The sequence below is a fragment of the Nonomuraea sp. NPDC049725 genome, from assembly GCF_040674795.1.
GTDB lineage: Bacteria > Actinomycetota > Actinomycetes > Streptosporangiales > Streptosporangiaceae > Nonomuraea > Nonomuraea ceibae.
On the sequence record NZ_JBFANJ010000001.1, the window covers coordinates 53465 to 162614 of the forward strand.

General features: G+C 70.3%; 117 protein-coding genes, 3 tRNA genes and 3 pseudogenes (2 of these 123 cut by a window edge). 68 read left to right on the plus strand and 55 right to left on the minus strand.

The genetic code is table 11. The features are described 5' to 3' along the window. Both AB0J53_RS00315 and AB0J53_RS00320 read left to right on the plus strand, forming a co-directional pair. Positions 1 to 513: the 3' portion of a hypothetical protein gene (locus tag AB0J53_RS00315; protein ID WP_364167406.1), read on the plus strand. 9 nt of this gene lie to the left of the window's left edge; only the last 513 of its 522 coding nucleotides appear in the window; the start codon falls outside the window, past its left edge; it ends in the stop codon at positions 511 to 513. Positions 514 to 540: 27 nt separating this feature from the next. Further along, positions 541 to 933, plus strand: a complete 393-nt coding sequence (locus AB0J53_RS00320; protein WP_364167409.1) for a DUF6578 domain-containing protein — start codon at positions 541 to 543, stop codon at positions 931 to 933. A gap of 9 nt (positions 934 to 942) precedes the next feature. Here the strand turns inward: AB0J53_RS00320 and AB0J53_RS00325 are convergent, their stop codons facing one another. After that, complete coding sequence (locus tag AB0J53_RS00325) at positions 943 to 2073, minus strand: helix-turn-helix domain-containing protein (RefSeq protein WP_364167412.1); 1131 nt, start codon at positions 2071 to 2073, stop codon at positions 943 to 945. Positions 2074 to 2258: 185 nt separating this feature from the next. Here AB0J53_RS00325 and AB0J53_RS00330 point away from each other — a divergent pair. From AB0J53_RS00330 to AB0J53_RS00345, 4 genes and pseudogenes are all read left to right on the plus strand, one after another. Beyond that, positions 2259 to 3488: pseudogene (locus AB0J53_RS00330) on the plus strand (SufS family cysteine desulfurase); the annotation flags it as partial. A 12-nt stretch (positions 3489 to 3500) separates the two neighbouring features. After that, a complete protein-coding gene (locus AB0J53_RS00335) occupies positions 3501 to 4295 on the plus strand; it encodes a methyltransferase domain-containing protein (RefSeq protein ID WP_364168517.1) in 795 nt (264 codons plus the stop codon). A gap of 159 nt (positions 4296 to 4454) precedes the next feature. Further along, the gene (locus AB0J53_RS00340; protein WP_364167415.1) at positions 4455 to 4874 is read left to right on the plus strand and encodes a hypothetical protein; all 420 of its coding nucleotides are present in this window, start codon (positions 4455 to 4457) and stop codon (positions 4872 to 4874) included. Positions 4875 to 4960: 86 nt separating this feature from the next. Continuing rightward, entirely contained in the window at positions 4961 to 6607 is a 1647-nt protein-coding gene (locus AB0J53_RS00345) for a hypothetical protein (protein WP_364167418.1), read from the plus strand. Positions 6608 to 6782: 175 nt separating this feature from the next. Here AB0J53_RS00345 and AB0J53_RS00350 read toward each other — a convergent pair whose 3' ends face one another. The 6 genes from AB0J53_RS00350 to AB0J53_RS00375 all read right to left on the minus strand — a co-directional run bounded on the left by AB0J53_RS00350 (position 6783) and on the right by AB0J53_RS00375 (position 12223). Beyond that, positions 6783 to 7322: an inositol monophosphatase family protein gene (locus AB0J53_RS00350; RefSeq protein ID WP_364167420.1), complete on the minus strand. Its 540-nt coding sequence runs from the start codon at positions 7320 to 7322 to the stop codon at positions 6783 to 6785. Between the two features lie 316 nt (positions 7323 to 7638). Further along, positions 7639 to 7938, minus strand: coding sequence for a hypothetical protein (locus tag AB0J53_RS00355; RefSeq protein WP_364167423.1), 300 nt, complete (start codon positions 7936 to 7938; stop codon positions 7639 to 7641). A gap of 748 nt (positions 7939 to 8686) precedes the next feature. Beyond that, on the minus strand, positions 8687 to 9277 hold the full coding sequence (locus AB0J53_RS00360) for a hypothetical protein (protein WP_364167425.1): 591 nt from the start codon (positions 9275 to 9277) through the stop codon (positions 8687 to 8689). A gap of 481 nt (positions 9278 to 9758) precedes the next feature. Beyond that, the gene (locus AB0J53_RS00365) at positions 9759 to 10235 is read right to left on the minus strand and encodes a hypothetical protein (protein ID WP_364167428.1); all 477 of its coding nucleotides are present in this window, start codon (positions 10233 to 10235) and stop codon (positions 9759 to 9761) included. Between the two features lie 605 nt (positions 10236 to 10840). Further along, positions 10841 to 11182 carry a DUF5713 family protein gene (locus tag AB0J53_RS00370; RefSeq protein ID WP_364167431.1) on the minus strand — a complete coding sequence of 114 codons (342 nt, stop codon included), beginning with the start codon at positions 11180 to 11182 and terminating at the stop codon, positions 10841 to 10843. A 708-nt stretch (positions 11183 to 11890) separates the two neighbouring features. After that, positions 11891 to 12223, minus strand: coding sequence for a DUF6247 family protein (locus AB0J53_RS00375; RefSeq protein WP_364167433.1), 333 nt, complete (start codon positions 12221 to 12223; stop codon positions 11891 to 11893). 544 nt (positions 12224 to 12767) lie between these two features. On the opposite strand from AB0J53_RS00375, the gene AB0J53_RS00380 reads away from it, so the two are divergent. The 3 genes from AB0J53_RS00380 (at position 12768) to AB0J53_RS00390 (ending at position 15356) form a co-directional block, all read left to right on the plus strand. Continuing rightward, positions 12768 to 13043, plus strand: a complete 276-nt coding sequence (locus AB0J53_RS00380; RefSeq protein WP_219512632.1) for a hypothetical protein — start codon at positions 12768 to 12770, stop codon at positions 13041 to 13043. A gap of 44 nt (positions 13044 to 13087) precedes the next feature. Further along, complete coding sequence (locus tag AB0J53_RS00385) at positions 13088 to 13564, plus strand: tyrosine-type recombinase/integrase (protein WP_364167437.1); 477 nt, start codon at positions 13088 to 13090, stop codon at positions 13562 to 13564. Between the two features lie 769 nt (positions 13565 to 14333). Beyond that, positions 14334 to 15356, plus strand: coding sequence for a hypothetical protein (locus AB0J53_RS00390; RefSeq protein WP_364167440.1), 1023 nt, complete (start codon positions 14334 to 14336; stop codon positions 15354 to 15356). 128 nt (positions 15357 to 15484) lie between these two features. Here the strand turns inward: AB0J53_RS00390 and AB0J53_RS00395 are convergent, their stop codons facing one another. Continuing rightward, positions 15485 to 16309 carry an inositol monophosphatase family protein gene (locus AB0J53_RS00395; RefSeq protein WP_364167443.1) on the minus strand — a complete coding sequence of 275 codons (825 nt, stop codon included), beginning with the start codon at positions 16307 to 16309 and terminating at the stop codon, positions 15485 to 15487. Then, the gene (locus tag AB0J53_RS00400) at positions 16306 to 17178 is read right to left on the minus strand and encodes a DUF5919 domain-containing protein (RefSeq protein ID WP_364167446.1); all 873 of its coding nucleotides are present in this window, start codon (positions 17176 to 17178) and stop codon (positions 16306 to 16308) included. The genes AB0J53_RS00395 and AB0J53_RS00400 overlap by 4 nt, the downstream gene beginning before the upstream one ends. A gap of 775 nt (positions 17179 to 17953) precedes the next feature. Between AB0J53_RS00400 and AB0J53_RS00405 the strand changes: the two genes are divergently transcribed. After that, positions 17954 to 18685 (plus strand): GntR family transcriptional regulator, encoded by a 732-nt coding sequence (locus AB0J53_RS00405; protein ID WP_364168519.1) that lies wholly within the window; start codon positions 17954 to 17956, stop codon positions 18683 to 18685. On the opposite strand, the gene AB0J53_RS00410 is transcribed toward AB0J53_RS00405, so the two are convergent. Further along, positions 18673 to 19221, minus strand: coding sequence for an Imm21 family immunity protein (locus tag AB0J53_RS00410; protein WP_364167449.1), 549 nt, complete (start codon positions 19219 to 19221; stop codon positions 18673 to 18675). The two genes, AB0J53_RS00405 and AB0J53_RS00410, sit on opposite strands and share 13 nt — an antisense overlap. 131 nt (positions 19222 to 19352) lie before the next feature. Between AB0J53_RS00410 and AB0J53_RS00415 the strand changes: the two genes are divergently transcribed. The 9 genes and pseudogenes from AB0J53_RS00415 (at position 19353) to AB0J53_RS00455 (ending at position 24843) form a co-directional block, all read left to right on the plus strand. Further along, complete coding sequence (locus AB0J53_RS00415; protein ID WP_364167451.1) at positions 19353 to 19766, plus strand: plasmid replication, integration and excision activator; 414 nt, start codon at positions 19353 to 19355, stop codon at positions 19764 to 19766. Continuing rightward, positions 19766 to 20041: a hypothetical protein gene (locus tag AB0J53_RS00420; RefSeq protein WP_364167454.1), complete on the plus strand. Its 276-nt coding sequence runs from the start codon at positions 19766 to 19768 to the stop codon at positions 20039 to 20041. Before AB0J53_RS00415 ends, AB0J53_RS00420 begins: the two co-directional genes overlap by 1 nt. An 85-nt stretch (positions 20042 to 20126) precedes the next feature. After that, on the plus strand, positions 20127 to 21545 hold the full coding sequence (locus AB0J53_RS00425; protein WP_364167457.1) for an FtsK/SpoIIIE domain-containing protein: 1419 nt from the start codon (positions 20127 to 20129) through the stop codon (positions 21543 to 21545). Beyond that, on the plus strand, positions 21542 to 21694 hold the full coding sequence (locus tag AB0J53_RS00430; protein WP_364167460.1) for a hypothetical protein: 153 nt from the start codon (positions 21542 to 21544) through the stop codon (positions 21692 to 21694). Before AB0J53_RS00425 ends, AB0J53_RS00430 begins: the two co-directional genes overlap by 4 nt. A 29-nt stretch (positions 21695 to 21723) precedes the next feature. Beyond that, positions 21724 to 22026 (plus strand): annotated as a pseudogene (locus AB0J53_RS00435) (replication initiator); the annotation flags it as partial. Between the two features lie 83 nt (positions 22027 to 22109). Continuing rightward, positions 22110 to 23285 carry a replication initiator gene (locus tag AB0J53_RS00440; RefSeq protein ID WP_364167463.1) on the plus strand — a complete coding sequence of 392 codons (1176 nt, stop codon included), beginning with the start codon at positions 22110 to 22112 and terminating at the stop codon, positions 23283 to 23285. Between the two features lie 12 nt (positions 23286 to 23297). Then, positions 23298 to 23504, plus strand: coding sequence for a helix-turn-helix domain-containing protein (locus AB0J53_RS00445; RefSeq protein WP_364167466.1), 207 nt, complete (start codon positions 23298 to 23300; stop codon positions 23502 to 23504). Next, on the plus strand, positions 23504 to 24595 hold the full coding sequence (locus tag AB0J53_RS00450; protein ID WP_364167468.1) for a site-specific integrase: 1092 nt from the start codon (positions 23504 to 23506) through the stop codon (positions 24593 to 24595). The genes AB0J53_RS00445 and AB0J53_RS00450 overlap by 1 nt, the downstream gene beginning before the upstream one ends. After that, entirely contained in the window at positions 24592 to 24843 is a 252-nt protein-coding gene (locus AB0J53_RS00455; protein ID WP_364168521.1) for a tyrosine-type recombinase/integrase, read from the plus strand. Before AB0J53_RS00450 ends, AB0J53_RS00455 begins: the two co-directional genes overlap by 4 nt. A 101-nt stretch (positions 24844 to 24944) precedes the next feature. Here AB0J53_RS00455 and AB0J53_RS00460 read toward each other — a convergent pair. Further along, positions 24945 to 25018: transfer RNA gene (locus AB0J53_RS00460), tRNA-Gly, on the minus strand. 112 nt (positions 25019 to 25130) lie between these two features. On the opposite strand from AB0J53_RS00460, the gene dcd reads away from it, so the two are divergent. The 3 genes from dcd to AB0J53_RS00475 all read left to right on the plus strand — a co-directional run bounded on the left by dcd (position 25131) and on the right by AB0J53_RS00475 (position 27492). After that, positions 25131 to 25706, plus strand: a complete 576-nt coding sequence (dcd, locus tag AB0J53_RS00465; RefSeq protein WP_364167471.1) for a dCTP deaminase — start codon at positions 25131 to 25133, stop codon at positions 25704 to 25706. A gap of 159 nt (positions 25707 to 25865) precedes the next feature. After that, positions 25866 to 26483 (plus strand): DUF47 family protein, encoded by a 618-nt coding sequence (locus AB0J53_RS00470; protein ID WP_219516885.1) that lies wholly within the window; start codon positions 25866 to 25868, stop codon positions 26481 to 26483. Between the two features lie 4 nt (positions 26484 to 26487). Further along, positions 26488 to 27492 carry an inorganic phosphate transporter gene (locus AB0J53_RS00475; protein ID WP_219516887.1) on the plus strand — a complete coding sequence of 335 codons (1005 nt, stop codon included), beginning with the start codon at positions 26488 to 26490 and terminating at the stop codon, positions 27490 to 27492. Here AB0J53_RS00475 and mshD read toward each other — a convergent pair. Continuing rightward, entirely contained in the window at positions 27425 to 28399 is a 975-nt protein-coding gene (gene mshD, locus AB0J53_RS00480) for a mycothiol synthase (RefSeq protein ID WP_364167475.1), read from the minus strand. The two genes, AB0J53_RS00475 and mshD, sit on opposite strands and share 68 nt — an antisense overlap. Before the next feature lie 108 nt (positions 28400 to 28507). Between mshD and AB0J53_RS00485 the strand changes: the two genes are divergently transcribed. Further along, complete coding sequence (locus AB0J53_RS00485; protein WP_364167478.1) at positions 28508 to 30289, plus strand: bifunctional metallophosphatase/5'-nucleotidase; 1782 nt, start codon at positions 28508 to 28510, stop codon at positions 30287 to 30289. Here the strand turns inward: AB0J53_RS00485 and AB0J53_RS00490 are convergent. Next, a complete protein-coding gene (locus AB0J53_RS00490; RefSeq protein WP_364167481.1) occupies positions 30273 to 31640 on the minus strand; it encodes an ATP-binding protein in 1368 nt (455 codons plus the stop codon). The genes AB0J53_RS00485 and AB0J53_RS00490 overlap by 17 nt on opposite strands. Before the next feature lie 178 nt (positions 31641 to 31818). Here AB0J53_RS00490 and AB0J53_RS00495 point away from each other — a divergent pair, with 178 nt between their 5' ends. Continuing rightward, positions 31819 to 32787, plus strand: coding sequence for an NAD-dependent epimerase/dehydratase family protein (locus tag AB0J53_RS00495; protein ID WP_364167484.1), 969 nt, complete (start codon positions 31819 to 31821; stop codon positions 32785 to 32787). A gap of 13 nt (positions 32788 to 32800) precedes the next feature. Here AB0J53_RS00495 and AB0J53_RS00500 read toward each other — a convergent pair whose 3' ends face one another. Further along, positions 32801 to 34186, minus strand: a complete 1386-nt coding sequence (locus AB0J53_RS00500) for an MFS transporter (RefSeq protein WP_364167487.1) — start codon at positions 34184 to 34186, stop codon at positions 32801 to 32803. A gap of 51 nt (positions 34187 to 34237) precedes the next feature. Between AB0J53_RS00500 and AB0J53_RS00505 the strand changes: the two genes are divergently transcribed. After that, on the plus strand, positions 34238 to 35644 hold the full coding sequence (locus AB0J53_RS00505; RefSeq protein ID WP_364167490.1) for a cytosine permease: 1407 nt from the start codon (positions 34238 to 34240) through the stop codon (positions 35642 to 35644). 24 nt (positions 35645 to 35668) lie between these two features. Further along, complete coding sequence (locus AB0J53_RS00510; RefSeq protein WP_364167493.1) at positions 35669 to 36151, plus strand: hypothetical protein; 483 nt, start codon at positions 35669 to 35671, stop codon at positions 36149 to 36151. Here AB0J53_RS00510 and AB0J53_RS00515 read toward each other — a convergent pair. Next, on the minus strand, positions 36090 to 37889 hold the full coding sequence (locus AB0J53_RS00515) for an alkyl sulfatase dimerization domain-containing protein (protein ID WP_364167495.1): 1800 nt from the start codon (positions 37887 to 37889) through the stop codon (positions 36090 to 36092). The two genes, AB0J53_RS00510 and AB0J53_RS00515, sit on opposite strands and share 62 nt — an antisense overlap. A gap of 96 nt (positions 37890 to 37985) precedes the next feature. On the opposite strand from AB0J53_RS00515, the gene AB0J53_RS00520 reads away from it, so the two are divergent. Together AB0J53_RS00520 and AB0J53_RS00525 are read left to right on the plus strand one after the other, a co-directional pair. Next, positions 37986 to 38612 carry an HAD family phosphatase gene (locus AB0J53_RS00520; protein ID WP_364167498.1) on the plus strand — a complete coding sequence of 209 codons (627 nt, stop codon included), beginning with the start codon at positions 37986 to 37988 and terminating at the stop codon, positions 38610 to 38612. Between the two features lie 18 nt (positions 38613 to 38630). Next, positions 38631 to 39569, plus strand: coding sequence for a ribose-phosphate pyrophosphokinase (locus AB0J53_RS00525; RefSeq protein WP_219511812.1), 939 nt, complete (start codon positions 38631 to 38633; stop codon positions 39567 to 39569). 10 nt (positions 39570 to 39579) lie between these two features. Here the strand turns inward: AB0J53_RS00525 and AB0J53_RS00530 are convergent, their stop codons facing one another. After that, positions 39580 to 40074, minus strand: coding sequence for a helix-turn-helix domain-containing protein (locus tag AB0J53_RS00530; protein ID WP_364167501.1), 495 nt, complete (start codon positions 40072 to 40074; stop codon positions 39580 to 39582). A gap of 100 nt (positions 40075 to 40174) precedes the next feature. Here AB0J53_RS00530 and AB0J53_RS00535 point away from each other — a divergent pair, with 100 nt between their 5' ends. Beyond that, positions 40175 to 41596, plus strand: a complete 1422-nt coding sequence (locus AB0J53_RS00535; RefSeq protein WP_364167504.1) for an MFS transporter — start codon at positions 40175 to 40177, stop codon at positions 41594 to 41596. A gap of 14 nt (positions 41597 to 41610) precedes the next feature. On the opposite strand, the gene AB0J53_RS00540 is transcribed toward AB0J53_RS00535, so the two are convergent. Next, positions 41611 to 42366 (minus strand): SDR family oxidoreductase, encoded by a 756-nt coding sequence (locus AB0J53_RS00540; RefSeq protein ID WP_364167506.1) that lies wholly within the window; start codon positions 42364 to 42366, stop codon positions 41611 to 41613. A 93-nt stretch (positions 42367 to 42459) separates the two neighbouring features. On the opposite strand from AB0J53_RS00540, the gene AB0J53_RS00545 reads away from it, so the two are divergent. The 3 genes from AB0J53_RS00545 (at position 42460) to AB0J53_RS00555 (ending at position 44779) form a co-directional block, all read left to right on the plus strand. Next, positions 42460 to 43224, plus strand: a complete 765-nt coding sequence (locus AB0J53_RS00545) for a nucleotidyltransferase domain-containing protein (RefSeq protein WP_364167509.1) — start codon at positions 42460 to 42462, stop codon at positions 43222 to 43224. 16 nt (positions 43225 to 43240) lie between these two features. Next, a complete protein-coding gene (locus AB0J53_RS00550) occupies positions 43241 to 43870 on the plus strand; it encodes a maleylpyruvate isomerase N-terminal domain-containing protein (RefSeq protein ID WP_364167512.1) in 630 nt (209 codons plus the stop codon). Between the two features lie 72 nt (positions 43871 to 43942). Then, on the plus strand, positions 43943 to 44779 hold the full coding sequence (locus AB0J53_RS00555; protein ID WP_364167515.1) for an NAD(P)H-binding protein: 837 nt from the start codon (positions 43943 to 43945) through the stop codon (positions 44777 to 44779). Here AB0J53_RS00555 and AB0J53_RS00560 read toward each other — a convergent pair. From AB0J53_RS00560 to AB0J53_RS00585, 6 genes are all read right to left on the minus strand, one after another. Next, entirely contained in the window at positions 44758 to 45762 is a 1005-nt protein-coding gene (locus tag AB0J53_RS00560; protein WP_364167518.1) for an ABC transporter ATP-binding protein, read from the minus strand. The genes AB0J53_RS00555 and AB0J53_RS00560 overlap by 22 nt on opposite strands. Continuing rightward, on the minus strand, positions 45759 to 46733 hold the full coding sequence (locus tag AB0J53_RS00565; protein ID WP_364167521.1) for an ABC transporter ATP-binding protein: 975 nt from the start codon (positions 46731 to 46733) through the stop codon (positions 45759 to 45761). Before AB0J53_RS00565 ends, AB0J53_RS00560 begins: the two co-directional genes overlap by 4 nt. Next, complete coding sequence (locus tag AB0J53_RS00570) at positions 46730 to 47611, minus strand: ABC transporter permease (RefSeq protein WP_364167523.1); 882 nt, start codon at positions 47609 to 47611, stop codon at positions 46730 to 46732. Before AB0J53_RS00570 ends, AB0J53_RS00565 begins: the two co-directional genes overlap by 4 nt. Beyond that, positions 47608 to 48654 (minus strand): ABC transporter permease, encoded by a 1047-nt coding sequence (locus AB0J53_RS00575; protein WP_364167525.1) that lies wholly within the window; start codon positions 48652 to 48654, stop codon positions 47608 to 47610. Before AB0J53_RS00575 ends, AB0J53_RS00570 begins: the two co-directional genes overlap by 4 nt. Then, positions 48651 to 50456: an ABC transporter substrate-binding protein gene (locus AB0J53_RS00580; protein ID WP_364167528.1), complete on the minus strand. Its 1806-nt coding sequence runs from the start codon at positions 50454 to 50456 to the stop codon at positions 48651 to 48653. The genes AB0J53_RS00575 and AB0J53_RS00580 overlap by 4 nt, the downstream gene beginning before the upstream one ends. A gap of 120 nt (positions 50457 to 50576) precedes the next feature. Then, positions 50577 to 52205 (minus strand): ABC-F family ATP-binding cassette domain-containing protein, encoded by a 1629-nt coding sequence (locus tag AB0J53_RS00585; protein ID WP_364167531.1) that lies wholly within the window; start codon positions 52203 to 52205, stop codon positions 50577 to 50579. A gap of 28 nt (positions 52206 to 52233) precedes the next feature. Here AB0J53_RS00585 and AB0J53_RS00590 point away from each other — a divergent pair, with 28 nt between their 5' ends. From AB0J53_RS00590 to AB0J53_RS00600, 3 genes are all read left to right on the plus strand, one after another. Further along, the gene (locus AB0J53_RS00590) at positions 52234 to 52587 is read left to right on the plus strand and encodes a DUF2809 domain-containing protein (protein ID WP_364167534.1); all 354 of its coding nucleotides are present in this window, start codon (positions 52234 to 52236) and stop codon (positions 52585 to 52587) included. Between the two features lie 9 nt (positions 52588 to 52596). Then, positions 52597 to 53133, plus strand: coding sequence for a type 1 glutamine amidotransferase domain-containing protein (locus AB0J53_RS00595; RefSeq protein WP_364167537.1), 537 nt, complete (start codon positions 52597 to 52599; stop codon positions 53131 to 53133). Between the two features lie 97 nt (positions 53134 to 53230). Next, positions 53231 to 54760: an amino acid permease gene (locus AB0J53_RS00600; RefSeq protein ID WP_364167540.1), complete on the plus strand. Its 1530-nt coding sequence runs from the start codon at positions 53231 to 53233 to the stop codon at positions 54758 to 54760. A 28-nt stretch (positions 54761 to 54788) separates the two neighbouring features. Here AB0J53_RS00600 and lipB read toward each other — a convergent pair whose 3' ends face one another. From lipB to AB0J53_RS00620, 4 genes are all read right to left on the minus strand, one after another. Further along, positions 54789 to 55421 (minus strand): lipoyl(octanoyl) transferase LipB, encoded by a 633-nt coding sequence (lipB, locus tag AB0J53_RS00605; RefSeq protein WP_219511782.1) that lies wholly within the window; start codon positions 55419 to 55421, stop codon positions 54789 to 54791. 19 nt (positions 55422 to 55440) lie between these two features. After that, positions 55441 to 55623 carry a PspC domain-containing protein gene (locus AB0J53_RS00610; protein WP_049565582.1) on the minus strand — a complete coding sequence of 61 codons (183 nt, stop codon included), beginning with the start codon at positions 55621 to 55623 and terminating at the stop codon, positions 55441 to 55443. A gap of 62 nt (positions 55624 to 55685) precedes the next feature. Further along, positions 55686 to 56192, minus strand: a complete 507-nt coding sequence (locus tag AB0J53_RS00615) for an HAD domain-containing protein (RefSeq protein WP_364167544.1) — start codon at positions 56190 to 56192, stop codon at positions 55686 to 55688. Then, positions 56189 to 57109: an AraC family transcriptional regulator gene (locus AB0J53_RS00620; RefSeq protein WP_364167547.1), complete on the minus strand. Its 921-nt coding sequence runs from the start codon at positions 57107 to 57109 to the stop codon at positions 56189 to 56191. The genes AB0J53_RS00615 and AB0J53_RS00620 overlap by 4 nt, the downstream gene beginning before the upstream one ends. Before the next feature lie 74 nt (positions 57110 to 57183). On the opposite strand from AB0J53_RS00620, the gene AB0J53_RS00625 reads away from it, so the two are divergent. Next, on the plus strand, positions 57184 to 57990 hold the full coding sequence (locus tag AB0J53_RS00625; protein WP_364167549.1) for an NAD(P)H-binding protein: 807 nt from the start codon (positions 57184 to 57186) through the stop codon (positions 57988 to 57990). Here AB0J53_RS00625 and AB0J53_RS00630 read toward each other — a convergent pair. Next, complete coding sequence (locus AB0J53_RS00630; protein WP_364167552.1) at positions 57975 to 58718, minus strand: hypothetical protein; 744 nt, start codon at positions 58716 to 58718, stop codon at positions 57975 to 57977. The genes AB0J53_RS00625 and AB0J53_RS00630 overlap by 16 nt on opposite strands. Next, positions 58715 to 59203 carry a SigE family RNA polymerase sigma factor gene (locus tag AB0J53_RS00635; protein ID WP_364167555.1) on the minus strand — a complete coding sequence of 163 codons (489 nt, stop codon included), beginning with the start codon at positions 59201 to 59203 and terminating at the stop codon, positions 58715 to 58717. Before AB0J53_RS00635 ends, AB0J53_RS00630 begins: the two co-directional genes overlap by 4 nt. Positions 59204 to 59384: 181 nt before the next feature. On the opposite strand from AB0J53_RS00635, the gene AB0J53_RS00640 reads away from it, so the two are divergent. Further along, positions 59385 to 60215 carry an undecaprenyl-diphosphate phosphatase gene (locus AB0J53_RS00640; RefSeq protein ID WP_364167557.1) on the plus strand — a complete coding sequence of 277 codons (831 nt, stop codon included), beginning with the start codon at positions 59385 to 59387 and terminating at the stop codon, positions 60213 to 60215. On the opposite strand, the gene AB0J53_RS00645 is transcribed toward AB0J53_RS00640, so the two are convergent. From AB0J53_RS00645 to AB0J53_RS00660, 4 genes are all read right to left on the minus strand, one after another. Then, complete coding sequence (locus tag AB0J53_RS00645; RefSeq protein ID WP_364167560.1) at positions 60184 to 60942, minus strand: hypothetical protein; 759 nt, start codon at positions 60940 to 60942, stop codon at positions 60184 to 60186. The genes AB0J53_RS00640 and AB0J53_RS00645 overlap by 32 nt on opposite strands. Beyond that, positions 60926 to 61546: a sigma-70 family RNA polymerase sigma factor gene (locus AB0J53_RS00650; protein ID WP_364167563.1), complete on the minus strand. Its 621-nt coding sequence runs from the start codon at positions 61544 to 61546 to the stop codon at positions 60926 to 60928. Before AB0J53_RS00650 ends, AB0J53_RS00645 begins: the two co-directional genes overlap by 17 nt. A gap of 223 nt (positions 61547 to 61769) precedes the next feature. Then, a complete protein-coding gene (locus AB0J53_RS00655) occupies positions 61770 to 62177 on the minus strand; it encodes a hypothetical protein (protein ID WP_219511766.1) in 408 nt (135 codons plus the stop codon). A 17-nt stretch (positions 62178 to 62194) separates the two neighbouring features. Then, positions 62195 to 63343 carry an MFS transporter gene (locus AB0J53_RS00660; RefSeq protein WP_364167566.1) on the minus strand — a complete coding sequence of 383 codons (1149 nt, stop codon included), beginning with the start codon at positions 63341 to 63343 and terminating at the stop codon, positions 62195 to 62197. Positions 63344 to 63406: 63 nt separating this feature from the next. Here AB0J53_RS00660 and AB0J53_RS00665 point away from each other — a divergent pair, with 63 nt between their 5' ends. From AB0J53_RS00665 to AB0J53_RS00675, 3 genes are read left to right on the plus strand one after another with little or no spacing between them, the layout of a single operon-like run. After that, positions 63407 to 63730 (plus strand): helix-turn-helix transcriptional regulator, encoded by a 324-nt coding sequence (locus AB0J53_RS00665; protein ID WP_364167569.1) that lies wholly within the window; start codon positions 63407 to 63409, stop codon positions 63728 to 63730. Next, on the plus strand, positions 63723 to 66566 hold the full coding sequence (locus AB0J53_RS00670) for an ATP-dependent helicase C-terminal domain-containing protein (RefSeq protein ID WP_364167573.1): 2844 nt from the start codon (positions 63723 to 63725) through the stop codon (positions 66564 to 66566). Before AB0J53_RS00665 ends, AB0J53_RS00670 begins: the two co-directional genes overlap by 8 nt. After that, positions 66563 to 67210, plus strand: a complete 648-nt coding sequence (locus AB0J53_RS00675) for a hypothetical protein (RefSeq protein ID WP_364167576.1) — start codon at positions 66563 to 66565, stop codon at positions 67208 to 67210. Before AB0J53_RS00670 ends, AB0J53_RS00675 begins: the two co-directional genes overlap by 4 nt. On the opposite strand, the gene AB0J53_RS00680 is transcribed toward AB0J53_RS00675, so the two are convergent. Next, complete coding sequence (locus AB0J53_RS00680) at positions 67187 to 68335, minus strand: pyridoxal-phosphate dependent enzyme (protein WP_364167578.1); 1149 nt, start codon at positions 68333 to 68335, stop codon at positions 67187 to 67189. The genes AB0J53_RS00675 and AB0J53_RS00680 overlap by 24 nt on opposite strands. Before the next feature lie 56 nt (positions 68336 to 68391). On the opposite strand from AB0J53_RS00680, the gene AB0J53_RS00685 reads away from it, so the two are divergent. From AB0J53_RS00685 to AB0J53_RS00695, 3 genes are read left to right on the plus strand one after another with little or no spacing between them, the layout of a single operon-like run. Next, complete coding sequence (locus AB0J53_RS00685) at positions 68392 to 69243, plus strand: SPFH domain-containing protein (RefSeq protein WP_219511755.1); 852 nt, start codon at positions 68392 to 68394, stop codon at positions 69241 to 69243. Then, positions 69236 to 69403 (plus strand): hypothetical protein, encoded by a 168-nt coding sequence (locus tag AB0J53_RS00690; protein WP_197093811.1) that lies wholly within the window; start codon positions 69236 to 69238, stop codon positions 69401 to 69403. The genes AB0J53_RS00685 and AB0J53_RS00690 overlap by 8 nt, the downstream gene beginning before the upstream one ends. 20 nt (positions 69404 to 69423) lie before the next feature. Then, a complete protein-coding gene (locus tag AB0J53_RS00695) occupies positions 69424 to 70878 on the plus strand; it encodes an amidase family protein (RefSeq protein ID WP_364167582.1) in 1455 nt (484 codons plus the stop codon). Positions 70879 to 70914: 36 nt separating this feature from the next. Here AB0J53_RS00695 and AB0J53_RS00700 read toward each other — a convergent pair whose 3' ends face one another. From AB0J53_RS00700 to AB0J53_RS00715, 4 genes are all read right to left on the minus strand, one after another. Continuing rightward, the gene (locus tag AB0J53_RS00700; protein WP_364167585.1) at positions 70915 to 71760 is read right to left on the minus strand and encodes an aldehyde dehydrogenase family protein; all 846 of its coding nucleotides are present in this window, start codon (positions 71758 to 71760) and stop codon (positions 70915 to 70917) included. Beyond that, a complete protein-coding gene (locus tag AB0J53_RS00705) occupies positions 71753 to 71950 on the minus strand; it encodes a hypothetical protein (RefSeq protein ID WP_219514479.1) in 198 nt (65 codons plus the stop codon). Before AB0J53_RS00705 ends, AB0J53_RS00700 begins: the two co-directional genes overlap by 8 nt. Further along, positions 71940 to 73400 carry an aldehyde dehydrogenase family protein gene (locus tag AB0J53_RS00710; RefSeq protein ID WP_364168523.1) on the minus strand — a complete coding sequence of 487 codons (1461 nt, stop codon included), beginning with the start codon at positions 73398 to 73400 and terminating at the stop codon, positions 71940 to 71942. Before AB0J53_RS00710 ends, AB0J53_RS00705 begins: the two co-directional genes overlap by 11 nt. A 98-nt stretch (positions 73401 to 73498) precedes the next feature. Further along, positions 73499 to 75889, minus strand: a complete 2391-nt coding sequence (locus tag AB0J53_RS00715; protein ID WP_364167588.1) for a family 20 glycosylhydrolase — start codon at positions 75887 to 75889, stop codon at positions 73499 to 73501. A gap of 168 nt (positions 75890 to 76057) precedes the next feature. Between AB0J53_RS00715 and AB0J53_RS00720 the strand changes: the two genes are divergently transcribed. From AB0J53_RS00720 to AB0J53_RS00745, 6 genes are all read left to right on the plus strand, one after another. Continuing rightward, complete coding sequence (locus tag AB0J53_RS00720; protein ID WP_219514469.1) at positions 76058 to 77227, plus strand: ROK family transcriptional regulator; 1170 nt, start codon at positions 76058 to 76060, stop codon at positions 77225 to 77227. After that, positions 77224 to 78708, plus strand: a complete 1485-nt coding sequence (locus AB0J53_RS00725; protein ID WP_357584502.1) for a sulfatase-like hydrolase/transferase — start codon at positions 77224 to 77226, stop codon at positions 78706 to 78708. Before AB0J53_RS00720 ends, AB0J53_RS00725 begins: the two co-directional genes overlap by 4 nt. 47 nt (positions 78709 to 78755) lie before the next feature. After that, positions 78756 to 79748, plus strand: a complete 993-nt coding sequence (locus AB0J53_RS00730; protein WP_364167592.1) for an aliphatic sulfonate ABC transporter substrate-binding protein — start codon at positions 78756 to 78758, stop codon at positions 79746 to 79748. A gap of 43 nt (positions 79749 to 79791) precedes the next feature. Next, the gene (locus AB0J53_RS00735) at positions 79792 to 80958 is read left to right on the plus strand and encodes an ROK family transcriptional regulator (RefSeq protein WP_364167595.1); all 1167 of its coding nucleotides are present in this window, start codon (positions 79792 to 79794) and stop codon (positions 80956 to 80958) included. Positions 80959 to 81121: 163 nt separating this feature from the next. Continuing rightward, complete coding sequence (locus AB0J53_RS00740) at positions 81122 to 81937, plus strand: ABC transporter permease (RefSeq protein ID WP_364167598.1); 816 nt, start codon at positions 81122 to 81124, stop codon at positions 81935 to 81937. Next, positions 81934 to 82704 (plus strand): ABC transporter ATP-binding protein, encoded by a 771-nt coding sequence (locus tag AB0J53_RS00745; RefSeq protein WP_364167601.1) that lies wholly within the window; start codon positions 81934 to 81936, stop codon positions 82702 to 82704. The genes AB0J53_RS00740 and AB0J53_RS00745 overlap by 4 nt, the downstream gene beginning before the upstream one ends. Positions 82705 to 82729: 25 nt before the next feature. Here the strand turns inward: AB0J53_RS00745 and deoC are convergent, their stop codons facing one another. Then, the gene (gene deoC / locus AB0J53_RS00750) at positions 82730 to 83659 is read right to left on the minus strand and encodes a deoxyribose-phosphate aldolase (RefSeq protein WP_219514453.1); all 930 of its coding nucleotides are present in this window, start codon (positions 83657 to 83659) and stop codon (positions 82730 to 82732) included. Between the two features lie 180 nt (positions 83660 to 83839). Here deoC and AB0J53_RS00755 point away from each other — a divergent pair, with 180 nt between their 5' ends. Further along, positions 83840 to 83986, plus strand: coding sequence for a hypothetical protein (locus tag AB0J53_RS00755; RefSeq protein WP_219514451.1), 147 nt, complete (start codon positions 83840 to 83842; stop codon positions 83984 to 83986). A gap of 122 nt (positions 83987 to 84108) precedes the next feature. After that, on the plus strand, positions 84109 to 86964 hold the full coding sequence (locus AB0J53_RS00760; protein WP_357584505.1) for an AAA family ATPase: 2856 nt from the start codon (positions 84109 to 84111) through the stop codon (positions 86962 to 86964). Here AB0J53_RS00760 and AB0J53_RS00765 read toward each other — a convergent pair. The 11 genes from AB0J53_RS00765 to AB0J53_RS00815 all read right to left on the minus strand — a co-directional run bounded on the left by AB0J53_RS00765 (position 86961) and on the right by AB0J53_RS00815 (position 93462). Next, entirely contained in the window at positions 86961 to 87527 is a 567-nt protein-coding gene (locus AB0J53_RS00765; protein WP_219514441.1) for a TMEM165/GDT1 family protein, read from the minus strand. The two genes, AB0J53_RS00760 and AB0J53_RS00765, sit on opposite strands and share 4 nt — an antisense overlap. Before the next feature lie 240 nt (positions 87528 to 87767). Then, positions 87768 to 88793, minus strand: coding sequence for a UDP-N-acetylmuramate dehydrogenase (locus AB0J53_RS00770; RefSeq protein ID WP_364168525.1), 1026 nt, complete (start codon positions 88791 to 88793; stop codon positions 87768 to 87770). A gap of 80 nt (positions 88794 to 88873) precedes the next feature. Then, positions 88874 to 89938: a hypothetical protein gene (locus AB0J53_RS00775; RefSeq protein WP_364167604.1), complete on the minus strand. Its 1065-nt coding sequence runs from the start codon at positions 89936 to 89938 to the stop codon at positions 88874 to 88876. A gap of 47 nt (positions 89939 to 89985) precedes the next feature. After that, positions 89986 to 90414, minus strand: coding sequence for a MaoC family dehydratase (locus tag AB0J53_RS00780; RefSeq protein ID WP_219514437.1), 429 nt, complete (start codon positions 90412 to 90414; stop codon positions 89986 to 89988). 1 nt (position 90415) lies between these two features. After that, the gene (locus AB0J53_RS00785; RefSeq protein WP_357584507.1) at positions 90416 to 90865 is read right to left on the minus strand and encodes a MaoC family dehydratase N-terminal domain-containing protein; all 450 of its coding nucleotides are present in this window, start codon (positions 90863 to 90865) and stop codon (positions 90416 to 90418) included. Between the two features lie 182 nt (positions 90866 to 91047). After that, entirely contained in the window at positions 91048 to 91212 is a 165-nt protein-coding gene (gene rpmG, locus AB0J53_RS00790; RefSeq protein ID WP_019632658.1) for a 50S ribosomal protein L33, read from the minus strand. Between the two features lie 70 nt (positions 91213 to 91282). Beyond that, positions 91283 to 91356 (minus strand) — tRNA-Met (locus AB0J53_RS00795). Positions 91357 to 91509: 153 nt separating this feature from the next. Next, positions 91510 to 91585: transfer RNA gene (locus tag AB0J53_RS00800), tRNA-Thr, on the minus strand. Positions 91586 to 91624: 39 nt separating this feature from the next. Further along, positions 91625 to 91855 carry a transposase gene (locus AB0J53_RS00805; RefSeq protein WP_219514427.1) on the minus strand — a complete coding sequence of 77 codons (231 nt, stop codon included), beginning with the start codon at positions 91853 to 91855 and terminating at the stop codon, positions 91625 to 91627. A gap of 68 nt (positions 91856 to 91923) precedes the next feature. Further along, entirely contained in the window at positions 91924 to 92448 is a 525-nt protein-coding gene (locus AB0J53_RS00810; RefSeq protein ID WP_364167606.1) for an NlpC/P60 family protein, read from the minus strand. 6 nt (positions 92449 to 92454) lie between these two features. Further along, entirely contained in the window at positions 92455 to 93462 is a 1008-nt protein-coding gene (locus AB0J53_RS00815; RefSeq protein ID WP_364167608.1) for a GH25 family lysozyme, read from the minus strand. A gap of 294 nt (positions 93463 to 93756) precedes the next feature. On the opposite strand from AB0J53_RS00815, the pseudogene AB0J53_RS00820 reads away from it, so the two are divergent. Further along, positions 93757 to 93888: pseudogene (locus AB0J53_RS00820) on the plus strand (ABC transporter); the annotation flags it as partial. 491 nt (positions 93889 to 94379) lie between these two features. On the opposite strand, the gene AB0J53_RS00825 reads toward AB0J53_RS00820, so the two are convergent. Both AB0J53_RS00825 and AB0J53_RS00830 read right to left on the minus strand, forming a co-directional pair. After that, positions 94380 to 94658, minus strand: coding sequence for a DUF397 domain-containing protein (locus AB0J53_RS00825; RefSeq protein WP_219514415.1), 279 nt, complete (start codon positions 94656 to 94658; stop codon positions 94380 to 94382). Positions 94659 to 94669: 11 nt separating this feature from the next. Beyond that, a complete protein-coding gene (locus AB0J53_RS00830; protein ID WP_364167610.1) occupies positions 94670 to 95563 on the minus strand; it encodes a helix-turn-helix transcriptional regulator in 894 nt (297 codons plus the stop codon). Positions 95564 to 95894: 331 nt separating this feature from the next. On the opposite strand from AB0J53_RS00830, the gene AB0J53_RS00835 reads away from it, so the two are divergent. The 4 genes from AB0J53_RS00835 to AB0J53_RS00850 are packed head-to-tail and all read left to right on the plus strand — an operon-like array spanning position 95895 to position 97192. Next, positions 95895 to 96284, plus strand: a complete 390-nt coding sequence (locus AB0J53_RS00835) for an ATP-binding protein (RefSeq protein ID WP_364167612.1) — start codon at positions 95895 to 95897, stop codon at positions 96282 to 96284. After that, positions 96281 to 96631: a hypothetical protein gene (locus AB0J53_RS00840; RefSeq protein ID WP_364167614.1), complete on the plus strand. Its 351-nt coding sequence runs from the start codon at positions 96281 to 96283 to the stop codon at positions 96629 to 96631. The genes AB0J53_RS00835 and AB0J53_RS00840 overlap by 4 nt, the downstream gene beginning before the upstream one ends. Then, a complete protein-coding gene (locus AB0J53_RS00845) occupies positions 96628 to 96942 on the plus strand; it encodes a hypothetical protein (protein ID WP_364167616.1) in 315 nt (104 codons plus the stop codon). Before AB0J53_RS00840 ends, AB0J53_RS00845 begins: the two co-directional genes overlap by 4 nt. Continuing rightward, positions 96935 to 97192 carry a hypothetical protein gene (locus AB0J53_RS00850; protein WP_364167618.1) on the plus strand — a complete coding sequence of 86 codons (258 nt, stop codon included), beginning with the start codon at positions 96935 to 96937 and terminating at the stop codon, positions 97190 to 97192. The genes AB0J53_RS00845 and AB0J53_RS00850 overlap by 8 nt, the downstream gene beginning before the upstream one ends. Positions 97193 to 97719: 527 nt before the next feature. Here the strand turns inward: AB0J53_RS00850 and AB0J53_RS00855 are convergent. Beyond that, complete coding sequence (locus AB0J53_RS00855; protein ID WP_364167620.1) at positions 97720 to 98166, minus strand: hypothetical protein; 447 nt, start codon at positions 98164 to 98166, stop codon at positions 97720 to 97722. A gap of 201 nt (positions 98167 to 98367) precedes the next feature. Between AB0J53_RS00855 and AB0J53_RS00860 the strand changes: the two genes are divergently transcribed. From AB0J53_RS00860 to AB0J53_RS00890, 7 genes are all read left to right on the plus strand, one after another. Further along, the gene (locus tag AB0J53_RS00860; protein ID WP_364167622.1) at positions 98368 to 98772 is read left to right on the plus strand and encodes a hypothetical protein; all 405 of its coding nucleotides are present in this window, start codon (positions 98368 to 98370) and stop codon (positions 98770 to 98772) included. Then, the gene (locus AB0J53_RS00865) at positions 98772 to 99128 is read left to right on the plus strand and encodes a hypothetical protein (RefSeq protein WP_364167623.1); all 357 of its coding nucleotides are present in this window, start codon (positions 98772 to 98774) and stop codon (positions 99126 to 99128) included. Before AB0J53_RS00860 ends, AB0J53_RS00865 begins: the two co-directional genes overlap by 1 nt. 50 nt (positions 99129 to 99178) lie before the next feature. Then, on the plus strand, positions 99179 to 99886 hold the full coding sequence (locus AB0J53_RS00870; RefSeq protein WP_364167624.1) for a hypothetical protein: 708 nt from the start codon (positions 99179 to 99181) through the stop codon (positions 99884 to 99886). Next, complete coding sequence (locus tag AB0J53_RS00875; protein WP_364167626.1) at positions 99883 to 100590, plus strand: FtsK/SpoIIIE domain-containing protein; 708 nt, start codon at positions 99883 to 99885, stop codon at positions 100588 to 100590. The genes AB0J53_RS00870 and AB0J53_RS00875 overlap by 4 nt, the downstream gene beginning before the upstream one ends. Positions 100591 to 100715: 125 nt before the next feature. Next, complete coding sequence (locus AB0J53_RS00880) at positions 100716 to 101315, plus strand: hypothetical protein (protein ID WP_364167628.1); 600 nt, start codon at positions 100716 to 100718, stop codon at positions 101313 to 101315. Between the two features lie 277 nt (positions 101316 to 101592). Continuing rightward, the gene (locus AB0J53_RS00885) at positions 101593 to 101817 is read left to right on the plus strand and encodes a hypothetical protein (RefSeq protein WP_364167630.1); all 225 of its coding nucleotides are present in this window, start codon (positions 101593 to 101595) and stop codon (positions 101815 to 101817) included. Positions 101818 to 101945: 128 nt separating this feature from the next. After that, entirely contained in the window at positions 101946 to 103472 is a 1527-nt protein-coding gene (locus AB0J53_RS00890; protein ID WP_364167632.1) for a replication initiator, read from the plus strand. A 602-nt stretch (positions 103473 to 104074) separates the two neighbouring features. Here AB0J53_RS00890 and AB0J53_RS00895 read toward each other — a convergent pair. Beyond that, positions 104075 to 105667, minus strand: a complete 1593-nt coding sequence (locus tag AB0J53_RS00895) for a recombinase family protein (protein ID WP_364167634.1) — start codon at positions 105665 to 105667, stop codon at positions 104075 to 104077. A gap of 48 nt (positions 105668 to 105715) precedes the next feature. On the opposite strand from AB0J53_RS00895, the gene AB0J53_RS00900 reads away from it, so the two are divergent. Genes AB0J53_RS00900 through AB0J53_RS00910 form a run of 3 tightly spaced genes read left to right on the plus strand, consistent with a single transcriptional unit; the run spans position 105716 to position 107802 of the window. Next, positions 105716 to 106549, plus strand: coding sequence for an ATP-binding cassette domain-containing protein (locus AB0J53_RS00900; protein ID WP_364167636.1), 834 nt, complete (start codon positions 105716 to 105718; stop codon positions 106547 to 106549). Continuing rightward, positions 106530 to 107273, plus strand: coding sequence for an ABC transporter permease (locus AB0J53_RS00905; RefSeq protein ID WP_357584515.1), 744 nt, complete (start codon positions 106530 to 106532; stop codon positions 107271 to 107273). The genes AB0J53_RS00900 and AB0J53_RS00905 overlap by 20 nt, the downstream gene beginning before the upstream one ends. A gap of 13 nt (positions 107274 to 107286) precedes the next feature. Further along, positions 107287 to 107802 (plus strand): NUDIX hydrolase, encoded by a 516-nt coding sequence (locus tag AB0J53_RS00910; RefSeq protein ID WP_364167638.1) that lies wholly within the window; start codon positions 107287 to 107289, stop codon positions 107800 to 107802. On the opposite strand, the gene AB0J53_RS00915 is transcribed toward AB0J53_RS00910, so the two are convergent. Next, a complete protein-coding gene (locus AB0J53_RS00915; RefSeq protein WP_308126215.1) occupies positions 107799 to 108461 on the minus strand; it encodes a flavin reductase family protein in 663 nt (220 codons plus the stop codon). The genes AB0J53_RS00910 and AB0J53_RS00915 overlap by 4 nt on opposite strands. 126 nt (positions 108462 to 108587) lie before the next feature. Here AB0J53_RS00915 and AB0J53_RS00920 point away from each other — a divergent pair, with 126 nt between their 5' ends. After that, positions 108588 to 108938 carry an STAS domain-containing protein gene (locus tag AB0J53_RS00920; RefSeq protein ID WP_219518205.1) on the plus strand — a complete coding sequence of 117 codons (351 nt, stop codon included), beginning with the start codon at positions 108588 to 108590 and terminating at the stop codon, positions 108936 to 108938. A 74-nt stretch (positions 108939 to 109012) separates the two neighbouring features. After that, positions 109013 to 109150: the beginning of a protein kinase gene (locus AB0J53_RS00925; RefSeq protein ID WP_364167641.1), read on the plus strand. The gene runs 1719 nt beyond the window's last position; only the first 138 of its 1857 coding nucleotides appear in the window; its start codon is at positions 109013 to 109015; its stop codon lies off the right edge, out of view.

Consider the following 109150-nt stretch of genomic DNA (forward strand, 5'->3'; position numbering starts at 1 on the left):
GGGCCCACCGCCTCGAAGGCAGCCGGCGGCACCGGCAAGGCCGACCTCGGCGTACGCGCTCGCGACAAGAAGGTCGGCGTCCGGGCGGGCGTCGCAGGCGATCCGAGTACGCCCCCCGAGATCCTGCGGGCCATGACCACGGACCCCTCGCGGCCCGGACCGATGCGCCGGACATCCTGGCGACCCTCGTTGCCGACGCCGATCCCCAGGTACGCGCCGGTGCGGCGCGGAACTTCCGCCTCACGGTGGATCAACTCCGCCTGCTCGCGAACGACAGGTCCGCCGTCGTACGCGAAGCCGCGGTGCAGCCGGAATGGCTCCCTCTCGACGAACTGCGGTGCCTCGCCCGTGATCGATCGATCTACGTGCGATGTCGCCTGGCCATGGATCCCACCGCGCCGGAAGCCGTCTTACGGATACTCGCCGAAGATCCGCATCCCGATGTGGAGGCCCATGCCCGGGCGAACCTGTCGCAGAGAGCGACGTCAGCCGGCGAGTCCCCGAGCGCTCTGAGGCTGGTCGACGAGGGAGACTGACGGGATGAGATGGAACGTCTGGGTCGCCGATTGGCAGATGCAGTGCTGCGGCGAGCCGTTCAGCGTCGGCGCGACGGTCTCGTGGACCCTGGTCCCGGCCGACCGGGCGTGGCTGGCCCAGGCCCTCGGCGAGGAGACCGCCGCCACGATCGAGTGGAGCGAGGAGCACCACGACGAGCCGTCCGCCGACCAGATGCGCGTCGAAGCCCAGGTCGCCGGCATCTCGGCGGTCCACGCCCGCATGCGGCTCGCCGAAGGGAAGGACGCCTACTTCTACCCGGTCGACGGAGTCCTTTCGCCGCTGACCTCCGCCGATGGGTGGACTCCGAACCAGGGCGAGCGGGAGTTCATCGGCTACCTCGTCACCCTCACCGCCGACGAAGATCCGCTCACCTGACCTGGCGCGTCAAGCGGTGCTCCGGGTCATCTCCCGCAGTTCGCCCCGGGTCGACTCGCAGTCCATCGCCCGCAACCGGGCCAGCACCGGCCCGGCGTCCGCGTTGAACCGCAGCTCCTCCGGGCAGCCCTCGACGATCCGCCACAGCAGCGCCATGGCCGCGCCGGAGTCGCCGTTCATCGCGTGCGCGGTCGCCACGGCCAGCAGGTGCCGCGCCTGGCGGTCCTTGTCGGGGAGGCGGTCCACGTCGACGCCCGCCGCCAGGCGGATCGCCTGCGCGTACCGGCCCGTACGGACCGAGACCGCCACCCGGTGCAGCTCCACCTCCAACGCGAACTCCGGCCCCAGCCGGTCACCGATCTTGCGGGCGTGGTTCAGCAGCTCCTCGGTGCGGAGCACGTCGCTCTCCTCGGCAGCGGCGAGCGCGGCCGTCAGGTAGCAGAGCCCGGTGACTTCCAGCGACTCGGGCCGGTCTCCGATCACCGCCTGGCACAGCCAGTGCGCGTCGGCGTACCGGCCGAGCGAGACGAGCACGCCCGCCACCTCGGCCTGGGTGATCGCCGAGCCTCCCGAGGAGGCCACCGCGCGGTCGGCGGCGACCAGGGCCAGCGCGTGCTGGCCGCAGCTTCGCAGCAGCGCCGCGAACAGCCGGTACACCTGGGTGAGGCCGGCCGTACCGGCTTCCCGGTCCGCGCCGGTGGCGCTCCTGGCCGACAGATCGGCCATCGACAGCAGCGGCGGCAGGCGGCGGCGCGTCTCGGTGTAGCGGCGGGGCGAGCGCTGCCAGATCTCCCACGCCGCCATCACGTGGTGCCGCACCCGCGGCACGCTCTCGGCCGCCTCACCGGTGAACCGGCCCGGCAGCAGCAGCGCGTTCCCCACGTCGTCGGATTCGCCGGGGTCGCGGGCGGGTGGGAGTTTCGTCGGGCCGCCGACGAGCTCGGAGAGGTCCTCGACGCGGAGCACTTCGGCGATCCGCATGATGGTCGACAGCCGGTCCAGGGGTTTCACCCCGTTCTCGACCAGCCGGAGCCATTCCTCGCTGCAGCCGACCAGGTCGGCCAGGGTTCGCCTGGTAAGGCCGCGCGAGCGGCGTCTGGCCATGATCCGCGCGCCGTCCACCAAGAAATCGCCGACCATATCGCCACATTAGGTGACGAATTTCCAGGCCCTCGATGGCCTGAAATGACGGCAACTATTTGCCGCCCATACCCGCCTGAAATGTCGGCTATTCTGGAGGGTCGCGATGACGCAACTCCAGTTGGATCCAGCCGGCCGGGCTCCGCCGACACTGCCGCTACACCATTCGGCAGGAGGAGACCACGATGGCGATCGACGTCGAGTCGATTCGGAAGGAATTCCCGTTCTTCGAAACCGCCCCTGACGGTTCCCGCCCACCCGTTTACCTCGACAGCGCCGCCACCACGCAGAAACCCGCCGTCGTCCTGGACGCGTTGAACGACTACTACATCCGCGCCAACGCGAACGTGCACCGCGGCGTGTACCGGCTGGCCGTACGGGCGACCGAGCTGTACGAAGGCGCCCGAAGCAAGATCGCCGCGTTCGTACGGGCCCCGCGAGCCGAGGAGATCGTGTTCACCAAGAACGCGACCGAGGCCGTCAACCTGCTGGCCAACGCGGTCATCTGGGCGGACGGGCGGCTCCGCGTCGGCCCCGGCGACGAGATCGTCCTGACCGAGATGGAGCACCACTCCAACCTGATCCCCTGGCGGCTGCTGGCCGAGCGGGTGGGCGCGAAGGTCAGATACCTGGGCATCACCGACGACGGCCGCCTGGACCTTTCCGACCTGCGCGAGAAGATCAACGATCGGACCAAGGTCGTCTCGGTCGTCCACGCCTCGAACATCCTCGGCACGGTGAACCCCATCGCCACCATCGCCGCCCGCGCGCACGAGGTCGGCGCCCTCATGGTCGTCGACGCGGCCCAGTCGGTCCCCCACCTCGGCATCGACGTCACCGCGCTGGGAGCCGACTTCGTCACGTTCTCCGGCCACAAGATGTGCGGCCCCACCGGGATCGGCGCCCTGTGGGGCAGGTACGAGCTCCTGGAGGCGCTCCCACCCTTCCTCGGCGGCGGCGAGATGATCGAGAACGTCGCGGTGGACGCCATGCACTACGCCGCGCCCCCGCTCAAGTTCGAGGCCGGCACGCCCCCGGTCGCGCAGGCCGTCGGCCTCGGCGCCGCCTGCGACTTTCTGAGCAAGATCGGCATGGACGCGATCGCCGCCCACGACCAGGCCCTCATCGAGTACGCGCTGGACCGGCTCGGCGACGTGCCCGGCGTCCGCTTCATCGGCCCGACCGACACCGTGGACCGGCTGCCGCTGCTCTCGTTCGTGGTGGACGGCATCCCGCTGCAACGTATGCGGACGAGCCTGGACGAGGCGGGCATCGCCGTCCGGTCCGGCAACCACTGCGCGCAACTCGCGTGCAGCCGGTTCGGCGTCCCCGCCGCGATCCGGGCCTCCTTCTACCTGTACAACTCCGCCGACGAGGTCGACATCCTGGCCGAGACCATGGAAGCGGCCACGAGGTCCCGGACCACCATGACCGCGGACACGTCATTCGATGTCAGCCAGGTGCGCCCGTACAAGGACATCCTGCTCCCGTCGATCTTCCAACCGTGGGCGGAGCACCTGGTCGAAGCGCTGGCGCCGGCCCCCGGCACCAAGGCACTGGACGTCGGCACCGGCCCCGGCACCGTCGCCCGGGCGCTGGCCAAGGCGGTCGGCCCCACCGGCGCCGTGGTCGGCACCGACCTCAACCCCGCCATGCTCGCCCTCGCCGCCGAACTCCCTCCCGTCGACGGCGCCCCCATCCAGTACGCGGAATGCGGCGCCACCCTGCTGCACGTCTCCGACCAGGCGTTCGACCTGATCACCATGCAGCAGGTCCTGCAGTTCGTGCCCGACCGCGGCGCGGCGCTGGCCGAGATGCGACGGGCCGCCCGCCCCGGCGCGCGGATCGCCATCGCCACCTGGCAGCCGCTGCACCGCAACCCGCTCTTCCGCGCCCTGCACGACGCCGTGGCCTCGGTCCTCGGCCCCGACAAGGCGGCCCTCTTCCAGGAGCCGTGGTCCCTGCCCGGGGCCGAGGTGGCCACGCTGGCGAGGGAGGCGGGCTTCGCCGACGTCGAGCTGCGTGAATGGACGTTGCCGGTCACCGTTGCCGGCGGGCCTGACGCGATCTGCTGCCTGTTCGACTTCTCCGCGGTGAGCCCGTACATCGGCTCGCGCCGCGCCGACCTCACGGCCGCCGTACGCGCCAATCTGGCGCACTGCACGGACGAGACCGGCGTCCACTCGGAGACCGCGGCGACCCTGGTGACCGCCCGAGCCTGACCCTCGCCTTTCGCGTGAAGGCCACCTCCCGCCGAGAGGTGGCCTTTCCCCTCATCGGACCTGGCCATCCGATCCGGCGAACGGTCCGTTCCCCGCCGAGGTCACACTGGCCGATCGCACGGTGATCACGGCGTGACGTGGAGATGGGACGCTTCCTCGATGGACCTTGCGGAGTTCGCCGCGGTGAAGCAGTCGGTGATGAGCGAGTCCTTCCCGAGCGCCGGGGACGACCTGGATGGCATGGCGATGGACTTCGACGCCTACCTGTGGCAGTCGCCGTTGATCAACGAGGTGTCGGTTCGCCGCACCGGCGACAGGAGCAGCCTGATCGCTGCCACGTGCCAGGCGGTGCCGGGGTGTTCGACGGCGGAGCTCGCCGCGGAGCTCGAACGGGTCTGGTCGCAGGATCTCAGGTACTCCCACTTCGAGGCCCACGTGATCACTGCGGATGAGCGGAAAGTCCGCCTCGACGGAGTGACGCAGATCGCCCCGGACGGCTTCTATGTAACGGCCTCCATCATCGCCGAGACCGCTCAGCCCACTGATCGGGCGCCCGAGGGCCACGTGCCGTCTGGCTAGTGGTCGCGTGAACGCTCGGCTTGCGACCTTGTCCGCATCGGGGCAAAGGGAAGCGGGTCACGGCTGATTCGACGACAATCAAGCCTATGCACGAGAGGCTTCCCTTCACCTCCGATTCGAGCCTGGGAGAGCTTTCGGAGGTCGAGCGCCGGCTATGCGACATGTTCTTACGTGGTGACCTTCTCGATCTGCGGACGGGGGATCAGGAGAAGGACGATCCCGAGCGCAGCGCGGAGTGGGGCCGAGAGCGGCAGGTGCGGGCCGAGCTCATCGTCGCGTTGCTGCTCGCGGCGGTGGAGCCGGATCCTGGCCGGGTAGCGATACTGCGACTGGCGGGAGCCCGAGTGATCGGTGACCTGTCGTTGGCCTACGCGGAAGTAAGAGCTCCTCTGCTCCTGCGGGAGTGCAGCTTCGACAAGCCGATATGCCTGGACGAAGCGACAGTTCGGTCGGTGAACCTCACCGGCAGCACCATCCCGCGGTTGGAGGCCGACAACGCAAGGATCGAGGGACATCTGGTCCTGGATGCGTGCCGACTTCAGAGCGTCGTACTCACCGACGTTCATATCGCCGGCCACCTGAGCTTAAGTCGTGCGTGCTTGACCAATCCGCAAGGGAACGCCCTCAACGCCGACGGATTGGTCGTCGAGGGAGACATGTTCTGTCGGAATGGCTTCCAGACGGAGGGTGAAGTCCGTCTCCTCGGGGCCCGCGTGGCGGGTCAACTCAACTTCAGCGGCGCACGCTTGACCAACCCACAGGGGAACGCCCTCAACGCAGACCAATTATTCGTCGAGGGAAGCATGTTCTGCAAAGACGGTTTCCAGGCGGAAGGTGAGGTCCGTCTCCTCGGGGCCCGCGTGGCCGGTCAGCTCAACTTCAACGGCGCACGTCTGATCAACCCGACGCAGGACGCCCTCAGCGCCGACCAGTTGGTCGTCGATGGAGGCATGTTCTGCCAGCAAGGGTTCCAGGCGGAAGGCGAGATCCGCCTGTCCGGGGCTCGCGTGACCGGCCAGATCGGCTTCAACGATGCCCGTCTGACGAACCCTGGCAGGGTCGCCTTGAGCTGTGTGGACGTAGAGGCCGCCTCCTTGTGGATGGCGCAAGGATTCGTCGTTGACGGCGACGTGGATTTCAGCGGCACGCGGGTCCGGACGTTGTTCGACAATCCCGCGTGCTGGCCGGCCAGCATGGACGTCAACGAGCTCGTGTACAACGATCTGGAGCCGGATCTGCCGGCGCGGGAGCGGTTGCACTGGCTGAGGGCATGCGGGAAGGAGTACAGGGCTCAACCGTACGAGCAGTTGGCGGCGTACTACCGCCGTCAAGGGCACGACGAGGAGGCTCGGCGGGTGCTGCTGGCCAAGCAGCGTCGCCACCGCGCATCGCGCCCCTGGTATGCCAGGATCTGGGGCTACCTGCTCGACGGCCTGGTCGGTTACGGCTATCGGCCTGGGAGGGCAGCGCTGTGGGTGCTGGCTCTGCTGACCGCGGGAAGTGTCTTCTTCACCTACCATCAGCCGCAGCCGATCAAGGCCGGTGAGCATCCCCTCTATCAGCCGGTGCTGTACACGGCGGACGTGCTCTTGCCGATCATCAACCTGGGCCAGGAAAGCGCCTTCAAACACCAGGGTGTGGCTCAGTGGGTGGCATCTGTGCTGATCCTGCTCGGATGGGTGTTCGCCACCGCCCTTATCGCAGGCATCACCCGTGTCCTGACCCGCAACTGACGCGCTGCTCCGCAGAACACGCGTGACTGCCTTGCCGCGCGTTGGGTCGCATCGGTGCGGTGGCGCGGCGACCTCGACCAGAGCGTGCGGTTGGTACGGCACGCCGAATGGCCTGGCGTTCAATGTCGAGCAGGCCCACCTCAGCTACTACGTCCTGGACTCGTGCTCGTAGCGATCAGCCCGGAACTGAGGCCCCCGTCTCAGGGCAGCCGGTTGCGCTCGTCGGCGTTCTCCCCACGGCGTAGTCGCCGATCGCCACGATCGCGGTCTGCAGCTCGCGGGCATCGCTCACTCGAGTCTCCGAGCCGTTGACCACAGCGCCAGCGCCTTCGGCCGCCGCGTAGCGGAGGTTGAGGAAGGGCAGATCGATTACTCCGAGGGTGGACGTGTCCTTGTCGATCAGCCCGAGGGAGGCGCCGCAGGGCGGGATGTCGTGCAGGAAGTTGATGGTTCCGTCCACGGGGTCCAGCGCCCACATGAGACCGTCGCCCAGGTGGCTGACGCCTTCCTCCTCGCCCAGGAATCCGATCTCAGGCGTCTCTCGGGACAAGAGCTCCCGTACGGCCTGTTCCACGGCGTATTCCACCTCCGTCGCCATGTCCCGGTCTCCCTTGGCCGTGATGACGCCAGGAGCCTTGGTACGGACGATCTCGCTGGCGATCGACACGGCAAGTCGTTCGGCGATGGGGAGAACAGTTCGGGCGTCGATGGTCATGCAGGCTTGCTCCGCTCCCGAATATCCCTGAACACCTGGTCGAGGATCGGCAGCACCTCTCTGGCGGTGTTGTCCGTGATCTCAAAGGTAGGTGAATCGACGCCGCGCGCCGGCGGCAGGTTGAGCGACAGGAGCGAAACCGCTGTGCGTCGGTCTCCCGGCGGACGGCCCCCGTAGCGTTCGCAGCGGGGAACAGAGGCCCGAGCACGGCCACACGCCGCGTCACGCGACACAGCGCAAGGCTGCGCCCGACAATGTCGAAGCCCCTCCAGCAACACGCTCCGAGGCTGACCGGGCGCCGCGAAGCGTCTGCTGGTCAGACGGGATCGGTGAACGAGATCGGCTTGCCGGTGGCGCGGGCATATGCGATCTCTCTGCTCGTGGATTCGCCGATGTACCCGCCTGGGTTGACGACCAGAACCCGGTCAGCCAGGTCGATCTTGCGCAGGTGGAGGGCGTCCAGCGCGGTCTTCTGCTCGTTAGTGATCAACTCATCTGCTTCGCCTGGCGCGACGACGATGACACCGGCGAGGGTCAGATCACGGTTCGCCGCACGCATCTCGTCGACGAACCGAATAGAGCCGCAAATGCAGACAATCTCAGGTCGGTCGGGCACGGCTCAGTCCTTCAGTCGAACGGGAAACCGACGTGTGTGTACGTTGACCTCACAGACAGGACACGAGCAACCAGTTTATGCAGCGAGATGGACACCACGCGGCCGCACCCTCGCAGGCGGGAGGCGTGGCCCGCACTGGGAATGGCGCCGCTCGACGGCGAAGCCTGGGGCGCCCCCGGCTCACCGGCCTCCTCCAGCAACACGGCCTAACTCCGGCCAGAGCGTGGTTCGGCGGTCCATGTGTGTGTCCAGCCTTCCACGATCAAGGCCAGCGTCAGCACGTCAACGCCGGTTGCGCCAGCGCTCTGGCGCGGGCTGGCACCAAGTTCAACCTGTTCCACGCTAAGGAGGCCGCTTGCTGGTGTTCCATCCCACGGCGGGATGGGTGCTGACGAGATCGGAGCGCCAATGATGACGCGCGGGGCCAGGCCAGCTTCATACGGGCGGGGTCGCGCAGGCCCAACCCTCCGGCGATGCATTCCTGGTTCAGGTGCAGATGTCGCAATCCACACCGAGCCGAAGGTCCTCACCTGTTCACCAGAACATTCAGGTCGTGTCGTCCCGTACCTGACCTCTGTGGTCAGTACAGCTAGTTCCGGGTCGATGGTGGGTGGATGATCAGGCGTCCACCTCAGCCACTTACGTGCGCGGCGTGACGCGTGGCGATCATCCCGGAGCTGGAGCGTCGCCGCCGGAGGCGTGGCTTTGACGTTTACCAGCGCTGGGGTCGACCACTGCGGTTCAGACCTCATTCCCAGTTGTCGAGGACGATGACGGGCGCCTCTTCCACATCCAGCCATTCGGCTTCGATACCCATGCCGGTGGACGCCTCAATGAAGGCGAATGCCGCGCTGAGCTTGCCGCGGTAATCCTCCCGGTCGAGGCGGTCGAGCATGGCGCGGAATTCGGCCAGGATGCTCGGATCGCCCTCCTCGATGATGTGCTCGGCGAAGACGAAGTTACGCATCCGCGCTCTGATCTTTCCGTCGGCCGCGTAGAGGATCGTGTATCCCCCGTTGAAGTGCCAGGTCGTCATCCACACACGTGATTTCTTACTGAGTTCGGCGAGGACGTGGTCGGGCGTGGCGAAGCCGTGGGAGAACTCGAGGAAACCCCAGGCTCCTTCACCCTCGTAGACGAAAAGCACCGGCAGGAATTCTTCGCCGGCTTCCTCTCGGGGGTATGCCATGATGCGTTCCTCGGGGTCACGACCTCCGTTCAGCCTCCACAGGAGGTCGTCCACTGTGATCTCTTCGTCGAGGGGTTGCACTACGGTCCAACAGAGTCCGCTTTCGAACCACTGCTGCTGATTGAAGAGATTGCGGTAATGATCGATCACGTGATGATTGTCGCGGAAGCTGCCAGGGGAGAAACACCCCTTCGGCTTCTCCAGTGAGCTGCGGTGAGAAATGCTTGGTGGATCCGGGATCGGCCCCGAGTACGTGCTGCGACCGCGCCGGGTATATGGGTGCGGTGGCACCGCAACCCCGGCCGGTGCGTTCGGTTGGCACGACAGGCTGGCGTGCGGTGCCCGGCCCAGTGTCCCGAACTATTCGGCAGTGTCGTGCGGGCGCAGCGTAGTTGATGCCACAAGAACATCAGCCCAGAGGATTTCCACAGACGTGTCCACAGACGAGACCACGAAGGCGACGCAACGGAGGGCGGGTGACGGGATTCGAACCCACGCTGCCAGCATGGGAATTGCACAGATCACGCCTCGTAGGGCATTGACCTAAGGCTGAGGCCGGTCGTGAGTGACCGTCGTTGACTTCTCGTTGCCGCCCTTAATGGCACGCTGATGGCACGCTATGGCACGACGATCAGACTCTCGACCTCAATCGTTGCCACCATGAAGGCTTGATGACTCGGGCGGTTGTGCCGCGCGGCACCTCGCCTGTCATGGCGTACCTGAAGAACGCCTCAAGGTCATGCTCGCTCCCGTTGTGGATCCGCTTAGCGACCTTGTTGTGCGGATAGCCCCGAAGTTCCTCAGGGCTCTCCACGGCCGCGGCGTTCTCATCCGTGCAGTACACCCATTTCCAGTCGCTGTTTCGGACGATCATCTCGCCCAGATACGCCCCCGCACTCATGATCACGCTGTGGATCACCTCAGGAGGCGGCTTCGAGGCGGCGAACTCGGTGCAGTAGTTGTCGAGGTGGTGAATGAACGCCGGGTCCCAATCGAAGAAGTATCCGTCCTCGCGTGTGTGCTCCACGAAGAGCTCAGCCAGGCTTCGCATGTACTCGGCAGTCTCAGCGTCGCTGGGTGGCGGCCCCTGCTGCGGCCTCCTGCGCACTATCGACTCCTACGTCCCGGTTCGGATCATCAGCGCAGCTTCTCATGACACGGTTTGGGAACGGAAGCATCGCCCGCGCACCGCGCGCATTCGCCCCGACTGATCATCCCGTCTGCCGTTGCCCTGGTCTGCTCGGATTCCCGCGCGGAAGCAGGCAAGGGATCCTTTGTGAAGGCGCCCCCACCCGGCTCGGCAGAACAGAGCGCTCGGCCTGGACGGGCTGTCCTGGACCGCGCGGAAGCTGAGGAGAACTGCTCAGCTATCGACGCTGGGCCTCTGGCCTGCCCGCCCCGGTTGCGAAGCCACTCGACTCACGAAGCTTCAACATGTCGTCGAGCCCCTGACTGCCCGACACCCTTCAGCGTCAGCAAGACCGCACCAGTCCTTGGGGCGCTGGCAAGCGTGTTCAACAGCGGAGGGCGACCTGCGCTCGTTGTGGACTTGGTGCTGCCCGGCGACCTTCACGAGTTGGAGGCTCTTATCCGCTCTAGAACAGCGTCGTCCTCTACGCGGCCTTCGCGGCCGGCACTGGTCCGACGCGCTCGACCTCTACTGTGGGGCCTCGGTGTCCACTCCTGAATGCGCCTTGGCCGGGGGCTGCTGCGTCACCAATCGCGGGTCGCGATCAACTCTTCTACGTCCGCGTCCACGAAGCCGTAGGCCGTCGCCACAAACCAGAAGTCCTCGGCGATCACCTCGCGGGCCACGGTCTCGATCTCGCTGCCGGCCGCCTCGAATTCCGCCTCCAGTTCGTTGAACTCCTCTGTCGCCGCATGGGTAAGTGCGTACAGCGCCGCGAGATCCGAGGGCCCATCGGCCTCGATGCGCTCGCACAACCGCAGCAGGATCCCTCTGCCCTTGTCAACGACGTGGTCGGGGTAGTAGCCGTCCTGGTACATGCCCTTGAGAAAGGCGTGGCTGGCTATCTGCTGGTTGGTGGGCGGCACCCTGATCTCCTGTCTCGCCGTCATTCGGTGTGCTGATACTGCACCACACCACCGACAACGAGGGCTTGCTCATCGATCCGCAGCACGATGGCAACGTGGAGTGCGCAGGCCGAATAGCCATGCGGTTGCCGGACACCTATCCAACAGGCCCATACGAAATGACCCCAGGCGACCGGTCAACGGCCCGGGGAGCTCGAGGGGCGGCAGCCCCTCGACCAGGGGCGCAGCCTCATGAAACACAGCCTGAGCAGCAAGAGGCGCGAAGCGCCTGACAAGCGAAGACGAAGCAGTTAAGAGCGGGTGGCGGGAATCGAACCCGCGCTGTCAGCTTGGGAACTCTTTCAAGATCATGGCCTTTGAGCAGGGGAAGCGCTGTCCTAGGCATGTGCCGGTCGAGTGACCGCGAGTTCCCGTGACTCCCCGCTGGTCGTTACGAGAACGGGCACACAGCGGGCACGGGCTTACGGCCACTCAATGCGGACAAGGTAGACCTCGCGCTGCCGGTCCAGGACCACGTACGTGGCAAGGCCGCGCTCCCCGAACGGGTGCGAAAGCATGTTCACCCAGGGGTTTGCAGAGCTGTACGGGTCTCCCACTTCACGGAGTGGTCTCCAGCAGCGCGAACAGATCCGCGAGCGGATGCAGTGCGTGGTCGGGTAGCGCAGCGATCTGTTCCTCGGCTACGGGATCGATGATGAGCTTGAACACCTAGACATCGACCCCGCGAGCAGCAAGGATCTCCCGCCACGACCTCCCATGAGGAAGAGGTTCGCCGGCCATGGCCTGCTGGGCTCGGATGTGCATCTGACGGCGCCCCTCAGGATCTTTTGCGGTGTCACACGCGGAAATCCACCAGCGGTGCACGAAAGCGTTCAGCGCTCCAAAATCCAGGCTCACCCTGACCTCGTCGAGCACGGCCTTGAGCCCGGCGTCGAAAGCCTCGCGATCTTCTGGGATGACCAGCGCGGCACGGATGGCCCGCAGGTTCTTCTCAGGCAGAGGCGCACCGACGGAGATGAAGTCTTGCGGTTGTGCGGTCATACCCGCCCTTCCTTGCCCTCTAGAGACTACAGAGGAAGGGCGACAGCCCTTATGCACACACGAGAGGGGGACCTGTCACGGCATGAAGCGGAGCGGGTGACGGAAATCGAACCCGCGCTGTCAGCTTGGGAACTGCACGGATCACCGCACGCGAGGGCTCTGAGCTGGGCTGAAACCGGGTCGCGAGTGACCGTGGTTGCCCCCTCGTCACCCTGTCTAATTGTACGGCGATCAGCCTGCGACCTGGCGTCTCTCACATGACGCGCGCACCATGCCCGCCTGATCATCCCGTCTGCCGTCGACCTGCCCACATGGGGAAGCGGGCCAGGGCCCGGGGGGCAAGGTGGAGCGCCCCACTGGACGAACGACCTTGACCCCTGCCCTGGTCTGCTCGGCTTGTCCCGGGTCGATGGCGGGCGGGATGATCAGGCTTCCACCTCAGCCACCTACGGCCCCCGCCCAGTAGCGCGGCGATCATCCCGGAGCCGGAGCGCCCCGCCGGAGGCGTATTGTCCGGCCACGCATTCTCGGAGATGATCACCTGGTGCACGGAGACGAGACGCTGGTCCGAAATCTGGCCGGGCTGGTTGTGGATCTGGCGTGGTTCCTGGAATCGGCGGATGACTCGGTTGTCGATCCTGATGACGCGCTGGAGCAGTTGGAGTGGATGAGCCACAGGTTCAGTCAGCTGCCGGCCGAGGATCGACTCAGGTTGATCGCGCTGATCCGCGAGAGGGCGGAGTCGGAGTCTGAGCCCGAGTTTCGCGAGTTTCTGAAGGCGTTCCCGGAGGCATCCGGGCTGCTCGATGTGGACGACTGACCTGATCACGCGGCGGTGCGGCGTTCGGTCGGCGCGTTCGGTGCGTGCGGTGTGGGGGCGCAGAGCTCCGACGCGCGGACTTCACCCGCGTATGGGCGGCGGCGCTCAAGAAGGCCAAGCTCAGCGGCTTCCACTTCCATGACCTTCGTCACACGGGCAACACCTTCGCAGCGCAGTCCGGCGCGACTCTACGGGACCTGATGACCCGCTTGGGGTACTCGTCCACCCGGGCGGCGTTGATCTACCAGCGCACCGCGGTGGAGCGAGACAGGGCCATCGCTGACGCTCTCGGCAAGCTCGCTGAGGAGGCACTGAAGCCGGAAGAGCGAGATCGGGCACGTAAGATCGGAAACGGTGGTAGAAACGATCAAAGCCAGGTCGGGAATCCATCCCTGACCTGGCTTTTCGTTCGGAGAGCGGGTGACGGGAATCGAACCCGCGCTGTCAGCTTGGGAATCGCACCGATCACGGTCACCGTACGACTGGATGCCTGGCCAGAGCCGATAAAGCTCCTGCCGTGAGTGACCGTGATTGACCGCTAGTCACCTCGGCTAATGGCCCGCTAATGGCCCAACGATCAGCCCGTGACCTGGTGTTCCTCGCGCAGTGTGCAACCCCGCCCGCCTGAGCATCCCGTCTGCCGTCGACCCGCAAGAAGTGGAAGCGGGCCAGGGTCATGGGGCCAAGGTGGAGCGCCCACCGGACGAACGACCTTGGCCCCATGACCCTGGTCTGCTCGGCTTGTCCCGGGTCGATGGCGGGCGTGATGATCAGGCTTCCACCTCAGCCACCCGTGGCTCGCAGGCGTGGGCGATCATCCCGGAGCCGGAGCGCCCCGCCGGAGGCATCAGATCTTCAGGGAAGGGCGAAAATGTCCGCACACCTGCATAGCATCAGTCAGGCTGACAACAGCGCTCAATTGAACGGAGCTGCGTCATGATTCGAGGCGTCGAGCCCACGCTGCATTCATTTTCCGCTGCACGGTCTGTAGCTCGCGCCTCTTGGGGGCGAAGAGCAATAAAATTCTGCAGGCCGGTCAGAGTTCCTGGGTTGCTGCGCGCTAGGGCACCGCTTGCCATAATTCTTATGATTGCAATAAGCGAGAATCGATTAGTATCGATATCTGATTCGTCATTTGCCATTCTCGAACCGCCGCTCGACAAACGGAAGTCCTATCGAAAGCCAGCGAGCCGTCGCGCTCCATATTCGATCCTCCGCTTGCTGGATCTGATGTGGCCCTACATCTGGCCATCGGGACCGGTCATTCTATCAATTTCGACTCTCCTTTTCGTGCGCACGCTGTCCAGCGAGTGGAATACAGTGAGCTTTATTGCTCTCTATGCATCTCTTCTCTCTATCGGTATAGCCGTAGCCTCAATCGCAGGCTTTGTGCTAATGGAGGGTATTGGCGTACTACGCTCCCTCTTGTTGTCTCGTAATTCCATGGAGAGCGCCGCAGTCAAGGAACTCACCCTTGAGTGTTGGTCTACGCGGCTCCTGCATGCAGAACCGGGGAAGGCGACTACTCTGGTTGAGAGCATAAAGCGACATATCCGAAGCTTGGAGAACGGACAGGCGCTTGACGTCAATCTTGTCGTTCCAGACATCTCTGTGACTTCGAAGCAGACAAAGCTTGAGGTTGCGTCAATGCATGGTATGTTCCGCCTACCGAGCCGTCAAACGGATCAAGGGCTCTCAATTGTGCCAGTAAAGGGCCCACCGAGTGGGGTCAATATTCCGAGCGAGAATGGCGTGCATCATGGAAAGATGCTGCTTCTTAGTATTGCCATGACCTTTTTGGTCGTCACGTTGTTTGCGTGGCCGATATCCGACGCCGAGCAAGCTGCTTGTATTCTCGCAAAGAACTGTGCTAATCGGCCCGCCAATTACAACGATGCGGTCTTCTGGCTTGCGACCATGTTAGTAAATGGCGACCCAGCAGGGTTGGAGCCCGGAACCTGGGCGGGTAGGCTTGGCGGCCTTCTCGTGACAGTTATGGGTATAACGCTTATAGCATTTGTAATAACGACATTGTTGCAAAGAATCGGCACTTCTCTAGACCTCAATTTGGAGTCCCTTATCGGGGATCTGAATTTGGAGATGAAGGCGGCCGCTGCCGCCGGAGCTGTCGAGCAACCACAGGGCCGCCCTAGCGCTCGATCGTCCGATTCGGGGTCCGCCTTCTTAAGCAAGTGGATAGCCGCGTCGATCGCCGCACTAATCGGACTTGTTGTTGGGACATCTCTTGGGCGGCGACGACGTAAGAGAAGAAGTCGCTCGGACGATCGAAGGAGTGGTGGTGAAGGTCTCTGATGCGAGAAGTGAGCGTACGTGGCCCGCGCGCGTCGCGCGCGAGAACGGCCCCCAGGCCGCACGCGCAGCGTGCGGGCGTGCGCGGGCCGCGTGGCGGCGCGCAGCGTCGCCCTTGATCCATACAAGAACTATTCGGCAATCTCTGTGCTGAGTCTTGCGGCCTTCTGCGCTTCGGCGATGAGTTCGACGAGGTCGGCGAGGATCTTCGGGCTGGCTGCGATGGTGGCTCTGGAGTTCATGGTGTGAGGACTGCCGTTCATGTCGACGACCGTCGCTCCGGCTTCGCGGGCGATGAGGACGCCGGCCGCGGTGTCCCATGGGTTGTTGGCGAGCATGACGTTGGCGTCGACCTTGCCTTCGGCCACCCACGCCAGGTCGACGGCTGCCGAGCCGAACATGCGGACACGTTGCACGCGGGCAGCGAGTTCGTGAGTGAGGGCGAAGCGGGTGCGGTTCTTGACCTCAGCATCGATGCCGACCGCGTAATCGCCTATGGCGACGATCGCAGCGTCCAGATCGCCGATGTCTGTGACGCGTATCCGGGCCCCATTCGCCTTGGCCCCGCCCCCGGTAGCGGCACTGTAGCGGCAGCTCAGGAACGGCAAATCGATCACGCCCAGGGCGGGCATGTCCTTGTCGACCAGGCCCAGGGAGATTCCACACAGCGGGATCCCATGTAGGAAGTTCGCGGTGCCGTCGACCGGGTCGAGCACCCACATCAGGCCCTCTCCGATCCTGCTGCCGCCTTCCTCTTCGCCGAGGAATCCGATCTCCGGCGTCTCTGCCATCAGGAACTCTCGGACGGCCTGCTCGACCGCGTAGTCCACTTCGGTGGTCATGTCGCGATCGCCCTTGGCGGTGACGGCTCCGGGCAGCTTGGTTCGGACGATCTCGCTGGCGACGGTGACGGCTTGTTCGGCGATGGGCAGGAGGGTCCGGGTGTCGAGGGTCATACAGGTGTGCTCCGCTCCCACATCTCGTTGAAGACCTGGTCGAAGACGGGGAACAGTCCGTCCGCGGCAGTGTTGTCAGTGATCACGAGCGTAGGGGAGTCGACTCCGCGGGCCTGCGGTAGGTACGGCTGAACGACGCAGGTGGCGCGGTCGACGATGAGGATGTTGAAGCGAATCGTCTCGTCGTAGACGTGAAGCTCAAGCCGCTCGGCTGCCTCCGGCGTGAGCCGAGCCTTAAGACGACTCAACATGCTGATGTTGAGAGCGGTGAGCGTGGTCAGTGTCCCGTCGGTGTATCGCTCCTCGTCCTCCCGAGCCTTGATCGCAGATCCGGCGGGGTCGAGGAAGAGACAGCGAATCCGGGTGCCGCTCTCAAGCAGTCGCTTGAGCTGGTGATCCGGGTAGCTCTGGCAGATCACGTTGAGCGAGAGCCCCGCCGCGCTGATCTCCTTGGCGCCGTCGAACAGCGTCGAGGGTGGAAAGGCTGCGGAGAAGGCAGACCGGCTGCTGAAGACAGCGGTCACATCGGCCATCTGCGGCCCGGGGCGTGTATCGTCTGCGCAACCCGCGCTCGTCGTCGGCTCGGGGGCCGTCCGTTGCGCGGGTACCTCGGGTGCGTACGCGGCGAACAGCTCGCTCGCGGTACGCCCCGGGAACATCGCCTCCAGGACCCGGCAGTGATCTGAGTACGGCAGGCCCTTCAACTCGCCGGACAACCAGCGGTGGAGCTGCGCGCGGCTCGGGTAACCACCACGCAGAGTCGGGTCGACCTTCGCGGCGGCCTTGTCGTACTCCTTGCAGAAGGTGCTGTACGTCTGCCAGTGCCGTTCGCACAACAGCGTCTTGAGCGTGATCGACTGCTCCGCCATGGGCGCGCCTCGGGGTCTGGGGGACCTGGTACGCCCAGGTTAACCGCGGGAGGCGGCAGAGAGGAGACAAAGACGAGACAGATCGAGACGGCATGATCACAAGCGGCACATGAGCGCAGGCGAGACGCGACATGAGATCGGGAAATCCTCGTCGCATGGCAGCGCAATGTGATTCGTGCTCGGGACGGGGCTGGAAGTACGTCAGCCTTCGTCGGGCTCTGGTGGTGGCGGAGGGGTCGGGTGCTCACGTCTACGGTGGGCGGCAGCCTGCCGACTGCTGGCGTTGCCGCCGGACGGGGGAGACCGGTGAGGAGTCGTGATCGTCCTCGCTGACTGTCTCAGTCCTCACGTCGCCATGGCGAAAGCCGATCACATGCGCCTCGCCTGGCAGCAGCCCTACCCAGGAGAATGCCGCGTGCGGGTTCTCTCGTGGACATGTACCTGCCGGGCTACGGTCTACGAACTCTGCCAATCCGGCGGCGTGGCGTACATCCGTCGCACGCTCCAGCTCGACGGCGCGCCGGAGATCCACGAGACCTTTCGGTGGTCGCTCAGCGAAGCGCGCACCGTGTGGGCTGCATTGCTCTCCGGTCAGGCGCGATAGACGGGCGCGGCGACATGGTCGACTCCGGGTGTCCTGTGTCGCCGCGTCTCAGAGCGCGGGAGGCGCGCTGCGCGCAGTCGGTGTCGTCTCCCCCGGCTCCTTCCTGTGGGGCAGACAGAACGAGACCACACCGCTAGACTTCACGACAAGTCGAGTTGTTGGGTGGTCGTCATGTCGTCTGGAGAGTTCGCGCCTCCGAAGTACGCCCAGATCGTGCAGGCGATCAGAAAGAGAATCGCAGACGGCACCTACCCTCCGGGCTCTTTGCTGCCTTCGGAAACGCAGCTCGTACGCGAGTTCAACGTGAGCCGGCCGACCGTCGTACGGGCGCTTCAGGTTCTTCAACTGCGAGGCACCATCGAGCGTGAGCATGGCAAGGGATCCTTCGTCAAGGCGGCTCCGCCCGTCTCGGAGGAGCAGAACACTCGCCCAGGACGCGCCGTGCTCGATCGTGCCGAAGTCGACGAGGGCGGATCTCCGATCGACGCTGGAACAGTTCCCGCTCCTGCTCACGTGGCAAAGCTCCTCGGGCTCTCCGAACAATCGCCGGTGATGAGGCGGCGCGTCCTCTTTCGCGAATCGGAGCGGCCGATTGATCTCGTGACGATCTGGTGCCCCGCCGAGGTGGCGGAGGGGACTGACCTCGGCGATGACGAGGCCCTGGCGGTAGGCGTCAGGCAACACCTTCAATCAGCCAAGGGGATCAAACTTCAGCACGTCGCGGAGCGGTTGAGCGCCCGTCACCCTTCGGCGGATGAGGCCAAGCTTCTGGGGCTACGCAAGACGGCTCCGGTCCTGGGCGTACTGGCCAGTGTGTTCAACGGCGGTGGCCGCCCGGTCCTGATCGTGGACCTGGTGCTGCCGGGAGATCTCCACGAGTTGGAGGACGCCTACTCGCTCTGACGATCTGCGGTCGGAGTGAACTGCACGAGGATCGCACTCGCGTCCGGACGGTCGACATACCCGGCGCGGACGGTGTAGCTGCCTGGTGCGAGATCGATCAGCAGGTGGTCCTCCGCTGCGATGTGCTCGTGAGCGCATGAGGAGTCGAAGAGGATCACCGGCTCATGCACGTCCCACAGCAGCTCTTCATCCCACGGGACTGTCCGTGAATCGAGCGCGTCGATGGCGACGCCTAGGAGCTCGGCTTCCGAGTCTGCCCCCATCCAGCGGACAAGCGTTCTCCGCGATCGCAGATACGTAGTCATGCCGGGATGGTCCCCGAAGACCAGTGCGGGCACCCTACCTACGTCGATCAACCCGATATAGCCGTCCACGGCGCAGGCTCGGCCGTAGTCCCCCTCATCATCGGAATAGTCCATGGGGACGCCACGCCAGTGCCGGCAAGAGGACTCCGGCACCAGAATGTGCGGGCCGCCCGTGGTGCTAACCCAGGTCAATCCAGCGGACTCCACCTGTTTTGCGTAGCTCGCAGCCATGCCGTCGAGGGTAGACCACCTCATCACGCGAAGATCTTGGAACTCGTATTGTCGAGTTGATAAGTTCATGTGCTACTCTCGATTCACTCGACAATACGAGTTGTCGACAACATGACAAGCGGGAGCGCATCATGGCACTGCAAGGACCCATCCCTGTCCAGTTCGGTCACGTCTTCCCATACGGCTGCTACGCCGTCGGTGAGGTCGAGATGGTCAAGGACTTCGACGCCTCCTCGGGCGATCGGGTCGTCCAGGCGCGGGACAAGCAGACGGGTGAACTCGTCTGGCAGATCCCCGTCATGGACGCGGACCCGTCGCTGAAGGCGGCGCAGAAGACCGTGGCCGTCAAGATCGTCTCTCCGGTTCAGCCGGTTCCGCCGCCTCCGACCAACGGCATGCCGTTCACGCCGGTCGAGTTCGACGGCATGACGGTGACCCCCTACGTCAACGCCGCCGGCCGGTTGGCGTACTCGATCAAGGCGGCGGACATGCACCCGCCGCGTGCCAATGCCAAGCACGTCGCGAGTGCCAAGGACGCTGCCTGATGGCCCGCCGCAAGGCTCACGCGGTGAGTGTGATCAGTCTCAAGGCGGCTCCTGGTGCCCAAGCCGAGAGTCATTCCTACAAGCAGAGAACGCCCGTCCTGGAGCTGCTCCTTGGCGGCACGCAAGTCCTCGTCACCACGTCGGCCAGGGATCACATCACGGCCGACGACGTCGAATTCGCCCGGTCCCTGGCCCGCGAGGCCGTGTCGTTCGTGCTCACGGTGGAGCGGATGTTCAGGGGCGTTCACGGCACCCAGGCGAACAAGGCTGCCTAACACGCAAGTGGGGCCGCTGGAACTGGCATTCCGGCGGCCCCTGGATCTCCCACACACGTGAATGCTTGGAAGGACACCGATCCTAATGTTCCGCAAGATGCCCGGAGACGAGCCGCACCGCATCGTCTCCACCACGCCCGATACCGCTGTCGTCTTCAAGCCCGCGGTCGTCCAGACGCCCGCGATCATCACTCTCGTCATCTTCGCCGCCCGGTTCGTCATGGGCCTGTTCCGGTTCGCCTGGCGTCATCCGGTCGTCCCCGCCGTCGTCGCCGTTCCGGTCACGCTGCACGTCCTGTACGGCTGGCGCGTCGCCCTCCTTCTCGTCACGCCGGTCCTCGTCGGCCTGGTCGCCTGGGGCTTCGTCGACCGGCCCACATTCGCCCATTGGGTGGGCTGGCGGTTGCTGGCCTTCGCCCGCTGGTTCTGGATCTACCGGCGCCACTGGCAACCGGTCATGACGGTGTCCGGGCTCGCCCGGCACATCCGTGGACGCGAGTATCTGCCGCGTCTCGTCAAAGTCACCTCTGACGCGTGGGCCGACCGGATCACCGTGAAGATGCTCGATGGACAGGCGGTCAAGGACTGGGCCGACAGGACCGACAACCTCTCGCACGGCTTCGGCGCACGTACCTGCCGCGTGAGCATCGTCAGCGCCGGTCGCCTCGTCCTGACCTTCCCGCGGCGCGACCCGCTGGAGACTCTCATACCGGCGCTCCCGATCCCTGATACCCCAGGCGTCGGACCCATCGAGATAGGCAAGCAGGAGGACGGCACGCCGTGGCTCCTGCGTCTCCTCGGCACACATGTGCTGGTCGCTGGAGCCACAGGGGCCGGCAAGGGATCCATCATCTGGTCGGCCATCCGGGGCCTGCTCCCTGCCGTACGCGCAGGATTGGTCGAGGTCTGGGCGCTGGATCCGAAGCTCATGGAACTGTCCTTCGGCCGCGACCTGTTCGGCGCGCGATATGCCGCTGATCCGGGGGACTGCGCCGACCTGCTCGACGAGGTGGTCAGCGTCATGCAGAAGCGCGCGGCCCGCTTCGCCGGTCTTCAGCGCTCCCACACCCCGACGCTCGACGACCCCTTCGTTCTGGTCGTCGTCGACGAAGTGGCCTTCCTTACGGCCTACCAGCACGACAGGCAGCTGAGGCAGCGCATCTCGGCTGCCCTGGCCACTCTCACCACGCAGGGCCGCGCGGTCGGTGTGGGCGTCCTGGCGGCCCTCCAGGATCCGCGCAAGGAGGTCATGAACATCCGCAACCTCTTCCCCGACAAGATCGCGCTCCGTCTCGACGAGTCGGAACAGGTCGACATGGTCCTCGGCGACGGCGCACGCGACAGAGGAGCGCTCGCCGATCAGATCTCACCGCTTCCAGCCCTGGGCGCGGGCGTCGGATACGTCCGGCTCGAAACGACCCCAGATCCCGTCCGGGTCCGTGCCGCGTACGTCTCCGACGCGGACATCCGGGCCATGGTCGCCGACTGTGAGGAGGCTCGATGACGCTGGCCCACTTCCTCGACGAGCTGCGCTGCTCCGTGTGTGGGGTGCTCAACATGCTGTGGCTCGACCCGCTGCGAGGCATCGTCGAGTGCCGCAACTGCGGGCAGTCCGCGCTCACGTTTCCAGAGACCGGAGAGGAGCCCCGTTGACCGACCGTTCAGCCCCTCGGGCAGTCCGCATGGCACAGCCGCTCGCGAGAGACGTCGCTGAGGAAATCGCCAAGATCAACGGAGTGTGTGTCCGGCCCGTGGCGCTCAGGCGACTGGACACGATCACTGGAAAGAGCGAGATCGTGGACGTCCCGTGCGGCGCGACGATGGAGAGCAAGTGTCCGCCCTGCGCGAAGCGGAACCGGCAGCTTCGCATGGCCCAGTGCCGAGAGGGCTGGCACCTCGACCACGAGCCGGTCATCACACCCGACGAGCCGACCGACGAACAGCGCTGGCTCGTCGAGTTCCGCGCGGACATCCAGGCGGAGCGGGATGCCGCCGAAAAGGCCGGCGACGACACCGCCGACCACGACGCCATCCTGGCGGGCTCGACACGGAGATCAACGAGGCGGGCATGCGGGGCAGCGTGCTCGGCCGTACGGCTGCCAAGCGCAACCGCTCGACCAGGCGGCGGCAGGACGCCCCCGACCTGCCCAAGCGCAAGATGGCGAACAGCACGCTCGGCCGTACCTTCACCGGCTCGGACAGCAAGACGCACCGGCCGTCGCTGTTCGTCACGCTTACCCTGCCCAGCTACGGCAAGGTCAGGAACGGCGTTCCGATCGACCCCGAGACGTACGACTACCGGCGGGCGGCCCGTGACGCGCTGCACTTCTCCAAGCTCGTCGACCGGTTCGTGCAGAACCTCCGCCGCGTCGCGGGCTATGACGTGCAGTACTTCGCGAGCGTCGAGCCTCAGAAGCGCCTCGCTCCGCACCTGCACATGGCGATTCGGGGCACGCTGCCCCGCGCTGAGATCAAGCAGATCGCAGCGGCCACGTATCACCAGGTCTGGTGGCCGTCGACCGATCACGTCACCTTCGACGGCGATCACCTGCCCGTCTGGGACGAGGGCGCGGGCTACCTCGACCCGACGACCGGTGAGGTCCTGCCGACCTGGGACGAGGCTCTCGACACGCTCGACCAGGACGAGGCCGAACCCCTGCACGTGATCCGCTTCGGCGCGCAGGTCGACGTTCAGGGCGTCCTCGCTGGCACGCCCGACGCCGACCAGTGCATCCGCTACCTGAGCAAGTACCTGACCAAGAGCCTCGGCGAGTCCCTCGACGGTCAAGCCCACCAGCAGCACGCGGCCCGCTTCGTCGATGCCCTCCGCTACGAGCCGTGCTCGCCGACGTGCCCGAACTGGCTCCGGTACGGCGTGCAGCCGAAGGGCGCGAAGCGGGGGATGTCTCCTGGCCAGTGCCGTTCCAAGGCCCACAAGCCTGACCACCTCGGCTACGCCGGTCGCCGCGTGCTGGTCTCCCGCAAGTGGTCGAACAAGACGCTCGCTGAGCACAAGCAGGACCGCCGTACCTGGGTGCTCGAAGCACTCGGTCAACCTGACGAGCCGGTCGACGTCCGCCGCTACGCCTGGCGGCCGGTGAAGGCCGGAGATCCCGATCTCGATCCCCTCGGCGTCCGGCTCCTGCGCTCCGTGGCGAAACGCAACCTGTGGCGGGCTCATCTCCGCGAGTTGGAAGCGAGAGCCAGCGGTCAAGATCTTTCGGCAATTCCGGAAGCGGCCTGAGGGGGAGTGACCGTGGACGATCTGCACACCGTCCCTGAGGCGGCCGAACTGCTCCACACCTCTGAACGCTTCATCCGCCGGCTGATCGCCGAACGCCGCATCGAGTTCGTGAAGATCGGGCGACATGTCCGCATCCGCGAGTCAGCACTGATCGCCTTCGTCGTCGCGGGGACCGTCGAGCCCCTGACGACCTTCGACGCGACCGGGAGGGCCGCCTGATGGCGAACAAGGACAACCATCGGCACTTCGGCAACATCCGCAAGCGAGAGTCCGGGCGCTTCCAGATCCGCTATCCCGGCCCTGACGGGCAGATGCGCTCCGGCACGGAGACCTACGAGCGCAAGTCGGACGCCGAGCGGGCGCTGTCCCTGATCGAAGCTCAGATGATCAAGGGGGAGTGGATCGACCCGGAGCGCAGCAAGGTCAAGCTCAAGGACTACGCCGAGACGTGGATCAGCCAGCGTCCCGGCCTGCGACCGCGAACCGTCGACCTGTACCGCTGGCTGCTCAAGAAGCACATAGTCCCGTACCTGGGTGATGTGGCGGTCGGCAAACTGTCCACCGCGAGCGTTCGGCAGTGGCGGGCCGACCTGCTCTCTAAGGGTGTCTCGGTCGGGATGGCAGCCAAGGCGTATCGGTTGCTGCGGGCCGTGCTCATGACCGCCGCAGAGGACGACCGGATCATCCCCCGCAACCCCTGCCGCATCCGCGGAGCCGGTGACGAGCACGCTGAGGAACGGCCGGTCCTCACCGTCGCTCAGGTCTTCGATCTGGCCGATGGAGTGGGACGTCGTCCGATCGGCAACGTTCGCAAGCTCAGGGACCGGGCCTACCGGCTGCGCTTCCAATGGCACGGCGAGATGCGCACCCACCCTGAGATCTTTCTCACCCGCGCGGAAGCGGAACGGGCACTGTGGAAGATGGGCATAGACGCACGAGCAGACTCCACGCAAGATCGCCGCTTCCGGGCCATGGTCCTGCTGGCCACGTTCGCAAGCCTGCGCTGGGGGGAGGTCAGCGCGCTGCGTCGGATGGACGTCGACCTCGACGAATGCGCCGTCCGCATCCGCGTGGCCTTCGTGGAGCGGTCAGCCGGCGGCTTGGTCCTCGGGCCGCCCAAGTCCAAGGCAGGTCGGCGCACGGTCGGCATCCCGCAGAGCATCGTCCCCATCCTCCGGGAGCACATGGAGACCTACGTCAAGGACGATCCGGCCGCGCTCATGTTCCCCGGCGCGAAGGGTGGCCCGATCCGTCGGAGCGGCTTCAACACCCGGACCCGCTGGGTCGACGTGGTCGCTGAGATGGCCTGAGCGGTCTCCACTTCCACGACTTGAGGCATACCGGCAACATGCTCGCCGCGGAGTCCGGCGCGGGGCTCAAGGACCTGATGGCCCGCATGGGCCACGACAACGTACGAGCCGCGATGATCTATCAGCACGCCGTGCGAGGCGCGGACAAGGCGATCACTGACGCCATCGACAAGCAGCTCGCACGACGAGACGACGATGAGGACGATGAGGACGACGGGACGGCCGGAGCGCTGGTGCCAGCAGGGTGATCAAGACCTAATGGCCCGCTAATGGCCCGCGAAGATCAACCATCTCTGGAAACAATCAAGGCCCGGGTGGGGATTCAAGTCCTGACCTGGGCCTTCGTGTGTGGAGCGGGTGACGGGAATCGAACCCGCGCTGTCAGCTTGGGAAGCTGATGTTCTGCCATTGAACTACACCCGCGTACGGCCCGAAGCCGCGGCCACCACTGTACCGGAAACCGCACCCACTTCACCAAGCCAACCGAGCCCCAGTTTCGAGCCTCACTTTGGATCACCAGGTAAGTTTGCTGACCGTGCTGCTATCTGACCGCGACATCCTGGCCGAGATCGACTCCGGGCGGCTCGCGCTGGACCCGTTCGACCGTGAAATGATCCAACCGTCCAGCATCGACGTCCGGCTTGACCGCTTTTTCCGGGTGTTCGAGAACCACAGGTATCCGCACATCGATCCCAGTGTCGAGCAGCCGGACTTGACGCGGGTGGTCGAGCCGTCGGGGGACGAGCCGTTCATCCTGCATCCGGGCGAGTTCGTGCTCGCCTCCACCTACGAAGTGATCACGCTGCCCGACGACCTGGCGTCCAGGCTGGAGGGCAAGAGTTCGCTGGGCCGTCTGGGTCTGCTCACGCATTCGACGGCCGGCTTCATCGATCCGGGGTTCAGCGGGCACGTCACGCTGGAGCTGTCCAACGTGGCCACGTTGCCGATCAAGCTGTGGCCGGGGATGAAGATCGGGCAGCTCTGCGTGTTCAGGCTCAGCTCTCCGTCGGAGTTCCCGTACGGGTCGGAGAAGTACGGGTCCCGTTATCAGGGGCAGCGTGGGCCGACTCCGTCGCGGTCGTTCCGCAACTTTCATCGCACCCGGATCTAGCCCCGCCTGTGTGACAAAAAGGCACTCAAAGTACTCTGGGCCGCGGTGTCGTACAGCATACGGAGGGTAGCGACTAGGAGAAGGGGACATGAAGTTCGCATTTTGCCTGGTAAGCCGTACCCTCTTCCACGGACCATCCCCGCACATCTGGAGAACGACGTGCGCCTGCGTCTCACGCCACGTGAGGACAGCTACTATGACCTGTTCGCCGACTCGGCGAACAACCTGGTCACAGCATCACGCCTGCTCGTAGAGATCATCAGCGACGGCTCGGACCGGGAGGCCCTGGCCGAGAAGATGCGCGCCTGCGAGCACGCCGGGGACGAACGCACCCACGCGATCATGAACCGGCTCAACGAGAGTTTCATCACTCCCTTCGACCGCGAGGACATCTACCGGCTGGCCTCCAACCTCGACGACGTGATGGACGCCATGGAGGCGGCGTCGGACCTCATCGTCCTCTACCAGATCGATCATCTCCCCAAAGATGTCGTCCGGCAGGTGGAGGTCCTGGAGCGGGCCGCCGAGCTGACCGCCGAGGCCATGCCGAGGCTGCGCTCGATGAAGAACCTCAACGAATACTGGATCGAGGTCAACCGCCTGGAGAACCAGGGCGACCAGGTCTACCGCCGGCTGCTGGCCAAGCTTTTCAGCGGCGAGTACGACGCGCTGACGGTGATGAAGATGAAGGAGGTCATCGACGCCCTGGAAGAGGCGGCCGATGCCTTCGAGCACGTGGCCAACACGATCGAGTCGATCGCGGTCAAGGAAAGCTAACTCAGTGGACCTCACGCTCGCCCTCGTCATCGGCGTGGTCGTCGTCGCCCTGGTGTTCGACTACACCAACGGCTTCCACGACGCGGCCAACGCCATCGCGACCTCAGTCTCCACCCGGGCCCTCACGCCCAGGGCGGCGCTGTTCATGGCGGCGGCGATGAACTTCATCGGTGCTCACCTCGGCACCCAGGTCGCGCAGACCGTCGGCAAAGGAATCATCGACGCGCCTGACGGCACACATGGACTGGTGATCGTGGCGGCCGGCCTGATCGGCGCGATCGTCTGGAACCTGATCACCTGGTACTTCGGTTTGCCCTCCTCCTCCAGCCACGCGCTGATCGGCGGTCTCATCGGCTCGGCCCTGGCTTCGGCCAGCGTCGTGCACTGGGAGGGCGTCGTGGCCAAAGTCGTCATTCCCATGATCATCTCACCGCTCGTCGGCTTCTCGCTGGCGGCCGGGATCATGATCGCAATCTACTGGATCTTCAGGAACGCGCAACCGGGCAAGGCCAACCGGGGCTTCCGCTACGCGCAGACGGTCTCGGCCGCGGCGATGGCGCTCGGCCACGGCCTCCAGGACGCGCAGAAGACGATGGGCGTCATCTTCCTGGCGCTGGTCGTCGGCGGTTACGCCGCTCCTGCCGACCCCATCCCGCAGTGGGTCATCCTGGCCGCCGCGGGCGCGATCTCGCTCGGCACGTACGCGGGTGGCTGGCGGATCATGCGGACGCTGGGCCGCCGCATCATCGCCCTCGACCCGCCGCAGGGCTTCGCCGCGGAAGCCGCCGCGTCGACGGTGCTGTACGGCGCGGCGATCGGGTTCGGGGCGCCGATCTCCACCACGCACACGATCACCTCGGCGATCATGGGCGTGGGTTCGACCAAGCGGCTGTCGGCGGTGCGGTGGGGCGTGGCGGGCAACATCGTGACCGCCTGGGTCCTCACGATTCCGGCAGCGGCTCTGGTGGCTGCTCTGTCGTACTACGCGCTGCACTTCCTGGTGGAGTAGCGGCGTACATCACGTCGACGTCCCAGCGGCTGAAGCCAAGGGACTCGTACAGCCTGATCGCGGCCGTGTTGGCCTCGTCCACGTAGAGCATGGCCTGGGCGAGGCCGCGCGAGCGCAGGTGGGTCAGGCCGGCCAGGGTGAGCGCCTTGCCCAGGCCGGTGCCCTGCTGGGAGGGGTCGACGCCGACGACGTAGACCTCGCCCAGCGGCTCGTGGCCGTGCTCCTGGTGCTCGTCGGAGCCGTGGATCTTGGTCCAGTGGAATCCGGCGAGCCGGTCGCCGCGGAAGGCGAGGAAGAACCCTTCGGGGTCGAACCACGGCTCCCGCTCGCGCAGCAGCAGGTCGTCCATTGTCCACGCGCCCTGTTCGGGGTGGTGGGCGAAGGCCGCGGAGTTCACCTTCAGCCAGGCTTCCTCGTCCTGCCCCGGGACGAACGTCCGTACGCTGATGCCCTCCGGCACCTCGTACGGGGCCAGCGGCGCGAACAGGGAGCGGCGCATCTGCCAGAGCGAGCGCGCCCGTTCGAGGCCGGAGGAGGCCGCCAGCGCCTCCGCGCCCGGGTGGTCGCCGTGCGCCCACAGGCGCAGCCTGCCGCCCGTCAGGTCGAGCACGGCGCGCAGCAGCCGGGCGCCGTGGCCGCGCCTGCGGTGGGCGGGGTGGATGACGAGCTCGCCGCTGGGCCCCTCGACCTCGTCGGTGGGGTCGACGTGGGCGTAGCCGGCCAGGGCGGCGCCGTCGTAGAGCAGGAGGGAGCGGGCCCTCGGATCGCCGCCGTAGCGCAGGTGGAGCATCACGTGCTCGTTCAGCGGGCGGACGCCGTCGGTCTCGGTCGCCGCCTCGACGACGGACAACACCCCGGCGATTTCCTGGTCATCAAGCCGTTCCCGGACTTTCACACTCTCGCTCACAGATCGAACTCTAGACGTACGACTGGCAAATGACGCCATGTCCGGGCGCGATGAATCGTTACCTTTGCGCCATTGGCTGCATGGCTTGCGGACGTATGTTCTTGGGCCATGACGTCCCGTTCCCTCCTCCGGCTCACGATGGCCGGAGCCGTCGCCGCAGGCGGCGTCCTGCTCGCCGGCCTCCCGGCGGACGCGAGCAAGGCACCGAGGACCGTTCCGGTCCGGTTGCTCGCACTCAACGACTTCCACGGCCACCTCGAACCGCCGACCGGGTCCTCCGGGCGGATGGTCGACGAGCACGGCGCCACGGTCGAGGCCGGCGGCGCGGCGTACGTGGCGACGCACATGAAGGCCCTGGCCGACGGCAACACGATCGCGGTCGCCCAGGGTGACCTGATCGGGGCCACGCCGCTGCTCTCGGCCGCCTACCACGACGAGCCGTCGGTGGAGTTCCTGGGCAAGCTCGGCCTGGACGTGGCGGCGGTCGGCAACCACGAGTTCGACGAGGGCTACGCCGAGCTGCGGCGCATCATGAAGGGCGGCTGCCACCCGGTGGACGGCTGCTCCCCCGCCGGACCGTGGAAGGGCGCGACGTTCGACTACGTGGGCGCCAACGTGCTGTTCAAGAACCGGGACGAGCGGACCGACGCGCTCGCCGCCCTCGGCGACAGCAGCAGGTTCGGCGAGCTGCTGAAGGACTGGGGCGTGCCCGCGCTGCCGCCGGTCAGCGTGAAGTGGATGAACGGCGTGCCGATCGGCTTCATCGGCCTGGTCACGCAGACGACGCCGAACATCGTCACCGCCGAGGGCATCAAGGATCTCAAGTTCGTCGACGAGGTCAAGGCCGCGAACGTGGCTTCCAGGCTGCTCCGGCTGGTGGGCGTGGAGGCCCAGGTCGTGCTCGTGCACGAGGGCGACCAGGTGACGGCGGGCCAGTCGCCCGACGCCTGCGCCGCGATCCCGGGCGCCGGCAACCGCATCGCCACGCAGGTGGATCCCGAGGTCGACCTGGTGCTCAGCGGCCACTCGCACCAGGCGTACAAGTGCGTGGTCAAGGACCCGGCGGGGCGTGACCGGCTCTACTCGCAGGGCGGCTCGTTCGGGCGCGTGATCACGCAGGTGGACCTGAAGGTGGACGTGCGGTCGCGGGACGTCGACCGCTCCTCGGTCGTGGCGGACAACCACGTGGTGACCCGGACGGTCGCCCCGGATGCCGAAATTTCGGCGTTCGTGCAGACGTGGAAGGACCGGGTCGCCCCGGTCGCCAACCGGCCCGTCGGCACGATCACCGCCGACATCACCAACACCGCCGCCCCGTCCGGCGAGTCCGCGCTCGGCAACCTCATCGCCGACGCCCAGCTCGCCGCCACCCGGGAGGGCGGCAACGCGCAGATCGCGCTGATGAACCCGGGCGGCGTGCGCGCCTCCCTGTCGTACGCGAGCTCCCCGGCGGGCGAGGGCGACGGGACGGTCACGTACGGCGAGGCGTTCACCGTGCAGCCGTTCAACAATCTCATGCAGGTCGTCACGCTGACCGGCGCCCAGCTCAAGACCGTGCTGGAGCAGCAGTTCACCGGCGGGCCGAACAACCAGGCGTTCACCAAGATCCTGCAGCCCTCGGCGAACCTGACCTACACCTACAGCACCGGCGCCGCCTGGGGCGCCAAGGTGTCCGACATCAAGATCGACGGGGTGCCGGTGACCGGCACGCAGTCGATCCGGGTGGCGGCCAACAACTTCCTGGTCGGCGGCGGTGACGCGTTCCAGGCGTTCACCGAGGGCGCCGACCTGTGGAGCGGGCCGCTCGACATCGACGCGTTCGTCGCCTACCTGGGGCAGAACAACCCGATCGCGCCCCCCGCAACCAACCGGATCACGGTGACGGGTTAGGACGCAGCGGAAGGCGGACCACGAACCGGGTGCCCGGCTCGTGGTCCGCGACCGTGATGGCGCCGCCGTGCCGGGTGACGATCTCGCGGGTGAGCGCCAGCCCCAGGCCGCTGCCGCCCCGGTCCCTGGTGCGGCCCGCCTCCAGCCGGGTGAACCGCTCGAAGACGCGCTCGCGGTCCTCGGGCGCGATGCTGTCGCCGTCGTTGGTGACGGTGACGACGACGTGCTCGCCGTCCAGCGAGACGTCGAGGTCGACGCGGGTGTCGGCGTGCCGTACGGCGTTGTCCAGCAGGTTCGTCAGCACGCGGTCGAGCTGTGTCTGGGAGCCGAGGACGGGCGCGGGCGCGCACGGCCGCGTGTGGACGGGCACGCGGCCGGTGCGGCGGCGCTCCGCCTGGTCCCGCGCCAGGTCGCAGAGGTCGACGGTGGAGCGGGGCGCCACGGCCCCGGCGTCCAGGCGGGCCAGCATGAGCAGCTCGTCGATGATGGCCGCGAGCCGGTCGGTCGCCGCCATCGCGCGCATGCCGGTGTCGTACCAGTCGGTCTCCTCCGGGTACGCGGTCGCGTAGTCGAGCTGCGTGCGCAGGGCGGCGATGGGGCTGCGCAGCTCGTGCGAGGCGTCGGCGACGAAGCGGCGCTGGGTCTCGGCAGAGCGTTCGAGCCGGTCGAGCGTGCTGTTGGTGGTGACGGCCAGCCTGGTGATCTCGTCACCCGTGTCGGGCACGGGGACGCGGCGGCTGAGATCCCGGCCGGTGATGGCGGCGAGCTGGGCCCGGATGTGCTCCACGGGACGCAGCGCGAGCCCGACCGTGAACCAGGTGATGAGCCCGATGATGAGCAGCACCAGCGGGGTGCCGGCGAAGACGATGCCGTAGATCCACTTCAGCGCCCGGTTGACGTCGCCGAGCGACGCCGCCCCGTACACCGTGACCGGGCCTGACGGGCTGCGCACGGTCATCGCCATGACGCGGTAGTCGCCGCCGGGGTCGACGTGCGGCGGCAGGCCGGTGATGTTGCGGTCGACGGCGTAGACGTGCTCCGGCTCGGGCGGGTCGAACCCGGTCACCAGGCGCCGCTGCCCCAGCCTGCCCGCCGACAGCACCCGGCCGTCGGCCCCGACCACCTGCACGAACTGGATCCGGGCCGGGACCTCGATCTTCGGCTTGAGCGTGCCCATGCGCGCGTCGCTGGCGGTGCGGCGCACGGCCAGCTCGACCCTGGCGTCCACCTGGTCGCGCAGATTGTCGGGCACGGTGGCCACGGCGACCGTGGACGACGTGCCGAAGATCAGCGCCCCGACCAGCACCGCGATCGTCGTCAGACGCCCGCGGATCGAGCGAGGTATGAGCACGTCCAATCCCTACCCCGAACCGGACATTCATGACGTTCGACGGCGTTCCCGCCACAAATCCAGTGAGCGGGAAGCAGGAGGACGGCGGACGGGTGGGGCATGAGTTTCGCTCCTCGCGATTCCGCTGCGGGCGTGGGCCTCTGGGCGGGGCGGGGGCGGGCGGGCACAGTGGGGTCCCATGGACGTATTGCTGCTGGGCGGGACCGAGTTCGTGGGCCGGGCGTTCGTCGAGGAGGCCCAGGCGCTCGGCTGGCGGGTGACGATGTTCAACCGGGGCACGCACGAGCCGCCCCCCGGGGTGACGGCGCTGCGCGGCGACCGCACGCGGGAGGGCGGGCTGGAGGCGCTGGCGCGCGGCGAGTGGGACGTGGTGGTCGACACGTGGTCGTGGGCCCCGTCAGCGGTGCGCGAGTCCGCGGCGCTGCTGGCCGGCCGGGCGGGCCATTACGTGTACGTGTCGAGCCGTTCGGTCTACGCGCCGCCGGTGCCCTACGGGGCCGACGAGAGCGCGCCGCTGGTGGAGGCCGGCGACGAGGGCTACGCCGCGATGAAGGCGGGCGGTGAGGAGGGCGCGACGGCGGCGTTCGGCGACCGGGCGCTGCTGGCGCGGGCGGGCCTGATCCTGGGCCCGCACGAGAACATCGGCAGGCTGCCGTGGTGGCTGACGAGGATCGCCAGGGGCGGCCCGGTGCTCGCGCCGGGCCCGCGTGACCTGGGCGTCCAGTACGTCGACGCGCGTGACCTGGCGCGCTGGTGCCTCGACGCGGCGGGGCGCGGGATCGGCGGCGCGTTCGACGTGGTGAGCCCGCCCGGGTTCACCACGATGGCGGAGCTGCTGGAGACGGCCGTGCGGGTGACCGGGTCGGACGCGGAGCTGCGCTGGGTGGACGCGGAGACGATCCTGGCGGCCGGGGTCCAGCCGTGGACCGAGCTGCCGATCTGGCTGGTGGGCGAGGACCACGCGGTCATGCAAGGGGGTGACGTGTCCAAGGCCGTGGCGGCGGGGCTGAGGGTGCGGCCGGTGGCGGAGACGGTGGCCGACACGTGGGAGTGGCTGCGGAGCATCGGCGGCCGGGCCCCGATGCGCCCGGATCGTCCCTCGGTGGGGCTGGATCCGGCCGTGGAGGCCCGGCTGCTCGGCCTGTGAGGCGCGAGGAGGGTCAGCGTTCGGCCCGGCCCTTGGCGAGGTCGTAGAGGGCGGCGGTCAGGGCGACGCCGACGAAGGCCAGCACGACGAGCAGCCCGTGCCTGAAGGCGGCGGGCCAGCCGTCGCGCAGCGACCCGAAGAAGACCGACCCGGCGGCGGCGATGCCGATCGACGAGCCGAGCCGCTGCCCGGTCTGCAGCACCCCGGCGGCGCTGCCGCCGCCCGCCGGCGGCACCTCGGAGAGGCTGATCGCCTGGTTGGGCGCGATGACGAGCCCGCTGCCGATGCCCGCGACGAGCAGCGGCAGCGCGGTGGCGAGCCCGACGCCGGGGCCGGGCACGAGCACGGTGGCCCAGACGGTCGACGCGAGCCCGGCGATGACGACAAGCAGGCCGACGGCGACCACCCGCCGCCCGGCCCGCCCGACGAGCCGGCCGCCGAGCAGCGACGCCGACGCCGAGCCGAGCGCGAACGGGGTGATCGACAGCCCGGCCTGGAGCGGGCTGTAGTGGAGCCCGCTCTGCAGGTAGAGGGTGAAGATGAAGAAGATCCCGGTGAACCCGGCGAAGTAGAACAGCGCGATCGTGGTGCCGAGGCTGTAGGAGCGGCGGGCGAACAGCGCGAGCCGCACCAGCGGTTCCTTGCCGTAGGCCCGCTCCCAGGCGACGAAGCCGGCGAGCACGGCCAGAGCGGCCGGGACGAGGAGCCAGGTGGCGGGGCTCTGCCACTGGTGCTGCTGGATGACGGGCAGCAGCAGCCCGGCGACGCCCGCGCCGAGCAGCAGCACGCCGACGGGGTCCATGCTCTCGCGCCGCCCCTGCCCGCGCGGCATGGCGGGCAGCAGTTTGCGGGCCAGCGGCAGCAGCGCGAGCCCGATCGGCACGTTCACCAGGAACACCCACCGCCAGCCGTGGTCGGCGCCGAACACGGTGACGAGCGCGCCGCCGATGAGCGGCCCCGCGGCGGTGGACACGCCGATGGTGGCGCCGAGCGCGCCGAACGCCCGCCCGCGTTCGGCGCCCTGGAACATCTGCTGGATCAGCCCCGACACCTGCGGGTTGATCACCCCGGCGGCCAGGCCCTGGAGCAGCCGGGCGACGACCAGCACCGGCATGCTGGGCGCGAGCCCGCACGCGGCGCTGGCCAGGGTGAACAGCAGCACGCCCAGGACGAACAGGTCGCGCCGGCCGCGCGCGTCGCCGAGCCGCCCGGCGGGCACCAGCAGCAGCCCGAACGTCAGCGCGTAGCCGGACAGGATCCACTGCAGGCCGTCGGCGGAGGCGTGCAGGCTCTCCCTGATCGAGGGCAGGGCGACGTTGACGATGCTCACGTCCAGGCCGGACATGAACGCCGCCACGAGGCAGACGGCCAGCGCGGGCCTGCGCGGGTCAGGCGTCACGGCGGTCACATCCCCCTTTTCCGCCTCATGTACCCCGGGTACCGTCCGATCATGGACACGTTGGCGGTGGAGCGGAACGGCATCAACGCGATCCCCGAAGGGGAGCGCCGCGGCCGGCCGTCGGATCTGTTCTGGCCGTGGGCGGGCTCGAACCTGTCCCTGTTCGGGGTCGCGTTCGGCGTGTACGTGGTCGGGCTCGGGCTGGGCGTCGTCCCCGCGATCATCACCGGGGCGGTCGGCTACGCGCTCTCGTTCGGCCTGGTCGGGCTGGTGGCCGTGGCCGGGTCCCGGTCCGGGGTGCCGACGATGACGCTGGGCCGGGCGCCGTTCGGCTACCAGGGCAACAAGCTGCCCGCCGCGCTGTCGTACGTCTCGAACGTGGGCTGGGAGACCGTGCTGGTCACGCTCGCGGCGCAGGGCGGGGCGGCGATCCTGGGCCGGGTCGCGCCGGGCGTGCCGGCCACGACGGCGACGGCGGTGTGCTTCGCGGTGGCGGCGCTGGTGACGATCGCGGTCGGGGTGTACGGGCACGCGATGATCATGGCGGTGCAGCGGTACCTGACCTACGCGTTCGTCGTGCTGACCGTGATCTACATGGTGCTGATGGCGCCGCGCCTGGGCACCGCGCTGGAGGGCGGCGACGCGGGGCCGGGCGCCTGGGTGGGCGGGGTGATCTTCGCGATGACGCTGCTCGGCCTGGGCTGGGTCAACTGCGGGGCCGACTACTCGCGTTACCTGCCGTCGGCGTCGCGGCCCTCGCGGGTGGCGCTGTGGACGACGCTGGGCGGGGCGCTGCCGCCGATGGTGCTGCTGGTGTTCGGCGTGCTGCTGGCGGGCGGCGACCCGGAGCTGGCCGGCGCGGCGGCCGGTGACCCGGTGGCGGCGCTGGCGGGGGCGCTGCCGACCTGGTTCCTCCTGCCGTACCTGCTGACCGCCATCGGCGGGTTCCTGGCCGGGGCGATCATGGACATCTACTCGTCGGGGCTGTCGATGCTGGCGCTGGGCGTGCCGATCAGGCGGCACTACGCGGTGCTGATCGACGGCCTGCTCATGGTGCTCGGCGGCTACTACCTGCTGTTCGTCTCGACCAGTTTCCTGGCCACGTTCCAGGCGTTCCTGGCGATCATCGGCGTGGTGATGGCGGCCTGGGTCGCGGTCTTCCTGGTGGACCTGTGGCGGCTGCGCGACGGCGGGCGCGCCTACGACGAGCGGCTGCTGCGGCCGGGCGCGCCGGCGGTCAACTGGGCGGGCGTGGTGTCGCTGGTGGCGGCCTCGTTCGTCGGCATCGGCCTGATCAGCTCGGCCGACCCGAACATCGCGGGCCTGGTCGGCTTCCTGATGAGCGACGACCTGAAGGCGGGCACGTTCGCCTCGGCCAACATCGGCGTGGTGGTCGCGCTGGTGCTGGCGGGCGTGCTCTATCTCGCCTTCACCAGCGTGGCGCCCCGGCGGCGCTGACCTGCGCGGATTACGCTCGGCGGCATGGTGCGGCTGCTCTGGTGGGCGGTCCACGGCGCGTCGGCGGTGCTGCTGCTGGCCGCCGTGGGCGGCGACGGACGGCCCGTCGTGGCCGTCGCCGGCGTGCTGCTGGCCGCCCTCTACGCGGCCGGGCCGGTGTTCGGCAGCGGCCTGAGCCGCACCGGCGAGCGGGTCTGGCTGGTGACGCTCACCTGCGCGTGGGCGGGCCTGGCGACGCTGTCGGCGCCGTTCGCCTGGCTGGTGTTCCCCCTGTTCTTCGCCTTCCTGTACGTGCTTCCGCTGTGGGCGGCGACGTTCGCCGTGACCGTGCTGGCGTGCGCGGCCGGGGCGGCGGCGAGCTGGCACGCGGGCGGCGTGTCGGCGCCCCTGCTCGCCGGTCCGGCGGCCGGGGCGGTGCTGGCGACGCTCATGTGGGCGGGCCCGGTCACGGGGTCACGATCGCGAAGCCGGGCACGGGGCGGTCCAGCACGGCCACCAGGCGCCTGAGCACGCCCGTGTCGCCCTCCCGGTCCACGCCCTCCACGCACTTGCCCGTGAGCAGCGCGAGGAGCTGCGCCTTGGTGAGCGTGAGCGTCAGGTCGACCTCCGCCTCCGGCGGGTTCTCCTGGTGGACGAGCGCCCCGTTGGAGAGCGTCGTACGGTGCCGCTCCCCCAGGTCGGTCAGGTGCCAGTCGATCGACAGCCGCTCGTGCCAGGCCCGTGGCCCGTTGACCCGGATGGCGATCGAGTCGAAGATCTGGCTCACGCTCAGCGCCGCGATCAGGTCGGGCGAGGGCTGCGCGGCCGTGGCGGGCACGATCCCGTCGGCCAGCTCCAGCGCCCCCATCAGGTACGAGTTCCGCCAGGTGGCGTTCTCGGCGCCGTGCCCGAGCCGGGTGTAGACCTCGGCCAGCAGGTCGCGGGCCGGTTTGTTGCCCTCGTCGGCGAAGACCGCGTGGTTGAGCAGCTGGGCGGCGAAGCGCAGGTCGCCGGCGTCGATGTAGGCCCTGGCGAAGGCGACCACGGCGGCGCCGCCGCCCAGGCACTCCACGTAGCGGATGGCGCTCTGCCGGGGCGGGTGCTCCCACAGGTGGGCCGGGTTGCCGTCGAACCAGCCGAGGTAGTGCTGGTAGATGGCCTTGACGTTGTGGCCGGTCGAGCCGTAGTAGCCGTGGGTGTGCCAGACCTGCTCCAGGCCGGGCGGGAGCTGCAGGTGCTCGGCGATCTCCGGGCCGGTCATGCCCTGGTTCATCAGGCGCAGCGTCTGGTCGTGCAGGTAGGCGTACAGGTCGCGCTGCTCGGACAGGAAGCGGACGATGTTCTCGCCACCCCAGGAGGGCCAGTGGTGGGAGGCGAAGGCCACGTCGGCGGCGTCGCCGAACAGCGTGATGGCCTCGGTGAGGCAGTGCGTCCAGCGGCGCGGGTGGCGCACCGGGGCGCCGCGCAGCGACAGCAGGTTGTGCTGGTTGTGGGTGGCGTTCTCGGCCAGGAAGAGCGCCCGGCGGTCGGGCAGCAGGAACGACATCTCGGGTGGCGCGTCGGCGCCGGGCGCGAGCTGGAAGCTGAACCGCACGCCGTCGACGGTCTCCTCCTGGCCGGTGCGCGTGACGTACAGGGTGGGCGGGATGAGGGAGATCGTCCCGGTCGAGGAGGCCATGCCGAGGCCGGCGCCGACCTGGCCCCACGGTGACCTGTCGAGGGCGGGTCCTTCCATGTAGACAGCGCGGCGGGTCATGGCGGGCGCGGCGTAGACGCTCTCGGCGGCGGCGTGTTCGAGGAAGCCCTCCGGGGCCAGGATGGGCACGCCGCCGCCGGTGACGCCGCGTACGCCGCCGAAGTGGTCGGCGTGCGAGTGCGTGTAGACGACGCCGGTGACCGGGCGTTCGCCGCGATGGTCCTGGTAGAGGCGGAGCGCGGCGGCGGCGCACTCGGTGGAGATGAGCGGGTCGACCACGACGACCCCGGTGTCGCCCTCGACCAGGGTCATGTTCGACAGGTCGAGCCCGCGGACCTGGTAGATGCCGTCGGCCACCTCGTACAGGCCCTGCCTGGCGCAGAGCTGGCCCTGTCTCCACAGGCTGGGGTGGACGGTCTCGGGGCAGTCGGCCTGGAGGAAGGCGTAGGCGTCGTTGTCCCAGACGACCCGGCCGTCGACGTCCTTGACCACGGCCGGGGTCAGACCGGCGATGAACCCGCGATCCGCGTCCTCGTAGTCCTGGCGATCGTGGAATGGAAGGTCGGCCATGCCGGGTGCATGCCCCAAAATCACCACAGACAGGGCCAAAGGTCGGGCAATACGGACAAAAGGCGGATGTGATTTGCTGGGCCCATGAAAGCGTGCGTGTTCGATCTCGACGGGGTGCTCGTCGACTCCGAGCCGGTGTGGGAAGAGGTGCGGCGGGCCTTCGTCGCCGACCACGGCGGCGTGTGGCAGGACGACACCCAGTCCAGGCTCATGGGCATGAGCACCGGCGAATGGGCCGCCTACCTGCACGAACTCGGCGTGGACCTGCCGCCGGCCGAGATCGCCAGGCGCGTGATCGAGCAGATGGCGGCCCGCTACCGCGACGGCGTGCCGCTGATGCCCGGCGCCACCGAGGCCGTCCGGCGGCTGGCCGCATCCGTGACGCTCGGCCTGGCCAGCTCCTCGCCCCGGGCGCTGATCGACGTGGTGCTCGACGCCAGCGGCCTGACGAGCTGCTTCACGGCCACCGTGTCGACCGAGGAGGTCGCGCGCGGCAAGCCCGCCCCCGACGGCTACCTGGAGGCGGCCCGCAGGCTCGGCGTCGACCCGGCGGACTGCGTGGCCGTCGAGGACTCCAGCAACGGCCTGCGCTCCGCCGACGCGGCCGGCATGCGCGTGATCGCCGTCCCGCACCCGCGCTACCCGCCCGCGCCCGACGCGCTGGCCCTGGCCTGGCGCGTCGTCGACGACCTCGGCTCGCTCACGCCCGGCCTGCCGGCCTGACTGTAGGGTGTGGGAATCGTGCGAGACATCACGGTTTTCAGCGGGAGTGCCCACCCGGAGCTGGCTGAGGAGATCTGCGCCCAGCTCGGCACCCCACTCCACCCGGTCAAGGTCGACCGCTTCGCCAACGACGTCATCGAGGTCCAGCTCCAGGCCAACTGCCGCGAGCGTGACGTGTTCCTGATCCAGCCGCTCGTGCCGCCCACCCAGGAGCATCTGGTCGAGCTGCTGCTCATGCTCGACGCCGCCCGGGGCGCCTCGGCGGCCAGGACGACCGTGGTCATGCCGCACTACGCCTACGCGCGCTCCGACAAGAAGGACGCGCCGCGCATCTCGATCGGCGCGCGGCTCGTCGCCGACCTGATGGCGACGGCCGGAGCGGGCCGGGTGCTGACGATGACGCTGCACTCCCCGCAGGTGCACGGCTTCTTCAGCGTCCCCGTCGACCACCTCCACGCGCTGCGGGAGCTGGCCGCGCACTTCCGGCGCTACGACCTGTCCGACACCGTCGTGGTCTCCCCCGACCTGGGCAACGCCAAGGAGGCCGCGCACTTCGCCCGCCTGATCGGCGCGGGCGTGGCGATGGGCGCCAAGCAGCGCTTCGCCGACGACCGGGTGGTGATCAGCTCGGTCATCGGCGACGTGGCGGGCAAGGACGTGATCATCCTGGACGACGAGATCGCCAAGGGCAGCACGGTCATCGAGCTGCTCGACCGGCTGCGCGAGCGCGGCGTCCGCTCGGTGCGCGTGGCGTGCACCCACGGGCTGTTCGCCGACGGCTCGATCGAGCGGCTCAGCGCGCTGCCCGAGGTCGAGGAGATCGTGTGCACCAACACGGTCCCGCCGCCCAAGCCCAGCGACAAGCTCACGGTGCTGTCGGTCGCCCCGGCGCTGGCCGAGGCCATGCGCCGGATCCACTGCGGCGAGTCGGTCAGCGCCCTGTTCGGCACGTCCTGACGCCTCGGGCTCAGCGGGAGCCCGTCAGCACGCTGCGGGCGATCTCGGCCCGCCTGCCCGCGTCGGCCTCGGCCGCCTCCTGCTCGGCCAGGACGCGGGCGTCGTAGGCGGCGCGGGCAGTGGCGATCTCGTTCTGGTGCGACTCGGTCCAGGTGACCAGCTCGCGGATGGTGGAGTGCAGGGTCGCGCCCAGCGACGTCAGCTCGTAGTCGACGCGCGGCGGCACGGTCGGGTGCACGGTCCTGCTGACCAGCCCGTCGCGCTCCAGGTGGCGCAGCGTGCGCGTGAGCATGCGCTGGCTGACCCCGTCGATCATCCGGCGCAGCTCGCTGAAGCGCAGGCTGCGCCGGTCGAGCAGCGCGATGACCAGCAGTGACCACTTGTCGGCCACGCGGTCGAGGATCTGCCTGACCTCGCAGTCCTCGCGGGTGTCCCACTGCAGGACGTCGTAGTCGCCGCCGGTGTCCCCGCAGTAACCGAGGGACTGTGAAGTGCCGTCTTCCATGACACCTCATGGTGCTCGACGATGCTGCTGGTTACAAGAGGGAACCGGCATGCTGTTGAGTAACCGTGACCGGTTCCGTGCTGTCGAGAGGAATGGAACCGTGTCCACACCTGTGCACACCCGCATGGACGCACGCGCCTGGGGCGTGCTCCTCGTCCTGGCGGGAGCCGTCTTCCTGGAAGGGATCGACGTGGCCATGCTGAACGTGGCCCTGCCGTCGATCCGGGCCGACCTGGGCCTGTCCACCGGCACGCTCAGCGGCGTCGTCAGCGCGTACGTGCTCGGCTACGGCGGATTCATGCTGCTGGGCGGCCGGGCGGCCGACCTGCTGGGCCGGCGCCGGATGTTCCTGTTCTGGCTGGCCGTCTTCCTGGCCTTCTCCGGTCTGGGCGGATTCGCGACCGAGGGGTGGATGCTGCTCGTCGCCCGGTTCGTGACCGGGGTCGCCGCCGCGTTCATGGCCCCGGCCGGGCTGTCGCTGATCACCGGCACCTTCCCGGAGGGGCCGCAGCGCACCAAGGCGCTCGGCGTGTACGCCGGGACGGCGGCGGGCGGCTTCTCGCTCGGCCTGGTCGCCGGTGGGCTGCTGACCTCGATCGGGTGGCGCTGGGTGTTCTTCGCGCCGGTGATCATGGCGGCGCTGATCCTGGCCGCCGCGCTGATCCTGATCAAGGAGACGCCGGCGCCCGAGCGGCCCGCGGGCGGGTTCGACCTGGCCGGCGCGTTCAGCATCACCGGCGCCATGCTGCTGCTGGTCTACGGCGTGGTCCGGCTGGAGCACCCGGGTGACGGCCTGGCGTACACGCTCGGCGTGTTCGGCGCCGGGCTCCTGCTGCTGGTGGCCTTCGTGCTGATCGAGCGGCGGGCCGCCAACCCCCTGGTGCGGCTGGGCATCCTGCGCTCGGGGCCGCTGGTGCGGGCCAACCTGGGCGCGCTGCTGTTCCTGGCGTCGTTCGCCGGGTTCCAGTTCGTCGCCACCCTCTATCTCCAGGAGGTGCGCGGCTGGAGCAGCCTGCAGACGGGGCTGGCCATGCTGGTGATCGGCATGGACACCGTCCTGGCCCCGACGCTCACCCCGAGGCTGGTCAACCGCTTCGGCAACGCCCGCGTGCTGTTCGGCGGGCTGGTGGTGGCCGCGCTCGGCTACGCGCTGTTCCTGCCGATCGGCATGGACTGGACGTACGCCGCGATGCTGCCGACCATGCTGCTGCTCGGGCTGGCGTTCTCGCTGGCGTACGGGCCGCTGACCATGGCGGCCACCGACGGCGTCGCCGAGCACGAGCACGGCCTGGCGAGCGGGCTGCTCTACACCGCCTTCCAGTTCGGCACCGCGCTCGGGCTGTCGGCGGTGACCGCCGTGAGCGTGGCGGCGCTCGGCGGCGCGGCCACGCCGGAGGCGGCGCTGGATTCGCTCCGGCTCGCCCTGCTCGTCCCGGTGGGGGCGGCGGTCGCGGGCGTGGTGATCGCGGCCTTCGGGCTCCGGCGCCGCGCCGGCGTCCGGCCCGCCACGGCGCCGGCCTGAGCCCGGCGTGCCGGTCAGGCCATGCCGCCGTTGCTCTTCAGGAGCTGGCCGTTGATCCAGCCGCCCTGCGGCGAGCAGAGGAACTCCACCAGGTGGGCGGTGTCCTGCGGGGTGCCCAGGCGGCCGAGCGGCGTGGCGTCCAGGCAGGCGTCACGCACCTCGTCCGACATCCAGCCGGTGTCGACCGGGCCGGGGTTGACGACGTTGGCGGTGATCCCGAGGTGGGCGAACTCGTGGGTGGCCGCCAGCGTGATCCGGTCGAGGGCTCCCTTGCTGGCGCCGTAGGGCAGGTTGTGCACGGTGTGGTCGCTGGTCAGGCTGATGATGCGGCCGGTGCCGTGCGCGCCGCGGAAGCGGCGGCCGTACTCGCGGACGAGCAGCCAGGTCGCGCGGGCGTTGACGGCGAAGTGCCGGTCGAAGCTTTCGACGGTGGTGTCGAGCAGGCCGGAGTCGACTGATTCGCAGTGACACATCACCAGCGCGGTGACCGGGCCCAGGCGTTCGGCGGCGTCGAAGATCCGGGTGGCGGCCTCGGGGTCGGCGAGGTCGGCCTCGACCGCCACGGTGGCCGCGCCGCGTCCGGCCAGCTCCCGGTCGATCTCCTCGGTCGCGCCCGGCTCGGCGCCCCAGGCCATGCGTTCGTCGTACGGGTGCCAGTAGGTGAAGGCGAGGTCCCAGCCGGCGTCGGCCAGGCGCAGGGCGATGCCGGCGCCGATGCCGGTGGTGCGCCCCACCCCGGTCACCAGGGCGAGCGGGCGTTCAGCGGTCATGAACCCGATCGTTTCGGGCGCCCCCGGCACCCGGCAACCGGTTTTACCGGCCGCCGTATGGATGGGCGGCGGCTGATCGTTCACAGTGGCAGCATGCACACTTCCACGGAGCTTCTGCTGACGCGCTTCCTCGCGGAGGTCGGGCCGGTCGTGCCGCTCGTGGCGCTGTGGGCGCACGGGTCGCTGGCCAGGGGCGACTACCAGCCGGGCCGGAGCGATCTGGACTTGGTCGCCGTGGTGGAGAGGCCGCTCACCGACGCAGAGCGCGGCCGGCTGGAGGCGCTTCACCAGGGGCTCGACCTGCCGCTGGCCGGGCAGTTGCACTGCTCCTACCTGCCGGTGGCGCGGCTGGCCGATCCGGGCGAGCGGCACGTGACGTGGGCGATGGCGGAGCTGTTCGAGCGGCCGGTCACCGCCGTCACCCGCCGCGAGCTGCTGACGGGGGCGCTGGAGCTGTACGGGGAGCCGCCGGACGCGCTGATCCCGCCGGTGTCCGACGGCGAGCTGGCCGACTTCGTCCGGGCGGATCTGCGTGACTTCTGGCTGGTCAAGGTCGGCGGGCGGCGGCGCTGGCTGCGCGAGGTGTGGGTGGACCTCGGCATGGTGACGGTGGCGCGGGCGACGGTGACGCTGCGGGACGGGCGGCTGATCACCAAGCGGGAGGCGCTCGACGTGCTGGCCGAGCTGGGCGCGCCGGACGTGGTGGTGGCCGACATCCGCGCCAGGCGGTACGGGACACCGCCGCCGGTGCTGAGCCGGTTCCGCAGGGCGAAGCTGGCCCGGCGGTTCATCCGGGACGCGATCACGCGGACCGCCAGGGATAACCTGGGCGAAAACACCGCAATGAAGACGCAATGAGGGGATATCACCACCCATGGGGGAGATCAGGAACGCGTACGTGACGGCGGCCGCTTCGGCGGCGGCGCTGCTGCGGGACCCCGCCGTCGCGGCGGCCTGGGACAAGCCGAGCGCGCTGACCGAGTTCAGCGTCGGCGGGCTGGCCGGGCACCTGGCGCAGCAGCTCGTGCGCGTCGACGGCGCGCTGGCGAGCGAGGGGGCCGGGGAGCCGATCCGGCTGCTGGAGCACTACACGCGCTCCCCGTGGGTGCAGGAGGGCCTCGACCACGAGAGCAACGTGAACATCAGGCGCGGAGGCGAGCAGGCCGCCGCCCGTGGGGCCGAGGCGCTGGCGGCGGCCACGGAGGAGCTGCTCGACCGGCAGCGGGCCGCGCTCGCGGCGGAGCCCGCCGACCGGGTGATCGACCTGCCGAACTGGTCGCTGCTGCTGGACGACTTCCTGCTGACCCGGCTGATCGAGCTCGTGGTGCACGCCGACGACCTGGCCGCCAGCGTCGGGGTGCCGACTCCCGAGCTGCCGCCGCAGGTCGTGGAGCCGGTCGTCGAGATGCTGGCGCGGCTGGCCGTGCACCGGCACGGCGCGACCGCGGTGATCCGCACGCTGAGCAGGGCCGAGAGGGCTCCGGCGGCGATCAGCGCCTTTTAGTGGAATGAAACGTTCTGTTCTGCTATTCTGAGATCAGAACGTTCCGTTCCGCACTGCTAGAAGGAGCATGCCATGACTTTCCTCGTCACCGGAGCCACCGGGACCGTCGGCCGCCTCGTCGTGGAGGAGCTCCTGCGCGCCGGCCACAGCGTCCGGGCCCTGACCAGGGACGCCGCCAAGGCCGATCTGCCCGAGGGCGTCGAGGTCGTCGAGGGCGACCTGGCCAGGCCCGAGACGCTGGCCGCCGCGTTCGACGGCGTCGAGGCCGCGCACCTGATCAACTTCGCCGGCGACGACTACGCGCCCCTCCAGCACGGCGACCGCATCGCCGCGCTGGCGGCGGAGGCCGGGGTGAAGCGGGTGACCGTGCTCGGCGGGCGCGCCGACGGCGCGCTGGAGCAGGCCCTGGCCGCCACCGGCATGGAGTGGACGCTGCTGCACCCGGTCGAGTTCATGTCCAACACGCTCAAGTGGTGGACGCACTCCGTCAGGAGCGAGGGCGTCGTCCGCGAGCCGTTCGGCGACCGGCTCAGCGCGATGGTGCACGAGCGCGACATCGCCGCCGTGGCCGCGACCGTGCTGGCCGAGGGCGGGCGCGGCGGCGAGAGCCTGACGCTGACCGGCCCCGCCGCCGTCACCACCGCCGAGAAGGTCCGGCTGCTGGGCGAGGCCCTCGGCGCCGAGATCCGCTTCGTCGAGCTGACCGAGGACGAGGCCCGCGCCCAGTGGCGCTCGTTCGGCATGGGCGAGGAGACGATCGCGTTCCTCATCGACGCCCTGGGCAACACCCCGGACGTCGGCAAGACCGTGGTCCCGACCGTCGAGCAGGTCACCGGCAGGCCCGCCCGGAGCTTCGCCGAGTGGGCCGCCGAGAACGCGGCGGCCTTTCAGCCCGTGGCGTCCGCGTAGTAGCAGGCCGCCTGCGCGGCGGCCGAAGCGGGCAGGATGTCGAGCAGTTCACCCCTGCACCGGGCGTCCACGCCGGCCTCGGCCGCCTTGCCGGAGGCGAGCACCTGGCAGCGGGCGTGGAAGCGGCAGCCGCCCGGGATGCGGGTCGGGTCCGGCGGCTCGCCCGTCAGCACCACCCGTTCGGGCGACTCGGGCAGCACCGACAGCAGCGCCTGCGTGTAGGGGTGGCGCGGCGCGGTCAGCACCTGCTCGACCGGCCCCGACTCGACGATCCGGCCCAGGTACATCACCGCCACCCGGTCGGCGATGTTCCACGCCAGGCCCAGGTCGTGGGTGACGACCAGCGCCGACAGCCCCAGCTCGTCCCGGAGCTTGAGCATCAGCGCCAGGATCTCGCCGCGCACCGAGGCGTCCAGCGAGGCCACCGGCTCGTCGGCGATCAGCACCTTCGGGTTCAGCGCCAGCGCACCGGCGATCACCACGCGCTGCCGCTGGCCGCCGGACAGCTCGTGCGGGTAGCGCAGCAGGAACCGCTCCGGCGGGCGCAGCCCGGCCCGCGAGAGCGCCGAGTTCACGATGTCGGCCTCGTCGGGCAGGCCGTGGATGCGCGGCCCCTCGGCCACCGCCTCGTAGACGGTGTGCCGCGGGTTGAGCGAGCCCGTCGGGTCCTGGAGGACGAGCTGCACCTGCCGGCGGTACTCCTTCAGCGCCTTCGAGCCGTACTTCAGCGGCCGGCCGTCGAAGTGGACGGTGCCCGCCGTGGGCTTCTCCAGGCCGAGCAGCGTGCGGGCGAGCGTCGTCTTGCCGCAGCCGGACTCGCCGACCAGCGCCACGATCTCGCCCTCGCCGACCGCGAGGTTCACGCCGTCGACCGCGCGGGCCCGCCGCCCGCGCGAGGCGAACTCCACGCGCAGGTCACGGGCTTCGAGCAGGGTGCGGCGGGCCGTGCTCACGGTCTCCGCCGGTGCTTCGGTCTCGGTCATGAGGCCTCCTCCTTCGCCCGTACGTGCACGCAGGCGGCGCTGCGGCGGTCACCGGCGGGCCACAGCTCGACGTCGAGCGACGAGCACTCCTCCAGCGCGACCGGGCAGCGCGGGTGGAAGGCGCAGCCGGACGGCAGGTGCATGGGGTCGGGCGGGTCGCCGCCGAGCCCCTTGGGCGCCAGCCGGGAGACCGGGTCGCCGACCGTGGGGAACGCCGCCGCCAGCGCCCTGCTGTAGGGGTGCTTGGCGTCGTGGAACACCTCGCGCGACGGGCCGTGCTCGACGACGCGGCCCGCGTACATGACCGCGAGCTGCCCGCACACGTCGGCGAGGACCGACAGGTCGTGCGAGATCATGATGAGGGAGATGTCGTGCTCGGCGACCAGGTCCTTGATCAGCGTCAGCACCTGGGCCTGGACCATCACGTCGAGCGCGGTCGTCGGCTCGTCGGCGATGATCAGCTTGGGCGAGCAGGCGAGCGCCATCGCGATCATCACGCGCTGGCGCTGCCCGCCGGACAGCTCGTGCGGGTAGCTCTGCGCCCGCCAGGCGGGCATGCCGACCTGGCCGAGCAGCTCGGCCACCCGCTTGTCCGCCTGGTCGGGCTTGGCCAGGCCGTGCACCAGCATCGGCTCGGCGATCTGCTCGCCGATCCGGCGCACCGGGTTGAGCCCGTGCTGCGCGCCCTGGAACACGATCGAGGCCTCCGCCCAGCGCACCGCGCGGAGCCGGCCCCACTTCATGGTCAGCACGTCCTCGCCGCCGAGCAGGATCCGGCCGCCGACGCGCGCGTCCCGCGGCAGCAGCCGCAGCAGCGCCATGGCCAGCGTCGACTTGCCGGACCCCGACTCGCCGGCGACCCCGAGCGCGGCGCCGCTGTCGAGCGACAGCGACACCCCGCGCACGGCGGGGACCTCGCCGGAGGCGATCCGGTACGTCACCGAGACGTCGTCCAGTTCGAGGAGGGTCATGCGCCCGCCTTCCGCAGTCGCGGGTTGAGCACGGCCTCCAGCGCCCGGCCGCACAGCGTGAACGCCATGACGACCGCGACGATGCACAGGCCGGGAATCAGGATGTACCACCAGGCGCCCGAGGTGGCCGCGCCCCAGTCGTAGGAGCCGCGCAGCATCGTGCCCCACGAGGTCTTGTTCGCGCTGACGCCGAGGAAGGCCAGCGTGGACTCGGTGACGATGGCGCTGGCGACCTCCAGCGTGGTGCTGGCCAGCAGCAGCGGCGCCACGTTCGGCAGCACGTGCCGGGTGGTGACGTGCCAGTGGCCGGCGCCGAGCGCCTTGGAGCGCTCGATGTACGGCCGGGCCTCGACGGCCAGCGTCTGGGCGCGGATCAGCCGGGCGGTCGTCGGCCAGGTGGTGACGCCGATCGCCATGATGATCGTGAACGTGCTGCCGCCCATGATGGCCGCCAGCACCAGGGCCGTGACCAGCGAGGGCAGCACCAGGAACCAGTCGGTCACCCGCAGGATGACCGCGCTGACCCAGCCGCGGAAGTGCCCGGCGGCGATGCCGAGCACGGTGCCGATCAGCATGCTGACCAGCGCCGCGAGGAAGCCGATGAGCAGCGACGTGCGCGAGCCCCACCACACCATGAGCAGGATCGAGCGGCCCGACTCGTCGGTGCCGAACGGGAACTCCAGGCTGGGCGGCTGCATCGGCTTGCCGGGGGCGTTGACGACGCCGGTGACGCTCTGGTCGATGAACAGCGGCGCGACCACGGCCAGCAGCGCGGCGACGACCAGGATGACCAGGCCCACGACGCCGGCCCGCTGCCTGCTGAAGTCCTTCCAGAACCGGGTCAGCGACTGCCGCCTGCGTGCCGACGCGACGCTCATGCCGACCTCACCCTCGGGTCGAGGATGTGGTAGATCACGTCGGCCAGCGTGTTCATGATGATCACGGCGACCGTGATGAGCATGAACGTGCCCTGCATCAGCGTGAAGTCAGGCACCCTGACCGCCTCGTAGAAGAGCTGCCCGAGGCCGGGCCAGCTGAAGATGGTCTCCACCGTGACCGCGCCGCCCACGACGAAGCCGACGCGCATGAACACCAGCGTGACCGTCGGGAGCAGCGCGTTGGGCACCGCGTGCCGCCGCCGCACGTCGTCGTCGCGCAGGCCCTTGGCCCGGGCGGTGGTGATGTAGTCCTGGCCCACCTCGTCGAGCAGGGACGAGCGCATGACCAGCAGGTACTGGGCGTAGACCACGCCGACCAGGGTGATGACGGGCAGCACCATGTGGTGCGCGACGTCGAGCACGTAGGCGAACCCGTCAGGCGCGTCGACGCTCTGGATGCCCCGCGACGGGAAGATCTTGAGGTAGGCGCCGAACACCAGCAGCAGGAGCAGCCCGAGCCAGAACGTCGGCACCGACCACAGCACCAGCGAGGTGCCGGTGGAGAACCGGTCGAACCGGCTGCCGTGGCGCCACCCGGCCCGCATGCCCTGCCAGATGCCGAGGCTGACCGCGACCGCGAGGCCGACGCCCGCCAGCAGCAGCGTGGCGCCGATCCGGTCCCCGATGAGGTCGAGCACCGGGCGCTTGTACTCGTAGGACATGCCGAGGTCGAAGCGGAGCGTGTCGCCCAGGAAGTTGAGGAACTGGTTGATCAGCGGCTCGTCGAGGCCGAGCCTGCGGCGTTCCATGTCCAGTTGCTCGGGGGTCATGTTGCGTCCCTGGGCCAGGGCCCGTACGGGATCTCCCGGGAGCAGCCGGAACAGGAAGAACGTTCCGATGATCACCATGGCGATGCTGAACAACGCCCCGCCGGCCTTCGACAGCGCGTAGCGCAGGATGCCGTGGCGGGCGGGGCGGTGGTCCTCAGCGGGGCCCGCCGCCTGGGAGGCGGCGGGTTCCACTGCTTCGAGAGGTGCTGTCATTCTCGGTCGTCCGCGGCACTCTTACGCCGCCTGGTGAGGAAGAAGGCTCCGAGGCCGATGACCACCACGGCCCCGACCACGCCGGCGATCAGGCCGGTGTTGGAGCCGCCCTCGGCCTCGGCGGCGGCCGGCTCGACGGCCTCCAGCGAGTAGAACGGCCAGAAGCTGCTGGCGCCGTACAGGATGCCGTCCTGCTCGGGCACCGAGGTGACGCTCTTGATGCGGTCCTTGCGGTAGCCCTCGAGGTCGTTGGTGTAGTAGATCGCGATGACCGGGGCGTCGGTGTAGAGGCGCTCCTGCATCTGCTTGATCAGCTCGGCGCGCTTGGGCCGGTCGAGCTCCTTGAGCTGCTCCTGGTAGAGCTTCTCGAAGGTCTCGTCGCAGTAGAACGACTCGGTGCCGCCGCCCTCGCCGGACGGGGTCGGCCGGCGGCTGCACAGGTGCGTCGCCAGGACCTCCTCCGGGTCGGGGTTGACCGACCAGCCGCTGATCGCGATGTCGAACAGGCCGGTGACGCCGGTCTCCTCGGTGAACTTGCTGGAGTCGAGCTTCTTGGTGGTCAGCGTGATGCCGATCTCCTTGAAGAACCCGGTCAGGTATTCGGCGAGCTTGTCCTCGATCGGGGTGTCGGTGTGGATGCTGAAGCGGAACTCCAGCTTGCGGTCACCGTCGGGCATCGTGCGGACGCCGTCGGCGCCCTTCTTGTAGCCGGCCTCGTCGAGGATCTGGTTGGCCTTGGCCGGGTCGTAGGTGACCTTGGTGTCGCCGCCGGCCTCCCAGAAGAAGTCCGTGTACATGGGCGGCACGATCGAGCCGTGGGCGGGCTTGGCCAGGCCGTTCTGCACCTCGGCGACGAGCTTGTCCTTGTCGATGGCGTAGTGCAGCGCCTGGCGGACCTTCTGGTCCTTCAGCGCCGGGTGGCCGTCGCCGACGGGCTTGTCGTCGGTGGTGGTGGCGCCGTGGTTGATCTGCAGGTAGTTGGCGCGGCGGCCCTGCTGGTTCCACTGGACGATGTTGGGGTCGCCCTTGAGCGCCTCGAACTCCGGCGGGTTGAGCCGGCCGATCAGGTCGATCTCGCCGTTCTTCAGGCCGACGATCGAGGCCGCGGGGTTGTCGTAGAAGATGACCTGAAGCTCGTCGATCTTGGGGGCGCCCCGCCAGTAGTTGGGGTTGGCCTTGAGCTTGACGTACTGGTCCTTCTTGTGCTCGACGGCGATGTACGGGCCGCTGACCACGGCCGGGTACTGGTCGCCGGAGAACTGGCCGAGGTCGGTGACCTTCTCCCACACGTGCTTGGGCATGATCGGGATCGGGTTCTCCAGCATCGAGGCCTGCGGGGCCTTGAGCTTGATGACCAGGTCCTGGCCGTTGGCCGTGACGCTCTCGAAGTTCTCGACGGCGGGGCCGTTGGCGGTCTTGGCCGCGTCGTCGGTCATGATCTTGTTGAACGTCCAGGCGGCGTCCTCGGCGGTGACCGGCTGGCCGTCGGACCACTTCGTCTGGCGGATCTTGAACGTCCAGGTGAGGCCGTCCTCGGACGTGGTCCACGACTCGGCCAGGTCGGGGCTCGGCTTGAGCGTCTTGGAGTCGGGCACCGTGAGGAACCCGTACATCCAGCGGTGGATCGAGGTGGAGACCAGGCGGACCGCGAGGAAGGGGTTCATCGAGTCGACGGCCTGGGTGGCGCCCACGCGTACGATCTTCTTCCCCGCCGCAGGGTCCTGCGCTAGGGCCGCTTGGCCCTGCCCGGCTACCAACAGCGCGACGCCCAGCACAGCCAGGCGCGCGAGCCATTTCCTCATGAGTGCCTCACCTTCAGGCGGGGGGTTATCTGTGTAGAGCACGGCACACCATAGGAACGTCGCATGTCAACGAGTGGCGGAGAATTGTTTCATCTTCGTTTCCTTGCGCGGTGTAAATTTTCAGCGGGCTTCGGTGACCGCGCCCGACTCCACCCGCAGCCGGCGATCGACGTGCACGGCGTCCAGCATCCGGCGGTCGTGCGTGACCAGCAGCAGGGTGCCCGGATAGCTCGCCAGCGCCGACTCCAGCTGCTCGATGGCGGGCAGGTCGAGATGGTTGGTCGGCTCGTCGAGCACGAGCAGGTTAACACCCCTGGCCTGCAACAACGCCAGCGCGGCCCGGGTGCGCTCGCCGGGTGACAGCGTGGCCGCCGAACGCAGCACGTGCCCGGCCTTGAGCCCGAACTTGGCCAGCAGCGTCCGCACGTCGGCGGGCATCAGCTCGGGCACGTGCGTGGCGAACGCGTCGAGCAGCGCCTCCTCGCCCTCGAACAGCCCGCGCGCCTGGTCGACCTCGCCGACGACGACGCCGGGGCCGAGCGCGGCGTGCCCCTCGTCCAGCTCGGTCCGGCCGAGCAGGGCGGCCAGCAGCGTGGTCTTGCCCGCGCCGTTGGGCCCGGTGATCGCCACCCGCTCCGCCCAGCCGAGCTCCAGGTCGACCGGGCCGAGCGTGAACGTGCCACGCCGGACCACCGCGCCGCGCAGCGTCGCCACGACCGCGCCGGAGCGGGGCGCGGCGGCGATCTCCATCCGCAGCTCCCACTCCTTGCGCGGCTCCTCGACGACGTCCAGCCGCTCGATCATCTTGTCGGTCTGGCGGGCCTTGGCCGCCTGCTTCTCGGTGGCCTCGACGCGGGCGTTGCGGCCGATCTTGTCGTTGTCGGGCATCTTGCGGCGGGCGTTCTTGACGCCCTTCTCCATCCAGGCCCGCTGGGTGCGGGCGCGGGCCTCCAGCTGGGCGCGGGTCTCCGCGTACTCCTCGTACTGCTCCCTGGCGTGCCGCCTGGCGACCTCGCGTTCGTCCAGGTACGCCTGGTAGCCGCCGCCGTAGAGGTGGATCTGCTGCTGGGCCAGGTCGAGCTCCAGGACCTTGGTGACGGTCCTGGCCAGGAACTCGCGGTCGTGGCTGACCAGCACGGTGCCGGCGCGCAGCCCGTTGACGAAGCCCTCCAGCCGGTCGAGGCCGTCGAGGTCCAGGTCGTTGGTCGGCTCGTCGAGCAGGAACAGGTCGTAGCGGCTGAGCAGCAGCGACGCCAGCCCGGCGCGGGCCGCCTGGCCGCCGGACAGCGAGGTCATGAGCTGGTCCAGGCCGACCGTCAGCCCGATCGTCTCGGTGCGCTCCTCCAGGTCGGCGCCGCCGAGCGACAGCCACCGCTCCAGGGCCACGCTGTAGGCGTCGTCGGCGCCGGGCGTCTGCTCGACCAGGCCCTGCGTGGCGGCGTCGAGCTCACGCTGCGCCTGGGCCACGCCGGTGCGCCGGGCCAGGAACTCCCTGACCGTCTCGCCCGGTCTGCGGTCGGGCTCCTGCGGCAGGTGGCCGACGGTGGCCGTGGCCGGGCTGAGCCGGATCGTGCCCTGCTCCGGCCGGTCGATCCCGGCCAGCATGCGCAGCAGCGTGGACTTGCCCGCGCCGTTGGCCCCCACGAGCCCGATCACGTCACCTGGGGCCACCACGACATCCAGCCCGGAGAACAGCACCCGCTCCCCGTGTCCGGCCGCCAGATCCCGCACCACCATGGTCGCACTCATGTGGGCCGATGCTACTAGTGTGTGCCCGGTGTCCCGTTTGCCCGTCGCCCTCGCCGCGCTGGTCACCATAGGTCTGGGCCTCGGCGTGCGCATGCTGTGGGACGGCCCGGTCCCCAAGTACGCCGGCGACGCGCTCTACACGGTGCTGATCTACCTGCTCGTGCTGCTGGCCCTGCCCCGCGTCCGCCCGTGGGCCGCCGCCCTGGTGTCGGCCGGGCTGAGCTGGGCGATCGAGTTCGCCCAGCTCGCGGGCATCCCGGCGGTGCTGCGCCCGCTGCTCGGCAGCACCTTCAACCCGCCCGACCTGCTCTGGTACGCGATCGGCGCGGCCCTGGCGTGGGCCGGTCACACCTGGGCGTATAGATCGCGGCCTGCGGGATAGGGGGCAGGCATGGACAAGACCATCGCGTTCCTCGTGGCACCCGAAGGCGTCGAGCAGGTGGAGCTCACCGAGCCGTGGAAGGCCGTCAAGCAGGCCGGCGGCACGCCCAAGCTGGTCTCCACCAGCGCGGGCCAGGTCCAGGGCTTCAACCACCTCGACAAGGCCGACACGTTCGCCGTGGACGCCACGGTGGAGGAGGTGTCGCCCGCCGACTTCGACGGCCTCGTGCTGCCCGGCGGCGTCGCCAACCCCGACTTCCTGCGCACCGTGCCGCAGGCCGTCGCGTTCGCCAAGGGCTTCTTCGACGTCGGCAAGCCGGTGGCCGCCATCTGCCACGCGCCGTGGACGCTCATCGAGGCCGACGTGGTGCGCGGCCGTACGGTCACCTCGTGGCCGAGCCTGCAGACGGACCTGCGCAACGCCGGGGCCACCTGGGAGGACCGGGAGGTCGTCGTGTGCACCGGCGGTCCGAACAAGCTGGTCACCAGCCGCAAACCGGACGATCTGAAGGCGTTCTGCCAGGCCACGGTCGACGCGTTCGGCTGACGAGATCGAAACTCTTCTGTAACTCCTTGCTCGCGCGGAGGAAATGGTCTAGACGTAGACCAAAAGAGCGTCCTCCGCGCCCCCCAGGGAGACCTCAGTGACCACAGAAGAGGATTCCAGGCGACTCGCCGAGCTCGGCTACAAGCAGGAGCTGGCCCGGACCTGGAGCGGTTTCTCCAACTTCGCGATCTCCTTCTCCATCATCTCGATCCTCGCCGGCTGCTTCACGACCTTCGGACAGGCCTGGAACAACGGCGGCCCCATCGCCATCTCGTGGGGCTGGCCGCTGATCTCCCTGTTCATCCTGATCATCGGCTTCTGCATGGCCGAGCTGGTCTCCGCCTACCCGACGGCGGGCGGCATCTACTGGTGGGCCGCCAAGCTGGGCAAGCCGATCCACGGCTGGTTCACCGGCTGGCTCAACCTCATCGGCCTCATCGCCGTCACCGCGTCCGTCGACTACGGCTGCGCCACGTTCCTCAACATCACGCTCACCCGGCTGACCGGCGGCGCCTGGGAAGGCACGCTGCCCCAGGCGTTCCTGCTGTTCGTGATCATCCTGGTGCTGCACGCGCTGATCAACATCTACAGCCACCGGCTGATCTCGCTGCTGCAGAACATCTCCGTCTGGTGGCACGTCGCCGGCGCCGCGGTCATCGTCGCCATCCTCGTCTTCGCCCCCGCCCAGCACCAGTCCGTCGGCTTCGTCTTCACCGAGACGATCAACAACTCCGGGTTCGGCGACGGCGACGGCGGCCTGCCCTTCTGGCTGTACGTGCTGCCGCTCGGCTTCCTGCTCACGCAGTACACGATCACCGGCTTCGACGCCTGCGCGCACGTGTCGGAGGAGACCCAGGGCGCCGCCAAGACCGCCGCCCGCGGGCTCTGGCAGTCGATCTTCTACTCGGCGATCGGCGGCTGGATCCTGCTGCTGGCGTTCCTGTTCGCGGCCACCAACGTGGACGAGATCAACGCGCAGGGCGGCTTCGTCGGCGCGATCTTCACCACCGCGCTCTCCTCACCGCTGGCCACCGCGATCTTCGCGATCTCCACGATCGGCCAGTTCTTCTGCGGCATGAGCTGCGTGACCTCGATGTCGCGGATGACGTACGCCTTCTCCCGCGACGGCGCGGTGCCCGGCTGGCGGCTGTGGTCCAAGGTCGACCGCAACCGCACCCCGGTCAACGCCATCCTGGCCGGCTGCGCGGTGGCCGCCCTCATCACCCTGCCCGCCCTCTACGCGCCCGCCGGGCTCACCACGCCCGTCGCCTTCTACGCCGTCGTGTCGATCGCCGTCATCGGGCTCTACCTGGCGTTCCTCATCCCGATCTGGCTGCGGCTGCGGATGGGCGACCGCTTCGAGCCCGGGCCGTGGACGCTCGGGCGCCGCTACAAGGCGCTGTGCTGGATCGCCTGCGTCGAGATCGCCATCGTCTGCGTGTACTTCGTCATGCCGTTCTCGCCCGCGGGCGTGCCGGGCAACGCGGACTTCACCTGGACGTCGGTCAACTACGCGCCGATCGCCGTCGGGGTCGTGCTGGTCGGCATCGCGCTGTGGTGGGCGCTGTCGGCCAGGCACTGGTTCACCGGGCCTCGCCGCACCGTCGACGAGGTCCCGGCGGAATGACGTACGAAATGACGGGCTGAGCGCGGGGTCAGGCCGCCTCGAAGGAGGCGGCCACGGCCGCGCGGACCTTGTCCATCGCGGTGTCGCCCAGCTCGCGCTTGAGCGAGGTCATGTCGACGTCCGGCATGCCGCAGGCGACCGCCCAGTCCCACGGCGTGAGGTCGCCGTCGACGTTGAGGGCGAAGCCGTGGCTGGTGACGCCGCGGCTCTGCCGCATGCCGATCGAGACGATCTTGCGGCCGGTCCGCGACGTCCACACGCCGGTGAGCAGCTCCGAGCCCGGCGGGGTGTCGCGGCGCTCGGCGGGCAGGCCGAGCGCGCCCAGCGCGTCGACGAGCCGCAGCTCGACCTCGCGCACGTAGTCGACGATGCCCTCGTCCTCCCCCAGCTTGACGACGAGGTAGCCGACGAGCTGCCCCGGGCCGTGGTAGGTGAGCTGCCCGCCGCGCCCGGTCTCGACGACCGGGATGCCGCGCGACGGGTCGGGCAGGTGCGCCGCCGGGGTGCGGCGGCCGACGGTGTAGACGGACGGATGGCTGAGCAGCCAGAGCGTGTCCGGCCGCTCGTCCCGTTGGCGCTCGCCGACGAGGTCGGCCATGCGCTCCATCGCCTTGTCGTAGTCGACGAGCTCGTCCTGGATGAGTGTCAGCGGCCTTGCCATGCTTCGAGCATAGGCGGGACTAGTACTTCTTCGGCTCCTCGGGGACGAGGATCCACATGATCGCGTAGACGACCCACATCGGCCCGGGGAAGAGCGAGAGGATCAGCCAGATGATGCGGACGAGGGTGGGCGGCAGGCCCATCTTGTCGGCGAGACCGCCGCAGACGCCGGCCAGGATCCTGTGCTCTCGTGAGCGGTACATCGTGTCCTCCGTGTGGTTACGTTCTGACTGGTCCAACGGACGACCGCGCGCCGCCTATCCCGTCAGGGCCCCTGAGAAAACCCTGTAAGGGTCAGCCACTCCCGGGCCAGCGCCAGATGCTCGCTGGTCAGGCCGCGTGCGGGAGGCACGTGGACGAGCAGGAAGTCGTCCAGACCCTGATGAGCCCTGAGATACTCCTCGTCCTCCTTGAAGACCTGGTCGTCGAACCAGACGAAGGGCCGCCTGCCCACGTAGTCCGCCACGTAACGGGTCTTGAACATCTCGCCGTGCCGGCTGCCCCGGTCGGGCCCCAGCGGGACCACCGGCAGCATCGGCAGCCCCAGCCGGGGCGCGATCCACTCGTTGGCGTGCCGCTCCCAGGTGGTCGCCCAGGCCAGCTCGGAGCCGGTGCGCAGGGCGAGCTCCATCAGCCGGGGCCCGTGCCTGGGGTTGAGGTGCACCGTGTAGAGGATGTCGCCGATCGTGCACCGGTAGCGCCGGAAGTCGGGCGTGGCGGGCCCGGTGGGGTTGAGCACGCCGTCGACGTCCAGGAGCAGCAGCGGTTTCACGTGGCGGCCCCGGCCCGGTGCTCCTGAGGGCTGATGCCGCGCACCCGTTTGAAGGCGGCGCTCAGCGCGAACGGGCTGCCGTAGCCGACCTTGCGCGCCACCGAGCCGACCGTCGCGTCAGGCTCGCGCAGCAGGTCGGCGGCCAGGGCGAGCCGCCAGTCGGTGAGGAAGGCCATCGGCGGCTCCCCCACCAGCTCGGTGAACCGCCGGGCCAGCGAGGCACGCGAGACGCCCACCTCGGCGGCCAGCGAGGCGACCGTCCAAGGGTGGGCCGGATTGTTGTGCAGCATGCGCATCGCCCGGCCCACGATAGGGTCACCGCTCGCCCGATACCAGCCCGGCGCCTCGTGCTCGGCGAACCACGAGCGCAGCGTCGAGATCAGCAGCAGGTCGAGCAGCCGGTCGAGCACCGCCTCCTGACCGGGCTCGTCCCTGACCACCTCGGCGCCGAGCAGCGGGATCAGCGGCTCGCCCGGCTGCACCAGCAGCGGCGGCAGCGCGTCCAGCAGCCGCCTGCTGATCTCCCCCTCCATCAGGTAGGTGCCGGTGATCATCACGGTGGCGCCGTCGGGACTGTTGCCCCAGGTGCGCACGCCCAGGTCCATCGCCTGGTAGAGGGACTCGCCGTCCAGGGTGGTGCAGTGCTGGCCGGGGTGGATGACGATCTGCGGCTCGGTCTCCGGCTGGTCGGCGACCGTGTAGGGATCGGGCCCGCGGACGATCGCCACGTCGCCGGGCGCCAGGCTCACGAGCTCACCCCGTGACGGCACGATCCAGGCCGAGCCCCGTACCATCGCCACCAGCGTCAGCGGGGCCTCGTCCTGGATGCGGATCGACCACGGCGGGTCGAGGATCGAGCGGAGCAGGAACGCGCCACGGGCCCGCGGGCCGTCGAGCAGCGCTGCCAGGTGGTCCATGAATTAGACGATCGCATATGCCAACGCGCTTCTCAACCATGGATAGTCTCACCACGGCCGGGCTTAATGGAGCCATGACAATCTTGGTTACGGGCGGCACCGGCAAGACCGGCCGCCGGATCGCAGACAAGCTGACCACTCTCGGCCACACCGTCCGGGTCGGCTCCCGCTCGGGGACGCCGCCGTTCGACTGGACCGACCGTGACACCTGGGCGCCCGCCCTCGCGGGGGCGGACGCCGCCTACCTCGCCTACCAGCCCGACCTGATCGTGCCGGGCGCGCTGGACGACATCCGCGCCTTCACCGAGCTGGCCGTCCGGTCCGGCGTGCGGCGGCTGGTGCTGCTGTCCGGCCGCAACGAGCCCGAGGCGCAGGCGTGCGAGCGGGTCGTGCGCGAATCGGGCCTGGAGTGGACCGTCGTCACCTGCGGCTGGTTCATGCAGAACTTCACCGAGGGCTACCTGCTGGAGTCGGTGCTGGACGGCGCGATCGCGCTGCCGGCGCGCGAGGTGGCCGAGCCGTTCGTCGACGCCGACGACATCGCCGACGTCGCGGTGGCCGCGCTCGTCGAGGACGGCCACACCGGCAGGACGTACGAGCTGACCGGGCCGAGGCTGCTCACGTTCGCCGACGCGGCGGCCGAGCTGTCCAAGGCCACAGGAAGGGAGATCGCCTACATCCCGATCACGATGGAGCAGTACGCGGCCGGCGCCGCCGAGCACGGGGTCCCCGGCGACGTCGTCGCCATGCTGACCACGCTGTTCACCGAGGTGCTCGACGGGCGCAACGCCTACGTGGCCGACGGGGTGCGCGAGGCGCTGGGCCGGCCGGCACGGGATTTCACCGACTTCGCCGCGGCCTGGGCTCAGTCCACGTCGTAGACGCCGGCCATCCACGCCCCCGGCCGGGCGCCCAGCTCGCCGGCGAGCTGGAGCGCGACGTCGTAGCGGACCAGCTCCCCGGCGACGTACCGGCCGTCGCACATGCCCTTGTCCTTCTCCGGCAGCGCGCAGCCGTCCAGCGCGGCCTCCGTGATCAGCGGCGTCGGGGGGAACACCCACACCCGGACGGACTGCTTCCTGTCCGTCCAGTCACGCGGCAGCTCCCCCGCGCGGAACGTGTGACGGGCCTGCCCCCCGGCGCACCTGGTGACCCGGCCGGCGCCGTTCACCGACGAGACCGTCCAGCTCGCCTCGTCCTCGCAGGTGAAGACCACGGTGGTGCCGGAGCTGGTGGGCTTGACCTTCACGTCGTTGCCGACGGCCGACCTGTCGGCCCCCACGCCGCCGATGCTGACCAGGTCGCCGAGCCGGGCCGGCGGATGGTCCCGCCCGATCACCAGGTCGCGGACGGGCGCGTCCGGCCCGCCGCTCCGGCCGGTGACGGACGGCTGGGCGGCCGGTGATGGAGCCGGGACGGCCGCCGGGCCCGGCAGCAGCCACAGCACGGCGGCCGCGGCGGCCCCTGTCAGCGCCGCGCCCACCCCCCAGCGCACCAGCAGCATCCGCCTGCCCCGCCGTACGATCCTCGTCATGTCCGCCGTCCTTCCAGGCACGTACGCCGTCAGCTCCGCGAGCAGGTCGCGCAGTTCGTCCTCGGTGTAGGTCATCGCCCCGTCCTCGTGAGCCGCACGGCCGGATGGACCCGCAGCCGCGTCAGGGCGCGGCCGAGCTGGGTCTTGACGGTGCCGAGCGAGCAGCCGAGCACCGCCGCGCACTGCGGCAGCGTCAGCCCCTCGAAGTAGTGCAGGACGACCACCGCCCGCTGCCGGTCCGACAGCCCGCGGATCGCCGCCCACAGCGCGTCCTTCTCCGTCACGTCGCGGGTGAAGTCGCCCGGCGCCGCCGCCTCCGGCACCCGTTCCACCGGCACCTCGCCGCGCCACCGCCTGCGCCACCAGGACGCGTGGGCGTTGGTGAGGATGCGGTACACGTACGGATCCGGATCGCCCTCGATGCGCCGCCAGGCCGTCCAGGCGCGGGCGAGAGCCGTCTGCACCAGGTCCTCGGCCGTGGCCCAGTCGCCCGCGAGCAGGTAGGCCGTGCGGCGCAACCGCGCGGACCGCTGCGTCACGTATTCGGCGAAGGAGTCCATCACCGATCATTACTCGGCCGTGGCCACAATCGGCCGACACCGTTCGTCATGAATTTTCGTGAACCGTCGGGTGAACATGGGCTGTCCTCCTCGCCGGGACGTTCCGCGGGGCCCTCCGGCGGTCCCCGTTTCCGCTAGCCTCACCTCGTTCACTCCGGTGTTTCCTGGGGAAGGTGCGCACGTGATCGGCTGGATGGAAGCAGTGGTGCTGGGGCTGCTGCAGGGGCTCACGGAGTTCCTGCCGATCTCCTCCAGCGCGCACATCCGCGTCGTCTCGGCGTTCCTCGGCTGGGACGACCCGGGGGCGGCGTTCACCGCCGTGATCCAGCTCGGCACCGAGGCCGCCGTGCTGATCTACTTCAGGAAAGAGCTCTGGGAGATCATCTCCACCTGGACGCGCTCGCTGTTCAAGCCCGAGCTGCGCGACCACTTCGCCGCCCGCATGGGCTGGTACGTCATCGTCGGCACCATCCCGATCGGCGTGCTCGGCCTGGTGCTGAAGGACCAGATCGAGGGCGCCTTCCGCGACCTGCGCCTGGTCGGCACCACGCTCATCGTCTTCGGCATCATCCTGTGGTTCGCCGACCGCACCGCGCGCAACAAGCTCACGCTGGAGAAGCACCTCAACGTGACCCACGCGGTCGTCTACGGCTTCGCCCAGGCGCTGGCCCTCATCCCCGGCGTCTCCCGCTCCGGCGGCACGATCACGGCCGGCCTCCTGCTCGACTACCGGCGGGAGGCCGCGGCCAAATACTCCTTCCTGCTGGCCATCCCGGCCGTCCTGGCGTCGGGGCTGCTGGAGCTGGCCGAGATCGGCAACGGCGACGCGCCCGACTGGGGGCCGACGATCCTGGCCACGGTGATCTCGTTCATCGTCGGCTACGCGGCGGTGGCCTGGTTCCTGCGCTACATCAGCACCCACCGCTTCACCGGCTTCGTGATCTACCGCATCCTGCTCGGCGTCTTCGTCATCCTCGCGGTCAGCCTGGGCTGGATTCCGGTCCAAGGGTGATGACGTCCTCCCCGAAGACCACCCGGTAGACCCCCTCGCACACCTCCTCCGACATGCTGCCCACGACCTCGCCCAGGCCGGACGGCCACACCGTCCCGGCGTCCCAGACGACGCCGTGCAGCAGGTCCGGCGACATCAGCCGCAGGCCGGACAGATCCGCTCCCGACACGTCCAGGGCGGCACCGGGCTCGGCCGCGCCGGGCAGGTCGGCGGCGAGGTCGCCCGCGTCCGACAGGCCACGCGCGATCGCCACGATCAGCGTGCTCAGCGGCGGCCGTGCCACCAGGGCGCCGGGCGAGCCGCCCCCGCGCCGGGGATAGCAGGCGAGCGCGACCGCCACCGCGCGGGCCAGCGCCACCGTGAGCGCCCGGAGCAGGTCGGGGGTCCGGCTGAGATCGCCCGACCTGGCGCTGTCCAGGGCGCGGCCGACGGCCTGCGTCAGCTCGTCGGCGCGCGCGTCGCGGAACGACGCGGCCAGGGCCCGGGCGTGTGCGTCCGCCCGCGTCAGGGACCTCTCGATCTCGCGCAGCCGCAGCCGCGCGTGGAAGATCTCGGCGGCGGCCGGAGGCGGCGGCTGCACCGCCGGGCGGATCTCCAGCATGGAGTTGAGCAGGCCGCCGACATCCGTGTGCGCGCGCACGTACGCCAGCAGGTCGGCGTCCGCCTGTTCGAGCAGGTCGTCGAGCTCCTCGTCGGTGAGGGGGACGTCATCACGGTGATCGGTCATGGGACGCTCCCTTCCGGGTCCGATACTCCGCGAGCCGGTACCTGAGCACGACCCGCGCCTTCTTGACCAGGTCCGCGGCCTGCTGCTCCGTCAGCCCCAGAGCGGCGGCGACGGCGGAGTTGGGCTGGTCGTCCATCCGGTACCGGATGGCCAGCCGCTGGTCCGGCGGCAGCTCCCGCAGGGCGGCCAGCACGTCCACGGCGGGGCCGATGAGGTCCGCCGGATCGTCGGCGCCCGCGGCCGTCTCCGGGACGTCGGCGACCGGGACCGTGCTCACCCGCCGGCGGCTCTCCCCCGGCGGGCGGCGCAGGCACCGGCCGGCGACCTTGAACATCCAGCCCAGCGGCTCCTGAACCCGCGCCCACGCCTCCGGCTCGCTGTTGATCAGCCGCCACGCCTGCGTGAACGCCTCCTGCGCGGCGTCCTGGCTGTCGGCGAGCGAGGCGCCGCCGCGCATCAGGAAGCGGATCACCCGGCTGTGCTCCCGGGCGGCGAAGTCGACGAAGTCGGCGCGCATGGCCTGCACCCGGGTGCTCATCGCCGTGGCCGGGGCGTCCCCTGGAACGGCCTGCGGCGGCCGGGGACGTCGTGGCGGCTCGATCACCGCGTCGCTGCCCGGCGGTCACGCGCCGGGCCTGGCGCTGTCGATGTCATGTCCGTTCGCCCTTTCTCGGTCCATGTCTCATGAGGTTCATGAGGTTCCGACATAGAAAGGTGGGCGAGAACGAGCATGATCGGGAAGTGCGCCGGAAGCGCCCGGCATGACAGAAGTCAGCCGCGTTGCTACAAATCAGCTCCGGTAGCGGAGGTTTCTGCACCCGCGCCGTTCAGGAAGCGGACTTCTGTGCCGTGAAGTCCGTCCGCGGGTAGCGGCTGGCCAGGCAGAAGACGACGGCGAACAGCACCCAGGCGGTGACGAAGGCCAGCGGATGGGCCCAGGCGTCGCCGATGAGGTCGGCCAGCATGGCGCGTCCCTCGAAGTAGGTCACCAGCCCGGCGATCGCCCCCGGGACGGCCCCCCACCAGCGCTTCCACCACACCTCGTGGACCAGGACCTCGTACCCGACCAGCATGATCGGGCCGAGGAGCAGCGGGCGCAGGCCGGCGGAGCCGGAGAGGAACGTCACCGCGAGGATGATCACGACGGCGCTTCCGCCGGTGAGGAGCACCATCAGCCCGAGCGGGGCGGGTTCGTCGCGGGGGTCGGTCTGCGGAGGGACGGGGGTATCAGACACCGGGACATTCTTCCCCATCACCCCACGGTCTGCGGCACGCTTTCACGTTCGGCGGCGGGCCTGTAGGTGGCCAGCGTGAACAGCACCGAGACGACCCCGATCGCCGTGGCCAGCGCGATCACCCCGGCCCTGCCCCACCCGTCGAGCGCGAGGCCGCCGGCGACGCCCGCGACGACGAGGCCCGCGTACTGGGCCGAGGAGAGCAGGCCGAGCCCGACCGGCACGTTGCCCGGCAGGACGGAGACGATCCGATACTGCTGCGCCGGGGCGATCAGCCAGCCGAGCGCGCCCCAGAGCAGCGCCCACAGCAGCCCGACCGGCAGCGCCAGGTTGGCGACCGGGATGAGCGCCAGGAACACCGTGGACGCGGCCAGCCCGATCAGCACCATGCGGCGCGGCCCGTACGCGTCGGTGAGCCGGCCGCCGACGTGGCTGCCCACGATCGCGCCGACGCCCCACGCCCACAGCACGGCCGGCAGCGGCAGGTCGATCAGCGACCCGATGTAGGTGTAGGCGGTGAACCCGGCGCCGAACATCAGCAACTGCGTCGTCAGCACCGCCAGCACCCGCCGGTCGGCCAGCGGCGCGAACCGCTCGGCCAGCCGGCCCGAGACGGCCGTCCGCACGTCGGGCACCAGCGCCGCCACCCCGGCGAACCCCAGCACGCCCAGCCCCGTCACCAGCCAGATCGTCGTCCGCCACCCGGACGCCGTGCCCAGCCAGGTGCCGAGCGGCACGCCGATCGCCGACGACACGCTCAGTCCGCCCAGCACCAGGGCCAGCGCCCGCCCCCGGTGCTCGGGCCTGGCCAGCGCGTTCGCCACGCCCGACGCGGTCGGCGTGAACATGGCGGCCCCCGCCGCCGCCAGCACCCGGGTCGCCATGAGGAGGGGGTAGGTCGGCGCGAGCGCCGTCAACGCGTTGCCGAGCACGAACACGCCCAGCGCGATCAGCAGCAGCCTCCTGCGGGACAGCCGCGCGGTCACGGCGGCGAGCACGGGCGACAGCACCGCGTACGCCAGCGCGAACACGGTCATCAGCTGCCCGGCCGCCGCGGTGGAGACGTTCAGGTCGCCGGAGATGGGCGCGAGCAAGCCGGCGGTGACGAACATGCCGGTGCCGACGGCGAAGTTGCCGGCGGCCAACGGGTAAAGGGGACGATTCACTCCACACACGCTGAAGCATTGTTGGATAGTTGTCAAACAATAAAATTGGGTATCGTGTCGGGTATGCGCCTGCTTCCGCACCCTGCCACCGACGACATCCAGCTCACGGAGGTTCTGCGCGCGCTGTCCGACCCGATCCGGCTGGAGATCGTCGCCCGGCTGGCCACGTACGGCGAGATGACCTGCACCGTCGCCGGCGACTCGCTCGGCGTGCACAAGTCCACCGCCTCGCACCACTACCGCACCCTGCGCGAGGCCGGCCTCGTCCTCACCAAGCAGGAAGGCAGGCTCAAGTACATGAGCCTGCGGCGCGACGACCTGGAGGCCCGCTTCCCCGGCCTGCTCGACTCCGTCCTCCTCGCGACATCCGTGGGCGGGCATGCCTGACCTGCCCATCCACGACGTCCTGCCCGACCTGCTCGCCGCCCTCGACCGCAGCGGCAGCGCCGTCCTGACCGCACCGCCCGGCACCGGCAAGACCACCGTCGTCCCGCTCGCCCTCGCCGCCACCGGGCTGCGCGTGCTCGTCGCCGAACCCCGCCGCCTCGCCGTACGCGCCGCCGCCCGGCGCATGGGCGTCAGCTACACCATCCGCGGCGAACGGCACACCGGCGCCAACCCCAAGGTCGAGGTCGTCACCACCGGCGTCCTGCTGCAACGCCTCCAGCGCGACCCCGAACTGCCCGGCGTCGACGCGGTCATGCTGGACGAATGCCACGAACGCCACCTCGACGCCGACACGGCGCTGGCGTTCCTCCTCGACGTACGCGAAACCCTCCGGCCCGAGCTGCGCCTCATCGCCACCTCCGCCACCGCCGACGCCGGCCAGTGGTCCCGCCTGCTCGGCGACGCCCCCGTCGTCCGCGCCACCGGCGCCACCCACCCCGTCGAGACCGTGTGGGCGCCACCGCCCCGCCCCGTCTCCCCGCCGCACGGGCTGCGCGTCGACCCCGCCCTGCTCGCCCACGTCGCCCAGACCGTACGCCGCGCGCTCGCCGAACGGGACGGCGACGTGCTGTGCTTCCTGCCCGGCGTCGGCGAGATCGGCCGGGTGGCCGCCATGCTGCCCGGCGTCGACGTGCTCCAGGTCCACGGCCAGGCCCCCGCCCGCGTCCAGGACGCCGTCCTGTCACCCGGCACGTCCCGGCGCGTCGTGCTGGCCACCTCCGTCGCCGAATCGAGCCTCACCGTGCCCGGCGTCCGCGTCGTCGTCGACTCCGGGCTGGCCCGCGAACCCCGCACCGACCACGCCCGCGGCCTCGGCTCCCTCACCACCGTCCGGGTGTCCAAGGCGTCCGCCGACCAGCGCGCCGGACGCGCCGGCCGGGAAGCCCCCGGGACCGTCTACCGGTGCTGGTCCGCCGCCGAGCACGAACGCCTCGCCGAACACCCACGGCCCGAGATCGCGCTCGCCGACCTCACCGCCTTCGCCCTCCAGGCCGCCTGCTGGGGCAGCACCGGCCTCGCCCTCCTCGACCCGCCGCCGCCCGCCGCCCTCGCCGCCGCCCTCCGCACCCTCACCACCCTCGGCGCCCTCGACCCCGCCGGCCGCGTGACGGCCCACGGCCGCCGCATGGCCCTCGCCGGCGTCGAACCCCGCCTCGCCCGCGCCCTCCTCGACCTCGGCCCCGGCGCCGCCGAAGTGATCGCCCTGCTGTCCGAACCCCTCCCGCGCGACGCCTCCGACGACCTCGTCGAGGTCTGGCGCTCCGCCCGCCGAGGCAACGACCCCTTCACCACCCGCTGGCGCCAGGAAACCCGCCGCCTGACCGTCTCACGCCCGCCCTCCACCCCCACCGAAGCACCCCCACACCCGGAGAAGGGCGGAGGGGTTGCGCCCTCTCGCCGCGAGGCCGCCGACCCCTCCAGGGGAACCTCGCCCACCGAAGCGGCCCCGCACCCCGGGACGGCCGGACGGCCTACGGCCGGCTCCCGCCGGGAAACGACCTCAGGAGCGGCACGCGCGCCGGGTGGCACGGCCTCGGGGGCGGCGGCGGCTCCGCCCTCGGGGGCGGCCGGGCGGCCTGTGGCTGGCTCCCGGTGGGGAACGGCCTCAGGGGCGGCGGCCCCGTCGGGCGGCGCGGCCGGCTCTTCCGGAGCGGCCTCGGGGGCGGCGGTCCCGCCCTCCGAGGGGACCGCGGCGTCCGGGACGGCCACCCCCAACGAAGCGGTCCCGCACCCCGAGACGCCCGGGCGGGACGCGGCGGGCTCTCGGCGTGGGGCGGCCACCCCCTCCGGGGCGGGCTCCCGGGTTACGGCGGGCTCGAGTGCCGGGGGAGCCGGTTCCTCCGTTGAGGCGGTGGCGGGGGTGGCGGTGGCGTTGGCGTTCCCCGAGCGGGTGGCGCGGCGCCGGGGCGGCGGGTATTTGATGGCGTCCGGCACGGAGGCGCAGCTCGGGGAGGGGTCGAGGCTGGCGAGCGCGCAGTGGCTGGCCATCGCCGTGGCGGACCGTCAGGCGGGGGCGGCGTCGGCGCGGATCCGGCAGGCGGTGGCGATCGACGAGGAGATCGCCCGTCAGGCGCATCCGGTGACGGTCGAGGAGGAGGTTGCCTGGAGGGTCCCGCCGGGCAGCCGTCGCGGGGACGTGTCGGCGCGGGTGGTCGAGCGGCTGGGCGCGATCGAGCTGTCGAGCGCCCCGCTGCCGGATGCCGACGTGCGTGACGCCCTCCTGCACGGCCTGCGTACGGAAGAGGTGTTGACGTGGACGAAGGCGGCGCGCGCGGTGCGGGACCGGCTGGCGTTCTGTCATCGGGCGGTGGGTGAGCCGTGGCCGCCGGTGGATCGGCTGGTGGAGCTGGCGGATCGGTGGCTGGAGCCGGAGTTGTCGAGGGCGCGGCGGCGGGCGGATCTGGAGCGGATCGACGTGGCGTCGGCGTTGCGCAGGCTGGTGCCGTGGAGTGAGCGGCTGGAGGTGACGGCGCCGGAGCGGGTGGAGGTGCCGTCGGGGTCGCTGGTGCGGCTGGACTATTCGGGTGAGCAGCCGGTGCTGGCGGTCAAGTTGCAGGAGTTGTTCGGCTGGGTGGAGACGCCGCGGATCGCGGGGGTGCCGTTGCTGGTGCATCTGCTGTCTCCGGCGGGGCGTCCGCTGGCGGTGACGGCGGATCTGGCGTCGTTCTGGCGGGACGGCTACCGTTCGGTGCGGGCCGAGATGCGCGGCCGTTATCCCAAGCATCCGTGGCCGGAGGACCCGTTCACGGCGACCCCGACGAAACGGACCAGATGATCGACCAGGCCGCCGCCCTGAACAATGCCGAGTGGTGTGACGCGCTGTGCCGCGCGCACGGGCTGCCGGGGGTGTTCTCCGAGACGGTGTGGACGAACCCGGTCCGGACGCCGGTCTTCTACCCGGACGCGGTCACGCTGTCCCCGGAGGCGACGGCGGCCGAGGTGCTGGCGGGGATCGACGCGGGGCCTGGGGCGTCGGTGAAGGACAGTTTCGCGGCGCTGGATCTGGCGGCGGCGGGGTTCGGGGTGCTGTTCGAGGCGACCTGGATCCATCGGGCTGCCCCTGGTCCGGGTGACGTGCGGGGCTGGGCGGTGGTGCGCGAGAAGGACGAGCTGGCGGCCTGGGCCGAGGCGTGTTTCGACGGCGAGCAGCCGGGGCTGTTCCCGGGCGGGCTGCTCGGCGAGGAGGACGTGGCGATCGTGCGCGGCGAGGAGGGCGGGGCGGTGCTCAACCTGTCGCGGCGGGCCTCGGTGGTGGGGGTGTCGAACGTGTGGGGCGAGGCCGCCTGGCCCGGGGTGGTCGCGATGGCGGCGGCGCTGTTCCCGGGCCTGCCGCTGGTCGGGTACGAGCCGGACCCGGCTCCGGCGGTGGCGCACGGCTTCGTCCCGGCGGGGCCGCTACGCGTCTGGCTGAAGCGCTGACCCGACGCCGATGTCCTTGAAGCCGCTGGACGTGGCGACGCAGACCACGGGCCCGTCGAACTCCTGGCGCAGCTTGCGGTAGCCGGCCAGCCCGGCGGCGCCTGACAGTTCCTGCCAGAGCCCTTGGCGGGCCAGGTCGCGCTGGGCGGCGCGGAGTTCGTCGTCGGTGACAGCCAGCGCGCCGCCGCCGCTGTCGGTGACGGCGCGGACGCCCCGGTGCCCGCCGACGGTGCAGGCGATCCCGTACGCGTCGGTGGGGGTGATGTCGACGACGGCGGCGGGCGCACCGGTGGCGAGGGCGCGGGCGTTGGGCCCGCCGGCGGCCGGTTCGCAGGAGAACATGCGGGGCGCGGCGGGGACGACGCCGAGCCGTACGAGCTCGGTGAACCCTTTCCACACCCCGTACAGCAGCTCGCCGTAGCCGGTGGGGGTGAACACGGCGGCCGGTGCGCGCCCGAGCTGGGCGTGGAGCTCGTAGGCGATCGTCTTGTAGCCCTCGGCGCCATAGGGGTGCCCGGTGTGGGTGACGGTCTGGTTGCTGACGGGGTGGTAGCCGAGCCGGTCGACGATGTCGCGCAGCATGGGCCAGCGCTGTTCGACGGGCACGGTGTGCACGGTGGCCCCGTACGCGCGGACGAAGGACTGGACGGCGGGCGGCGAGTCGGCGGAGGCGAGGACGATCGCGGGGAGTCCGGCGCGGGCGGCGTAGGCGGCAGCGGCGGCGCCGTGGTTGCCGGAGGAGGCGACGACGACGCCGGGCGCGTTCTCGGCGAGTGCGGCGCTGACGGCGACGCGGTTGAGGCGGTCCTTGTGCGACCAGGTGGGGTTGCGGGACTCGTCCTTGACGTAGACGCCGCAGAGCTCCAGGAGCGGGGTGCCGCCTTCGCCGAGGGTGGGCGCGAGCAGCGGCGGGAGCAGCGGCTGCCAGCGGGCGATGTCGGGCAGGGCGGGCTGGTCGAACAGGTCGCCGGGCACGCGGGCGTAGTCGTAGTCGACCTCGACGGGGTAGGCCAGCTCGGCGGTGCTGGTGCGGGGGCAGCCGCGGGTGAGGGGCGGGCGGAGCGGATAGCCGATGGCCGGGTCGCCGAGGGAGCGCTGGCCGGTCGCCAGGGATCGCACGTTCACGTCACGAGACTAGATGAGCTATCGTGGTGATATCACTTCGATAGCAAGGGGTCGCGATGGAACGACGTGCTTTCCGCATCAACGGTTTCGTGGTGCTGCTCGCTCTGCTGCTGCTCGGCGGCATCGTGGCGGCCGTCTGGCTGCCGGGCGGCCCGGAGTCGCTGCTCGCGCCGGGCATCGGCTGGCTCGTGCTGGCGGCGCTGCTCTCCACCGGCTTCACGGTGGTCAACCCGAACGAGTCCAAGGTCGTGCAGTTCCTCGGGCGCTATGTCGGGTCGGTGTCGGAGGCCGGGTTCCAGTGGGTGCTGCCGTTCACCACCAAGCGCATGGTCACGCTGCGGGTGCGTAACTTCGAGACGACCAAGCTCAAGGTCAACGACGCCGACGGCAACCCGGTGGAGATCGCCGCCGTGGTCGTCTACCGGGCCGTCGACACGGCCAAGGCGGTGTTCGCCGTCGACGACTACGAGGAGTACGTGGCCATCCAGTCCGAGGCCGCCGTGCGCCACCTGGCCACCAGCCACCCGTACGACTCGCACCTGCCCGAGCGCACCAGCCTGCGCGACGGCGCGGAGGTGGCCACCGAGCTCACCGCCGAGCTGCGCGACCGCACCGAGCTGGCCGGGATCGAGGTGCTGGAGGCCCGCATCACCCACCTCGCCTACGCGCCCGAGATCGCCCAGGCGATGCTGGTCCGCCAGCAGGCCGGCCAGGTCGTCGCGGCCCGCACCCGGATCGTCGAGGGCGCGGTCGGCATGGTCCAGCTCGCGCTCGACCGGCTCGCCGCCGAGGGGGTCGTCGACCTCGACGAGGAGCGCAAGGCGCAGATGGTGTCCAACCTCCTGGTCGTGCTGTGCGGCGACCGGGCGACGCAGCCGGTGGTGAACGCCGGCAGCCTGTATGCCTGAGCGCAAGAAGCTCCTGCTGCGCCTGGATCCGGCCGTCTACGACGCGATAGCCAAGTGGGCGGCCGACGATCTCCGCAGCGTCAACGCGCAGATCGAGTACGCGTTGCGGCTCGCTCTCAAACAGGCGAGCAGGGAGCCGAAGTCTCGCAACGAAGAGTAGAAACCGCCACACTCTAGAACATGTTGTGGGCAGGCAGATCCGCCATCGAGATCGCGGCGGCCGTACGACAGGGCGAGGTCGCGGCCACCGCGGTCGTCGAGGAGCACCTCGCGGTGATCGCGGAGCGGGATCCGCGGGTGGGCGCGTTCCGGCGGGTGCGCGAGCAGGCGGTGGCGGAGGCGCGGGCCGTCCAGGAGCGGCGCGACCTGTCGGAGCTGCCGCTGGCCGGGGTGCCGGTGGCGGTCAAGGACAACGTGGAGGTGGCGGGCGAGGCGACCCGCCTGGGCTCGGCGGTGACCGCCGACTCCCCCGCCGCCGCGGACCACGAGGCCGTGGCCCGGCTGCGCGCGGCCGGCGCGGTGGTGATCGGCCTGACGAACCTGCCCGAGCTGGCCCTGGTGGCCTTCGGCGACAGCGCGTACGGCACGGTCCGCAATCCCTGGGACCGCTCGCGCACGGCGGGCGGGTCGTCGTCGGGGAGCGCGGCGGCGGTCGCGGCGGGGATGGCGCCGATCGCGCTCGGCAACGACGGCATGGGCTCGCTGCGCATCCCGGGGGCGTGCTGCGGCGTGCTGGCGCTCAAGCCGGGCGCCGGGCTGGTCCCGGGGCCCACGGACGACTGGCGCGGCCTGTCGGCGAACGGCCCGATCGCCGTGCACGCCGCCGACCTGGCGCTGACGCTGTCGGTGCTGGCCGGGGACCCGTCGCTGGCCGAGTCGTGGCGCAGCGGCCGCCGGGCCGAGCCGCGCCGGCCGATGCTGCGCTCGGTGTGGGCGGGCGACGACGGCGTGTGGGAGCCGCCACCGCCGCACGACAGCCCGGAGCCGTTCGACCTGCGGGTGGCGTACGCGCCGCAGCCGCTGCCCGCCGGGCTGCCGGTGGACCGCGAGTTCCGGGCCGCGGTGCGCGGGGCCGCCGAGACGCTGCGGGTGGCCGGGCACACGATCGTCGAACGCGACCGCCGCCTGCCCGCCTGGCTGGGCCCGGCCACGGTCGCCACCTGGCTCTGCCGCGCCGCCGACACCGTGCGGGCCGTCGCCGCCACGGCGGCCGACCGGCGGCGGCTGGAGCGCCGCACCCGGGCGCTGGCCCGCGCCGGCCGGGTGCTGGCCAGGCTCGGCCTGGACGGCCGCCGCGGCCGCGACCGCTGGGCCGGCTACGGCGCCGACCGCTGGTTCGGCGACGCCGACGTGCTGGTCATGCCGGCCCTCGCCGCGATCCCGCCGCGCGCCGACCGCTGGGGCAGGCGCGGCCTGGTCCGCAACGTGCTGGCCAACGTCGGGTACGCGCCCGCGACCGGCCCGTGGAACATGTGCGGCTGGCCCGCCATGACCGTGCCCGTCGCCACCCACTCCAGCGGCCTGCCGATCGGGGTCCAGCTCGTCGCCCCGCCGGGCGGCGAGCCGCACCTGCTCGGCCTGGCCGCCCAGCTCCAGGCGGCCCATCCGCCGATCCGCCCGCCCAGCCTGTCCTGATGACGCCAGGCCGGCCCGGCGCGCGGACGACGAGCGTCAGACGCCCAGCGGGTGCCAGACGGTCTTCGTCTCCAGGAAACGGGTCATCCGCCCCAGCCCCGGGTCACCGCGCCAGTCCTCGGCCCGGGGGCGCAGGACGCGCTTGAGGTTCTCCGCCGCCTCCTGCTCGCAGCGCAGCGCCAGCTCCGGCTCGGCCACGCCGGTCAGGTCCAGGCCGTTGACGTCCATGTGCGCGGCCAGCCAGGGCGCGATCTCCGCCTGGTGCCCGGTGAGGATGTTGACCACCCCGCCCGGCAGGTCGGACGTGGCCAGCACCTCGGCCAGCGTGATCGCCGGCAGCGGGGCCGGCTCGGAGGCGACGACCACGCACGTGTTGCCGGTCACGATGACCGGCGCCACCACCGACACCAGCCCGAGCAGCGGGTCGGCGGGCGCGACGACCGCGACCACCCCGGTGGGCTCCGGCGACGACAGGTTGAAGTACGGGCCCGCGACCGGGTTGGCGGTGCCGTGCACCGAGCTGATCTTGTCCGACCACCCGGCGTACCAGACGAGCCGGTCCACGGCCGCGTCGACGATCTCCAGCGCCGCCTTCCGCCCGCCGCCGAGCTCGTCGGCGAACTGGGCGCGGCGGCCCTCCAGCATCTCGGCGATCCGGTAGAGGATCTGGCCCCGGTTGTAGGCGGTGGCCCCCGACCAGCCGGGGAACGCCTTGCGGGCGGCCGACACCGCGTCCCTCGCGTCCTTGCGGGACGCGCGCGAGGCGTTGGCGAGGAAGTCGCCCTTGGGCGAGGTCACGGGATAGGACCTCCCACTCTCCGAGCGCGGGAACGCCCCGCCGATGAACAGCTTGTAGGTCTTGCGGACGGCCAACCTACTCATCGCCGCGCCCCCTCCACATGATCTCCTGGGACATCTCGACCGGCACGAACACCTGGCCGCACCGGCTCACGCCGCAGCGGTGGGCGTACCAGCCGGTGCGCACGGGACGCCCGGCGCGGGCGAAGGCATGGCCGCGGGTGGCCAGGGCGCGGCGGGCCCTGCGGCGGCGGCTCCGGTGCTCACACGTCAAGGTAGGCCTCCAGCCCGAGCAGGCCGCCCTCGCGCCCGTAGCCCGACTCCTTGTAGCCGCCGAACGGCGAGGTCGGGTCGAACCGGTTGAAGGTGTTGGCCCACACCACGCCCGCGCGGAGCCGGTCGGCCATCCACAGGATGCGCGACCCCTTCTCCGTCCAGATGCCGGCGGACAGGCCGTACGGGGTGTTGTTGGCCTTCTCGACGGCCTCGGCCGGAGTCCGGAAGGTGAGCACGGACAGGACCGGGCCGAAGATCTCCTCGCGCGCGATCCGGTGGGACTGCGCGACGCCGGTGAACAGCGTCGGCGGGAACCAGAAGCCCTTGTCGGGCAGCTCGCACGCGGGCGACCAGCGCTCGGCGCCCTCGGACTCGCCCAGGTCGGACAGGCGGCGGATCTTGGCGAGCTGGTCGGCGGAGTTGATCGCGCCGATGTCGGTGTTCTTGTCGAGCGGGTCGCCCAGCCGCAGCGTGCCGAGCCTGCGCTTGAGCGCGGCCAGCAGCTCCTCCTGGATCGACTCCTGGACGAGCAGCCGCGAGCCCGCGCAGCACACGTGGCCCTGGTTGAAGAAGATGCCGTTGACGATGCCCTCGACGGCCTGGTCGAGCGCGGCGTCGTCGAAGACGATGTTGGCGGCCTTGCCGCCCAGCTCCAGCGTGAGCTTCTTGCCGGTGCCGGCGACGGACCTGGCGATGAGCCGGCCGACCTCGGTGGAGCCGGTGAAGGCGACCTTGGCGACGTCGGGGTGGGAGACGACGGCGGAGCCGGTCTCGCCCGCGCCGGTGACGATGTTGACGACGCCGGACGGCAGCTCGGCCTGCCGGCAGATCTCCGCGAACAGCAGCGCGGTCAGCGGCGTCGTCTCGGCCGGCTTGAGCACGACCGTGTTGCCGCACGCCAGCGCGGGCGCGATCTTCCAGGCGAGCATGAGCAGCGGGAAGTTCCACGGGATGACCTGCCCGGCCACGCCCAGCGGCCGGGGGTCGGGGCCGAACCCGGCGTAGCCGAGCTTGTCGGCCCAGCCCGCGTAGTAGAAGAAGTGCGCCGCCACCAGCGGCAGGTCCACGTCGCGTGACTCGCGGATCGGCTTGCCGTTGTCGAGGGATTCCAGCACGGCCAGCTCTCTGGCGCGCTCCTGGACGATGCGGGCGATGCGGAACAGGTATTTGGCGCGCTCGGAGCCGGGCAGCGCGCTCCAGCCGTCGAACGCCTTGCGCGCGGCCCGCACCGCGCGGTCGACGTCGTCGGCGGAGGCCGTGGCGACCTCCGCCAGCTTCTCCTCCGTGGCCGGGTTGACCGTCTTGAAGGACGGCCCTGAACCGTCCACGAACTCGCCGTCGATGAACAGCCCGTAGGAGGACTTGAGATCGACGATGTCGCGCGACTCGGGCGCCGGGGCGTAGTCGAACACCGGCCTCTCGGGCACCGTCCGTTTCGGCGTTGCCATCATCGATCCAGAGTGAAGTATCGGAGCATCACAACTGCCAGCGTAGACGGTCATATGCACTGCTCCGAGGGGCCCGGCGCGGGGCCCCTCGGAGGTGCTCAGCGGACGGTCACCGTCACCCGTGCCTCCACCGGCGCCTCACCTGGCACGCGGACCGAGAGCGTGCCCGTGTAGGTCCCCGGCTCGTCGAAGGCGCGGGCCGAGATCGCGGTGAACGCGGCGTTGATCCGCATGTCGGGGATGCTGGCCTCGCGGGTGGTCGTCAGCGTGACGTCCTCCTGCCGCCCGTCGCTCCACACGACGCCCGCCTTCAGGTCGGCGGCTGCGCGGCCGGGCGCGGTGACGGTCCAGGTCGCGCCGGACGGCTGCCCGGCGGCGACGGTCACCGGCTCGGCCAGCGCCTCCGTCCGCCAGGCCACGTCGGCCGTGGGGAAGAAGTTCGTCCCCTGGACGGTGAGCCTGCCGCCGGCCTTGGACAGGCGGGTGCGGAAGTCGGTGTAGTCGCGCTGCGCCTGCGGCGTCCAGCCGGCCTCGGCCGTGGCGATCAGCCGGGGGAAGCTGTAGTACTGCGCCTGGCCGACGCGGCGGATGAACTCGCCCCACAGCGCCGTCTCCACGCCCAGCACGCTGCTCTCCTGGATGCCGGGGATGTAGGCGCCCGGGTCCCAGTTGTAGTGCCGGTCCAGGCCGCACGCGCCGCCGCACGCCCAGGTGCCGCCCTGCGGCTGGCGAAGGTCCTGCTTCTGCGGCACGTACGTGTGCGGCGCCGGTGACAGGACGACCTTGGCGCCCCGGCCGTTGACGGCGTTCGCCACGGCCTGGCGGTTGCCGTTCCAGAACTGGACGACGGCGTTGTCCTGGGGCAGCGCGGTGCCGGCGTACTCGTTCCAGCCGGCGACGGTCTTGCCGAGCGCCGCGACCTCCTTGGTGAACGCGTCGACCATCCTGGTGTAGTCGGCGTGGCTGGTGACGTGCGCCTCGTCGCCGCCGATGTGCAGGTAGGGGCCGGGGGTCAGCGCGGCGATCTCGGTGAGCACGTGCTTGACGAACTCGTACGTGACCGGGCTGTCCGCGTCGAAGGAGGAGTAGCCGACCGCGCCCGTGCCGTTGTGCGGGACGGTGGTCTGGCCGGGCTGGAGCTGGGGCCGCGCGCCCGGGGTGTTGAGCTGCGGGATGGAGTGCAGGGCGGCGTTCGTGTGGCCGGGCATGTCGATCTCGGGGATGACCGTCATGCCGTTCTCGGCCGCGTAGCGGATGATCTCGGTGTAGTCGGCCTTGGTGTAGAAGCCGGTGATGCCGGGCTCGGTGCCCCGGTCGGTCATCGCGGTGGCGCCGCTGACCTCGGTGAGCAGGCCGTAGTCGATGCCGGACGGGTTGTCCGCCGGCTGGTCCACGGCGATGCGCCAGCCCTGGTCGTCGGTCAGGTGCAGGTGCAGCCGGTTGACCTTGAACTGGGCGGCGGCGTCGATGTAGGTCTTGACCTCGCTGACCGGGTAGAAGCTGCGGGCGACGTCGAGCATCATGCCGCGGTGCGCGAAGCGCGGATAGTCGGTGATCGTCACCGCGGGGATCGTCCAGGCCGCGGCGACGGGGGTGTCCGATTCGATCCACTGCGGCAGGAGCTGGCGCAGGGTCTGGACGCCGTTGAGCGCGCCGGCGGCCGTCGAGGCGCGCAGCGTGACCTGCCGGGGTGTGACGGTGAGCGTGTAGCCCTCGGCCTCGTGGCCCTGCGGGCCCTTGCCGTCGCCGACCTCGACGAGGATGGGCGCGGGGCCCCGGCCGTTGCGGACGACGGGCAGCCGGTAGCCGGTGGCCGGGCGCAGCGCGCGGGCCAGATACTCGGCGGGGGCCTGGGCGGCGGCGCCGGAGGCGAGCACGCGGGTGTTCCGGTGCAGCGCGAACGGCTCGCCGCCGGTCTCCTCGACGGACACCGGCTTGGGCAGCAGGCCGAGCGTGGGCGCGGGCGGAGCGGGCGGCGCGTCCCAGATCTCGAGCTCGGAGATCGAGTACCCGTAGGTCGACCAGCGTTGGCGTCCCTGCATGCGCACGTACGCGACCGGCTCCGCGGAGCGCACCTCGATGACGTCGGTCCGCGGGCAGGTGTCGCGCCGCACCGAGGCCACGTCGGTCCACGACGCGCCGTCCGCGGAGGTCTGCAGCACGAAGTCGCGGGCGCAGGCGTTGGGCCAGGTCAGCTTGACGTGGTCGACGGTGGCCGGCTGGGCGAGCTTGACCTGGACCCAGTTGTCGTCCTGGTACTTCGACGACCAGCGGGTGGCGGTGTCGCCGTCGTTGACGTGCGCGGCGGCGAAGTCGGCGCGGTCGAGCTCGACGCTGGAGGCGGAGGCGGCGCCCGCGAGGGCCAGGTTGGCTGGGGCGGCCTGGGTGGCGGCATGGGTGGCGGCCTCGGCGGGGGCCGCGAGCAGCGTGGCCGCGAGCGCGGCTGTCAGCGCCGTCGCGAGGCGACGGCGGGGACGGGTGGGGGGCATGAGGCTCCTTTCGGTAGCCCAGAGTGTGAGCCGCCTCACCCAATTACGTCAAGACTCTCAACATTAATAAGCGATCTCGCCCGCACTGGAACCCTCGGTCCGGGCATATAGGCACATATTTAGTCCGAAGATTTGCACTTAATGCGGTCGGGACCCCATCATGGCCGCATGCCCAAGCCGACCGACGCGCTGCAACGGCTCCGCCGTGCCCACGAGGACGCCGTCCTCGACGCCCTGCGCTCGTCGGGTGCGCTGAGCCGTACCGACCTGATCCGGATCACCGGCCTGTCCCGCACCACGCTGTTCACGATCATTTCGGAGATGATCGAGCGTGCCTCCGTCGTCGAGACCGAGGCCCCAGCGACGGCCCGGCGCGGGCGCGGCCGGCCCGCCTCGCTCGTCACGCTCAACCCCGGAGCGGGCCAGCTCATCGGCCTCGACCTGGCCAGAAGGCGCATCCACCTGGCCGTCGCCAATCTGTCGCACCAGATCGTCGCCACCGGCATGGCCGACGTCCCCGAGGGCGCCGACGTGCTGGAGCAGGCCGAGGCGGCGGTGCGGCTGGTCAAGCAGGTCAGCGGCGAGCGCGGCGTGCGCCTGGACGCCCTGGAGGCCATCGGCGTCGGCCTGATCGGCGGCGCCGGCGACCCCGCGCTGCCGCCCGCCCGCTACGCGCCCGTCAAGGACCGGCTGTCGCGCGAGTTCGGCGTGCGCGTCGCCGTCGACAACAACGCCAGGCTGGCCGCGCTGGCCGAGAGCACGTGGGGCGCGGCCAGGCCGGCCCGCGACATCGTGTACGCGCGCTGGTCGGTCGGGGTGGGCGGCGGCTTCCTCGTCGGCGGCCGGCTCGTGCGGGGCGCGACCGGCGCCGCCGGCGAGCTCGGCCACATCTCGCTCGACCCCGCCGGGCCGCCCTGCCACTGCGGCTCGCGGGGCTGCCTGGAGCCGCGCATCGGCGCGCAGGCGCTGCTCGACGCCTGCGCCGCCGGCGGCGTCCGGCTCGACGGCCTCGACGCGCTGGTGGCCGCCGCCCGCGACCGGGTGCCCGCCGTGTGCGAGGTGATCTCCGCCGCCGCCGCCGACCTCGGGCGGGTGCTGGCCGACGCGGTGGTCCAGCTCGACCCCGAGCGGGTCGTCGTCGGCGGCGAGCTCGCCGCGCTGGGCAGCCTCGTGCTCGGCCCGATCCGCGAGTCGATCTCCCGCCTGGCCCTGCCCCGCACCCCGAGCACCGTCGAGGTCGTCCCCGCCGACCTGGGCGCCAGGGCGTCCGCGATGGGCGCCATCGCCCTCCTCCTCCACGACGAGCCGCCCACCCCCTTCCGAACGGAGAACGAGTGACCACCCCACGCAACGTCCTGTTCCTGATGACCGACCAGCACCGGGTGGACACCCTCGGCTGCTACGGCAACCCGCTGGTCCGCACCCCGGCGCTGGACGGCCTGGCCGCGGAAGGCACCCGGTTCGACCGCTTCTACACCCCCACCGCGATCTGCACCCCCGCGCGGGCGTCGCTGTTCACCGGGCTGCACCCGTTCCGGCACGGCCTGCTGGTCAACCCGGAGCGCAACGGCGGCGCCCGCGACGAGGTGGCCGACGAGCACCCCGTCATGGCCGCGCCGCTGCGGGCCGCCGGCTACAACCTGGGGCACGTCGGCAAGTGGCACATCGGCCGCGAGCGGGGCCCGGAGTTCTACGGCATGGACGGCGAGCACCTGCCGGGCGCGCTCAACCCGTTCCACCACCCCTCCTACGAGCGGTGGCTCAAGGAGCGCGGCCACCCGCCGTTCGCCGTGGAGCAGGCGGTCTTCGGCCGCGCCGAGAACGGCTCCGGCCGCGGCCACCTCATCGCCGGCCGCCTGCGGCAGCCGCCCGAGGCGACGATCGAGGCGTACCTCACCGACCGGACGCTGGAGCTGCTGGCGGGCTACGCGCGCGACTTCCACCGCGACGGCAGGCCGTTCGTGCTCTCCTGCCACTGGTTCGGCCCGCACCTGCCGTACCTGATCCCGGACGAGTACTACGACCTGTACGATCCCGCGCTGGTGCCGCTGCCGGAGTCGATGGCCGAGACCTTCGACGGCAAGCCCGACGTGCAGCGCCGCTACTCCGAATACTGGTCGGCCGACCACTTCGACGCCGACGCCTGGCGCAAGCTGATCGCGGTCTACTGGGGCTACGTCACGATGATCGACGACCAGATCGGGCGCCTGACCGCCGCGCTGCGCGAGCACGGGCTCTGGGACGACACCGCGGTGATGTTCACCGCCGACCACGGCGAGTTCACCGGCGCGCACCGGCTCAACGACAAGGGCCCGGCGATGTACGAGGACATCTACCGCGTTCCCGGCATCGTCCGGGTGCCGGGCGCCGGGGCGCGGGTGGTGGACGAGTTCGCCACGCTGATCGACCTCAACCCGACGATCCTCGCCCTGGCCGGGCTGCCGCCGCAGGAGCCCTGCGACGGCAGCAGCCTGCTCCCGCTCGTCGAGGGCGAGCCCGATCCCCGGCCGCAGGTGGTCGCCGAGTTCCACGGCCACCACTTCCCCTACTCCCAGCGCATGATCCGGGACCGCCGCCACAAGCTGGTGTTCAACCCGGAGAGCGTGCACGAGCTGTACGACCTGGACAGCGATCCGCACGAGTTGCGCAACGTCTACACCGCGCCCGCCTACGCGGCGGTCCGGCGTGACCTGACCGTGCGGCTCTACCGCGAACTGCTGCGCCGCGGCGACCCCGCCTCCAGCTGGATGAGCTACATGGCCGACATCGGCGGGGGCCGCGCCCCCGACGTCGACGGCGTCGCCGACGAGGTGGCCTGAGTGCCGCCGTCCACCCCCCGTAACCCATTCCTGAGAAAGGACCTCCGATGAGGCTTCCTCGCAGGCTGGCGGCCTTCACGGCAGCGCTCGCCCTCGTCCTTCCCGTGGCCGCGTGCGGCTCCTCCTCCGAGGACGGCGCGCAGACCGTCAGGTTCGGCTACATCGCCGACTTCGCGGGCGCCGCCGTGCTCGCCGCCGCCGACAAGCAGGGGCTGTGGGCCAAGCACGGCCTGGAGCCCGAGCTGAAGGTGTTCACCAACGGGCCGCTGCAGATCCAGGCGCTCGGCTCGGGCGACATCGACTTCGGCTACATCGGCTCGGGCGCCACCTGGCTCCCGGCCAGCGGCAAAGCCAAGATCATCGCGCCGAACATGCTGGGCCAGGCCGACCGGCTGATCACCCACGCGGACTCCGGCGTCACCTCGGTCGCCGGGCTGAAGGGCAAGAAGATCGGCGTCCCCGAGGGCACCTCCGGCGACATGATCCTGGAGCTGGCGCTCAAGGAGGCCGGGCTGACCGGCAAGGACGTGCAGAAGGTCAACATGGACCCGAGCACGGTCGTGTCGGCCTTCAGCGCCAAGCAGATCGACGCGGCCGCCATCTGGTACCCGCTGATCGACACCATCAAGAAGAACGTGCCCGACCTGATCGAGCTGACCAAGAGCGAGGACTACTACCCCAAGCTCAGCTTCCCCAGCTCCTTCGTGGCCCGCAACGAGCTGGTGGCCGAGGACGCGGCGACCGTGACCAAGGTGCTCAAGGTGCTGCGCGAGGGCAACGACTGGGTGGCGGCCAACACGGCCGAGGCCGAGACGCTGACGGCGACGTTCCTGAAGGCCCCGGCGGAGCAGTTCAAGGGCGCCTCGGCGGTGACCAGGATCGTGCCGACGGCCGAGCTGGACAAGCTGACCGCGGACGGGTCGGTGGCCGGCTGGTACAAGGGGCTGGCGGACATCTTCGTCACGATGGGCAAGCTGCCGCAGTCGCCGGACCCGGCCACGTACTTCACGGCCGACCTCTACAAGGGTGCCGCTAATTAACCCGGGAAGTTGACAAATTTCGACCTCGACCCATCATGGTCCCATGTCGAGCCCCACTGACGCGCTCCAGCGGCTCCGCCGGGTGCACGAGGACGCCGTCCTGTCCGCGCTGCGCTCGTCGGGCGCGCTGAGCCGGGCCCAGCTCACCGAGCGCACCGGGCTGTCACGCACGACGCTGTTCACGATCATCTCCGATCTGATCGAGCGCGGGGCCGCCGTCGAGACCGAGCCGGCGCCCGGCGAGCCGCGCGGGCGCGGCCGTCCGGCGTCGCTGGTGGCGCTCAACCCCGCCGCCGGCCTGCTGCTCGGCCTCGACCTGGGCCGGGGGCGCATCCGCCTGGCGATCGCCAACGCCGCGCACCAGGTCGTCACCACGGCGGCCCGCGACCTTCCCGAGGACGCGGCGCCGCTCGCGCTGGCGGAGGCGGCGATCGGCCTGGTCCGGCAGGTGGCCGAGGAGCGCGGCGTGCGGCTGGGCGCCCTGGAGGCGGTCGGGCTCGGCCTGGTGGGCGTCGTCGACGGCGATCCCGGTCCCGCGGGTCACCAGCCGCTGGCGCGCCGCATCGCCGACGAGTTCGGCGTGCGGGTGGCGGTCGACAACAACGCCAGGCTAGCGGCGCTGGCGGAGGCCACCTGGGGCGCGGCCAGGTCCGCGCGCGACGTCGTCTACGTGCGCTGGTCCGTGGGCGTGGGCGGCGGCTTCGTCGCGGGCGGCAGGCTGCTGCGCGGCGCCCACGGCGCGAGCGGCGAGCTCGGCCACGTCTCGCTCGACCCGTCGGGGCCGCCCTGTCACTGCGGCGGGCGCGGCTGCCTGGAGGGCAGGATCGGCGGCCAGGCGCTGCTCGACGCGTGCGCGGCGCGCGGTGTCCCGCTCGACGGCCTCGACGCGCTGGTCGCCGCCGCCCAGGACCGGGCCACGGTGGCGTGCGAGGTCGTCTCGTCGGCGGCCCGCGACCTGGGCCGCGTGCTGGCCGACACCGTGACGCAGCTCGACCCGGCGCTGGTCGTCGTGGGCGGCGAGCTGGCCGGGCTGGGCAGCCTGGTGCTCGACCCGATCCGCGAGGCGATCGGCCACCTGGCCCTGCCCAGGTCGCCGCGCGAGATCCGGGTGACGCAGGCCGACCTCGGCGTGAACGCCTCGGCCATGGGCGCGATCGCGCTCCTGCTGCACGAGGAGCCGTCGATCCCGGCCCACCTCAGGCCCGCCTGACCCACCTTTTTTGTACGGGCTACGGATCAAAACCCGAGCCTGCGGCTGACCGTACCCGTGTCCAACCTGCGGCGGAGCGGAACAATCATCGGCTATTTTTGCCTACCTATTGACGAAAATATCCGGACATCAGCACACTGTCGGGCATGGAGGCACCCCAGCCATGACCGCACTGAGCGTCACCCAGAGACCCGGCGACCCGCCCGCTCCTCCCCGCCGCCGCCGCGCCAAGCGGCCCGCCCGCGGGATCATCCTGAACGTGGTCGCCGTCGCGGCCGGACTCGCCGCCTGGACCGGCCTGTCGGCCTCCGGCATCCAGGGCCTCACCGGCCCCGTCGACGTCGCCGTGCGTGGCGCCGAGCTGATCGCCGACGGCACGCTCACCGCCGACCTGCTCGCCAGCCTGCGCCGCGTCTTCACCGGCTTCGCGCTCGGCACCGCGCTGGCCGTCCCGGTCGGCTTCCTGATGGGCTGGTACGCGACCGCCCGCGCCCTCATCGAGCCCTACGTGCAGTTCTTCCGCACGATCCCGCCGCTGGCCATCATCCCGCTGGCCATCCTGCTCATGGGCATCGGCGAGACGCCGAAGGTCTTCGTCATCTTCCTGGCCGCGTTCCTGTCGAGCGTCGTGGCGACGTTCCAGGGCGTCATGGACGTCGACAAGACGCTCATCAACGCCGCCCGCGTGCTCGGCGCCTCCGACCGGGTCATCTTCCTCAAGGTCGTGGTGCCCGCCTCCACGCCGTTCATCATCGTCGGCATGCGCGTCGGCCTCGGCGCCGCCTGGGGCACGCTGGTGGCCGCCGAGCTCATCGCCGCCCAGGAGGGCCTCGGCTACCGCATGCAGCAGGCCCAGCTCTACTACGACCTGCCCACCATCTTCGTCGGGCTGATCAGCATCGGCGTGCTCGGCCTGCTGATGGACCGGCTGCTCCAGCTCGCCGAACGCCGCCTCACCGGATGGCAGGAACGCCGATGACCACCAAGATCTCCTTCCGCGGCGTGTCGAAGACGTTCGCGCTCAAGGACACCGACTTCCTCGCTCTCGACCGCGTCGACCTGGACATCGCCGACCAGGAGTTCGTCACCGTCGTCGGCCCGTCGGGCTGCGGCAAGAGCACGCTGATGAGCATGGCCGCCGGCCTCGTCGAGCCCGGCGACGGCGAGATCCTGCTCGACGGCGCCCCGGTCGCCGGCCCCGGCCCCGACCGCGGCGTCATCTTCCAGCAGTACGCGCTCTTCCCCTGGCTCACCGTGCGCAAGAACGTCGAGTTCGGGCTCGACCTGGCCCCCATCCCCGCCGAGGAGCGCCGCGAACGCGCCCAGCGGGCCATCGACCTGGTCGGCCTCACCGACTTCGCCGACGCGCTGCCCAAGACGCTGTCCGGCGGCATGAAGCAGCGCTGCGCCATCGCCCGCGCCTACGCGGTCAACCCGAAGGTGCTGCTCATGGACGAGCCGTTCGGCGCCCTCGACGCGCTCACCCGCGTCCAGCTCCAGGACCAGCTCCTGGACACGTGGAGCCAGGAGCGCCGCACGGTCATGTTCATCACCCACGACGTGGACGAGGCCGTCTACCTGGCCAACCGCGTCGTCGTCATGGCCGCCAGGCCCGGCCGCGTCTACCGGGTCATCGACGTGGACCTGCCCTACCCGCGCACCGAGGAGATGCGGCTGTCGCCGGAGTTCGCGCGCATCCGCAACGAGGTGTGGCACTCGGTCTACCACCAGGCCCCGGCGGCGTAGCCCGCGATCGCCAGTCCCGCGCGGCTCAGTCGAGCGTGAAGTAGTCGGGCCCGGCGTAGCGGCCGGTGGTCAGCTTCTCGCGCTGCATCAGCAGGTCGTTGAGCAGCGAGGAGGCGCCCAGGCGGAACCAGTCGGGCGAGAGCCAGTCGGCGCCGGCGGTCTCGTTGACCAGGACGAGGTTCTTGATGGCGTCCTTGGTGGTGCGGATGCCGCCGGCGGGCTTGACGCCGACCTGCCGTCCGGTGCGGTCGCGGAAGTCGCGCACGGCCTCCAGCATGATCAGCGTCACGGGCAGGGTGGCGGCCGGGGCGACCTTGCCGGTGGAGGTCTTGATGAAGTCGGCCCCGGCCAGCATCGCCAGCCAGGACGCGCGGCGTACGTTGTCGTAGGTCGCCAGCTCGCCCGTCTCCAGGATGACCTTGAGGTGGGCGGCGCCGCAGGCGGCCTTGACGGCGACGATCTCCTCGTAGACCTTGACGTAGTCGCCGGACAGGAACGCGCCGCGGTCGATGACCATGTCGATCTCGTCGGCGCCTGCGGCGACGGCGAGTGCGGTGTCGCTGACCTTGACCTCCAGCGAGGAGCGCCCGCTGGGGAACGCCGTCGCCACGGAGGCGATCTTGACGCCGGAGCCGGCCAGCGCGGAGGCGGCCACCGCGACCAGGTCGGGGTAGACGCACACGGCGGCCACGCGGGGGGCGTCGCCGCCGGGGTGCACGGCCTTGGTGCACATGGCCCGGACCTTGCCGGGGGTGTCGGCGCCTTCGAGCGTGGTGAGGTCGACCATGGAGATGGCCAGGTCGATGGCCTGGGCCTTGGCCGTCGTCTTGATGGACCGGGTGCCGAGCATCGCCGCCCGCTGGTCGGCGCCGACCCGGTCGACGCCGGGCAGTCCGTGCAGGAAGGCCCGCAGGGTGGCGTCGGAGGCGGCGACGTCGGTGAGCGAAGTAGTCACAGTTGACACCTCCACAGCATCGCCGACCAGGTGCCTTACTTCCAAACCAGGGCCATACCTAGGCGTCCCGGGAGCCCCGGTGAGGCAGGAGATAAGGCATCCAGCCGATGTGGGACGGGGGGCCTTAGCGCGAATCTTGAGTATGTCAGGAAAGAGAACGACATCTCATAGGAGATCACCGTGAACGCGGAAATCGAGTTCCAGCTCATGAAGAGTCACGCCAACGAGCTTCGCGAGGCGGCGGCCAGGCACCGCCGAGTACGCGAGGCGCTTCAGGTCAACAAGTCCGAGCGCCGCTCGGTCTTCGGCAAGCGCCGCTCCTCATGACCGCCCCACGAGTGCCCGGCCGCAACCTCCCTCGCGGCCGGGCCTCACAGCCTCCATGAACGGGTTTCACGCCCCCATAAAAGCGTCGAAAGCAACAGATAAGGCATGACATGCTGGATGACATGCTGGGACGTTCGGTCAGCCCCGTCTTCGTCGGGCGCGAGGAGGAGCTGGCGGAGCTCCGCGAGGCGCTGGACGAGGCCCGCAAGGGAAACGCCACGGCGGTGCTCCTCGGCGGCGAGGCCGGTGTCGGAAAATCCCGGCTTCTCCAGCGCTTCTCCGAACAGATCGCGGCCGACGGCGCCCGGGTGCTGTTCGGCGGCTGCGTGGAGCTGTCCACCGAGGGCCTGGCCTACGCGCCCTTCACCGCCGCCCTCCGCCAGCTCGTCAGGGAACAGGGCGCCGACCGGATCGCCGCGCTGCTGCCCGACGGGGCGGCCCGCGACCTGGCCCGCCTGCTGCCCGAGTTCGGGGAGCCCAGCGCCGACGGCGAGACCGGAACCGGCCGCGCGCGGCTCTTCGAGCAGTTCCTCACCCTCCTCGAACGCCTGGCCGACAGCCACCCCACCGTGCTCATCATCGAGGACGTGCACTGGGCCGACCGCTCCAGCCGCGACCTGATCGCCTTCCTCAGCCGCAACCTGCGCATCCCGCAGGTGCTCATGGTCATGACCTACCGCTCGGACGACCTGCACCGGCAGCACCCGCTGCGCCCGGTGCTCGCCGAGCTGGGCCGGGTCAGCGGCGTGCTGCGGCTGGACCTGCCCCGGCTCTCCCGCGACGAGGTCGCGCAGCAGATGACCGGCATCCTCGGCAGCGCCCCGCACTACACCAGCGTGGAGAAGGTCTACGAGCGCAGCGAGGGCATCCCGCTGTTCGTCGAGGCGATGCTCGAGAGCGGCACCGACTGCACGTTCCCCGACTCGATGCAGGATCTCATCCTCGGCGCCGTCGAGCGCCTGCCGGAGGAGACGCAGCGGGTGCTGCGCGTGGCCGCCGCCGGCGGCATCCGCGTCGGCCACGCCCTGCTCGCCGCCGTCAGCAACCTCTCCGACCTGGAGCTGGAGGCCGCGCTCCGGCCCGCCATCGCCGGCAACGTGCTGCAGATCGCCGACAACCGGGCGTACGTGTTCCGCCACGCCCTGATCCGCGAGGCCGTGCACGAGGAGCTGCTGCCCGGCGAGCACCAGCGCCTGCACGCCCGCTACGCCGAGGAGATCTCCAAGGACCGCAAGCTCGTCCCGCCCGGCCGGGCCGCCGTCGAGCTGGCCCACCACTGGTACGGGGCACGCGCGGACGTCGAGGCGCTGGTCTCCGCGTGGGAGGCGGCCAAGAAGTCGTTCATGGCGTTCGCGTACACCGAGGCGGTGCCGCTGCTCGAACGCGTGCTCATGCTCTGGGACCGGGTGCCCGACGCCGCCGAGCGGATCGGCGCCGACCACATCGCCGTGCTGGAGAAGGCGGCCAAGGCCGCGCAGGCGGGCGGCGAGGTGGACCGGTCGGTCAAGTTCACCAAGGCGGCCCTGGCGGAGCTGGACGAGACGCGCGAGCCCGGCCGGGTCGCCAGCCTGATCGTGCACTGGGCGAACCTGAAGATCTCCAAGGGCAAGACCGGCGTCGTGGAGGACCTGCGGCGGGCGCTGAAGCTGGTGCCGGAGCCGGGCCGGGCCAGGGCCGAGGTGCTGATGCCGATGAGCCGGCACCTGATGCTGCGCGGCGAGGCCGCCGAGGGCGCCATGTACATCGACGAGGGCCTGCGCCTGGCCCGCGAGCTCGGTGACCGGTGCCTGGAAGCGGACCTGCTGATGAACCTGGCGCTGGGCCACTCCCTGTCGGGCGACGTCGAGGCGACGATCTCCACCAACCTGCGCGCGCTGGAGCTCGGCCGGGAGCAGAACTCGGGCCGGGTGATGATCCGGGCGATCGGCAACAACATCGACGCCCTGCTCGACAGCGGCCGGGCCGACGAGGCGCTGAAGCTGTGCGAGGAGGGCTGGCAGGTCGCCAAGCGCTACGGCAGGCTGCGGGCCAGCGGGCTGTTCATCCTCAACAACTGGGCCGAGGCGCTGGAGGCGGTCGGCCGCTGGGACGAGGCGCTCGACACCGTGGAGCGGGCGCTCAGCTTCAGCCCCGCGCTGCGCACCCGCCACCACCTGCTGCGCGTGCGCGCCGACATCGCGCTCGGCCGGGGCGAGGTGGAGCCGCTGGAGGCCATTCTGTCGGAGATCGGCGTGCTCAAGGAGCGGCCTGAGGACTTCGTCCAGGACATCACCAACAGCACCCGGCTGCACATCGGCTGGCACATGCTCAGGAACGAGCACAGCGCGGCGCTGGAGGTGGCCGAGGGCATCCTGGCCCGTCCGGCGCAGTCGAGCAAGGCGATGCTGGGCTGGCGGCTGCTGGCCCTGCTGCGCACGGTCTGCGACGCGGCCGAGGTCACCGAGCCCGCCCGCGCCCGTGCCGTACGGGAGCACGCCGCCGAGGTGGCCGCGCACCTGTCGGTCGCGGGGCCGGTCGCGAAGGCGTACAAGCTCACCTATTCCGGTGACTTCGACGCCTCGGCCGCCGCGTGGGAACGCCTCGGGCGCCCGTACAGCCAGGCCAAGGCGCTGACGCGGGCGGCCAAGGCGGCGGCGCTGTCCGGCGACCGCGACGGCGCCGCCACCCGGCTGGCGGTGGCGCTCCCGCTGGCGGAGGGGCTGCGCGCGACCCCGCTCATCGAGGAGATCGCGGCGCTGTCCCGCCGGGTCGGCGGCGTCCAGCGGGCCCAGGAGCCGTCCGAGCTGCTCACGCCGCGCGAGCTGGAGGTGCTGCGCCTCGTGGCGCTCGGCCGGACCAACCGGGACATCGCGGCGGAGCTGTTCATCTCCGCCAAGACGGTCTCCGTGCACGTCTCGAACATCCTGGGCAAGCTCGGCGTCACCACCCGGGGGGAGGCGGCCGCCGCCGCCCACCGGCTGTCGCTGCTGACTCCCTAGACGAACGCGTCGGCCAGCAGGACGACGCCGAACACGGCGAACGCCGCCGCCGCGCCGTAGCGGATGGCCTTCTCCGGCAGGTGCCTGCCCAGCATCCGCCCGACCACGATGGCCAGGGCGTCGGCCGCGACCATGCCGACCGTGGAGCCGATCCAGGTGCCCAGCCAGCCGTGCTGCGTGGCCAGCGTGATCGTGGCCAGCATGGTCTTGTCGCCCAGCTCGGCCATGAAGAACGCGACGGTCACCGCGATCAGCGCGTTGCGGGTGGTGGTCTGGGCCTTGCGCGACTCCTCGTCGGTCAGCTCGTCGCCGCGCAGCGTCCACACGGCGAAGCCGAGGAAGGCGATCCCGGCCACGACGGCGATCGCCGTGGTGGGCAGCGCGTCGCCGATCAGGCCGCCCACGGCCACGCTGACCAGGTGCACCGCCGTGGTGGCGATGGTGATGCCGGCCAGCACGGGCCAGGCTTTGAAACGGGTGGCGAACGTCATCGCCATGAGCTGGCTCTTGTCGCCCAGCTCGGCGATGAAGATCGCGACCAGGCTGATCCAGAACGCTTCCAACGGTCCTCTTCCGCGCGACCGGACCGCGAGCGTGCGCCGGGGGAAGTTTTCGGGCACGGCTTCGGCCCGGCAGCGTCTTCGTACGCGACTGCCAGGCCGAAGGTCTCGTCCGCCCGTGAAGGCCCGCGTGACCGGGCGCGGCAGGCCGCGCCAGTGTGTCGATCACGCGATTGGGACTACTCCCCCTCGGTGTTTCCGAACCACCATAACAGCCCCGCCGTACGGGCTATTCCCGGGGGCTCAGAGCGCGCAGCCGACCATCACCGGCTCGTTGACGAGCGTCACCCCGAACTTCTCGCGCACCCCGTCACGCACCTCCCTGGCCAGGGCCAGCAGGTCGGCGGTGGTGCCGAGACCGTCGGGGTTGGTCAGCGCGAGCGTGTGCTTGGTCGAGATGCGCACCGGGCCGCGCCCGTAGCCCTTGGGGTAGCCGGCCTGCTCGATCAGCCAGGCGGCCGGCACCTTGACCGTGTCGCCGTCGTGCGGCCAGCTCGGGTGGCCGGGCGCGCGCGCCGCCAGCTCCTCGGCCTCGGCCGCCGTCAGGATCGGGTTGGTGAAGAACGACCCGGCGCTGCGGGTGTCGGGGTCGTCCGGGTCGAGCACCATGCCCTTGCCGCGCCGCAGCGCCAGCACGGCCTCACGGGCGTGCGCCAGCGGCACCCGCTCGCCGAGCGCGACGCCGAGCCGTCCGGCCAGCTCCTTGTACGCCACCGCGCCCGACCTGTCGGAGAGGTCCAGCGCGTACGTCACGGCGAGCACCACGTGCCGCGACAGATCCCGCTTGAAGGCGCTGTCACGGTAGGAGAACCCGCACTGCCGCGCCTCGATGTCGACGACCTGCCGGGTCAGCCGGTCGTAGGCGCGCACGCACCGGACCGTCTGGGCGACCTCCTGGCCGTAGGCGCCGACGTTCTGGATCGGGGTGGAGCCCACCAGGCCGGGGATGCCCGACATGCACTCGATGCCCGACCAGCCCTCCGCGACCGCCCGCGCCACCAGCGGGTCCCAGTCCTCGCCGGCCTCGGCGGTGACCAGGACCTGCTCGCCGTCACGCGACACCGTCACGCCCCGGGACGCCACCCGCACGACCAGCCCGTCGAACCCGGCGTCGGACACCACCAGGTTGCTGCCGCCGCCCAGCACCAGCGTCGGCCTGCCCTGCCGGTCGGCCTCCGCGACCAGGGAGACGAGCTGCTCTGCCGTGGCGGCCTCGACGAACTCGCCGGCGGGACCGCCCAGACCCAGCGTGGTGTAAGGCGCGAGCATCTCCATGAGCCACAAGCTTATGAGCGTTCCCGGGTGCCCGCCCCCCGGGTGTGCCGGGTCGGGGGGTTGGGGGGTTCGCGTCAGCCGGCGGGCAGGTCGTGCTCGTGGCGCTGCCGTACCGGCAGGTGCTGGTCGGGGACGACCAGCTCGCCGCGCAGCGCCAGCGACAACTCCAGGTCGCCGTGGCGGCCGTCCTGGGCGTCCTCGGGGAAGACGCCCACGGCGGCGGCCCGCCGTACGGCCATCAGGCCGCCGCCGAGCGCCCGCACCTTGCCGGGCGACGCCTGCCGCCAGCCGGGCGGCGCCTGGTGCGGCCGGGGCCTATCGGACGTGACCTCGACCACCGGGGCCCGCCCCTCAGGCAGCGGCTCCCAACCCTGCCGGCCCGCCGCCACCGCGCCGTCCTTGACGGCGGCCACCAGCGGCGCGAGGGCGTCGCCTTCGAGGACGAGGGAGGTGTCCATGAGGACGTGCACCTCGGCGGTGTCCAGGTGGAGCAGCTTGGCCCGGCACGCGCCCCACGTCGCCGTGCCGTCGCGCCACTGCGAGGTCTCGGCCACGTGCCAGACCTTGACCCGCTCCGGGTCCCGCTCGGCCAGCTCGTCGAGCACGTCCCCGGCGCCGGCGACGTTGCCCAGGTCGATGGCCAGGACGGCGGCGCCGGTGTGGTCCAGGACCGACTGCACGCAGGCCCGCACGTCGTCGGGCCGGCCGTCCACGACCAGGCCCACCGAGGCGGTCACGTCCTTGGTCTCCATGCGCAGCCGTTCGGCGTTGACGCCCAGGTCGTCCATGCGGTTGGTGGCCAGGGCGCCGTCCCAGGTCCGCTGGGCGTGCAGCATGCTGTCGTCGGGCGCGCCGTGCTGCCCGGGGTCGCCGGAGAAGCCGAGCTCGGCGGCCGGGTTCTGGCGCGCGCCCCGGGGCCTGGCCCCGGCGGTGCCGACGCCGGTGGCGGGCCCCTTCCGCGCCGTGCCCGCACTCCCCGCACCGCCCTGGTCGCCCGCGCCGCCTGTCGTGTCGCGGCCGGTGCCGACGGTGCCGGCCACCTCCTCCAGCCGGGGCGGCCTGAGGTGGCCGGGCGGCCGGTCGTCGGTCACGGCGGAGACGGGGATGGACTGCACGGTGGGCCAGACGTTCGCGGTCATGGGCTCACGCGTACCCGAGAGCCGCCCGGCCAGTCATCACGGGCGCGTCAGGCGAGCTGGACGACCGCCCGGGCCTTCGACAGCACGCGGGCGTCGCCGGAGCGGGCCGTGAGGCCGACCACCACCCGCTTGTCGGGCAGCTTCTCCTCCACGACCCCGCTGACCGTGATCGTGGCGCCCTGGTCGTCGTCGGGCACGACCACCATCGAGGAGAACCGGACCCCGTAGTCGACCACCGCGCCGGGATCGCCCACCCAGTCGGTGACAAACCGCCCGGCCTGCGCCATCGTGTACATGCCGTGCGCGATCACGTCGGGCAGGCCGACCATCTTGGCGAACCGCTCGTTCCAGTGGATCTGGTTGAAGTCGCCGGACGCGCCCGCGTACATCACCAGGTTGAGCCTGCGCACGCCGTAGTCCACGGCCGGAATCTCCTGGCCGACCTCGACCTCGTCGTACTGCACCGTCGCCGTCATGTCAGGCCGCCCCTCCGCGCTCGACGATCGTGTTGTACGTGGTGCAGACCGGCTCGCCCTCGACCGTGGTGACGTCGCTCCTGACGGTCAGCAGCTCGTTGCGCCCGGCGCTGCGGATGTCGGTGATCGTCGCGGTGACCACGAGCCGGTCGCCGGCGTAGACGGGGCGGACGTACTCGAAGCGCTGCTCGCCGTGGACGACCATGGCGAAGTTCAGGCCGAGGTCGGGGTCGGCCAGCGCCTCGCCGCCGCTCTGCAGGCTGAACACGATGGGGAACGTGGGCGGCGCGATCACGTCGGGATGCCCGGCGGCCCGCGCCGCCTCCCTGTCGCGGTAGACAGGGTTGTTGTCGCCGATCGCCGCCGCGAACTCTCTGATCTTGACCCGGCTGACCTCGTACGGGGGGCCCGCAGGGTAGCTGCGTCCCACGAAGTCACGGTTCAACGCCATCAGCGCTCCCTCGCATGTGTCACCGAGCGTCGTTGAGCCAGACGGTAACAGAACAAGGTTCGGCTGTCGCCGGGATGACCGGCATTTTGCCCATGAAACCCGCCGGACACGACGAACCGGCGCCCTGTCAGCAGGACGCCGGTTGTGCGTAATGGGGAGGCAGGAATGCTGCCCGGCGAGAACTAGCGGGTCTCGCGGTGCGCGCGGTGGCAGCGGCAGTTGGGGCAGTACTTCTTCAGCTCAAGCCGATCCGGGTCGTTGCGCCGGTTCTTCCGCGTGATGTAGTTGCGGTGCTTGCACTCCTGGCAGGCCAGCGTGATCTTCGGCCTAACGTCGGTGGCAGCCACTTGGGAGTGCCTTTCTACGTTCGGGACATGGACACGCCCGTCCCAGGTCAGGTGACCTGGGGAAGGGCAGTAGCGGAGGCCGGACTTGAACCGGCGACACAACGATTATGAGCCGTTTGCTCTGCCTGACTGAGCTACTCCGCCTTGAGCCGGTAACGACCCGGCCCCGTAGAGGATACCCGACACCGGGAGCACATTCGTAACTCGCCTGGTCGAGCGGGTGACCCCAGTATGCCTCAGAATCACCGGTGAACCTAAATGAATAAAGCCTCACCTTGCGGTGAGGCCCGTCACAGCTGGAGCCCCCAAACGGAATCGAACCGTTGACCTTCTCCTTACCATGGAGACGCTCTGCCGACTGAGCTATAGGGGCCTGTCCGGCGCTGCGGACAGGTGTAACCATACACGGCGCTCAGCGATGATGCGAACTCGTCCGCCCTTCCACCGCCTCGGCCGGGACCCGGGCCGCGGGCAGCCGGACGACCTCGCACAGATCGGCCAGATCGACGTGGCGCGCGACCTCCGCGACCGACAGGCAGTCGGCCACCAGCCACCCGTTGCGACGCACCCGGAGCACCTGCCGCCCCGCGCGCAGGGCGAGCACGATCTCGAACCCGTCGCCACCTACCCATCGCCTGTCCATAGCGGCACACAGTAGCCTCCGGGTCTCTCAATTTCCGGTACGTGACCCGCGTTACACGCCATACCGGATCAGTACCGGTAGTACCCGAGGAAGCCCTTCACCCGGGAGACGGGGTCGACCCGCACGACGGCGCCGGTCTCCGGGGCGTTCATCATCCGGCCCCCGCCCAGGTAGACGCCGACATGGCGGGTCTGCTTGACGCTCCTGCCGAAGAACACCAGATCGCCGGGCCGCGGCCGGGCGACCCGGCGCATGCGGCGGATGTGGTCGTCGGTGTTGCCCGGCCCGAGCACGTCCTCGCCGTGAGCCAGCGCGTACACCCAGCGGGTCAGCCCCGAGCAGTCCAGCCCGCGCGTCCTGGCCGCCGGGCAGGGCTTGATCTTGCCCTCGTAGCCCAGGCAGGTGCCCTTGGACGGCCCCGGCTCCTCGGCGTGGCCGCCGCCCCACGAGTAGACGATCCCGCGCTTCTCGACCGCGTACGCGATCTCCACGATGCGCGGCAGCACGTACCGCCTGATCGGGACCGAGGCCGTGGCGACCAGCAGGACGAGCACGACGGCGAGGGCGAGCCGGCGCCTGCCCGACAGCCTCACCCCGGCCTACCTCGCCCGCAGTTCCAGCTCCGCCGAGCCGACCGTGAACCTGATGCCGACGACGCCCTTCGACTTCGACGGCTTGGTGGCGAAGGTGAACGTCCGCTTCTGACCGCGCGCGATCTCGGGGATGGCGCAGCGGATCGCCGTGCCGCTGAACGTGCAGCCCGAGGTCGCCTTGACCACCCGCATGCCGCCGAAGGTCCGGCCGGACACCTTGACGTTCGTGACCGGGTGGGGGCCGGTGTTGGCCACGGTCAGCGTGAAGCTCATGCGGCTGCGCGCCTTGCCCGACACCGTGACCTCGGCGGGCGGGTTGGCCAGCGCCTTGAGGTCGGCCTCGGTGCCGTTGAAGGCGTTCTGCCCGCCGGCCAGCGTGCCCTTCTCGGCCGACTGCCAGAACGTGTGCTTCTCCCAGCCCTTGGGCAGCTCGCCCGGATCGGCTCCCCAGCGGGCGATCCAGAGCGGGTGCGCCTTGAAGGAGGCGCTGTCGCCGGTGCACGTGCGCCACCAGCTCGTGGTGGTGTAAATGATCGCGTTGCGCCCGGTTCGCTGGCGGTATTTCTTTGTGAAGTCCTTGATCCAGGCGACCATGTCTTTCGCGGTCAATCCATAGCAGCTGTTCTTGCCGTTGCGCTCTTTGTATGGATTGTCCTCAAGATCGAGCACCCCGGGCAGCGTCATCCCGTCACCGGTCCACGCCCCGCCGTTCTGCACGAAGTAGTCGGCCTGCGCGGCCCCGCCCGACTCGTGCGGCTGGGCGAAGTGGTAGGCCCCGCGCACCAGCCCGGCCGCCGCCGCGCCGTCGTACTGCGAGGTGAAGTGCGTGCTCCGGAAGTCGACGCCCTCGGTGGCGAGCACGAAGGCGAACTTCCCGCCTCCCGAGGCCACCGCCGGCCAGTCGACCTCCGCCGTCCAGTTGCTGACATCGACCCCGGGCACCCCGGAGGCCGCCTGGGCGGGACCGGCCATGCCGACCACCGCGGCCACCGCGACCAATAACAGACGTTTCACCCGCGAGATCATCCCGGAGCCCGGCATAATCCCGCAACCCGCAATATCCGCATAACCGGACGCAGCTATCCGTCATTAGAAATTTCTCTGTACGTCCGTCGAAACCCCACTTCAGAGCCTCGAAACCGGCCCGACTCCGCCACGTCTCCTACGTAGCGTTTTCGCAGGTCAGAGCCGTATGTGAACGTCCTGTTCGCGTTTGCCAAAGCCCTCCCCCGCGCCCACACTGGACCCCCAACCTCAACCAAGCCCCCGACCTGGGGTTTCTTCGCCATGCCCGGAGGAGAACCGACCATGATCCACGCCCGGGGACTGACCCGTGTCTTCACGATGAAAAAGGAGACCGTCGAGGCGGTGCGCGGCATCGACCTCGACGTCGAGCCCGGCCGGCTCGTCGCCTTCCTCGGCCCCAACGGCGCGGGGAAGCCCAATAGAGGTCTGGGGCGCTTGCGGTTCGGTAACGATTGGCGCGGCGGTTGGTGCACGTCTCACCTGCGAGGTTAGGCGATTCGCTGGGCGGTGGCGAGGGGCGGACGAATCGTTGCGGTGGTGCTGACTGCATGGGGCAAGATCTCAAAAGGGGGGCATTACGCTGGTCTGCTAATTCGGGGAGGGGCCGCGCCCATCCCCCCGCACTTTCCTCCCCGGCCCCCCTTTTGCGATCTTGGAGGGGTCCCCATGCAGTTGGCTCCGAAACGATTCGGTAGCCCCGCCGTGGCCCGCGACCCTTCGCCGGTCCCGGTCTACGGAGAGAACAGCGGGCCAACGGCACGCAGTGTGGCGACCGGCCCGTGGGGGTTCCCAAGAGGGTCTTTAGTGCTCTTGTCCTAGGCGTGCCTTCTCTCCCGGTACGCGAAACGCCCAGACCCTAAGCATGGTCTGGGCGTTTCGCCGTGTGTGGCCTGCTCGGCAGGGCGTCAATGGACTGCCACGCCGGGGTAGCCAGCGATCAAGGATGCGGAACTGAAGTCACCTTCGGCCACGCCTGCAAGAAAGGCATCCCATTCGGGGATGGTGAAGAACTGAGGCTCGCGGTCGCGGTTCTTGGTGTCACGAACGGCCACCACGAACTCCTCGTCAGCTTTGTTAGGGACACCGGCGTCACGACCACGCAGGACGGCGACCTCAACACAGCTTGCGCCGTTGCCACTAAACCGGCTCGTCCGCCACTGGGCCTTAGAAAGGTCGGACTGCACCCTAGCTCCTCTCAATCGTGATCTTCGCCTAGGGATGTCAGTAGCGTCACCGTGTCGGAAGGGCTGAGCGCTACGGCGCGAAGATGCTCAAAAACCATGTTATGCCTGATTAGCTCGGCTTCCTCTTCTAGGAAGAGGTCGCCGCCCATGCTGTCGATGTAGACGATGTCGGGAGCGATCATCCCGAAGCGCAAGATGATGAAGCTGCCGGGCATGCCCGGGTGGGCACCGGCCTTGAATGGGATCACTTGGATCGTGATGTGCGGGTTGCGAGCCTGCGTGGCTAGGTGGCGAAGCTGATCACGCATCACGGCGGTCCCGCCGACGCGACGATGCAAGGCTGCTTCGTCGATGACCGCCCATAGCTGCGGGGCGTCTGGAGTGCCCAAGAGTTCCTGGCGCTTGAGCCTGGCGTCAACGCGGCGCTGGATGTCATCGTCGGTCGCGGCGGGCAGGACTCCCGCGATGACCTGACGGGCGTAGTCCGGAGTCTGGAGCAGGCCCGGGATGAAGGTGGCCTCAAAGTTGAGGATCTCGCGAGCCTCCGCTTCGAAGTTGATGTACGCGGTGTACTGCTCGGGCAATCCGGAGTCGGCAGTGTTCAGCCAACCCCTCTTTCCGGCGTCCCGCTGGAGGAGGGTCAAGGCGTCCCGGCTGGGACCCGTGACACCGTAAGTGTCCAGGAGCGCATTAAGCGTTCTGAGCTGCGGTTTGGTGCGGCCAGTCTCGATGCGGTAGAGGGTGGCGACGTTCACCCCGGTCTGATTGGTGACGTCTTCTTGTGAGAGCCCGGCAGCGTCTCGGAGGCGACGAAGCTCAGCCGCCAACCGGCGCATGCGGACAGTAGGCGGCTGTCGTCTCGTCGGCACCAGGACATCATCTCGCACCTCGGGGTCATCGTGCATCTTGGTTGCCCTCCCGATATTTGCAAGGTATGCATTTTCAGGGCTTGCAGGTGCATGGCAGTTAGGTGCACACTGGGCCTTGCGCTAAGCCTCTCAGTTGGGCGCAAGCAATGGCGTTGGAAGTGCAGTTTTCCTGGGCAAGAGTGGCAGCTCGGGGCGCTGCGCCTCGTGCCTGGCGTCCGTGTGAGGCCATATCCGCTGAGACCCACTGCGGATAACAAATGCACAGTCGGCATTCGTCAGGACATGTCGAACCCACCCGACCCCCGCAAGGTAGGTGACCATGCGAGCCGTTGCGTCCGAGCGTCCGTACGCAGGGATCAAGGTGTGGGTGATCAGGGAGCTGGACGACTGCTCTCTGCTTCCCGCGCTGGCCCGTCGTGAGCTTCGAGCGTGGATGGGTGAGCATCCGGCGCTGGAAGACCTTGAACTGATCGCTTCCGAGCTGGTGACCAACGCCCTGGTGCATGGGTGTGCTCCGTGGGTGCGGATGAGTCTCGTCCCGATCGTGGAGGACGGGCGGCGGTACTGGCGGCTGGCCGTCGTGGACCCGGGAGTGTCGGGCGCTGTGCCGTCGCCGCGCATCCCCGGCCCCGATGAAACGTGCGGGCGGGGTCTGTGGGTGGTGGATGACCTGACGGGCGGACGCTGGGGGACGGATGTCACGCAGGTGGGCGAGCGCGTGGTGTGGGCGAACCTCACGGCTGGGGGGCGGTCGTGATGGGGCGTCCGGTGGTGGAGGAGATGAGCCCTGCGGGGCGGCTGGCGTGGGAGCTGGCCGGTCATCTGGCGCGGCGTGGGGTCGGGTCGCGGGTCTCGGAGTGCGAGGGGATCGCGCTGGTGGGGATCGCGGCGGTGGGCCTGAACGTGTGGTGTGAGTGGAGCGGGCAGGGGTGGCGCTTCCGATGGTCGCTGGATGCTCCCACGAAGCCGGGGTGGTGGCGGTACACCTCCTGCCCGGCTTCGTCGGTGGAGACGGCGGCGCGGCGGGTCTCGGACCTGTGCCGGGAGCGCTACCGGTCGATGCATCCGGAGGACGGCGGGGATCGGGAAGGGAGGGCGCGGTGAGCGGGGCGGGCAAGAGCAGGCGGGAGGAGATCGCGGTGTGTCTGGCGAGCTTCCCGGACGGGGCGACGGTGGATGAGGTGGCGGCGTGCTTCGGGCACGTCAACACTCGGGAGCACTTCCGGCGGCAGTTGCGGTTGCTGGTCGCGGCGGGGGTGGCGGTCAAGGTCGTGACGACGCAGCGCAAGGCGTTCGCGGGCGACTACGCGCGGGGGCCGCTTCGGCGGGTGAAGTTCCGGCTTGTCGATCCGACACCAGGCAACGCACCGGGAGCCGATGAGGGGCAGATGGGCGAGGGGGACGGTCATGGATGACGGGCAGGCGCGGCGGCTGGCTGAGCTGCGGGCCGCTTATCCCCAGTGGGAGATCACCACGGAGCTGGTGTGGGGTGCTGCGGCGTGGCGGCGTCGCTGGCTGGATACAGAGGGACTAGGAAGCGGGCTGGTCAACGTGCTGCTGGCGTGGGACGTGGAGGCGTTGGACGTGCGACTGGCCCGTCAGGCGGCTGCGGAGGCAGGCACCGCGCCGCCCAGAGACAGCCATGAAGTGAGCTTCGGCGTGTAGAGACGCCGTGTGAGTCGCCCCGGCCTAGCGTGCCTGCCGTCCGCTGGGCCGGGTGCTGGCTGCCCCCGGCCAGAGGGGCGGGATCGACCCGGACCGACCCACCGTCCTCGGTCTGGCGGTCTCCCGCCTGGTGCGGCCTACCGGGATGGGCGTGTCCCCCGTGACGCCTTGCCGGTGGGTTCTGGCCGGGGGCTTCGGGCGTGCCGGGGGTCGGCGGGTCTGGTGCGGTTCGGGGGCCGGGGGCGTGGGGCGTGCCGTCAGGCGGCGAGGGCGAGCACGGCGCGCTAGCGCCGCGCGCAGTCCCGATGTCCGCCTGCCGGCGCGTCACGCTGCCCCCGGTCTCCTGGGCGGGTTCCTGGTGCGGGCTTGTCTCCCGGGGTGCTGCCGCCCCTGAGCGAGACCGTGTCCGGGGGGTGGCGCCCGGCGTGCCGGGCGTGCTTGATCTAGTAGGGAAACTCATCACACAGCGCGGGGCGCTGCCTGGATCGCGGGATGGGGCGGGTGCGCCCGGAGGGTGACTGCCCGGCTTACGGATGGACGCACGCCGGGAGCATGGGCGGACGGTCGGCGAGCGCGGGGTGGTCGGCTGGGCGCAGACACAGATGGAGGCGGGCTGCCCCGTCGCTGCGGTCCAGAGTGACGATGTCGCACAGGAACAGGACGACGGTCAGGGATACGGTGCTGTCGGTCATGCCGGTGTGCGGGGTGCGGCTTTCGGCGATGCGGTCGTCGGTGATCGCGCTCGTCGGGTCGTAGAGGTGGAGGCTTACGCCCGCCTGGTCGGCCCACAGGCTGAGTGTGGCGTCCGGGCACCCGGTGTCGATGAGCAAAAGCGCCGCCTCGTGGGCGGCGAGCACGAGATCAGCAACGCGGCACGCGCACAGTCCTTCGATCGTGGCGAAGGTGTGGACCCGTTGACGCAGCATGGCGAGGTTGTCACGGAGGGGCGGCGACAGGGGGATGGGCAGGAACATGCCTCGCGCTCCTTTCTGCGTCTGCCGGTCCTCTGGCGGTGAAGCCTAGTTGCCCCGCAGCCGCATTAGCACACATGGCCGGGTGAATCTGGGACCTATGCCGTACCGGTATGCCTTTGAACTATTCGAACACACTTTCGAGTACTGCTTGCCATCGTGGGAGTTGCCCGCACGGGGCGCTCCCCGGCGATGGGAGGCAGGATGCGTTTTCCGATCGACACGAGCCAACTCGCGTTCGTCGTGACCGGGCCGCCGATGGCGGCCAAGGACTTCTCCACCAAGAAAGTCAAGGTGACCGAAGACGGTCAGCCGGTCATGGTCGTGAAGCTGCTGGCGATGGACGGCAACGACTCGTCCCTGATCAAGTTCAACATCCCGGGCGAACAGCACCACCTGACGCCCGGCATGCCGGTGCGGGTGGAAGGGCTCACCTACGGCACGGCCAAAGACGGGGAGGTGCGGTGGTGGAGCGCCACGGCGGTCGTGCCGCTGCACGGGGCAGGCGCTCCGGCCGGGCGTAACCCGCACGCCTCGCCCCCGGCTGCTCCGGCCGCTACGGGCGCGCGGCACTCGGGGCGCGCGGGCGCGGGTGAGGGTGAGGCGTGATGGATCTCCTCATCGGTCCGGCCGGGTCGCGGGCGCAGGTGTGGCGGGTGCCGGACGGCTGGCCGCTGCTGAGCTTCGCCGCTTCCACGGGGCGGCTGGTGGTCGTGCGGGTGGATCACCTGTCGCCGGTGGCGGCCCGCTGGTTCGCGGCGACCCTGGCGCAGGCGGCCGACGCCTTCGCGCGGGAGGTGGACGCCTGCGCAGAGATCGCGCGCTCGGAGCCGGGCTGGGCTCGGCGGGCACGGACGGCCGACCGCTCGCGCCTGGTGCCGGTGGAGCTGGGCGACCCTGCCGGGGTGGTGGCGGTGGTGCCGCTGGCGCACCGGCCGCCTGGTCCTGAGGGGGCGCGGTCATGACGGGGCTGATGGGTCCGCAGGTTCCGGGGCGTCCGTCTGGGCTGCCGCCGATGGTGCAGACCCCGGCACAGCCGATCCGCGCGGTGTCCACCCCGGGATCGCGCTGGACGGTGTACGTGCTGCGCCCGGTCTGGCTGGCGCGGCGTGAGATCGCGCTGTCGCTGCTCCTGCTGGCCGCGCTCGGCTGCGGCTGGACGGTCGGCGGCTGGCCGCTGGCGCTGATGGTCGCGCTCAGCCTGGCGTCACTGCTGGTGATGCCCGGGGTCCGGGGCGCGGTGGGGGCGCTGCTGTGGCGGGCGCGGGTGATCCGGCGCTGGGACAGTGCGGCCCGCTACGCGGGGCTGGCCACGCACAACGACCGGGTTCCGCGCGTGATGGGCGTGACCCGGACGGCGGCCGGTGAGCGCCTGCGGGTGCGGCTGCCGAAAGGCTCGGCTGCGGTGGACGTGGAGGATCGGGTGCCGTGGCTCACCTCCTCGCTGCGCGCCTCGGCCGTGCGCGTGGCGGCCGATGAGGACAACGCTCAGTACGCGACGGTGGAGGTGATCCGGCGTGATCCGCTGGACGCCTTCGGGGTGCTGACCTGGCCCTGGGCGGCGGCTGCCGAACACGGCTGGGTGTCCAGCGCGTGGGAGCCGATCCCGGTGGCCGTCGCGGAGAACGGGGACACGGTCATGGTCGCGCTGCTGGGCGGCTCGGCTGGCGGCTCGGCTGAGCTGGCCGGGCCGGACGACCCGGACGGGGGGCGGCGGCGATGAGCGTGCATCTGCTGATCGGCGGCGCTCCGGAAGCGGGCAAGTCGGTCGCGCTTCACAGCGTCGTGGCCGGGCTGATGCTCGACCCGGACACCGACGCCGTGATGATCGACGGCAAGGAGGGCGTGGAGCTGGCCGTGTGGGAGAAGGTCGCCCACGGCGGTATCCGCCGCGAGATCGACGACGCCACGGCGGGCCTGTCCTGGGCGCGTGCGCGGATGGATGAGCGCTACGCGCTGATGTCGGCGTCGGGGCTGCGGAAGATCACGCCCGGGATGGGGCACGGCCCGCTGGCGGTCGTGATCGATGAGCTGGCGGCGTTCACGCTGCACCCGGACAAGAAGAAACGGGCCGCGTTCCTGGATGGCCTGCACGACCTGGGCGCGCGGGGGCGCGCGGCGGCGGTGCGGGTGATCGCGGCCACGCAGAAGCCGGGCAGCGACGTGATCCCGACCTACATCCGGGATCTGTTCGACACCCGGTGGGCGCTGCGCTGCTCGACGCGGGAGGCGTCAGACACCGTGCTCGGCTCCGGGTGGGCCGCGCGGGGCGTGGACGCCTCGACCATCCCTCTGGGCTCGGCCGGGGTCGGCTACCTGCTGGCCGGGGCGTCCGGCCCGGTCCGGGTGAAGGGGTTCTACCTGTCCGATGAGCGTCTGTCGGACCTGGCGGCGTACGCGGCCAACCTGCGCGCCGTCTCCTGGTAGTGAGGCCCGCCGGCACTTTCGGCACCCCCTCCTACCTGCGGAAATACGCACCTACCCGGGTGCGCGCAACAGATCAACTCACGAGATCAACCAAAGGGTTCAACCCACCACGAAGGAGATCCATCATGTCCAGGACGACCACCCTGTTCGCGTCCGCGATCATGGCCGCTGTGGCGGCCCTGTCCACCGCCGCCTGCGCGGCGAACGCGACCGGGAACACCGCTGCGCAGACCAGTGCGCAGACCAACGCACAGCCCGGCACGCAGCCCGGCACGCAGCCCGGCACGCAGCCCGGCACGCAGCCCGGCACGCGGTCCGAGACGCAGCCCGACGTGTTGGGCGACGTTCAGCCGGACGTTCAGCCGGACGCGCAGCAGGACGCGCAGCCGGACGCGCCGACCGATGCGCAGGGGGTGACTCTGGCGGCGGGTAAGAACGTCGGCACCGGCAAGGGGGCGGCGTGCCGGAAGGTCGTGATCACGGGGGTGCGCGTCGGGGTCCGGGAGTTCGCCTTCACCAACGCCGATGTGCTGCGGGTCCGCGACACCGGCAGCACCCTGACCTCGTGCGGGACGCTGCGGGGCAACGGCTCGAACGGCTACGCGAACAAGTGCGGGCGTAGCGGCTACAACTGGTACAAGGTCACCATTCCCGCGACCCGCAATTGGGCCGGGCAGACCGTCACGGAGGGGTTCGTGCCGGTGACCTGCGCCCGGGTGCGCTGACCCTCTGAGTCGGCCGGTGAGCTGCCCGGAAGGTCATCACCGACCGGGCGGCTTTCCGGAAAGGGCAATTACCTGCGGAAATAAACCGCAAGACGGGTCTTACCAAGCAAGCGATTGGTATCTACGATCGGCTTGACACGACTCCTGCGGTACGCGGGAAAGCACGAGTAAGGCCGGGCGGTGTCCCTCCGGGGGGCAGGGGCCGTCCGGCGTCGGGAGACAACCGAAGGGAAGCACAGTGAAGGTCTGGACGATCACAGACCAGGGGGCGGCCCCCGTGGAGATCAGCGACGAGTACGCGGCGCAGCGCTTCGTAGCGTGGCTGTTCCAGGCGGGTCAGGCGGAGTTGGACCACACCCTGAAGACGTTCGCACACGCCGCGTGGCGTGAGGGCGGTCTCGGGGCGTCGTTCCTGGAGGGACCGGAGGACGTGGCGCGGCTTAAGGCCGTGGTGCGGCTGCGGTGGCGTGCACTGACGGCGGGCGAGGCCGTAGCGGGGTAGCCGTCCGGGGCCGGGGCGTCGGTGAGGTCCCGGACTGGATCGCAGATCCGCGCAACATGTCAGGGCGGGCCGTGGGGACCCGCCCTTTGGCGTACTGGGGTACGGGAGCGTGTCGAATGGTACGGACAGTGACGCAGACGACGCAGATGATGCAGACGCAGACGGTGCTCGGGCAGATGATCGCCCGGGTTGCCGATGATGAGCAGTACCGGCGTTGGGCCGGTCAGGTGGAGCGGGCCGGGCACTGCGTGCGGCCGGTGCAACTGGCGGGATCGGCGGTGACGGTCAACACCGGCACCGGTGAGGTAGAGGCCACCTACACGAGCCGGGACGAGCCGGGCGGGGTGCTGCTGGTGGCGTGCAAGGACCGCCGCGAAAGCGTGTGCCCTCCCTGCGCGGCCCGCTACCGGGCCGATGCGTGGCATGTGTTCGCCGGTGGGGTCACGCGGGCGGGCCTGGCAGATGGCCACGGGGACGACGACGGCGACGACGGTCCGGACGACGGGCACGACGGCGGGCACGACGGCGGGCCTGCGGGGAGTCCGATGGTGCTGGCCACGTTCACGGCTCCGAGCTTCGGCGCGGTGCATGCGGCCCGCGACGGGAAGGTGTGCCGGGCGGCCCGTGGCAGGCGTGAGCGCACCTGTGAGCACGGCAGGCCGCTGTCGTGCCCGGCCCGTCACGCGGCCGGTGATGGCATGGTCGGCGCTCCGCTGTGCGTGGACTGCGCGGACCTGGCCGGGCAAGTGCTGTGGAACGCACACGTCGGGGAACTGTGGCGGCGCACAGTGATCTATGTGTATCGGGCGCTGGCGGCGCTGGCTCCTGCGGTCGGCGGGCAGCCGGTCACGGTGCGCGGGGTGCGGCAACTGCTGCGGCTGTCGTACGCGAAGGTCGCCGAATTCCAGAAGCGCGGCGTCGTGCACCTGCATGTGCTGGCGCGGCTGGACGGGGTCTGCCCTGACGACCCTGACCGGGTGGTGCCCGCCCCGGCGTGGGCCGGTACCGACCTGCTGACGGCGGCGCTGATGCACGCGGCCGGGCGGGTGAGTGTGGCGCTGCCCGTGGTCGACGCCCGCACGCTGGCGGTGGCCCGGTGGGGCACGCAACTGGATGTGCGGCCGGTCGCGCCCCGTCAGGTCGATGCCGCGCGGGTGGCCGGGTACCTGGCCAAGTACGCCACCAAGACCGTGTCCGACAGTGTGAGCGGGCTGCCCGCGTCCCGGCCCGCTGACGGCGGGGCCGACCTGGCGCAGACGCGCACACTCCCGGCTCATGTGGCGGCGCTGACACAGACGGTGCGCCGGTTGGCGCGGCTTGCCACCTGCCGGACGCTGCGGCTCGGGCGGCACGTTCACACGCTCGGCTTTCGCGGGCATGTCACCTCCAAGAGCCGCCGCTACTCCACGACGTTCGCGGCGCTGCGGCAGGCACGGCGGGCCTGGCGGCTGGCCCAGAGGCACCGGGCGGACGACCCGTGGGCACACGGCACCGGACCGGACAGCGCGGAACCGGACGGGGCACGGGCGGTGGTCGGGGACTGGCGGATCGCCGGTATCGGCTACCGGACCCTGGGCGACCGGGTGTGGGCCGAAGTGCTCGGCCGTGAGCATCGCCAAGCCCGGCAAGCGCAACGGCTGGGGCTGACCACGTAAAGATCGCGGGCTGACCGCCGGCAAAGTCGGCGGGGCTGCGACCAGGGAAAACGCGCGAAGCTCCGTGTAGTTCTTCGGCTGTTGGGGTTGGCCCTTCTTCCCCTGCTGCCTGCCTGTGCTCGATCTACGGCGGCGAAGCTGCGCCGTGGGTGGGTGGGTGGGCGCACGGGCCGCCGAGAGGCAGCACCCATAACGATCATGCGGGCGGCCGTGGCCGCTCCCCTCGGCATGCCCTGATCGCGGGGCGGGGCCGGTGCGGGGGCTGGGCTGCCCCGTCAGGTGAGGCGGACAGGAATGGACGTGCGAGACAGGAAGGCATCCCCGGGTAGGCACGCGCATGACCGGGGACAGGCGAACTGCGATCATGACCAGACGTGCCCGGGGCAGGATGCCTGCTCGGCCGGTGCGCCGTGCCCTGCGCAGTGCCCTGCGGCGCGACAGCGGCGGCGTGAGCACATCAGAGCACTGGTCGCCACGTGGCCACCGTTGACCCAACGTCAACGCGATCGGCTGGCGCTGCTCCTGCGCCCCCGCCGATAGGCCACCCGACCATGACACGGCCCCCGCCCCTGGTGTGGAGGTGGGGGCCTGCCTGTGGGTCGTTACGCCGCTTGGGCGACCGGTGCGGGTGCGGGTGCGGGCTCGATCACGACGCGCTGTTCGATCGGGGGCCGGAAGCCACGCCCGGCCGGAAGCAACCGAATGGTGACCAACTCGGCGATGATCTCGCGCTTACGGCCCCGGCTGAGATCTTCCCATGTCTGCGCCGCGTTCTCGGAAGTGACGAATTCGGCAAGCGGGCTGCTCTTGGTGGCCTTGGCGATCTCCTTGCGGATCTCCACGAGATCGGCGTCGGCCTCCTGGGTGGCGATCGTGGCTTGCTCCTCGTCAAAGATCCCCTTGACCAGCAGCCGCGCCGCCGACTCCTTCGCCTTCTGACACTGGACGATGCGGTCGCGCAACTCCTCCAGATCCACGGTGGATGCCTGCGGCAACAGATCCGCTACGTCGTCCCGAGACAGGCGCTCAATGATCGCCTGCTCGACGTACTCATCGGCCGCAACGGCGGGGGTCGCGCAATGCCCCCTGTCCCTGCATCGGTAGATCGGGACCCCGGCAGAGTTGTTGCGCACGCTCATGGTCGTTCCGTTGTCGCACTGCCCACACAGGTACTGCAAGCTGCCCAACCACTTGGGCGTGTTGCCCGGCGTGGTCTTGCGGCGCGGGTCGGCAAACAGGGTGATCAGCGCCTGACGCTTCGACTCGGAGATGATCGCGGGGAAGGCGTCACGCTTCACGATCACTCCGCGATAGACGGCGTGCCCGGCCGTGCGCGGGTGAGTCAGGATCTGCACGACGGTCCTGCGGTTCCATCCCCGGTGCTCGACCTGCTTGCCCCCGCGCTTGATCGTGCGTCCCTCCTTCTGCGCGACGGTCTGAACGTCGCGGTCGGCCAGATCGCGCAGGACCTGCGCCATAGACACCCCGGCCAACAGGTCGTCGGCCCATCGGGCGATCTCGCGCGCTTCCTCCTCGTTGTGCTGGGTCATGTCCAGCACGGGACGGTCTTCGTAGATCCGTTCCATGGTCGGGGCCTTGGGGTTGATGCACACCGACCGGACACGGCCGGTATCCACACCCCAGCCGTACGGGCGCACCCCGCCGCCCCAATCCCCGTTGCGGGCCTGACGCTTGCGGGCCAGGGCTACACGCTCGCCGCGCTCGCCCGACTCGAACTCTCCTTCGCTGGTGTCGTCAATGAGGTCTTTGCGCCCCTGGGCCTTGTTGAGGTTGTACTCGCCCCCGCGCGACACGCTGAACAGCCTGACTTTGTGCGCGCGGGCAATCTTGATGAACCGCGTCACCTCCTCGACCCTGCGGTGCAGCCGCTTGGCATGCCAGATAATGATCACGGCGATCTTGCCCGCCTGCATGTCTGCCAGCATGCGCGTGTAGTCGGGCCGCTCTACGTCCTGGTAGGCCGACACGTCGTTGTCGCAGTAGGTACGCGCGATCTCGCCGAGATCGAAGTCGTCGGCAAGCTCCTGGTTCTCTTCGTGCTGGCTGTTGACGCCGTCACCGGTCTTGGCCTTGTCCAGGCTCTTGCGGGTGTAGTCCACCAGCCAACGCGGCTGATCGGCGCTGGTGCGGGAGTTGCCTGCGCTGGCGGTCTGCGCTGCCTGAAGCTTGCCCATGATCCCCGTCCCTTCGATCTGCCCGTTTGCGGTGGTTCTACGTCAATTATGTGCCCCAAATCAGTAGCCGGGAAGTCCACCACCCTGCGCATGCTCACCACGCTGCTGCCCCCGACGTCCGGCACCGCCGTCGTGGCCGGCCGCGACGTGGCCCGCGACCCGGCCGGCGTGCGCGCCAGGATCGGCTACGTCGGCCAGCGGAACAGCGCCGGCGAGAACTTCCGCGTCCGCGACGAGCTCGTCACCCAGGGCCGCTGCTACGGCCTGACCACCGCCCAGGCCCGCGCCCGCGCCGCCGAGCTGCTGGAACTGCTCGACCTGGAGCCCCTCGCCACCCGCAAGCCCGGCACGCTCTCCGGCGGCCAGCGCCGCCGCCTCGACATCGCGCTCGGCCTCATCCACCGGCCGGACCTGCTGTTCCTCGACGAGCCCTCCACCGGGCTCGACCCCGGCAGCCGCGCGGACATCTGGGCCCACATCCTGCGCCTGCGGGAGACGTACGGGACCACGATCTTCCTGACCACCCACTACCTCGACGAGGCCGACAGCATGGCCGAGCGGGTGATCGTCATCGACGGCGGCCGCGTCATCGCCGACGGCACCGCGGAACGGCTCAAGAACGACCTCGCCGGCGACCGGCTCACGATCACCACCCGCACCGGGCACGACGCCGCCGAGGCGGCCCGGATCGGCGGCGGCGAGGCCGACGGGCTGACCGTGCGGGTGCGCGTCGCCAACGCCGCCGCCGCGCTGCCCGAATACCTGCGCGCCCTGGAGGCGGCCGGGATCGAGGTCGCCACCGCCGAGACCGCCCGCCCCACCCTCGACGACGTGTTCCTCAGCCTGACCGGGAGAAAGCTCGATGACGACCTTCCTGCGTGACACCGCCACCGTCTTCCGCCGCGAGTTCGCGCCCGTGCTGCGCGAGCCGGTCGGGCTGCTGTTCGAGATGGGGCAGCCGCTGCTGTTCCTGTTCCTGTTCGGGTCGCTGCTGGACGGGGCCGTGGGGTCGTCCTGGCAGTGGTTCGTGCCGGGCATCCTGGTCATGATGTGCCTGTCGGGGCCGATGGCGTCCGGCTACCACCTGCTGGTCGAGCTGATCGGCGGCTCGATGGAGCGCATGATGGTCACCCCGCTCAACCGCACCGCCATGCTCGTCGGCCGCACGCTCAAGGAGATGGCGATCCTGACCGCCCAGGCGGTGCTGATCATCGTGCTGGCGCTGCCGCTGGGCTTCGAGCTCCACCCGGCGGGCGTGCTGGCGGGGATGGCGCTGCTGATCGTGTTCGGGATCGGGCTGGGCGCGCTGTCGTTCGTGCTCGCGCTGAAGTCCGCGCCCAGCGGGACCCTGTTCTACGTGGTCACGCAGGCGCTGCTGTTCCCGATGCTGCTGCTGTCGGGCGTGCTGCTGCCGATGGACTCCGGCCCGGCCTGGCTGCGGGCGCTCGGCGACGTCAACCCGGTCACGCACGTCGTCGACGCCCAGCGCGCCCTGTTCGCGGGCGACCTCGCCCACCCGTCGGTCCTGTACGGCGCGGCGGCGGCTGTGGTGATCGCGGCGGCCGGGCTGGTGCTGGGCAACCGGGCGATGCGCCGGGGCGTCTGAGACGCTGGACCGGATGAGTCACATCGTGGAGACCCGGACGGTGCCGTGGATCGCCGTCCCGCACCGCCTGGACGTGGTGCTCGCCGGCGACCTGCCCGCGCCGCCCGGCACGGTCACGTCCGCGTTCACGTTCGTCCTGGACGAGGCGGACCGGACGCTGCTGACGCACGTGGACCGGCCGGGGCGCGGCTGGGAGATCCCCGGCGGCCACCTCGACCCCGGCGAGACGCCCGTCCAGGCGGCGGCCCGCGAGCTGGCCGAGGAGACCGGCCTGCGGCTGGATCCCGGGCTGCTGTCGGTCTTCGCCTGGCACCGCATCGAACTGCTCGCCCCGCCGCCGCCCGGCCACCCCTACCCGGCGCTGACGTACATGGTGATGTTCACCGCCCGGCTGGCCGGGCTCGGCGGGCCGACTCGGCCGCCGGCGGGGTCGGAGAGCACGCGGGCGCGGTGGCTGCCGCCCGCGGACGTCGAACGGCTCGGCGCCGGCCGCACCTGGCTCAGCCTGCACCGCAGGCTGCTCGGCTAGCGGGCGCGCTCGATGTCCGGGCCCCGGTACATCGACTCGGGGATGGTAGCCAGCGTCGAGCGGTGCACCTGCGGGCCGAGACCGTACAGCTTCTGGAAGCTCATGATCAGCGGACGCCAGGCGTCGGGGTCGATGTGGTCGTCCGTCCCTTCCGTACGGATGTCGTCGTGCACCCAGACGCGCTGGACGCGTACCTCGAAGGCGGTCACGCCGTCGTCGGGGCCCACCGGGTGCGTCCGCTCCACGACGGCCTCCATGCTCACCGGGCACTCGGCCACGCGGGGCGGCGCGACCGTCTCGCTCGGCACCGGCGTCAGCCCCGCCCTGGCGAACTTGTCGGCGACGTGACGGTAGCCGCGCGCGTGCTTGCCCGGCGGGACGGGGTCGCTGCCCGTGGTCAGGGCCAGCCTGTCGACGGCGGCGGCGAGCGCGTCCGAGGGCAGGTTCAACACGCACTCGCCGGTCCTGAGCAGGTTCTGGGCCGTACGTGAGCGGGAGCCCCAGCCGAGCATGGCCCGCCAGCCCAGCCAGAAGGCCGACGACATGGGCGCCAGGTTGGGGGTGCCGTCCGGGTTCGTGGAGGAGACCAGGACCACAGGGGTGCCGAAGTAGAGGATGCCCGGCTCGATCCGGGTGTGCTTGTCGATCACTGTGCTCACCGCAACACTGTGGCCGATCCGACGGCGCGGACGCTGGCGGCATTCGGACAGCGCGTCACGGCTCCGGCCGCCACGAAGCGCACGGGCGGTGTAGCGTCACAAGCAACCCCGATGGAGGCCTGCTGGATGCAATCACCGTTCGCCCTCACAATTGAACACTTCGGCGACACGGCGGTCATCACACTGGTCGGCGAGTTCGACACCACCCGGTGTCCCGAAGTGACGGAGAAGATCGCGGCCGGCATGTCCGAAGGCTGCGTCCACCTCGTCGTCAACGTGACCGAGCTGTCCTTCTGCGACTCGATGGGCCTGCGGACGATCCTCGAATTCTCCAACCGGGCCAGGGCGGCGGGCGGCTGGCTCAGGCTCGCCGGGGTCCAGGGCGTGCTGCGGCGGCTCCTCGAGGTGACGGGGGTGTCGAGCGTCATCCCCGTCGACCCGGACGTGCCGACGGCCCTGCAGTCACGCATCTCCTGACGCGCGATCCCCCGAACAAATCAGCCCGAACGTCACTATTGTGATCGAAGCATCTTCAGGGGGAGGGCGGGCGGATGGCGACGGACGGGGCCCTGGGCAGCCGTTACATCCTCGTGGAGCAGATCGGCGCCGGCGGGATGGGGACCGTCTGGCGGGCCAGGCACCGCGACACCGGGGAGATCGTCGCCGCCAAGCTCCTGCGCGAAGGGCTC

What these genes read in the sequence shown, in the direction of transcription:
- AB0J53_RS00320 (WP_364167409.1), top strand. Translation starts at nt 541, where the DNA reads ATGAGATGGAACGTCTGGGTCGCCGATTGGCAGATGCAGTGCTGCGGC.
- AB0J53_RS00325 (WP_364167412.1), bottom strand. Translation starts at nt 2,073, where the DNA reads ATGGTCGGCGATTTCTTGGTGGACGGCGCGCGGATCATGGCCAGACGC.
- AB0J53_RS00335 (WP_364168517.1), top strand. Translation starts at nt 3,501, where the DNA reads ATGACCGCGGACACGTCATTCGATGTCAGCCAGGTGCGCCCGTACAAG.
- AB0J53_RS00340 (WP_364167415.1), top strand. Translation starts at nt 4,455, where the DNA reads ATGGACCTTGCGGAGTTCGCCGCGGTGAAGCAGTCGGTGATGAGCGAG.
- AB0J53_RS00345 (WP_364167418.1), top strand. Translation starts at nt 4,961, where the DNA reads ATGCACGAGAGGCTTCCCTTCACCTCCGATTCGAGCCTGGGAGAGCTT.
- AB0J53_RS00350 (WP_364167420.1), bottom strand. Translation starts at nt 7,322, where the DNA reads ATGACCATCGACGCCCGAACTGTTCTCCCCATCGCCGAACGACTTGCC.
- AB0J53_RS00375 (WP_364167433.1), bottom strand. Translation starts at nt 12,223, where the DNA reads ATGACCGCACAACCGCAAGACTTCATCTCCGTCGGTGCGCCTCTGCCT.
- AB0J53_RS00395 (WP_364167443.1), bottom strand. Translation starts at nt 16,309, where the DNA reads ATGACCCTCGACACCCGGACCCTCCTGCCCATCGCCGAACAAGCCGTC.
- AB0J53_RS00400 (WP_364167446.1), bottom strand. Translation starts at nt 17,178, where the DNA reads ATGGCGGAGCAGTCGATCACGCTCAAGACGCTGTTGTGCGAACGGCAC.
- AB0J53_RS00405 (WP_364168519.1), top strand. Translation starts at nt 17,954, where the DNA reads ATGTCGTCTGGAGAGTTCGCGCCTCCGAAGTACGCCCAGATCGTGCAG.
- AB0J53_RS00410 (WP_364167449.1), bottom strand. Translation starts at nt 19,221, where the DNA reads ATGGCTGCGAGCTACGCAAAACAGGTGGAGTCCGCTGGATTGACCTGG.
- AB0J53_RS00415 (WP_364167451.1), top strand. Translation starts at nt 19,353, where the DNA reads ATGGCACTGCAAGGACCCATCCCTGTCCAGTTCGGTCACGTCTTCCCA.
- AB0J53_RS00420 (WP_364167454.1), top strand. Translation starts at nt 19,766, where the DNA reads ATGGCCCGCCGCAAGGCTCACGCGGTGAGTGTGATCAGTCTCAAGGCG.
- AB0J53_RS00425 (WP_364167457.1), top strand. Translation starts at nt 20,127, where the DNA reads ATGTTCCGCAAGATGCCCGGAGACGAGCCGCACCGCATCGTCTCCACC.
- AB0J53_RS00430 (WP_364167460.1), top strand. Translation starts at nt 21,542, where the DNA reads ATGACGCTGGCCCACTTCCTCGACGAGCTGCGCTGCTCCGTGTGTGGG.
- AB0J53_RS00440 (WP_364167463.1), top strand. Translation starts at nt 22,110, where the DNA reads ATGCGGGGCAGCGTGCTCGGCCGTACGGCTGCCAAGCGCAACCGCTCG.
- AB0J53_RS00450 (WP_364167468.1), top strand. Translation starts at nt 23,504, where the DNA reads ATGGCGAACAAGGACAACCATCGGCACTTCGGCAACATCCGCAAGCGA.
- AB0J53_RS00485 (WP_364167478.1), top strand. Translation starts at nt 28,508, where the DNA reads ATGACGTCCCGTTCCCTCCTCCGGCTCACGATGGCCGGAGCCGTCGCC.
- AB0J53_RS00495 (WP_364167484.1), top strand. Translation starts at nt 31,819, where the DNA reads ATGGACGTATTGCTGCTGGGCGGGACCGAGTTCGTGGGCCGGGCGTTC.
- AB0J53_RS00505 (WP_364167490.1), top strand. Translation starts at nt 34,238, where the DNA reads ATGGACACGTTGGCGGTGGAGCGGAACGGCATCAACGCGATCCCCGAA.
- AB0J53_RS00510 (WP_364167493.1), top strand. Translation starts at nt 35,669, where the DNA reads ATGGTGCGGCTGCTCTGGTGGGCGGTCCACGGCGCGTCGGCGGTGCTG.
- AB0J53_RS00515 (WP_364167495.1), bottom strand. Translation starts at nt 37,889, where the DNA reads ATGGCCGACCTTCCATTCCACGATCGCCAGGACTACGAGGACGCGGAT.
- AB0J53_RS00530 (WP_364167501.1), bottom strand. Translation starts at nt 40,074, where the DNA reads ATGGAAGACGGCACTTCACAGTCCCTCGGTTACTGCGGGGACACCGGC.
- AB0J53_RS00540 (WP_364167506.1), bottom strand. Translation starts at nt 42,366, where the DNA reads ATGACCGCTGAACGCCCGCTCGCCCTGGTGACCGGGGTGGGGCGCACC.
- AB0J53_RS00545 (WP_364167509.1), top strand. Translation starts at nt 42,460, where the DNA reads ATGCACACTTCCACGGAGCTTCTGCTGACGCGCTTCCTCGCGGAGGTC.
- AB0J53_RS00550 (WP_364167512.1), top strand. Translation starts at nt 43,241, where the DNA reads ATGGGGGAGATCAGGAACGCGTACGTGACGGCGGCCGCTTCGGCGGCG.
- AB0J53_RS00555 (WP_364167515.1), top strand. Translation starts at nt 43,943, where the DNA reads ATGACTTTCCTCGTCACCGGAGCCACCGGGACCGTCGGCCGCCTCGTC.
- AB0J53_RS00560 (WP_364167518.1), bottom strand. Translation starts at nt 45,762, where the DNA reads ATGACCGAGACCGAAGCACCGGCGGAGACCGTGAGCACGGCCCGCCGC.
- AB0J53_RS00565 (WP_364167521.1), bottom strand. Translation starts at nt 46,733, where the DNA reads ATGACCCTCCTCGAACTGGACGACGTCTCGGTGACGTACCGGATCGCC.
- AB0J53_RS00570 (WP_364167523.1), bottom strand. Translation starts at nt 47,611, where the DNA reads ATGAGCGTCGCGTCGGCACGCAGGCGGCAGTCGCTGACCCGGTTCTGG.
- AB0J53_RS00575 (WP_364167525.1), bottom strand. Translation starts at nt 48,654, where the DNA reads ATGACAGCACCTCTCGAAGCAGTGGAACCCGCCGCCTCCCAGGCGGCG.
- AB0J53_RS00580 (WP_364167528.1), bottom strand. Translation starts at nt 50,456, where the DNA reads ATGAGGAAATGGCTCGCGCGCCTGGCTGTGCTGGGCGTCGCGCTGTTG.
- AB0J53_RS00585 (WP_364167531.1), bottom strand. Translation starts at nt 52,205, where the DNA reads ATGAGTGCGACCATGGTGGTGCGGGATCTGGCGGCCGGACACGGGGAG.
- AB0J53_RS00595 (WP_364167537.1), top strand. Translation starts at nt 52,597, where the DNA reads ATGGACAAGACCATCGCGTTCCTCGTGGCACCCGAAGGCGTCGAGCAG.
- lipB (WP_219511782.1), bottom strand. Translation starts at nt 55,421, where the DNA reads ATGGCAAGGCCGCTGACACTCATCCAGGACGAGCTCGTCGACTACGAC.
- AB0J53_RS00610 (WP_049565582.1), bottom strand. Translation starts at nt 55,623, where the DNA reads ATGTACCGCTCACGAGAGCACAGGATCCTGGCCGGCGTCTGCGGCGGT.
- AB0J53_RS00620 (WP_364167547.1), bottom strand. Translation starts at nt 57,109, where the DNA reads ATGGACCACCTGGCAGCGCTGCTCGACGGCCCGCGGGCCCGTGGCGCG.
- AB0J53_RS00625 (WP_364167549.1), top strand. Translation starts at nt 57,184, where the DNA reads ATGACAATCTTGGTTACGGGCGGCACCGGCAAGACCGGCCGCCGGATC.
- AB0J53_RS00630 (WP_364167552.1), bottom strand. Translation starts at nt 58,718, where the DNA reads ATGACCTACACCGAGGACGAACTGCGCGACCTGCTCGCGGAGCTGACG.
- AB0J53_RS00635 (WP_364167555.1), bottom strand. Translation starts at nt 59,203, where the DNA reads ATGGACTCCTTCGCCGAATACGTGACGCAGCGGTCCGCGCGGTTGCGC.
- AB0J53_RS00645 (WP_364167560.1), bottom strand. Translation starts at nt 60,942, where the DNA reads ATGACCGATCACCGTGATGACGTCCCCCTCACCGACGAGGAGCTCGAC.
- AB0J53_RS00665 (WP_364167569.1), top strand. Translation starts at nt 63,407, where the DNA reads ATGCGCCTGCTTCCGCACCCTGCCACCGACGACATCCAGCTCACGGAG.
- AB0J53_RS00670 (WP_364167573.1), top strand. Translation starts at nt 63,723, where the DNA reads ATGCCTGACCTGCCCATCCACGACGTCCTGCCCGACCTGCTCGCCGCC.
- AB0J53_RS00675 (WP_364167576.1), top strand. Translation starts at nt 66,563, where the DNA reads ATGATCGACCAGGCCGCCGCCCTGAACAATGCCGAGTGGTGTGACGCG.
- AB0J53_RS00685 (WP_219511755.1), top strand. Translation starts at nt 68,392, where the DNA reads ATGGAACGACGTGCTTTCCGCATCAACGGTTTCGTGGTGCTGCTCGCT.
- AB0J53_RS00690 (WP_197093811.1), top strand. Translation starts at nt 69,236, where the DNA reads ATGCCTGAGCGCAAGAAGCTCCTGCTGCGCCTGGATCCGGCCGTCTAC.
- AB0J53_RS00695 (WP_364167582.1), top strand. Translation starts at nt 69,424, where the DNA reads ATGTTGTGGGCAGGCAGATCCGCCATCGAGATCGCGGCGGCCGTACGA.
- AB0J53_RS00700 (WP_364167585.1), bottom strand. Translation starts at nt 71,760, where the DNA reads ATGAGTAGGTTGGCCGTCCGCAAGACCTACAAGCTGTTCATCGGCGGG.
- AB0J53_RS00710 (WP_364168523.1), bottom strand. Translation starts at nt 73,400, where the DNA reads ATGGCAACGCCGAAACGGACGGTGCCCGAGAGGCCGGTGTTCGACTAC.
- AB0J53_RS00715 (WP_364167588.1), bottom strand. Translation starts at nt 75,889, where the DNA reads ATGCCCCCCACCCGTCCCCGCCGTCGCCTCGCGACGGCGCTGACAGCC.
- AB0J53_RS00720 (WP_219514469.1), top strand. Translation starts at nt 76,058, where the DNA reads ATGCCCAAGCCGACCGACGCGCTGCAACGGCTCCGCCGTGCCCACGAG.
- AB0J53_RS00730 (WP_364167592.1), top strand. Translation starts at nt 78,756, where the DNA reads ATGAGGCTTCCTCGCAGGCTGGCGGCCTTCACGGCAGCGCTCGCCCTC.
- AB0J53_RS00735 (WP_364167595.1), top strand. Translation starts at nt 79,792, where the DNA reads ATGTCGAGCCCCACTGACGCGCTCCAGCGGCTCCGCCGGGTGCACGAG.
- AB0J53_RS00740 (WP_364167598.1), top strand. Translation starts at nt 81,122, where the DNA reads ATGACCGCACTGAGCGTCACCCAGAGACCCGGCGACCCGCCCGCTCCT.
- AB0J53_RS00745 (WP_364167601.1), top strand. Translation starts at nt 81,934, where the DNA reads ATGACCACCAAGATCTCCTTCCGCGGCGTGTCGAAGACGTTCGCGCTC.
- AB0J53_RS00760 (WP_357584505.1), top strand. Translation starts at nt 84,109, where the DNA reads ATGCTGGGACGTTCGGTCAGCCCCGTCTTCGTCGGGCGCGAGGAGGAG.
- AB0J53_RS00770 (WP_364168525.1), bottom strand. Translation starts at nt 88,793, where the DNA reads ATGCTCGCGCCTTACACCACGCTGGGTCTGGGCGGTCCCGCCGGCGAG.
- AB0J53_RS00775 (WP_364167604.1), bottom strand. Translation starts at nt 89,938, where the DNA reads ATGACCGCGAACGTCTGGCCCACCGTGCAGTCCATCCCCGTCTCCGCC.
- AB0J53_RS00780 (WP_219514437.1), bottom strand. Translation starts at nt 90,414, where the DNA reads ATGACGGCGACGGTGCAGTACGACGAGGTCGAGGTCGGCCAGGAGATT.
- AB0J53_RS00785 (WP_357584507.1), bottom strand. Translation starts at nt 90,865, where the DNA reads ATGGCGTTGAACCGTGACTTCGTGGGACGCAGCTACCCTGCGGGCCCC.
- AB0J53_RS00805 (WP_219514427.1), bottom strand. Translation starts at nt 91,855, where the DNA reads ATGGACAGGCGATGGGTAGGTGGCGACGGGTTCGAGATCGTGCTCGCC.
- AB0J53_RS00830 (WP_364167610.1), bottom strand. Translation starts at nt 95,563, where the DNA reads ATGCACGATGACCCCGAGGTGCGAGATGATGTCCTGGTGCCGACGAGA.
- AB0J53_RS00850 (WP_364167618.1), top strand. Translation starts at nt 96,935, where the DNA reads ATGGATGACGGGCAGGCGCGGCGGCTGGCTGAGCTGCGGGCCGCTTAT.
- AB0J53_RS00855 (WP_364167620.1), bottom strand. Translation starts at nt 98,166, where the DNA reads ATGTTCCTGCCCATCCCCCTGTCGCCGCCCCTCCGTGACAACCTCGCC.
- AB0J53_RS00860 (WP_364167622.1), top strand. Translation starts at nt 98,368, where the DNA reads ATGCGTTTTCCGATCGACACGAGCCAACTCGCGTTCGTCGTGACCGGG.
- AB0J53_RS00865 (WP_364167623.1), top strand. Translation starts at nt 98,772, where the DNA reads ATGGATCTCCTCATCGGTCCGGCCGGGTCGCGGGCGCAGGTGTGGCGG.
- AB0J53_RS00870 (WP_364167624.1), top strand. Translation starts at nt 99,179, where the DNA reads ATGGTGCAGACCCCGGCACAGCCGATCCGCGCGGTGTCCACCCCGGGA.
- AB0J53_RS00875 (WP_364167626.1), top strand. Translation starts at nt 99,883, where the DNA reads ATGAGCGTGCATCTGCTGATCGGCGGCGCTCCGGAAGCGGGCAAGTCG.
- AB0J53_RS00880 (WP_364167628.1), top strand. Translation starts at nt 100,716, where the DNA reads ATGTCCAGGACGACCACCCTGTTCGCGTCCGCGATCATGGCCGCTGTG.
- AB0J53_RS00895 (WP_364167634.1), bottom strand. Translation starts at nt 105,667, where the DNA reads ATGGGCAAGCTTCAGGCAGCGCAGACCGCCAGCGCAGGCAACTCCCGC.
- AB0J53_RS00900 (WP_364167636.1), top strand. Translation starts at nt 105,716, where the DNA reads ATGTGCCCCAAATCAGTAGCCGGGAAGTCCACCACCCTGCGCATGCTC.
- AB0J53_RS00905 (WP_357584515.1), top strand. Translation starts at nt 106,530, where the DNA reads ATGACGACCTTCCTGCGTGACACCGCCACCGTCTTCCGCCGCGAGTTC.
- AB0J53_RS00910 (WP_364167638.1), top strand. Translation starts at nt 107,287, where the DNA reads ATGAGTCACATCGTGGAGACCCGGACGGTGCCGTGGATCGCCGTCCCG.
- AB0J53_RS00920 (WP_219518205.1), top strand. Translation starts at nt 108,588, where the DNA reads ATGCAATCACCGTTCGCCCTCACAATTGAACACTTCGGCGACACGGCG.